Raw genomic sequence first — 115,314 nt, 5'->3', positions numbered from 1 at the left:
TCCTTGCTAACTTTACCCTCGCTAACTTTACCCTCGCTAACTTTACCCTCGCTAACTTTTCGCCACAAAAAAAGCCGCTTAGTTTAACTAGGCGGCTTTGGAGGTTAGTCTCACTGTATTTGGGCGTGTCTCCAAACGAGTGAATACGTTACCAAGGAACTTTTTTTTTATTACGCTTAGATTGACTCTAAGGCAATTTTAACCATTTCATTGAAGGTGCTTTGACGCTCTTCACTTGGGGTTGCTTCACCAGTGATCACGTGGTCACTCACGGTAAATAATGCCATGGCTTTTGCGCCATATTCAGCAGCAACGCCGTATAAACCGGCTGTTTCCATATCTACCGCTAACATACCTAGTTTATCAAGTTCTTGATAAAAGCTGTTATCGGCTTGATAAAATGTGTCGGTGGTAAATACGTTACCCACTTTCGCTTTAATACCTAGCTCTTTTGCTGCATTAACGCCGTTTAATAGTAAATCAAAATCAGCAATTGCTGAGAAATCATAACCACGTACACGCGCACGGTTTACATTTGAATCTGTGCTTGCGCCTTGTGCAAAAATAACGTCACGAATTTTAATGTCGCTACCAATACCGCCACAGGTGCCGATACGAATTAGGTTTTTAACGCCGTAGCTGACGATTAATTCGCGTGCATAAATCGACATTGATGGAATGCCCATACCAGAACCCATAATGCTTACTGGTTTACCTTTATAAGTGCCAGTAAAACCATACATGTTACGAACGCCGGTTACTTTTACAGCATCATCAAGAAAATTTTCAGCAATGTATTGCGCACGTAATGGATCACCCGGCATTAATACCGTTTGTGCAAAATCGCCATTATTTGCGTCAATATGTGGAGTACTCATTATTCGTTTCCTTTTACTTTTAGCGCGTTAAGCTTATCAATAAAGCCATCGCCATATTCAAGTGCAGATAAGTTAAACCACTGGGCAAGTGTTTGACCTATGTCTGCAAAACTAGCACGTTCACCAAGCGGGGTATTTTCAAGCCCTACCTGATAAGCAAGTACAGGCACATATTCGCGGGTGTGCTCACTGCCCGGGAATGTTGGATCACAACCGTGATCCGCCGTAATAATTAGTACGTCGTCGGCTTTAAGCTGCTTAAGTATCGTTGGTAAGTAATCGTCCAACTGTTTAAGCGCTTTTGCATACCCAACAGGGTCGCGGCGATGACCAAATTTTTCATCAAAATCAACTAAGTTAGTAAATATCAAACTGTGATCTGGCGCTGATGCCATTACCTCAGTGGTTTTTGCTAACAAGTTTTGTAAGCCTGGGGCTTTGTGTTTTTGGGTGATCCCTTGATGTGCATAGATGTCAGATATCTTCCCTATACTAATCACTTCACCACCGTCATCGGCTAGTTTGTCTAGCAATGTTGGCGCTGGCGGTAACACTGAATAATCTCGACGATTGCCCGTTCTGGCAAAGTCTTGATTATTGGAACCCAAAAATGGCCGCGCAATCACTCGTCCTATGTTCATTTCATCAAGCAGCGCCCGTGTGATTTCGCAGACCTGATAAAGTTTTTCTAGACCGAAAATTTGTTCATGCGCGGCTATTTGAAACACGCTATCAGCTGAGGTGTAACAGATTGGTTTACCTGTTTTTACGTGCTCTTCACCTAGCTGTTCTAAAATAGTAGTACCCGAGGCATGGCAGTTGCCTAAAATCCCTGGGATACCGGTACGAGCAATCAGCTCGTCAATTAACTGTTGTGGAAAACTCGGTTGTGTTTTAGGGAAATATCCCCAATCGAATAACACCGGTACACCGGCCATTTCCCAATGACCTGATGGGGTATCTTTACCGCTAGAAAGCTCTTTAGCGTAACCCCAAGCAGCAATCGGAGTTTGGCGGTCACTAACAAGGCACGGTTCGTTGCCTGCAGCTTCACACGCATCAACTAAACCTAATAACGATAAGTTAGGTAGTGATAGTCGTTCGCCAGTTTCTTCAAAGTATGCTTTAAGCAAATGTGCAAAAGTGTTTGCGCCCACGTCGCCAAACTTGTCAGCGTCTGGTGCTGCACCTATGCCTAGGCTATCTGCCATTAATATAATTGCTCTTGCCATACTCACCTCGATTATCCAATGTAGCTACTTTATATTTTTGTGCTTTTTAACGTACAGGACATAAGTCCTGTTTCATAAAACCTAAACATTATAAATTTCACCCTTTAAAGCGAAGCAAGAGAGATTATTCGTGTCTTTTTTGCTATTGTGATCTACCAACAATGTATCCTTCTGTGTGGATGAGAACTTTAGTGACACGAACAATAATAGCCATTGCTGGCGCTTCTGCGTCTGGCAAATCTCTTTTTAGCCAAACAATTTACAATGAATTGGTGAATGAGCTTGAACCAGGCGCCATCGCCGTGATTGAAGAAGATGCGTACTATAAAGACCAATCGCATCTGCCGTTTGATCATCGTACGCAAACGAATTACGACCATCCTGATGCGTTTGAACATGAGTTAATGTGTAAACATTTAACACAGTTACGTGATGGCGAAGCGGTAGAAGTACCTACCTATGATTATGCACAGCATACTCGCAGTGACAAAACACGCACTGTGATGCCAGCAGAAATTCTCATAGTTGAAGGGATTTTATTGCTTAGTGATAAAGCGCTACGTAAAGAATTTGATATCAAAGTGTTTATTGATACACCGCTTGATATTTGCCTGATGCGCCGTATGCAACGTGATATGGAGCAACGAGGCAGAACATTACAGTCCGTTGTTGAACAATATCAAGCTACAGTGAGACCGATGTTTTATCAGTTTATTGAGCCTTCAAAGCACAATGCTGATTTAGTGGTTACACGTGGTGGTATGAATCGTGTTGCGATTGATATAATTAAAAGTAAAATAAAATATTTACTGCAAAAATAACAACGGGAATAAGCAAAGATGACAACATTTATGAGCTTAGTCGGCATGTGTATGCTGCTAGGCATTGCATTTGCGGCTTCGACAAATCGCAAAGCAATTAGTTTAAGAACTGTCGGTATCGCTTTTGCCCTGCAATTTATAATTGGTGGTTTTGTCCTGTTTTCAGACGCAGGCAAAAATGCATTAGTTGGCATGTCAAAAGCCGTATCATCGGTAATTGGTTTTGCAAATGACGGAATAGCATTTTTATTCGGTCCGCTTGCTAGCCAAGATGCCTTAGGGTTTATTTTTGCCGTACAAGTTTTACCCGTTATTGTGTTTTTCTCTGCATTGGTTGCAGTGCTTTATCACATTGGCATTATGGATTGGATAATAAGAATATTAGGCGGTGGTTTACAAAAGCTATTAAAAACCTCACGCACTGAGTCGCTCTCAGCGACTGCGAACATTTTTGTTGGCCAAACAGAAGCGCCGCTGATTGTAAAACCATTTATAGCAACCATGACTAAGTCAGAGTTGTTTGCTGTTATGGTGGGTGGTTTAGCCACCGTAGCAGGCTCAGTTATGGCCGGTTATGTGATTATTGGTGTAGAGCTTAAGTATTTAATTGCCGCCAGCTTTATGGCAGCGCCAGGTGGTTTTTTAATGGCCAAGATGATTGTGCCAGAGACCGAAACACCTAAAGATACTTTAGCCGACTTAGATGATATTGAAGATAAACCAGTTAATGTGATTGATGCTGCGGCATCAGGGGCAGCAAACGGTATGCATTTAGCACTAAATGTAGGTGCAATGCTATTAGCATTTGTTGCTTTAATAGCTTTATTAAATGGTTTGTTTGGCGGCATTGGAGGTTTATTGGCTAGCATCGGCGGTTGGTCAATTAACTTCAGTCATTTATTATATAAAACTGCTGGTGACTGGGAGGTAATAGATGGAATCGCAAGTTTATTTAACTCCATTGGTGATTCGCTAAATAGCACGGGTGCTTGGATAAGCTCTTTAACGTTACAAATGATTTTAGGTTATATCTTTGCTCCGGTTGCCTGGTTACTTGGCGTACCGTGGAGTGAAGCAGTTATAGCCGGTAGCTTTATTGGTCAAAAAATAGTAGTCAATGAGTTTGTTGCTTATTTAGACTTTATGAATTATCGCGATACGTTAAGTGCGCACACACAAGCGATTGTCACATTCGCGTTATGTGGGTTTGCTAACTTATCATCGATAGCCATTTTACTAGGTGGATTAGGCGGTATGGCGCCTAGTCGGCGAAAGGATATCGCACGCTTAGGGCTCAGAGCAGTGTTAGCAGGATCTATGGCTAACCTTATGAGCGCCGCAATTGCAGGTTTTTTCCTCTCGCTAGCTTAGAAACTTTGAGATGAACCTTAGTTGCAAAACAATAGGATAAGCCTTTAAGGGGTTAAAGACTTATCTTACTTGAACGATACTTCACAAAGGGCCTTTATGGCCCTTTTATCGTTTTTAATTCACTGTTTACTTTCATAATACTTTTCCTAGTTATTGCTATACTCAAAGTTCTATCGTCAAAAAGAGAAAATAAATGCGACTATTTATTAATCTGCTACTTCTTTGTATCAGTGTCCATAGTACTGCAAATCAAAACTTAATGGTTGTGACCGAGTTGTCACCGCCGAATCAAGTTTTGCTGAATAATCAGGTAACTGGTTATAGTACTGAGTTAGTAAATATGATTATTTTAGAGGCTAAGCTCAATGCCCCAATCAACATGTACCCTTGGGCACGTGCTTATAAAATGGCGGTTAATAATAGCAACACCTTAATTTACAGTATGGCACGCACTACGGAGCGCGAGACACTGTTTCATTGGATTGGGCCAGTAGCACAGTTTGAAATGGGCTTTGTAAAACTCTCTGAGCGCAGTGATATTAACTTTGATAATACAGAGCAAGCCAAGCAATATAAAATTGCCGTACAGCGCCATGACCTTGCATCGCAAGTATTAGTAAAACGTGGTTTCGAAGTATTGCTGACCACTGATATTCAAAAGTCATATCAGTTACTACTAGCAAGAAAAGTTGATCTGGTAGTAGACGATGCTAATTATCTAGCTTCAATGAGTGAGCAGCTAGCGATCAATGCTAACGCACTGACGTTCGTACATGCCATAGAAGGACTGGCAGTAGCTGGTTACTTAGCTGCAAATATTAATACTGATGAAGATATTATAAAGGCACTGCAGCAGGCTTTTTTAAAGGTTAAAAATACTGAAAAATACCGTCAATTAATAACGGCTAATTAATTAGCTATTTTACATAACGATGCCGATAAGCATCAAAGTTATCCACCGCTTTGAGTTTTTCTAACTGCTCATTGAAGCGCTCAACTATCTCGATAGGCATCTCTTTATTAAAAACTAAATAATTACCCTGTAATGTATTTACTGGCAGCTCAACAAGTTGGACGACTTCTTTACCACCGTGACCAAATTGCTGTAGTTGGTAATCTAAGGCAAACTCTGAGCCGAGTATTAAATCAATTTTGTTTTTAAAAAATAGGTTCATATACTCATAGTGATGAGCTACTTTTAATAAGTTTTTATCTTGTTGGAAACCAATACTCTCCACTAACCCCTCATAAATATTGCCTCTAACGACACCTAAGGTGTATGCACTAACTTGAGTAATATCAGTTGGATTAATGTGTTTGTTATCACGAAGGCGATAAAAAAATGTACGTGAAGAAACCAACGGGCCAACCCAGTAAAATAAATCTTCTCGCTCAGCACTGCGAGCGGTTGATACTAGCCCTGAGAGCTGATTTTTTTGCACTAAATCGTATGCCCTTGCCCAAGGCAACAGCTCAAATTTGCACTCCACTTGTGAAAGCTCACACAACGTACGCACAATATCTAAATTAATCCCTTGCAGCTGCCCTTTATTCGAAAAATTATAAGGGGGAAACTGTTCAGTAAAAATAGTAATTATTGGCTTTGCAGCGCAAGTAAAAGTGAATCCAAGGCTAAACACTAGGATAAGTAATCGGTAGATAATCTATCTCGTTACAGAATAATAATAATAGATAAAGAATAGGAGGGGGAGCAAGTTACGTCAATTTTCAGACACAAAAAAGCAAGCCTAAGCTTGCTTTTTTTATTCTACCTAAAAGGTAAAATTATACAGCAGTGATGTTCTCTGCTTGTGGACCTTTTTGACCTTGTGAAAGAGTGAACTCTACACGTTGGCCTTCAGCTAAAGTTTTGAAACCTTCGCTTTTGATTGCTGAGAAATGTGCGAAAACGTCTGGGCCATTTTCTTGCTCGATGAAACCAAAACCTTTAGACTCGTTGAACCACTTAACTGTACCTGATACGATGTTAGACATTGTAATATCCTGATATAAAAATAAAATAATTGCTCTAATGAGCGGTGTAGCAAAAAATGAGATGGTACTTTAAAAACTTCAGGACGGTACTACAAGTATTACTTATACAACATCGAAATGGAGATTTATAGCTTTCATGCTTTCTTTCTAGCTGCAGCAAACTATACAGGGTTAATAAGTTATGTCAACCCCTTTATTAATTAATATATAAATACTCAGTCATGAGCCAACCTGTAGTAAATTCAAAACTAAAAAACAGCACGCAGCGGTAACATGCGTTTTTATAATGGCTTGTAAATACGACCAATAAAAAAGCCCTTGCAGCTAACTGCAAGGGCTTTTCTTAATCGTTACTAATATTATGATTAACGCTTACGGCGACGACCAAATATTGCTAATGGAGTAAGTAATAACATCAAGAAGCCTAGACTACCGCTACTTGATTTCGATTTGGGCTTTTCAACCACAGGTTCTGCTTCGTTGCTTACGGCAACCGTTACTTGCTCGGTAACCGATACGGTGCCATCACTGACCGCAACTTCGAACACGACTTCTTCGTCGCTTGTGATTGCGCCTGGAGTAAAGCTAAGTACCGCAGTATCTGCATTAGATAGTGTTGCGGTTGTGCCACTTACTTGTGTCCATGCATAAGTGAGTTCATCTGCATTTCTATCCGTGGCTACAGCATTTAAAGTACTGGTTACTGATTCCTTAATACCTAACTCACCGGTAACTGTTACTATAGGAGCTGCGTTATCACATGCGACTGCATCGCCAGCAATTACTGCTGAGAAGATTGGCGTTGTTACATTGTTAAATGTAAGGTTATCAATCCACCATCCTAAATCACCAACAGCGCCATCTGATGAAAGGCGAAAGCGTAGTTTTGCTCTATTACCATTGAGTTCACTACCAAAATTAATTGTTTCGTAGTTACCGTATACGTTATCCTGATTGATGTTGTTACCTGTAAACGTATCACGCTCTTGGATAGCTTGGGAGTCATTCTCAATTAACGGACCATCGTAACCACGATTAAATGTACCACCCATTTCAGTCACATCAACCCAGCTACCACCATTGACGCTAATTTCAACAACACCACCATCCCACTCGTTTTCAATACGATAAAAATGCCAGAATGACACCTCAAAGTCACCTGCAAAGCCAATATCAAATCCTTTAGTTTCTATCGCTACATCTGATTGGAAATCGTTGTTCTGCAAGAACATCGTTTGCTCACCAAGCTCAAAACCAAAGCTGTTGAAAAAGGCAACATTATCATCAGCTGCCATACTTTGTGTACCTTTAGCTAAATCACCACCGATCATTACATTTTCTTTTAGATCATATAATGATGCTCTCGCTACTTCCATGTTATCCATAGTTTGCGCGCCGACTGGCTGTTTTTCTTTAAAAGCCATGTTGACCGAATAAGTAACTTTTTCAGTGGCAGCTTCAACAATTTCATCGTCAGCAGATAACTCTGGGAATGATACTTCAATTTCTAAGTTTTCAGCTGTACCTGATTCATTTAAGGTAAACTTAAGGGGTGAACTCGTTGCAGTCGAAAATGGCATTGTGTCAGCAAATGTAACTAAACCATCATTTTCAAATGTCACATCATGATCACTGACCACAGTCAGTTGAGCTTGCGTACCAGTAAGCATTTTACTACCAGTATTTGTAATACTCACAGTTAATGTGGCCGTTTCACCTTTATCGACAATACCGTCATTTGAACAAAAGCCTAGCTCTGCACCATTGTAGTTTGCATCAATAGCCACATCTTTGAGGTTAAAGCTAGCCAGTTCCATCTTGTCAGATTCTACAACGCCCGTTAAATCTTCACTGAAACGATCTGGCGCTACAGCACCTAAACCCATGCCGCGTTTAGCAAATGCACCTAAAATCAGCTCATAATCTTTGGTATCAACAGCGTATGCCGCCGCTAATATCGCATCACGTGCTTCAGTATATAAAGGCGCAATTGGTGTTAGTTTATAGCCTGCAACAAGGTAGTTAGCCATGCGATTTTGTGCTTCTTCAAAACCATGTTCATTGATTAATGCTACATAACTTTCCCAAAGCATAGTCGCCCAAATTTCACCCGCAGCATGTGGAGAGGCTACACTTGTTGGTGAAATGCCTACATCTGCACCTGCATTTTCAGTAATGTGACGGAATGAAAGCGGATTAACTTCTTTATTTGTAGAGTATGGTACACGACGAATACCATAGTAGAAGTCTTCAACAAAGGTACCACTGCCGTATGCTTTTTGGAACTTGTCGTTACCTGTGATGTTGATGTCATCAGCTTTAGCAATAAACATCAGGGAGTGGAAATCACCCCAGCCTTCACCCATTGCACGGCCTTGGAAGTTAATTAGACCCGCAGAGTTACCAACTAAACGGTTACTAATATAGTGGCCCCATTCATGAGCAATAATACCGTTATCAAGTGTGCCATCTTTTAACTTGGCATTATTGAACATATTAACAGTAACTGTATTACCAGCACTTATAGAGTCATACATCAGATGACCATCAGCAAAGTTAAGACCCATATTAGGAATTAACACAGCATCATCTTCACCGCCCATAGCCGCAGGCTCATCAGTGTCTGGAACGTTGTTTACAACAATTGCGCCTATTGCTCCAACTTCTTGAGCATGTAAAACTTTTGCTGTGAAGTTGCACGAACCACGATCAATTAGGGCAATTTTTCCAGCTAACTCTGCGCCATTAGTTGCAGGCTCACAGCCATCGAAAACGCTATCTGAATCAGTGTCATTACCATCAACCAAACGTACAACTTCAGCTGTAACATCAGCAAATTGGAATTGCCCAAAGCCCGAGACTTTAGAAGACTCAAGAACTCCAATAGTTGCGTCAGAGGTTACAACCACACCAAAGTCTGTGCCTACTTTTGCGTCTTTACTATTATACAAATACATTTGCATACGTGGACTTGCACCATCAGCTGGTGTTGCCATATTAGCATTATCTAAACCGCTATTATCTTGCGCTTGAGCCTCAATAGGATCCCCTTCAATGCCACCGCGCTCATAGTTAGAGAGCTGAGCTACATTCGAAGTTTCATCAAAACCATGATCATAGAAGAAGTCGTGCAAAAAGTTATTCATGTAGAATAAGTTTACAATTGCCGCTTTGCGATTGTCGTAACTGTTTGCGACTTGATCAACTTGATAGGGGTAATCAAATGTAAAATCTGAGGTTGTTTCAGCAGTGAAGTCACCTTCAGTGAAACCTTGTGGTGCTATAACGTCGGCATATGCAAATACGTTATTACCAGATGTAGTTGTAGCATCATCAGTAAGCCATGGATCCATGGTGCTTAACTTACTGTAATAAGAAAGGCTCACTATCGGTGCATCAAGGATTTCGGTTTCATCTGTTTGATCAGGACCGTCAGCAGGAATAACATCACCATGTGGGCCTTCCCATGGGTAACCATCTGCATCAGCCCAGACACGGTAGTTAAAATCAGCAGCATGCGCTTTCAGGTCTTTTTTGAAATATACTTTGCTGTTTTTTGCACCAATAACATAGCTGAAGTAGTCACTTTCTAAACTGCTCTTATCTGCGACTTCAACTTCAACATAATAAGCTGATTCAAGTTGACCATTAACCTCAAAGAATACTTTTTTAGCGCGCGGCTGGCCAACTACAACTTTATCACCACTTTGATTAGTTACAGTGTATTTAACGTAATCGCCTTGTTCAGTTGATTTTGTAAGGGATACATTAATATCTGCTAGCTTTTTAATCGCTTGTTTAATGCTCTGCTCAGCACCAACAAAATCAGCTAATGGTGCTAATGAACGTTTAGTATTTGCACTTGTGTTAGCAAAATAGCCTGATCCTGCCACCAAGTTATGTTCCTTATCCATGATAAGGTTATATTCACGATTAAAAACTTCAACGCCATGAACTTGTTGTTTATATTTAGCCGTTACAGAACCACTTTTTTGTTTAGATAAATCTGCAAGAACTGCGTTTGACGTCCCTTTTTTACTAGTACTGAAACCGGTTAAAGCATTTAAATAAAAATCTGCAGCGTATGCATTTCTTTGTTCAGGTAAAACAACTGACATATTAGGTTTTGCTTGACCAACGGCTTGCCAAAGAAACGTTGCCTTGCCAAGCTGAGCATCAAAAATTGAATCATGCCCCGATACTGTTCTACGTTCAGCTAATGCACGTTGCTGGGTTATTTGTGGATTAAATTGAACTTGAGAGCTGACGCTTGGCGCATTAAAAAATCGAGTTTGCTCAGTAGCTTGTACTTGAGTCGATGCCAAAATAGCCGTAACCATCGAAGCAACGGCCGTTACTTTAAATTGATACATTAATAATCCCCTGTTGTTATAATTTTAATTTGGTTAACATTCATAACCAAGAACAATGTACACTAATGATGTTAACCAAAGAAAGCCAAATGTAAACAAAGGTAAATGGAGAAATTTAAAAAATGTCAAATAACTTTAAATTACAGCTAGTTATAATTACAATCGCACTAATAAGTGGATGTAAAAAAAATGAAACACTAACTGATAGTACCGAAAACAGCGTCAATACTAGCAATGAAAAAGCTCAAGAAGTAGCTTTAAATACTTCACAAAAACTAAAGAATGTAGAAACAACACTTTTAGTTAGCAATTCAATTAATAATAACGGGGAAAAGATTAGCTATAAAACGGATAAATTACTTAAAGGAACAACTGTCCATAATCACGCGACATCGGAGCAAGGAATTGTCACTGGAGCCGTGTTTATCACCTTGAAAAGCGACGATATTCCGCTAGCACTCAAAAGTACGTACAACACAAAAAAAATTACCAAGCACACCTATCAATTCCTAGTCGATAAAAATACCGACTTGAAATCAACAATAAGTGATTTAAAGCAATATACCGTTATTGATACTATTGAAATCGCAATTAATTATTCACCCATTGAGGAGCAGTTTTAATTACTCGACCACAAAGTCAAAATAGGTATTCGGGTAGGCTTGCGGCTGATAGGTAAAGTGCCACCACTCCATTGCGTAAGGCGAAAATCCAGCGGCCAACATGATATTTTTTAACTTATATCTGTTTGCTTGTTGGTCTTGAGTAATACGCGGATCACCGGTATTTGAGATGGTATCGAACATATCAAACAGTGAGCCCATATTTAGTGCTTTGCCTTGACTATCAGTCAAAGTTAAATCAATTGTTGAACCACGGCTGTGGCCTGATTTAGCTGCGATATAATCACCGAGTAACTGATCTTTTCCTAAATTAGGGTAATACGCTGCTTTGGTTTTTGTGTCAGTTGCGTCGTTAACCCAACGCACAAAGTGGTCAACGGCTCGTTGTGGTCGATAACAATCATAAATTTTAAAATTATAACCTGCTTGCTCCGCCTGAGAATGTGCTTTTACCAGCGCTGCAGCTGCCGTTTTATGCAATAAGCATTTAGGCGCGTTATAACCTTCGATTGGTTTACCAACAAAGTTTTGCCCACTAAAATAGCGAATATCAAATAATGCGGTCGGTATTAACGTTGCAACATCAACAAACTCACTACGATAGCTTTGAGCTGGGTCGGAATATGTAGCGTTAGCGTCATGGGCAATTGCTGCACTGCTTAAAGCATACACTCCAAGCAGTGACATTAGTTTAAAACTGATATTTAACAACATTGTAGTAGCTTATAACATTAAAAACAGGCTATTAATATTGCATAGTTAAAAGCCATTGCCAATAAATTATTCCTGCTCGACAAGTTCAGATTGGATAAACTGAGAATCATCAGATTGGATAAACTGAGAATCAATAATACACCGATTACGACCCGTTTTTTTCGCTTTGTATAAAGTCTGATCCGCTTGTTTGAGTATCTCTTCAACACTCAATTGCATCAGTGGCCAGCCAGAAATACCTATTGATATGTTGATACTTCCTACTGGTTCGATGATTGTTTCTGATACACGCATACGTAATCGTTCCGCAAGTTGATAAGCTGATTTGGCGTTAATATTTGGTAATATAACAATAAACTCTTCTCCCCCCGTACGTGCAACAAAATCATTTTCACGGGTTACATCAACAATAATTGTAGCCAACGATTGCAAAACAATATCACCAATATCATGGCCAAACTCATCATTAACACGCTTAAAAAAATCAATATCGATAGCAAGCACAGTGAAGGGTGTTTGCTGTAAAGTTAATTGATCTAACATGAGCTCCAGGCTACGTCTGTTATGTAAGCCCGTAAGTGGATCTGTTTGTGCTTCATGCTGTAATAGACCAATCTGGTTTTGTAATAAGCCGACTCCTTTTAGCATAGCTAAACGCAGTTCAGAGCTTTCATAATACCAAGACCGCACTTGCTTTAACTGTTGCGAAGTTGACGGGTTATCAAGTGTTTTAGCCGTTTCTGCAAGTTGCCTTAACGGCTTTGAAATTAACCGAGCTAGCACCCAAATAAATATAAAGGTTGCCAACCCTACTGGCAGGGTTCGATATAAAACATTCATCATTAAATCGTCTAATGGCGCAAATGTAGCGTCTAATGGTCGTTGTGTGACAATGCCCCAAGAGGCACTTTTTAATGGTGCATAACCTGCCAGCATGACAATGTTTTGACTATTAATTAACTGCCTAGTGCCGCTTTCACCTCTTAGCACCGCTTCGATCACTGGATTGCCAAAAACTTGTTCACCGATCCGAGCAACATCAGGGTGATAAAGTAAGCGCCTATTCTTATCAATAACATAGATATATGAGCCGTCTTTATGAAAATGTACTTGCAGTAAGTCGTGTAAAATCCCTTTTTGTTTTAGATATAATGTCCCTCCTATGTAGCCAAGGTATTCACCTTGAGAGTTAAATATCGGATGCGAAATAACTATCACGAGGTTCCCTACCGCAGAAATATAAGGCTCACTGATCATTGGCTTTTTATTCGCTAGTGCTTGTTTTGCACCATCACTTTCTAAAAGTTGACCTTTTAGCTTTAGACTCAATGGTGAATGGGCTAATACCACACCATTTTTGTCAACGACAACCGTTGAGTTAAAGCTATCAGTTTGCAACCTAAGTCGCTGCGCCTCTTGCGCAAGAGTGTTTGCATCATTAAATTGGATTGCAAGAATTTTTGCTGAATAAGCGAGTTGCTGCTGAGCAGCCAGTAGAAACCGGTCAGTGGCAGAGACAAGTTTAGCGGCATACGCATTATGGTTTTTTAAGGTTTGCGATTGTAGCTGCTGTTTTTGTACTTGGTAGCTGGAATAAAAGCCATTTAGAAAGGTGATCACAGTCACTGAAATAGCTAAAAATAAGATTAACTTTTTTAAATCAAGATTGATATTAACACGGTCTAGCAAAATACTTACTTCTCTATGCTGGCCTTGTATTTCCTTGGCAATTATACTAACGATAAATGATAGCAAATAGCTCCCATACGATCCAGCTAAAAGCTCGTAAAGTACTTATTTCTGTTGTTCCCAACGGCTAATAATTTATCTCTATGCAATTTTTAGACCGCGCTCAGCTTGGCTCTCGCGACATAAAAATTTTAAATTCAAATACTTGTAATATTATTTGAATTTTCACTACATGCCAGTTGAACTTATGCAACAATTTGTTGCTGAGCTTGCGCTAAGCGATTGCTGTTTCCCCATAGAAAAATCAATTTATCTGTTTGCGCTTTTAACAAAATAAGCGAAGAAAATTTACCTTGCGCAAAATGAATAAATTATTACAATTAAAAGACAAATAACAAATAAAAGAACGTTATGGTTAAACATCACTGCCAGAATATATTATCACAATTACCCAGTCATCGTTTGCTCGCCTTAGATGTACTGCGAGGGTTCACTATCACTGCGATGATTCTAGTCAATAACCCAGGGAATTGGTTATATACCCACTGATTTAATTTTCCCATTTTTTATTTTTAGTGTTGGGATGTCGATCACACTATCGGTTAATGCAATCCAGGCAAAAGGAATTATCAGGAATATTATGCGGATACTATATAAGCACTGAAAAAAACCTTGGCAAACAAGTCAGAATATTTACCCTAGTGGCTATTACAAGCATTGTTTGCGGGTGCTTACTTTCACTTTTAATACCAATAAACAAAGCACTATGGACACCAAGCTATGTAATAATCAGCTCAGGACTAGCGATGTTATGCTATGCACTGTGTAGCTATATTCTCGATATTCGTAAAGTTCGCTTGTGGAGTGCGCCGTTTTTAGTGTTTGGCGCTAACGCTATTTTGTTCTTTATGTTTGCTGGCATCGTAGCGCGTATTTTAATTATGATCCCAGTGGCTGATACAAGTTTAAAAAGTGCTATATTTAATCAAGTATTACAACCGCTATTTGGTAATTATTTAGGCTCTTTTAGCTATTCGTTGCTATTTTTACTCGCCTCTTATCTAGTGATGTATGCGTGCTATAAACGCGGGATTTTTTGCAAAGTATAATGTCTAAGCCTCATCAAGAGGCTGCTTGACTCACTTTATCTAATAAATACAGCACAGATTGGTAGTTAATACCGCTGTGCTGAGTTAAGCCAATTTCACAACTGCGGCTATTAGAAATACCGCTACTGCAATTTTGAGGCACTTGGTTACGCAGCGTTTTTAATGCATTAGCATTTAGCTCTGGCAAGTTAAAGCCCTTATCGCCGGCAAAGCCACAACATTCAATATCAGCCGGAATAATCACTTCGTCACTGCATGCTTTAGCTACGGCAACAAGTTGTTGTTCACTGCCACGGCGTTTGCTACTACAGGTAACATGTAACATAACCGGCTCTGGTTGGGCTGTGATGGTCAGCTTAGGCAATAAATATTGATAAGCAAACTCAGCGCTTTCGAGTACTGTTAAACCGCGCTGTTGCGCTGCATCATTGCTTGTTAATGCACATGGACTGGCGTCAAAAATAATCGGGTAACGACCATTTTCAGACACCTGCTGCGCGATATCGAGTAACTGCTCAGCTTTACTTTTTGCCTGTTCAGGTAAGCCTTTACTGGCAAAGGGCATGCCACAACATAGCTCATTAATTTGCATCGGCAGTAACAGTTCAATTCCCGCTTTAGTCGCGAGGCTATGCATAACTTGCATAATTGAGCGGCGGTCATCCACTTGCTCATCGGCTGCAAACACCCTGCTGGCACAACTGGGAAGATAAACCACTTTATCAGGCTGTTGTGCATGTACTATGCTGTGATTAATTGGCTGCTCCCCCCTTGGCCACGCTGAATAATAAAGTGGGGTGCCAATCAGCTTATTAGTCGGTTTGGTTAAAGTACGCAGTGCCTGTGCACCAATGATGTTTCGCACCATCGCCATACTGGTTAAACCAAAGCGTGCTGTATTTGCTAATACCGCAAAATGTTTGACCGCAAAACTGGCTATGCGCGGCGCCACTTTTGCATTGAGTTGCTTTTTTGCCCTCAGGGATTTTATAAATTCACCGGTGTTAATACCAACGGGGCATTTCATGCCACACAGCCCGGTTGCTGCACAGCTATCAATACCTAAATATTGAAAATCTTTTTCGATACTGCTGAGCTGACGATTAATGTGCTGTTTTTCGCTAATATCACCGGTGTTACTAAGTTGATTAACTAATTCAGTGCGACGTCGCCACAGCGTAATACGTTGGCGCGGCGTTAAGGTGAGTCCTTTTGATGGGCATACGGTTTCGCAAAAACCACACTCAATACATTTGTCGATTATATCGTCGCTGCTAGGCATGGTTTTTAAATGTTGAATATGGCAGTTTTCATCGGTATTGATGATCACTCCTGGGTTTAAAATGTGGTCTTTATCAAACAATTGTTTAATACGTTGCATCACAGCAAAGCCATCAGTGCCCCATTCAGTTGCCACAAACGGCGCCATATTTCGCCCAGTACCATGCTCAGCTTTTAATGAGCCATTAAGTTCAACCGCCACCAGTTGCGACACGTCCCGCATAAATTGCTCATAACGCGCTACTTGCGCTGGTGTATCGAATGCTTGGGTAAATACAAAATGCAAATTACCCGCTAAGGCATGGCCAAAAATAATCGCTTCATCGTAACTGTATTTATCAAATAATTGATGCAGAGCTTTAACACCCTGAGCTAATACATCCAGCTCAAAAGCCACGTCTTCAATGATCACAGTGGTGCCATTTTCGCGCACTGCACCGACTGCCGGGAACGTACCTTTACGAATATTCCATAATGATGCATTGCGCTTAGCATCTGTTGAAAACGCCATAATCGCTAATTGATGGGCGCTAAAATGTGCGACAAGCTGATCCACTTGTTGTTGTAAATTAACTAATTGTGTTGCGTCTTCTGCACGTACTTCGATTAATAATGCTGCACTATCTGCTGGGTAGTTATGAACATCTTTAGGCATGATGTCATGATGCGCGACGCACAGGAGCGAGCGCTTATCCAATAACTCAACCGCCGCTACATCAAGCGTTGCTAGCTGCTTTACTAATTCACAGACTTGGCTTATGTCATCAAAAATAATAAACGCTGAGCTTTTATGAGCATGATCAATCACCGTGTGGTAAGTAATATCAGCAATAAACCCCAGCGTACCTTCAGAGCCAATCATTAAATGCTTAATGATCTCAATCGGATCAGTGTAATCAATTAGCGCGTTTAAACCATAACCCGTGGTATTTTTTAAGCGGTATTTATGAGCGATACGCTGTGCCAACTCAGGATTATTTGTAACCTGCTGGGCAAGCGCAGTGATATCGTTAATAAACGGTTGATGGCTATGTAAAAATTTAGAACGGCTTTGCTCACTGCGTGTATCAAGCACTGTACCGTCAGCGAAGATTAAGGTCATGTCCTTTACTGTATGGTAACTATTTTGTGCCACGCCACAGCACATACCTGATGAATTGTTGGCTGCCATGCCAGCGATTTTACAACTATTGATTGAAGCGGGATCAGGGCCAATTTTACGGCCAAAAGGCGCAAGTACGGCATTGGCACGAGCACCAATAATAGCTGGCTCTAACCGAATGGCAGCGCCGTTATCTTCAATTTGATAACCAGACCAGCAATCACTAAGCAGCACTAATACAGAATCTGTAATTGCTTGGCCTGATAGGCTAGTACCGGCGGCACGAAAAGTAATGGCAACTTTATATGTTGCAGCGGCACTGATGACCTGTTGCGCTTGTTGCTGATCAGCAACCAGTACTATTAATTGCGGCACTAAACGATAAAAGCTGGCATCAGTGCCAAAAGCATAGCGCCTAGGGTAATCTTCAATAAACGCCGAGGCAGGCAGCTTATCACTGAGTTGTTGTTGAAATAGTGTCAGTGCTGTTGCCATTATTTGCCCCTTTGCGTTCTGTTAATTTACTCGCTTGGCGACCCACCAAGCATTATGGAATATATTATTACTTGAAATAAGAGCGAATTACCATTAATAAAAGCTCGTCTAATATTATTTTTTTTCATCTAAATAACTATTAACTCTTAATATTTATGTAATGATCAGGCAAGCATGTGATTCGTCGGTGGTTTTTGCAGTTCTGCAAAAAAAACGTTAATGTGACAAAAATATGTTGTATTTTAATCCAAAATGGCATTACCATCAGGAATAAAATATTCATAAATAAAATAAGCAATTCAGCTTTGGAGCCTACTGTGTTAAATAAGTTTGCCATATCATCAATTCTCTTTGGACTAGGGTGTTTATTACCAATGAAATCGACCTTTGCAGCGACCAATTTAACCCTTGAGCAACAGCTTGGCCAAAAGCTGATGCTCGATTTTCGTTATTATTGTGAGCAAGACAGCGAGAACACACCTGAGCAAAAATGCCGTAATGCAGTCACTGAATTACCTGCAGATTTAGCCAAGGTGATCACTAAACATAATATTGGTGGGGTGATCTTATTTGCTGAAAATATCGATAATATTGCGCAAATTGTTAAATTAAATAATGCTATGCAACAAGCTGCGGCAAAGTCGAGCTTAGGCGCACCATTATTTATTTCAATTGACCAAGAAGGCGGACGTGTTGCACGTATTCCTCGTGATATTGCCACTTCATTTACTGGTAATATGTCGATTGGCGCAAGTTATGCGGTTCACGGCACCAAGTTTGCTACACAATCTGCACAAGTGATTGCTGATGAATTAAAAGCCATTGGTGTGAATGTTAACTATGCACCAACTGTTGATGTAAACATGAACCCTGATAACCCGGTTATTAATGTGCGCTCATACGGTGAAGATCCAACACTTGTGAGTATTTTAGGTGGCGCACAAGTTGCTGGCTTTGAAGGTAATGGCGTAATTACCTCACTGAAACACTTTCCAGGCCATGGTGATACAAACGTTGATAGCCACACTGGCTTGCCAAAAGTAATGCACGATAAAGAAACTATCTGGGAAAAAGATTTACCTCCGTTTCAAACTATTATTAAAAAGCAAAACCCTGGCATGATCATGACTGCGCATATTCAGTACCCAGCACTGGATAGCAGCACATTTGTTAGTAAAGATGGCAAAACCATGATCAAACCTGCGACGATGTCGCATAAAATCATCAGCGAATTATTACGCGATGAAATGGGCTATCAAGGTGTAGTGATCACCGATGCGCTAGATATGGCTGGTATTAGCCACTTTTTCGAACCAATTGAAGCCGTTGTAAATACCTTTGCTGCCGGGGTTGATATTGCTTTGATGCCAATTGAAATTCGTAGTCCAAAAGATTTAGTCGTATTAGATAAACTGATCAGCCGCTTAGTGAGCGAAGTTGAAAAAGGTAATTTACAAGCCGACGAAGTCGCTATCTCTGCTCAACGCATCATCAATTTAAAAAGTAAATTTAAACTGACCACAGAGCTTGACGAATCGTTAGCAATGCAAAAAGCACAACTTATTCTCGGTGATGATAATCATCGCAAAGTCGAAGCAGAGCTGGCTCTTGCCGCCATTACCCAAGTTAAAAATGACCAGCACACTTTACCGATTAAACTGACGACAAATAGTAAAGTACATATCATCATGCCTGATACCCGCAAGTGTTTGGCGCTACAACAGGCAATTACAGAAAATACTCAACAACCACTTGCATTTAGCTGCACCAGTTTACAAGGCTTTGAGCCCACAGCGACGTTAAAAGCAATCAATGAAGCGGATATCATCATTGCAGGCAATGCATCACCAAACCAAAGCGCGGTAGAAATTGGCGGCATGGATGACCTTGCTGATAACCCTGCATTTGCAATTGCAAAATCGGCGCAAGGTCCGGCACTTGAAAAACTGCTTCAGCAAGCGCAACAAGCTGATAAGAAAACCGTTTTTGTTAGTTTACGAGCACCATACGATATTGCCACATTTGGCCAATATGCGGATGCAATTTTAGCAACTTATGCGTATAACATAGATGTAGATAATGATGTTAAAGTAGCAGGGCCAGCTTTTACTGCTCTTGCAAAAGTACTAGTTGGTAAAAAGCCAGCGCAAGGTACTTTGCCTGTTACCGTCAGTGGCATTAACAACAACTAAAAGTTTACGAGGATACTATGCAACATAACGCATCACTTACTACGCCTTACGCTATTCGTAATATGATCAGGAATGAAGATTATACCGGTAGTACATCGGGCTTTGTTCCCGGCTTTGTACAGGCTAATTTAGTGATTTTGCCCCAGCGCTATGCGTTTGATTTTTTACAATTTTGCCAAGCAAACAAAAAAGCGTGCCCAATTGTAGCAAGTAGCCGCACGCCTGGAGCTACCAGCATTCCAAATGTTGCGCATGATTTAGATATTAGGACTGACATACCTCGCTATCGTATTTTTAAAAATGGCCAATTGATTGAAGAAGTAACGAATATCAAAGAGCAATGGCGCGACGACTTGGTCACTTTTTTAATTGGTTGCTCGTTTTCATTTGAAGAGTCGTTAAAGTTGGCGGGCCTAGAAATACGTAATATTACGGAAAATAAAAATGTACCTATGTACATGACTAATATTCCTTGCGAAAGCGCCGGTATATTTCATGCTAACATGGTCGTTAGTATGCGACCGATGAAGCCGGCAGATGCGATTCGGGCAATCCAAATATGTAGCCGCTTTCCAGATGTGCATGGAGCGCCAGTTCACTTTGGGGATCCAGCTGCAATAGGTATTAAAGATATTAATCGCCCTAACTTTGGTGAATCTGTCACCATTAAAGACGGTGAAGTACCGGTATTTTGGGCCTGTGGTGTCACGCCGCAAGTAGCCATAGCTAATGCTGCGCCTGATTTTTGCATTACACATAGCCCAGGTCATATGCTGATCACCGACATTCAAAACGCCCATATCTCGGCTTTTTAAACGGGAATAATGATGAAGCTCAATTGTGATTTAGGGGAAAGCTTTGGTGCATGGCAAATGGGCCTTGATGAAGAGGTAATGCCGCATATTGATATGGCTAATATTGCTTGTGGTTTTCATGGCGGTGATAGTGATGTTCTAGCACGCACCCTGATGCTTGCTAAACAACATGATGTCATTATAGGCGCGCACCCCAGCTATCCTGATAAACAGGGCTTTGGGCGTCGCTCCATGGCATTAACACCACAAGAGCTAAGCAATTGCCTGCATTATCAAATAGCCGCAATTGAAGGTATGGCAAGAGTACAAGGCCTCACTTTAGAGTATGTGAAGCCACATGGCGCGTTATATAACGATATGATGGCCGATAAAACAATTTTGACCACGGTGATGCAAGCTGTTGCCAGTTACCCGAGCCCTTTAAAACTAATGCTTCTCGCCACTGCGAAAGCAGAGCAACATCAACAACTTGCTCAACAATATCACCTTGAATTAATTTTAGAAGCATTTGCTGATCGCCAATATACCGATGACGGTCAATTAGTATCACGGAAAATTGCTGGTAGTGTGCATGATAAACCTGCGCTAATAGCGCAAGTTAAACAGTTACTCGCCACCGGCTGCGTAACCACACAATCGGGCAACCAACTGCCTTTACACGCCGACAGTTTATGTGTGCATGGCGATAACGCAGCAGGCATTGCCCTAATTCAAGAGATCAAAGCGTTATGCCACACTCGTTAAGTGATGAACAATTAAGTCAAGCAATCGAAACCATGATGGTAGAACAAAACCTACGTGGTATGCAAAATCTCTATGCCTATCAACAGACAGGGACTTATCTGCGCGCTGCAAAGTCGTTATTTGATGCCAAAAGTACGGTACTCATTGGTACCGGTTTTGCCGTCAAGCAAACCTTTGAAACCGATGGCCCTGTTGGCGCCATTGCTTTATACAATGCTTTAATTACGCTAGGTAAAAATCCTATTTTAGTCTGTGGAAACCCCCTTTACAGTGCACTGAAAAATGAATTTAACTGTTTTGAATTGCCACTGAATAATTTTACTGATGCAATGGCTTTTAGCAAAGCTGCGCTGGCTGAGTTAAAACCAGATTGCGTATTGTCTATCGAGCGCCCCGGGCTGTGTCACGGCAATAAATATTACAATATGCGTGGTATTGATATTTCGGCTGATTGTGGTTGTTTTGATTTTTTTGTCAGCCAAGCCTCCTGCCCAACGGTAGCTATTGGTGATGGCGGTAACGAAATAGGGATGGGCAATTTATCACAATATATGACTGAGCTGAGCATTATGCCGTGCCTTACTTGCTGCGATGAACTGCTGTTAGCGGATGTATCAAACTGGGCAGCTTACGGCATTATTGCGTTTTTAAGCCGCTGGCATAGCCAAGACTTACTCGCAGAAGTCGATACTTTAGCAATCCTGCAATATTTGAGTGAACGTGGCAGTGTAGATGGCGTTACTCACAAAAACGAATTAACCGAAGATGGCTTACATGCTATGCATGGCCAACAACTCATCGCAAGACTACGTCAGCTTAGCGATGTTGCCAATCAGAATGAGGATTTATAATGAGTACGGTGTATTTAAACGGCGACTATATGAACGCAGAGCACGCAAAAATATCGCCAATGGACAGAGGCTTTTTATTTGGCGATGGTATTTACGAAGTGATCCCTGCCTATAATGGCAACATGCTTGGCTTTGCAGCGCATATTGAACGCATGAAAAATGGTTTAAATGAACTGGAAATTGTACTCGATTATACAGCTGATACATGGCGTGAAATCTGCCAGCAGCTGTGTGAGAAAAATCACGGTGAAAACCTTGGTATTTATTTGCACGTTAGCCGTGGCGCTGATACTAAGCGTGCTCATGCCTACCCGAGTGGTATTACGCCAACGGTATTTGCCTACGCCTTTGAAATTCCAGCACAACCCGTTAGTGATATCGACAACGCCACGACTTATACTGTATCCGTTGAGCAAGATAAGCGCTGGCAGCGTTGCCACATCAAGTCAACCGCATTACTCGGCAACGTGATTCATTACCAGCATGGTGCGGCGGCTGGCAATAAAGAAACCATTTTATACAATCGCTTAGATGAGCTTACCGAAGCAAGCTCAAGTAATGTGTTTATTGTTAAAGATGGCGTGATCAGCACCCCCCCATTGGATAACCAAATTTTACCGGGTATCACTCGCTGGTTAATTTTAACGATATTACACAGCCACAGTGACTTTAAAGTTCAAGAACGTATTATTACTAAGCAGGAACTATTTGCAGCCGATGAAGTATGGATCACCAGTGCCACAAAAGAAGTTGGCCCAGTGGTAAAACTCAACGGTCAACTGGTCGCTGATGGCAAACCAGGGAAAATATGGCAACAAGTACAGAGCTTATTTACTGAACATAAGTTTGATTATTAATAGCGCTAAGTGGTAATTATAAAAGCCGGGTTTGTTAAGTAAACACGGCTTTTAAAATCCAATTAAATTTTCGCTTACTTAGACTGATACGGCCAAACTTCTAGTACTCCATCACTGCTTTCGCTGACAATTGTTTTATTTTCTTTATCATACGCTACAGCTAAAACTGAGCCACGAATGCGCAGTTGTGTCGCTTTATACTCAGCCAATAATGTACCATCTTTTACACGCCATAATTGTATCGTGCTTTTCGGTGAGCCGGTAAAAAACCTTTTATCATCATTTACAAACCGCGAGTGGTTAAACTCTATAAAATTAGTAAATATATTTAGCTCAGCTTTTTTAATACCGGTGTTTAAATCAAGAAGTATACGATCATCAACAGAATCTATCGCAAAACCTAAACTTGCATTTTCGTTTATACTGACATGATTAACACGAGTCGCTAATTTGAACTCTTTTAAAATAGTGCCATCTTTCGTTGACCATAAATAACTAAACTTATCGCTTGAACCGCTTAATGCTGTTTGTCCATCTGCAGATAGTGCTACAGAATTAATATCAAGGCGATGAACTTGAAATAGCGTATTTTGCTTCGTTAGAGAGTTGATCACATCAGCTTCACAGCTACGATAGCCTACCACTATTAACTGACCGTTTGCTGATATTGCAATATCACGAGCAATGTTTTTCCCTGTTGACCAACTACCCAGTAGTTGACCATTTGCAACTGAAAATAATATTAATGCTAAAATAAATATGTTAGTAAATCTCTTAACCAAAGCTCAGCTTAAATAGTCATAGCCTTTACTTTATTTATGAAGTTATTAGCGTATTATCAAAGTCTTACTAATGACACTAAACAAAACAGCAAAATGTTATGGATTTTTCTCTTTATACTAAACTGAGCCCACAACTTAGTCATAATAGTTATTGTTGTGAGTTTGACAGTAGCAGTTTTATTGACAGTGACTTTTTAAATTATCAGATTGTGTTACCGCAACAACTACAAAAGGCTGTTGTTAAACGAAGAGCTGAATACCTCGCCGGCCGTTTTTACGCAAAACAGGTGTTAACCGCCCTCAATATCCCCTGTTTTGATATTATCTCAGGCCCCGATCGCGCGCCCATATGGCCTAAAAACATTATTGGTAGCATTACCCACACGCAAGGGATCGCAATGGCTATAGCATGTCAGCACACTGATATCGCTGGAATTGGTATTGATATAGAGCAACTAATGAGTGCCAAACAAGAGCTAGAGCTACAAAAGCAAATTTTGCATCCTGATGAATATCCACTGTTTAGGCGATTGGCTGGGCAGCTTTCACATCCATTAACCGTCATTTTTTCAGCAAAAGAAAGTATTTTTAAAGCACTATATCCAAGCGTAAAGCAATTTTTTGGTTTTGAAGCTGCACAGCTAATTGCTTTTAATCAGCAACAATTGCAGTTTAAAATTACTAAAACGCTCGCAGAGCAAGTGCCTCAAGACACTTACGTAACCGTTTTCTATCAATGTAATAAAAGTGTAGTACTCACCGAGTGTGAATTTACTATCGCAGCTCAACCACTCAAAAATACTAATGTCGGCAAGTAGCCACTAATAATCAATCAGGTATTCATCGCATGATGGTGTACCTTTGGGTTTTGTTATTCTATAACGGTTAGGTGCGATAATTAATAACAAGGAATTAAAATGAAATTGATTGCCCCCGCAGCCCTCCTAACCTCGCTGTGTTTTTCAGTATTAGCCAATGATAACCTGCAAACTTTTCAACTAGAAAATGTATTCGACCTTGAATATGCCAATCAAATTGAAATGACTAACGACGGTAAAACCGTCTACTTTGTTCGAAATCGGATGGACATTAAATCAGATAGTAAAGTTAGTAATATTTGGTCTGTCGACAGTAGTTCAAAGCAATTACAACCGCTTACATCGGGTGTACATATGGATTACTCCCCTGTCTTGTCGCCAGACCAATCACGTTTAGCGTTTATTTCAACTCGTGATGGCAGTAGCCAAATTTATGTAAAATGGCTAAAAACAGGCGCTGTTGCAAAAATTAGTAATCTTACTCAAAGCCCTGCAAGTTTGCAGTGGTCACCTAATGGTCGGCAATTACTGTTTAGCCAATTTGTACCGAGTAAAGTTAGTTCTCCTATTAACTTACCAGGCAAGCCTGAAGGTGCCAGCTGGGCAGAGCCTGCTAAATTTATTGATGACGTATATTATCGTGCCGATGGCGGCGGTTATACCAAGCCTGGTTTTCGTCATTTGTTTACTATTGAAGCCAATGGCGGTAATGCCCGTCAGTTAACCTCTGGCGACTTTGATCATGGCGGGCCAGTTAGCTTTTCTGAAGATGGTAACAGCCTTTATTTTTCGGCTAATCGCCATGCTGACTTTAAACTCAAACCAACAAATTCTGAAATATATCAGCTGACATTAAATGATCTACAAATAACAGCGCTTACCGACCGAGAAGGTCCTGATCAGCAACCGCAAATATCACCAGATGGGCGTTATCTTGCCTATACCGGTTATGATGATAAACGTACCAATTATGAAAATACCCAGCTATACATTCGCGATTTAAAATCGGGTGAGACCACAAGTTTAACCGCTGATTTTGACCGCAGTGTCGAGCAAATTAAATGGGCTGATAATTCTAGAGGGCTTTATTTTAGTTACGCCAGTGAAGGCCAAACCGCACTCGCTTATCAACCACGTAGCGGCAAACGAAAAGTGATCACACAAAAAATAGGGAGTGTTTCATTCGGTCGCCCTTATTCTGGTGGTGACTTTGATATAAGCGACGATGGTGATGTGGCAATCACGCTTGCTGATACCCAACGTCCTGCTGATATAGCAATAGTTAAAAATGGTAAAACACAACGTTTAACAAAATTAAATGACGACGCGCTTGGTAATAAACAGCTGGCAAAAGTAGAAGAAATTTGGCTGAAATCAAGTTATGACGACTTACCAATTCAAGGTTGGGTCGCCTACCCTCCTGGGTTTGATAGTAGTAAAAAATATCCCCTTATTTTAGAAATACACGGCGGCCCTGTCGCTAACTACGGTCCACACTTTAGCGCTGAAATACAATTATTTGCCGCTAAAGGTAATGTGGTTTTATATATGAACCCGCGTGGTAGTGATTCATACGGGAAGGAGTTCGCGCAAACTATTCATCACAATTATCCTAGTAACGATTTTGATGACTTAATGACTGGCGTTGATGCGCTTATTGGCAAAGGTTTTATTGATCAGTCAAAACTGTTTGTAACCGGTGGCTCAGGTGGCGGTGTACTTACGGCGTGGATTGTTGGCCATACAGACAGATTTGCCGCCGCTGTTGTTGCCAAGCCGGTGATCAATTGGATCAGCTTTGTACTAACTGCCGACTTCTACCCATTCTTTGCCGATTACTGGTTCCCAGGTAAGCCATGGGATCATATTGAGCATTATATGAAACGCTCGCCAATTAGCTATGTTGGTAATGTTAAAACACCAACCATGCTACTCACTGGTGAAGCGGATTACCGCACTCCTATTTCTGAGACCGAGCAATTCTATCAAGCATTAAAGCTACAAGGAGTTGATACAGCAATGGTACGTATTCCTGATGCATCACATGGCATAACAAAACGGCCGTCAAACTTGATGGCTAAAGTCGCTTATATTCAATGGTGGTTTGATAAACATAGTAAATAGAAATTAGTTAGCGGCGAGAGTAAAGTTAACAAGTTGCAAGTGTGAAGCTAGAAACCGTAGCTTGGTCCTTAGCAACTTTTACTCTCGCTAATTTGTCACTAGTCAAATCCCCTGTAAACCCCCTTTACAAAAAGTGAGTGCTCATTCACATATTCTAAAGTTTACACAAATATCGGACTTTGTAAAAAATCGAGTTAGTAAAATTTCGGTTTATGACATTTTTTGGTCATTGAGTTAGTAAAAAATCGGTTTGAGTCACTGTTTATGGCGTTTAAGTTGGTAAAAAAGTGGTTTGTAGTCGGTTAGAGTTGGTAAAAAATCGGTTTATATTTTCTGATTAATGGCTAATAACGGCCATTTTTATCAAAATCCCCCCTTTCCAAAGAGCTAAAAGCTGATTAAATCGCTAAATTGATAAGAAATACCGCAAAAAAATTTACTTGATAAAAATCTGATCCAAAAATTGAAAGTAAATCTGATGCTAGTTAAATACTGATCCAAGCCTTAGTTAAAATCTGATCTGAGCGGTAAAGTTAGCAGGTGTAAAGCTGTATATCCTGTGTAATTGCTAGCATCAAAAAAAGGGCCTTGCGGCCCTTTGTAACATTGTTGAGTTGGACTGTTATGTTAGAACTGGTTCATAGTGTTTGCTTCACCGCCAGCTTTAAGCGCATTTTCACCTGAGAAGTACTCTTTATGGGTATCTCCCATGTTAGAACCTGCTAAGTCTTGATGCTTAACGGATGCTTGTTCGCGGCGAATTTCTTGACGCTGCACATCACGTACATAAGCCAGCATACCTAAGTCACCAAAGTAGCCTTCTGACAGAATATCAGTGCTCAATGCAGCCGTGTGATAGGTCGGTAGCGTAATTAAGTGGTGGAAAATACCAGCTTCGCGCGCGCCATCGCGTTGGAAGTTTTGTACTAACTCATCTGCTGCGACTGCAAGTTCAGTTGCATCCATCTCTGGTGCCATTAGTGCCTTATTATCATCAATACTTGGATAAGCAGATAGATCTTTACCTTCGTCTAACCACTGTTGATAAACTTGCTCGCGGAATTTCAATGTCCAGTTGAAAGAAGGTGAATTGTTATAAACCAGTTTAGCGTCAGGAACTTGCTCTTTAACCCGATTAACCAGTTCAGCAATTTGTTTTACATGTGGTTTTTCAGTTTCAATCCACAATAAATCAGCACCCGATTGCAAGCTGGTAATACAATCTAGTACAACACGGTCTTTTTCTGTGCCTTCGCGGAATTGGTATAAACCATTATCAAGGCGAGTCGGCTTACATAATTGGCCGTTCATCTTCATTGCCGTATCACCTTCATTTAAATCTTCAACACCGTTAATTGGCGTGGTTTCTAAAAACGCATTGTACTGACTAGCAAGGTCGCCAGGTGTTTGTGATACCGGCACTTTTTGGGTCAAGCTAGCACCAAGTGAGTCAGTACGTGCGACAATAATACCGTTATCAATACCCAGTTCTAAAAAGGCATAACGCACGGCGTTAATTTTTGCTAAAAAGTCTTCGTGTGGCACAGTTACTTTACCTGCTTGGTGACCACATTGTTTCGCGTCTGAAACTTGGTTTTCGATTTGGATAGCACATGCCCCCGCTTCAATCATTTTTTTAGCGAGTAAGTAGGTTGCTTCTTCATTACCAAAACCAGCATCAATATCTGCGATGATCGGTACCACATGACTTTCAAAGTTATCTATTTTATCAAGTACCGCTTGTACATCACCACCAGTTGCTTTGGCGTTATCTAAGTCTTTAAATAAATGGTCAAGTTCACGAGCATCGGCTTGTTTTAGGAAAGTATAAATTTCTTCAATCAACGCCGGTACTGAGGTTTTTTCGTGCATACTTTGATCCGGTAGTGGGCCGAACTCAGAGCGCAACGCAGCAACCATCCAACCGCTTAGGTATACGTAGCTACGCTTAGTGGTTTTTTGGTGACGTTTAATCGCCATCATCATTTGTTGGGCAGTAAAACCATGCCAGCAACCAAGCGATTGTGTGTATTGGCTGGTATCAGCATCATATGCAGCCATATCTTCACGCATTATGTCAGCTGTAAACTGAGCGATGTCTAATCCCGTACGAAAACGATTTTGCAAACGCATACGACTTGCGTATTCAGGATTAATTGCTTGCCATGTTTTACCTTGTGCTTGACAAAGTGTAGCTAAAGTATCGGTTTCACGTTGATAAGTAGTCATAATAAAAAATCCTCTGAACGGGTTAAAACTAAATTTTATTTATATGGTTGTGTGAGAGGCTAAGAGTTAATGCTCTGTAGCGCTTAAATCAACATTAGGCCGATTTATTGGATTTAGTAAATTTATAGTTGTTATGCTGGCTATATATTTAGTGAATGGCTAAAAGAACACCTATTGCGTATTTTTAGGTTATGGTTAACAAAAGATTGCTCACATGCAGTCAATTGCACCGCGACCGTTTAAAAGGATATCGATTATGACACTCTCTCACAGCCAATTTGGATTAACCGTAGATAACCAATTAGCCGATTTTGTTAACCAGCAACTGCTACCCGGTACAGGTATTAGCGAACAACACTTTTGGCAAGGATTTGCTGAAATTATTGATGATCTTAGTCCGCTTAACCGTGCATTATTAGTCAAGCGTGAAGACCTACAACACCAAATTGATAGCTATCACCTAGCAAATAAACACTGGGATGCAGCGCAATACCAACAGTTTTTAACTGACATTGGTTATTTAGTCCCTGAGCCAGATAATTTTTGCATTGAGACAGAAAATGTTGAGCCTGAAATAGCCCGCACAGCTGGCCCTCAGCTGGTTGTGCCAGTAAGTAATGCACGCTTTGCACTTAATGCCGCTAACGCACGCTGGGGGTCGTTATACGATGCCTTATACGGCACTGATGTACTTAGCGAAGAAGATGGCGCTGAAAAAGGCAGCAACTATAATCCTGTTCGCGGTTTTAAAGTAATGGCCTACGCAAGGCAGTTTTTAGATAAAGCGTTACCACTTGAAAATGGCTCACATATTGAAAGTACTAATTATTCGGTAGTTAATGGGCAGCTCATCATCACCTTACGTGATAGCTCACAAACAGGCTTAAAACAACCAGCGCAACTTGTTGGTTTTCAAGGTGAAGCACAAAACCCCAGGGCAATTTTATTACTCAGTCATGGCCTCCATATAGAGCTACAAATAGATCATAATCATAGCATTGGTGCCGCCGACAAAGCGGGCTTAAAAGACGTCCTCCTCGAAGCTGCACTTACCACCATTATGGATTGTGAAGACTCCGTTGCCGCCGTTGACGGCGAAGATAAAGTGCAAGTTTATCAAAATTGGTTAGGCTTAATGAAAGGCACTCTCGCTGAGTCATTCACAAAAGATGGCAAAACGATTGAGCGTACACTCGCTAAAGACCGCAGTTATTCAGGTATTGATGGCAAACCGCTAAGTCTAAAAGGGCGTAGTATGATGTTTGTGCGTAATGTTGGCCATTTAATGACAAACCCTGCGATTCAAGATAGCCAAGGCCGCGACGTATTTGAAGGTATCATGGATGCAATGATCACGGTCACTGCCGCACTGCATGACTTAAATGGCAATAGCCCGGTAAAAAATTCAACTGCAGCCAGTATCAATATCGTCAAACCGAAAATGCATGGTCCTGAAGAAGTTGCTTTTACCAATACATTATTTAGTCGTATTGAACAGCTTTTACAGTTACCCAAAAACACCATCAAAATGGGCATTATGGATGAAGAGCGCCGTACATCGGTGAACTTAAAAGCCTGTATTAATGCTGCTAAACAACGTGTGGTATTTATCAATACTGGCTTTTTAGACCGTACAGGTGATGAAATTCATACCTCAATGCAAGCAGGTGTAGTATTACCAAAAGCAGCCATTAAACAACAACCTTGGATCAATGCTTATGAAGACAGAAATGTCGATATCGGTTTGCAAACCGGGTTAAGTGGTCGCGCACAAATAGGCAAAGGTATGTGGCCAATGCCCGATAAAATGGCGTTGATGATGGAGCAAAAAATTGCCCATCCGCAAGCAGGCGCTAATACAGCCTGGGTGCCCTCCCCTACTGCAGCCACCTTACATGCTATGCACTATCATGACGTTGATGTGTTTGCCTGTCAAAAAGCGATTGCCCAGCGTCAACAAGCTAGTTTAACAGAACTATTAACTCCGCCTTTGATGGTTGATCCTAATAGTTTGAGCAAAGAAGATATTCAGGCAGAGCTGGATAACAATGCTCAAGGTATTTTAGGTTATGTAGTACGTTGGATTGATCAAGGTGTAGGCTGTTCTAAAGTGCCTGACATTAACCATATAGGATTAATGGAAGATAGGGCTACACTGCGTATTTCAAGCCAACATATGGCTAACTGGTTGCAGCATGGGGTATGCACGCAAGCACAAATAGAAACTACTATGGCGAAAATGGCAAAAGTAGTGGATAGCCAAAATGAAGAGGATCCGGCTTATGTTAATATGGCTGATTCAGTGCAAAGCTTAGCACAAAGTATTGCATATCAAGCGGCATTAGCCCTTGTATTAGAAGGAGTTAAACAACCCAGTGGTTATACTGAACCATTGTTGCATGCGTTTCGTATAAAATATAAAGCGCAACAATAACTCCCCTTCGAGTTTGTTAGTGTCATATTGCCAGCCCTCGGGCTGGTTTTTTTTGCTTAAATTATCCTTTAACCATAACTTTGCTGAATAATCAGCATTCAGAAAAATAAGCCATCAACAACAAAAAAGCACATTCCAGCAATGAAATGCGCTTTTGTATCTTCTCGAAACTAGTGTTACTACTGGCTAAATTTATAACTTCAGCCTAATTCACTACCGTGGCGTTATGATAAACGTTTTGTACGTCGTCACAATCTTCCAACATTGCAATAAATTTATCAAAATTAGCGATAACATCGGCATCAGTAATTTCTATATGCACTTGTGGCACGAAGGTGATTTCGTCAACTTCAAAAATAATACCTGCAAACGCCTCTTCTAATGCTGTTTTTGCTTTGTAATATTCGGTATGTGGAGCAAAAACCGATACTTTGCCATCTTCAACTTCTACATCGGTTACATCAACATCAGCCATCATTAAAGCTTCAAGTACCACTTCATCATCGTCACCACTAAAACCAAGTACAGCTAAATGATCAAACATATGTGCTACACAGCCTGGTGTACCTATTTTTGAGTCAGTTTTAGTAAACGGTAAGCGAACATCTTTAATAGTACGATTTGGGTTATCTGTTAAACAGTCAACAATCACCATACAGTTACCTGGGCCATAGCCTTCGTAACGGGCTGTTGCATAATCTTCACCAGCTCCGCCAGCAGCTTTTTCTATCGCTTTTTCGATGACATGTGCTGGTACTTGATCTCGCTTCGCGCGTTCGATTAAGCGTTTTAGCGACTGGTTTACTTCTGGATCAGGTTCACCATTTTTTGCTGCTACGTAAATTTCTTTACCGTACTTAGAATTAACTTTGGTTTTAGCATTGGCTGTTTTCGCCATGGAGCTTTTACGTACTTCAAATGCTCTGCCCATCTTATGCCTCTATTGGAAACTCGATATTGGCAACATTTTAACAATTTGCGCAGTATTGAGCTAGTGATTAAATGACTGCAAAATCACAATTATGACATTTCGTTTAACAGTACTTACGCTTATAAAAGTTAAACAACACGCTATTTAACATAACACTAAAATTCTACTTAAACTGAAGCATTTATAAGTCGAGATTGTCGTGTTTGCCCTAAATTATTTATTAACTTAGGCAATTCAGAAAAATGGTGCAGAATATAATCAGCTTGTTCTGCATATGCAGGAACATCACTCGGTGCATATAAACAAGCACGCATATTGGCATTATGTGCAGCCTGGATATCATAAAGATAATCACCAACATAAAGTATATGTTGCTGATCTATTCCCCATAACGTTGCAATTGCATTCAAAGCACTCGGATCTGGCTTAGGGGGGGCATCACTACGCGTGAGTACAGTTTGAATTGGCAACGGATTATTTTTTAATTTCAGCGCAGTAGCGCGGTCGTAATTACGTGTCACGATTGCCATTGGTATTGCTTGCTCTTTTAAACGCGCGATAGCTTGCGCTACACCGGGTAACAACGTTGCATGTTGAGCATCAATAAGCTCATGCTGATGGACAATATTCATTGCTTCCTCACGCATGTAAGGAGACGGAAGGCCATCAATAAAACTAAGTAGATCATGCTCGTCAGGGCAACCGACTTGAGCTTTGATAAGAGTAAAATCAAGTTCAGATGATACTAAGGTGCCATCTAAATCAAAAATAACCCCAGCTACTGTACTTTGATACGTATTCATACCACTCCTTGTATATGATTTGATTTTCATCCAAATTACTTACTTTAAGATAGTTTACGCAATTAGATATGAAAAGGAACATATTCGTATTTAATATAAAAATTAATAAAAAACGCGCACAAAACTACTGTGCGCGTCGGTTGGGGGACTTTTAAATTTGCCTACTTAGTTTACTCTACCGCTGTATTAGCTGGTTCAAAGCGCGCTTCTAGCCAAGTGTCATCTTGGGTAAAGTGCAGTGTTTTCACTTTGCCTTGACCTTCAACATTAACCATATTCACTTGCGCAGGCCATAAATCACGCAGCGCGCCGTGACTCATACGGATCCCTTTAATGTCCTTTGGGATCGGCGCTTCTTGATAAACCCAAAAAAACTTACCATCAACTTGCGCACCCACTTCTTTCAACACTAGCGGCTCACCATCTAGTGTTTGTAAAGCAACATGTGATTCTATGTAATCTACAAAGCGTTGTTGATCTTCTTTATTACTAATAATATCTGCACCACCGGCAAATAAATGCTCCACAGCATGCTCGGTATCATGTAAATAAAACCGATGCATTAGCTCAATATTACTAGTACGTTTATTAAATAAAACTGTAGTTACTGATGCTTTAAGTTGATGCGCCATCGCTGGCATAGCAACTATAAAAGCAAGAATAATAAGCATAAAACGCATTATTCTTGCTCCTTATCGCTGTCTTTTTCGTCACCTGTTTTTAGCTCAGTTTTAATATCGTGCATGATATCGCGGCTGACTTTGGCTTTACTTTGCTCTTTTTTATACACTTCAATACGTGAAGGGATAATACGACGAGGGTAGTTATTATTTTCAACATCTACGTCTGCAGTTTCCCAACGAGGGTCAACCGTTACTGATACCAAAGGCTTGTTCTTATCAGTAATAATAAGTTTTTGCACATGTTTGTGGTTGCGACGCCAGATTTCGGCAGGGATCATACGCTCTTCTTTAGTACCATCTTCATAGCTAAGCTCAAGTAAAATTGGCATTACTAGGCCGCCTAAATTCGAAAATTCAAGCACGTAATAGTTTTTATCTTCTGCAACTGCGCGATCGAGTACTTTACGCTCCCATGGCTCTAAGCCTTTTAAGAATTTATTATACGAGTTGCGCTCTTTGTTAGTAACAGTGAAGCGGTCGTTTTCATCGTAAAAATCAGTTACGTCGGAGTTTTCTTCAACCCATAGCTTTTTAGCTTCAGCCTTATTGCGTTCCACAAATAGTGGCATAGGTTTAGCCGCTTCAATATCACGTAGGCGATTAAAATCTATATCAGGATTTTTAGTATCTAAACGTAATTGATAGACTTTATCGAGCGAGATATCAACATGATCAGTGCTATAGAACCAGCCACGCCAGAACCAATCTAAATCAACACCTGATGCTTCTTCCATAGTACGGAAAAAATCAGCAGGGGTAGGGCGCTTGTACTTCCAACGCTGGGCGTACTCTTTAAACGCAAAATCAAACAGCTCACGGCCTAAAATCACTTCACGCAAAATATTCAGTGCGGCCGCAGGTTTGGTATAAGCATTAGGCCCTAAACGCAGTACGCTGTCTGACTGAGTCATTACCGGCACTTGATTTTCAGACTTCATGTAGGCAACAACGTCACGTGGTTCAACCCCCCATGGAATAGTTGGATCCCATTCACGCCCAGCAACACCATCTAAAAAGCTGTTTAAACCTTCATCCATCCAAGTCCATTGGCGCTCATCAGAGTTCACCACCATAGGAAAATAAATATGACCAACCTCGTGGATCACCACGCCAATTAAAAAGCGCTTTTCAGCTTGTGAATAAGTACGCGAACCGTCATCCTGTAACTCAGTTCGAGGGCCATTAAATGTGATCATTGGATATTCCATACCGCCTACTGGACCATTGACTGACTGCGCAACAGGGTATGGATAATCAAATGAAAAGCGTGAATAAACTTCCATTGTATGTACGATTGCTTCGGTCGAATACTTCTTCCATAGATCGCCACCTTCTTTGGGGAAAAATGACATAGCCATCACTAATGGCTGATCATTACCGCCTTGTTGATAACCTTTTGCATCCCACATAAATTTACGCGACGACGCCCATGCAAAGTCACGCACATTTTCAGCTTTAAAGTGCCATGTTTTGGTCTTGTCTGTGCCTTCTTTTTCATTTTCTAAGGCTTCATCTTCAGTAACGATAAATACTGGGCGCTTTGTATTTTTGGCTTGTTCTAAACGGTTTCGCTGAGTACGGGTCAGCACGCTACTAGCATTATCAAGCTTACCCGTTGCAGAGACTATATGATCGGCAGGAACAGTGATCTCAACATCATAATCACCAAATTCTAGCGTAAACTCTCCACTGCCTAAAAAGGCTTTATTAGTCCATGCTTCGTAATCTGTATAAGCAGCTAAACGCGGAAACCATTGAGCAAGTAAGAATATGTCGTTGCCATCTTTTTCAAAATGCTCGTAACCAGAGCGAGCGCCAACGGCATCTTCTTCGACGATGTTAAAAGCAAAGTCCATGCTGAATTCAGTGTCTTTGCCTGGTTTCAGTGGTTCATTTAAGTCAATACGCATTAGTGTATCAACAACTGTGACTTTTAATTCTTTACCGTTATCATCTTTAACATTAGCAATTGTAAAGCCAAGTTCATTGTCACTCATAAATTGTTGACGACGTAACTGACTTAAACTTAATTTAGTTGCTTTTGGTTGTGGATCTCCCTGTAGGGCAGAGCCGTTAAATGTAGCAGTACGTTCTGCAATAGAGTCGCTTTTAAAAATATTTTGATCGAGTTGCAACCATAAATACTTGAGTGTGTGCGGTGAATTATTTTTATACTCTATGGTTTGACTTGCTGTTAAGCGACGTGCATTTTCATCAAGCTTTACATCGATGTCGTAATTAACATGCTGCTGCCAATATTTTTCACCAGGCTCACCTGCTGCACTACGATAAACATTCGGTGTAGGCAGCACTTCATCAAGTTGGCGAAACTTATCAACATAACTGCCTTTTGTTTGCTCAACTGCAGAAGCCATAACAGTACTTGAGAGAGCTAACGGTAAAAATATAGCCCCTAAAGTTACAACTGCTTTTTTCATAATTAATCCTGTTAATTTTTCGTAAGCATACTTTGTCAAAATAGTGAGATATATTCAATGAAATAGCGATAAACCGCCGCATTTATAGGGTAAAAAATAACTTATTCTTAAATACTGATGATTAACAACAAGGCAATTATTGTAAAGGGGGTTTACAGCAACTTTTGTACGAAATTCAGGCTTAATTAATGCAAGTCAATTACAGTTAGCTTTACAGTTTGTAAACACGTTAACCTAAACGATGAGTAGTAAACCCTCATACCATAGTATTGAATAAGTTAGCTGACAGCTTGCAGGGGTAACCGATGAAATTTTACATTGTAAAAAAAGATAATAGTGTTGCGGCAATTCCAGCTCAGACTAAGCAACTAAATGAATATCAAAAGCGGGGCTTTAAGTTTGTTGAAGTCGTTGCGGCTTGCGATAAAAACGACGCACTCGCTCGCTTTCCAAAACATAGTAAAAAACGTAAAAAGTGGCTTGTTTTATGCAGTAGTTTGGTGGTTATAAGCATAACTTTTAGCTTAATTTCGGCTATTTTTGTATTAATGGCTAAATAATGAATTCTTTAGTTGACCTTTATAGTCATTTGTATTTAAAATCGCCCACTTTTTTGATTTGAGGGGGTTAAAAGCATCGCTTTTCTCCTCAAAAGTGTTTCAACATACTAGTAAAATGCGGTGGGCATATGGATTTTTATATCCTAAAAAAACAACAAGAAGTAATTGCAATTCCAGCAGATGAACAAAGTTGTAAACAGTATTTAGATTCAGGTTATTTTTATATTGATAAAGTAGCTGCCTGTAACGAAACGAATGCGTTAAAAGTACTGCAGGCCAAACAAACCAAAGCTCTCAAAGTACCATTAGTGCTGGCATTGTTAGCTTTACCCATGGTGATCTTTGCTTGGTATAACCTAACAAGTTAAAGATTCAGCTTGTGCCCTTGCATCTTAATTTAGCTTGGGTATATTGACGCTCTTAACTGTTTTTTAAGAGCGTGACATGAAAGTCTTACATACCTCAGATTGGCATTTAGGCCAACAATTTTACGAACACAATCGCTGCCAAGAGCATCAGGTGTTTTTCAGTTGGCTCATAGACACGCTCATCACACAACAAATAGATCTGCTGTTAGTCGCTGGTGATATTTATCACACAGCTACCCCGCCTGCTAGCAGTGAAAATCAACTCTACCAATTTATAAAAGATGCTAAAAAACACTGCCCTGCATTACAAATAGTGCTTATTGCCGGTAATCATGATTCTGCAAATCGCATAATGGCTGCCCAGCCGCTGCTTGCTCAGTTTGATACTCAGGTCGTAGGCCGTTTTGATGCGAATAGTCCAGCAGATGTGGTACTGCGTTTAAATAGCAACCCTGTAACAGCTCATATCGTTGCAATGCCATTTTTACGTGCCAGTGATGTTAGTTCACTTAGTCACACTGAAAACGGTCACGATTACGCTCAAGGCATAGCTAAGGCGTACCAGCTAAGTATTGAGCATGCGCTCATTGATAAGCCTGCAACAACGCCGCTAATAGTGATGGGGCACTTACATGCCAAGGGCGGCGATATCTCTAGTGATTCTGAGCGAAATTTGATAATTGGCGGAGAAGAATCAGTCACAGCAAACGTGTTTAGCAATCATGCTGATTACGTTGCCCTGGGCCACTTGCATAAAGCGCAAATAGTCGCAAAGTCCGAGACTATACGCTATAGCGGTACACCAATGCCGATGTCGTTTTCAGAGCGCAACTATAAACACCAAGTATGTGTTGCTGAGTTTACAACCACCACTGATGATGCGATTGCAGTGACTGTAAACCCCCTTTACATTCCTCGCCCAACAGAAGTGATTTTATTACCTGAAGGAGAGTGCGTACCTCTTGAACAATTATGCCAACAACTATCGAGCCTAGACCTAAGCCAATATAGCCAAGCTCCGTATGTAAGAGTAAAGCTTAGTGCAGGTGATACCGATACAACTTTTCGAGAGCAAATTGAAAAAGCACTAGAGAACAAAGAAGTGCGCTTTTGTGGCATAGAACGCGTTCGTCAGCAAAATAAAGAGCAGCGTTTAACTGTCTTTGAAGATTTAAGCCAAGTCGAGATGCTCAACCCGCAAATGTTATTAGAGCAAGCGTTTGCCAATAACAAAGACATGGCGGGGCAAGCTGTCCCGGATGAGCTAAAAACCCTTTTAAACGATGTAATAAGCGAACTTGCGGAGCAAGAACAACTATGAAAATAACCGCAGTACGCATCCATAACTTAGCCTCAATTGTTGACGCCGAAATCGACTTTACAAAAGCACCGTTAAGGGATGCTGGTTTATTTGCCATAACGGGCGACACCGGTGCAGGAAAAAGCACTTTTTTAGATGCGATTTGCTTAGCCCTTTATACCAAAACAGCTCGATTAAGAGGTGATAAAGGTAACTTAATAGATTTTAATGGCGACAGTATAAAGTTAAATGACCCACGTAACTTATTACGTAAGGGTAAATGGGAAGGTTTTGCCGAGGTCGATTTTTTAGGCCAAGATAAACAGCTCTATCGCGCGCGCTATACCATTCAAAGAACTCATAAAAAAATAACCGGCAAGTTAAAAGTAGCTGAGCACAGCCTCTATACTTTGCCAGACGAAACGCTAATAGCTGATAAAAGCAACACCATAAAAGAAGTCGAAAGTAAAATAGGGCTCAACTTTGAACAATTCTCGCGGGCGGTATTATTAGCGCAACATGAGTTTGCGGCATTTTTAAAGGCCACGGGTGATGAACGAGCCCAGCTTTTAGAATGCTTAACTGGCACAGATAAATTTAGCTTGATTGGTAAACGTATTTTTGAGCGCCATAAAGAACAGCTAAATAAACTCGAATTGCTCAAAGCCAGTTTAGCCAGTTATACCTTACTCACCGACGAAGAACTTGCCGCGAAAACTCAACTACTTGATGATTTAAAACAGCAAATTGAAGATACTACAAAAACCTTAGCTGGCATCGAGCAGGGTATAAACTGGTATAAGCAAGCCAATAGCTTAGAGCAAGCACTGAATCTAGCACAACAAAATCAACAACAAGCCAGTACAGCGCTTAAAGCCATTGCAACACAAAGTGAACAGGCTAAACAAGCGCAAAGTGCACTGGAAATTAAAGACAATCGCAATCGTTTTAAAAGCTTAACGGCGCAAAATAATGAACTAAATACCAAGGTAAATGATTTAAAGAGTATCGATCACGCGGCACTCATTACTGATCTTGCCAGCGCACTTGAAAAGCACAACGAGAGCTTGCAAACGGCGAAACAACAGCAAAAAAGCGCAGAACCAATCATTGCTAAAGCGCGTGAGCTCGACAATCAACTTGCGATGCAAACACAAACAATAACCAGCATTACAAGGCAAAATGAAAAAGAGCAAAAACAACTTACTCATTTACAGCAGCAATTTAAACAAAGCCAAGTAAGTCATCAACAAGCAAAAAAACATTCCGAGCAACACCAGCAATGGCTAACCCAGCATAGTCAACTAAAGCAACTAGCGAGTGATTGGAATTACTATCAGCATAGCTTCAATCAGTTTTTGCACGCTAAGCAGCAATTTGCAACAACGACTGAACAAAGTACACAGTTAGCAGCTGAGCTTATAAGGCAAAACGAGCAGCTGGAAACACAAACTAAAAAACTGACGCTAAGCGAACAAACACTTTTAAGCGAACAACAAAAGCTTGATCAACTCAACAAGCAACACGGCCAATTTAATATTGAGCAATGTGATGCCAAACTTAAAAGTATCGATTACTTAAAAGAGCAACGCGAGCGTTACAAACAGTTTAATCAAGAGCTAAAGCAAAGCACGCAACAACAAAGTGTTATTGCAAGCAAACTAAGTCAGGGCGAGCAAACACAAACAACGCTAACCCAGAACCTTGTAACACGAGAACAAACGCTTAAACACAGTGAATACGCACTAAATCAAGCTCGCTTGCGTGCCAGCGAAAGTGTCGAACATTTACGTGCTCAACTTACGCCAAATGAACCTTGTGTGGTATGTGGAGCAACCGAACACCCATTCGCAGATCAGCAATTAACTAACTTGATCGCTGCTTTTGAAAATGACTATAAAAATGCAAAACAGCACTACGAAAATGCCCTAGCAGAGCTTCACTCGCATCAAACTCAGCATGCTGTGCTCGTTGCTGAACACACACAACACAGCCAAGCGGTACAGACTGCACAGACTAAACAGCTTGAAATAAAACATACCATGCAAGCGGCCCGCACTGAACTTAATGACTTAACCTCAGAGCAATTGGAGGCCAGTTACATTGCGCTCAATGAACAAAAAACACAGTATTATGCAACACAAAAACAACAGCGCAACTTGCAAGAGCAGGTAAACCAACTGCAAAGTATCTTTAAAAATGAGCAGCAAGCTCAACAACAGTTACATACACGCCACCTTGAACTAAGCAATCAACAAAGCCAGCTCAATAGCAAGCTAAGTGAACTAAGCACACAAATTAATGAGCTAACCGCGACCCTTGGTTCACAATTTCAAGAGGCTCAATTTTGGCAACAACTGCAAAATAATACGCTTGATTTAACTGAGTTAAACCAGCAAGTTGAGCAATATCAGCACAACCAAGAGCAACTTGAGCAAGCGCAAAAACAACTCGATAGCGCTGACCAACAGATGCAGCAGTTTACACCGCTGATCAGTGATGCGAAGCTAATCTTAAAAAACCTAAATGATGATTTAGCCAAAGCACAGCAACAACATAGCAGCTCGCAAAGTGAACGCTTAGCGCTATTTAATAATGAACACATTAGTGCTGACGACTACCAAACGAAGCTAGCTGCTCAACAAGAGCAATGCCAAGCACAGCTTCAGCGCAGCCAAAAAGCGCACGATAACGCGATAAAACAACGCGACGAGCACGCGATAACGCTGCAAGGCCTCGAGCAACGGCTACTTGAAAATACGCAAGAACAAGCCGACCTCGATACTCGCTATAATCAATGGTTTGCTGAATTTAAAAGCCGCTACAGCGATGCAAGCCACGAACAGGTCACAATTTTACTAACACTAAGTAGCGATGAAATTAAAACGCATTTAAAGCAACATGAACAATTAGCGCAAGCTTTAATAGATGAAAATGCCGCGTTAAAGCAGCACAAACACGCTTACTTACAGCATCAAAACAGCGATAAACCTAAGCAAAGCCATGCTGAGCTTATTCAACAGTTAGCCAATTTAAACGATCAGCAAGCTGCGCAGCACAAAGCACAGCTTGCAACTAATACTGTACTTGAACAGCACAATCAAAACCGTCAGGCGCTGCAAGGCAAACAAACTGAATTGGCAACCTTGCAAAAACACGTCGAGCAATGGCATGTACTTAATAAAGTCTTGGGTGATGCAACGGGTAAAACCATGCGTAACTTAGCACAAACGCAAACGCTAAAAATATTATTACACTATGCAAACAGCCACTTACGAACGTTAAACAAACGCTATGAACTTACAGCTATTGAGCAAACCTTGGATATCGCCATTGTTGATAAGGACATGGCCGATGAGCAACGTTCAGTTAATACCTTATCCGGCGGCGAGTCGTTTTTAGTCTCGTTGGCACTTGCGCTGGGCCTTGCATCTTTGTCATCCAATAAAGTAAGTATTAACTCTTTGTTTATTGACGAAGGCTTTGGTACGTTAGACAGTGAAACATTAAGCATTGCCATGGATGCACTTGATTCATTACAAGCGCAGGGGCGCAAAGTGGGCGTGATCTCCCATGTATCTCAAATGACAGAACGGGTTGCTACCCAAGTTCATGTCGCCAAGAAACCTGGTGGCTATTCGACTGTTACAATTATTTAAGGAATAGTAATGCCAACATTTACACAAGACGAAGCAACGCAGTATGATTCTCGCATTCCTCGTTTAGTACCGGGGTATGAATTACTGCACAACAGTACCGCAGCGCAACTACAAGCAACGCTCGGCGATGAAGCACATATTTTGGTAATAGGCGCCGGTACCGGTAAAGAAGTCGCCCTCCTTGCTGCCTTGCAGCCTAAATGGCATTTTACTGCACAAGATACCTCACAAGACATGCTCGATATCGCAAAGCAACGATTTGTTGAGCTTGGGATCAGTGAGCGGGTTACTTTACACTTAGGCTCGCCATCCGAACTTAAACAACAAGCGGATGCCGCATTATGCTTATTAGTGATGCACTTTGTGGCAGATAACGGCGATAAAAAAGCCATGTTGCAAGCAATTAGCACACAGCTAAAAGCACATGGGCAATTATATTTAGCCGATTTAATGCGTCCAGAAACACTTTTTGAGCGTGATGCCCAATTGATACTCAGCAAACAATTAGGCTTAACTGAAACAGGGGTAGAGCGCATGCAGCATAATTTTGAGCATGAGTTTTTCCCACTTGATAGAATTCGTCTTGCCGACTTACTCGATGAAACAGGCTTCAATAGTGGCAAGTTGTATTTTAAAACACTTGGTTTTAGTGGTTATGTGGCACAAAAACGCTAAACGTAAACTAATAATTTACCTTTCACAATGCTCTATTACTTCCTAGACATGCATTAAAGCATTTTTAAAACCGTTTACCCAACGCTGGTTAACGGTTTTAATATTGACACTTTATTTTTCAATATCTTACCCTAACCAAATAGATTCGTATTAGGTCTAATAAAACCACCATTACTTGGGATTGTGTATCATCCCACTAACAACAATGTACTGACACACTTAGAATCAATAATAATTTTTTCATGTGCTTTCAAGCCAAATATAAGCTTTTAACGGTTACCGTCTTATTTTTTTGTACCTATAAAGTTTGCAATAACAAAAAATAATGGTAGGCTGTAAGTTCATCTTTTACAGGACGTAACTAATGAAAAAATGGATTTTTATATTAATCTCCCTCAGTTTCAGCCCGCTATGTACTGCATCCGCTGTTTACTCCCCTTTGACACAACCGCAATTAGAACAACCTGACACAACACTATTAACTCGACTAGCTGATTTTTGTAATCGCAGAGAAAACATCACAACATCAACCGATAAAGACAGCTTCGCGAATATAATTGAATCACCAATAACAGCTGGTTTTTATCTACACTCATATAACAACACGGCAAAACAGACTGCATGGCGCAATTTTTATGAGTTGCCAGCGCGCTGTAAAACTAAAGAAAACGCCACCATTAATGCACTTTGGTGTACGGAGCATCAGCGAAAAAAACGCCAACAGTTTGAATTACAATGGCAAACAGCGGGCAACTTACAACGTGCCGAAGTACAACCTAATGATCATGTCTATGAAATCATCCTACCCAGAAAAGGCATGCAATCGATTAGTTTAGCTACTCAAAACGTAAAGTCACTCCCCCAAACAAGCTTATTACAACATGCTTCTTCATTAATGGGGATTGTCTGTATTTGTTTGTTTATTACCGTTGTGATTTTATTTTTTAGTTGGCGACATGCTAAAAGGGTGAAGCGGTTCGTAATCTTAACTCATACCAATAAAGTAATTTATAGCAGCAAGTAACAGCCCAGAGCAGGCTGCTACTAAACGAAATAGTCTGAGCTTTGGAGAATCAATCTCCAGCGACAATTAATAAATTAATCGTCGGTTTTTAACTGTTTTGCACGCTCTTGTGCTGCAATTAATTTGGCTGATTTTGGCACTGTTTTTTTCGGGACAATCGTCGGCTTTTCTTTTGAATTTGGATCCCAAGTAGGGTCGAGTGATAAATTAGCAAATGGGTTAGCTTTACTCTGATTTGGATCTGCTACAAATGCGCCAGATATATCATCTCTTTCATCGTGCTCTGATGCACTATGCTGCTCTGCTGCTAATTCATCGTTTAATGCCGCAAGCGCCTGTGCTATTTCATCATCACTGTCAGTTACCGTTAAAGTATCAGCTTGTGGTTGAACATCCACGGTCGTTGATAGCTTAACTTCCCTCATTTGCGAAAGGCCTGATGTGAGCACTTGGCCACTACTATTAACAGCATCCGAATGGACAATTTCATTTGCTACTTCATTCGTTGCGCAATGAATAACGTTTTCATCATCCATTTTAGGTAATTGCTCAGCTTCGCTATCGAGCTCTGTTGTGGTCGTTTGGTGTGGTTCTAAATTAGTATCAAGATCAGCTTTAACATTTATCGTCGCAGGCTTTATGACATTTTTAGGTTGTTGTGGCTTCTGACCTGGTAATGGCGCATCAGGATCAAACATACGCACTTCAGGCTCTTTAAAATCATGCTCATTTTTAAAAAGCCGCTGCGTTAACTCAACTTTTACGTTTACATCGTCTGCACTTATCACTTCAGTTTGTGGAGTTGCAATCGCTACTTGCTCTGCTATAACCGCTTTTTTTGGCGCAACAGTGGATTCGCTTGCTATGGGCTCAGCCTTTGCGGGGGTTGGTTTTGATTCAGCGGCTTCTGTACTTGAAGCCTTATCAGTTGCAGGAATTAGCGGTGCAGTTTCAACTGCTGCTTTTTTGTTAGCGCGTAAGCGCAGCAGCAACATTGCAGCTAATAATAAAACTACTAACAACAATAAACTTGGCATTAATAACGAATCCGACTCAGTGCGCACTGGTTCTGGGGCTGTTACCTTTATCGTCGCAGGTTCGCTTATTATTACTGCTTCGGGTGTAGCATCAACTACATCATTGTTTTGCCCAAGCGGCTGTTCGACTGTGGTTTCTGCGCTGCTCTTTTGCTCAACTTCAATACTTTGGACATTCTCAACATTTTCAACAATTACAGACGCCTCCCTTTGAACTTCTGCTGGCTCATTTTTGGCTACTGACGAATTGCTGTCAAGGGGGTTTACAGTCGAGTTTTGCGTCTCTAATGTAGATTTTATTTTATTATCAACATGTGTTTTTGGTGCAATCACTACAGGTGCTGGTTGCGCTTGAGACGCTGCTGGAGGTGGGTTACTGCAGTTGTTTTTATAATCTTTTGCCGCATTTCGATAACTACGGCTACTTGTATTATCGCTGTATTGCTGCATTTGTTGTTTATACAAAATGCACATAGCTTCACTGTATTTAGCAAAGCTATTGAAACTAAAAGTAAATAAAATAAATAAGCAAAGTCGTAATACGTGAGCCATCATAAATCTATTAAACAAAATAACACAATAAACCCAGTTTAATAGTTGTGCGCAAATTTATCTAGCAGTGTGTTTTGCTAATCAATTACCATCAAGGTACGGTATTCATCGTAAGCAAATTGATCTGTCATGCCGCTGATATAATCTTGAATAAATCGACAGCGATAATAAAACTCATAAGCGAGTACATGATCGGGTTCTGCTTGCATCGCTTCAATGGCTTGTAAATAGCTATTTAAATGCTTTTTCGAAAGCTTTTTGAGTAACCGTGTTTCAATTAAGAAACGACCATCCCCTTTGAGCACCCGTTTAAAGTCATCATGACTTAGCAGCAGTAATGGCTTATAACAATCAAGTAATCCATTGATAATTCGATAGCCTTGTAATTCAAGTTTACCGACTTCCTTATGTGAAAACACATATTCAAACGCCACTTGTTTCAAAGTGGTGGTTATAGCATGTAAATGACTGCGGTCTTCTAACAAGGCTTGATTAAAATCACCATGATAAACCGCTTCAATATTATCTATAAAACGTTTGGCCGCATAATTAACCAGAGGGTGGAGTAGAGTTACCCGTAAATAAATAAAAAACTCGCTATTAAAGTTATAAGGTTGCTGAGCGGCCTTATCTAGGGCATAGTTAACTGCTTTTTCAACCACGTGCTGATGCTCTACATCGTCAATGGTAAGATTAGTTAACACTTTTTGATAATGCTGTTTGAGTTTATCGCATAATAACTCAACAGTAATGATGCCCTTTTCTACGGCATCTTCAATATCAGCTAAGCAATATGAAATATCATCAGCCGCTTCCATTATATAACTGGCGGGATGGCGACATTGTGGTTCGATGAATAGCTCTTTTTGCAATCTTTCAACAAAGTTTTTTTCACTGTAGTAAAAGCCTACTTTTTTCATCAAATAATTTTTAGTTCGCGGTATATCTTCTTTCGCCATACTTGCCGGACGCGTGTATTTTAGAATACCAGCCGTTTGGCTATAGGTTAAATTAAGTGATAATAGTGAGTGTACAATACGGATACCTTGCGCATTACCTTCAAAGTTACAAATATCTTGTGCTAAATGTTTAAATATTAAGCCAATTCCCGTGTGTGGATCGGCGCAGCGCTGAGGGGTAAGCGTTGCTAAATTTGCGTTAAACCAGTGATTAATCGCAGCTTCACCAAAATGACCAAACGGTGGATTACCTATATCGTGCATCAAGCAGGCCATTTCAACCAGACTTTCTAGCGGCCTCTCTAATCCTGTTAGGCCATATTCAGCTTGTTGTTTGGCCGTTAAATTCGCAAAGATGCGTTGCACTATAAAACGCCCAACTTGTTGTACTTCGAGAGAGTGAGTTAACCGCGAGCGTACCGCAGCATTGCGCTCCAACGGAAACACTTGCGTTTTTTGTTGTAAGCGGCGAATTGCAGCACTATTGATGATACGGCCACGATCGCTTTCTAACGCCATCTGTAAATTAGGGGTTGAGCGCAGCTCACGCGCTGACGTTATTTTTTTGCTGAAATCGATCATAGACGCTCCTTTTATTGTCTACTTTTAATCTAACAGCTTGTTTACTAAATTAATATCCATGACTGCTGTTCGCACATAAATTTATCTATTAATAATTATCACGGTCATAAAATAGCGGTACACTGCATATTAAACATAAGCATATCGTAACGTATTTGTTTATCTTCTGATTACCAATAATGCCCAACAAAGGTAGTAATACAATGAAGCCTATTTTAAGTTTTCTGTTATTAGCATTGCTCATTTATAGCTCTTTTAGCCACGCTAAAGACGATAAAAACTCTGCAAGTAATACCGTAGTACTTGTTTCTCTTGATGGATTCCGCTGGGATTACATCGAAAAACACGGTGCTAAAAATTTAGCCGCAATAGCTAAATCGGGAGTTCGCGCAACTAAAATGCGCCCGGTATATCCGACTAAAACGTTTCCTAATCATATATCTATTATTACAGGTTTATTGCCAATTAATCATGGCGTAGTAGATAACCGCTTTTGCGATACACAAAGAAATGAATGCTATAGCATGGGAAAAGGGAAAGACGACAGCACATGGTTCAACGGTATTCCACTGTGGAATTTGGCGTCGATGCAAGGATTAAAATCAGCCGCTTATTTTTGGCCAGAATCGGATGCGCGATTTAATGGCATGCTGCCGGATTACTTTTACCATTATTCAAAACACAGTGATTATCAAAATCGTGTTGATCAAATTATTCAATGGCTAACATTGCCAGCAGCGCAGCGCCCGCAATTAGTTGTTAGTTATTTTTCACTGGTAGATAGTATGGGCCATGAATATGGGCCTGATGCTGAGCAAACCAAGCAAGCGGTAAAAGAAGTAGATGTATTAATGGGGCAATTACAGCAACGTCTTAATGAACTAGAGCAAAATGTTAACTTAGTGATTGTCTCCGATCATGGTATGAGTACCGTTGAGCCAAACCAAAGTATTGCTATCAGCAGCTTACCGAAAGACGACAAGTTTATGGTTAAAAATACCGGACCGAGAGTATTGATCTATGCTAATAAGGGCACTACAAAAGCTGAGATCACAGCATATAAACAACACTTAACGAAAGCAGCAAAAGGGCGCTATACCGTGCTAAGTGATGAACAACGTAAGCTTTATCACTATGCTAACAATGGCCGAACTGGTGATATTATTTTACAAACCACAGCACCAAGAAGTTTTGCTGATACCGGTAAAGTAAGCTATTTAGGTACCCATGGCTATGCGTATAGCGAAGATATGGCGGCAACCTTTATTGCCAATGGCCCAGCATTTAAAAATTCATTAGTAATCGATGAAGTAAATAATTTAGATATATATCCACTTATTGCCAAAGTACTGGGAATTAAAGTGCTCAATGCAATCGATGGCGATGGTGCAACACTTTGGCCTGCTTTAAACTAACTAAGCTGATCTTTGAGTAATAAATCTATCATAATTAGGTTTGGTTTAATTAAATAATAAAAAGAGCGCAAATGCGCTCAAAAGGGAAAAAACTATGTACTAAAAATAAACGCTATTTAAAGTTAGCAATACTGTCTTTAGTGGCATTTACTGTACGCCATGCAAACGACTCACCAGTTACACCATAGGGGATACCATTAACATCCCAGCTAGGGTTAGAAAAGTAATCGTATTGCGTGGCACTTCCAAACACATGAGGGTACGCCATAATACTGGCAAACTGATTTTGTACGCCATGGCCCATACCATCAACATAAACACCACCGGCGGTATCGCCTTGCTTACGAGAGTGCGCTAAGCCTTGATTGTGGCCCAATTCATGTACGAAGGTTGTTGCTCCACAATCTACCGCTGTAATGCTGTACATACTGTTACTTACTGAGCTATATAAATTGCCGTTACTGCCACTGCCAACCCACGCAATACCACACGAAATTAAGTTACTGCCAGCGCTTTGACCGGTGCCAAGTACCGCGACCATATCAGCACCCCAGCTATTGCGTAAGCCTTGAATATAGCTACTGTTAGTGACTGAATTTAACCAGCTACTTGAAGGTGTAATCGCATGATTTCCTAAGTTTTCGCTACCAACTAATCGAAGCGTAATATCAATACCATTTTGACTGTAAACCTGGTTACTAAAGGCAATATACTGGTTAATTTTAGTATTAATGTTTGCAGTGGCAGCCGCCGCTTGATCTGTATATAAAATCGCAATATCAATTGTCGCAGCGTGGCTAGTTGCTGTCATACCTAATGCACAAAATGCAGCTAAGGGAATTAGTCGTTTATTCATGTTAGTTCCTTTTTGGTTGTGTTTATTGCCTTATAAAAATTTATTTTGCTAAATTTCTATAAATTATTACCCGTAGGTTTTGGCGCAAATGGATCTTCACCATTACTTGGTTGAGGGGTTGGTTGTTTCGTTACTTGATGTTCCATATGATTTTTATAAAGATCTCGCTTTGCCGCAAGCCAACCATATTGACCTTTACTTTCAAATACATAATTACCGCTTGGTGCAGTTAATTGACCATATATAGCGTCTTCGCCAATAGTCATTACGGTGGTGTGAAATCGCCCATCAGCACCAAGCACTCGGCCAAAAATACTTTTATCACCATTGCTTGCTGCAATAATATTAGTCACCTCTGCACTAAAAGTTTCAGCAGTTTGTGGAATAGCTAGATCAAAATTATCACCTTGCTTGAGCTTTCTGAGCGCCACTAAATCGAACTCGATATAAGCTTCGTTATGTAAATCTGTAGGCAATAATCCTGAGGCTTTGAGAACTTGCTCTGCTTTCTCTGAGAGACGATTAATAGCATCAAATTCATCATACGTATGATCTACTACAGCTGGCTGTGTAGCTGACACACTTGGCAACGATATATCAGCTGATACTTTAGCGGCTAGCTTCTTAGGCGCTATACCCGATAACTGAACGTCACTCGCAGCAACCGAATGGGTGACATTGCTTTCTTTGTAGATAACAAACTCATATAGCAAAAAAGCGCTGATCGGAACGACAATTATAAATGCAATAGCCCTTTTCATTTGTCTCTCTTTTAGATCTAAAAGTTAATATATTGTTATTTTTACATCAGAGTAAATTAAAGCGCAAGCATAAATTTGTTACCGAAAATAAAAACAGTCTTTTTAAATATTTATCATATTAATCTTATGGTTAATAATTTCATCAAACAAAACCTATTAAAAGCTAACTTTCACCCTCATAACACAACCTTTTAAGTTAACATTAACTTATCAATTATACCTTTTACAGTTACATACTTTATTGCAATAAAAAAACACCGACTATTGATTAACCAAAATGAGATCTGAAAAATAATATTATCGTGACGATAAAATTTATTTGTTTTACTGCACATCAGATGAACCTCATACTCCGCGTCTTTTGCCGCAGACTCTCATCATCATAAGTGACTGTGAACATCTATAACGTAGTGAGCCTATTTTTTCTGTGAGCTGCGGATCAATACTCAAGAGGAAATACCATGCGTGGCTGGATCATTTATAAAGACAGTGCTGGATTACTAAAACAAGAGACCTACGAAGTAGAGCGTTTACTGGCCGCAGCAAAAGAAGAAGGTATCGATTTACAAGTTTTCTCTCCCGATCAATTTGATTTAACTATCACCCGCGAAGATGGCAAAAGCATTCTAATTGACGGTGTAACCACAACTTTGCCTGACTTTGTTATTCCTCGCATGGGCGCCAGCACCACCTATTTTGCACTAGCAATTATTCGCCATCTCGAGCGACTAGGGGTGTACTGCGTTAATAGCTCACAATCAATTGAGACGGTAAAAGATAAACTGTTTGCACAGCAAATTTTAGCTGAGCGTAACTTACCTACACCAAATACTATGCTGGTAAAATTTCCAGTAAATATCGACTTAGTAGATAGGCAAATAGGCTTTCCAGTGGTGATTAAAACACTTTCAGGCTCGCAGGGCAGTGGCGTATTTTTATCAAAGTCAAAAAGCGAATTTGACGATTTAATGCAATTAATTGAAGCCGCCAACCCGCAAGCTAATATCATCTTGCAACAGTTTGTTAAATCTAGCCATGGTCGTGATTTGCGAGTACTCACTATTGGTGGCCGTGCTGTCGCATGTATGGAGCGAAACTCTGGCGGTAAAAACTTTAAAGCGAACGTGAGTGCAGGTGGCACTGGTAAACCGCACCCAATTACTCCAGAGATTGAATGGTTAGCTACACAAACAGCTAATGTACTCAATTTAGACGTTGCTGGTATTGATTTATTATTTGATGATAATCACTTTAAAATTTGCGAAGCAAATTCAAGCCCTGGATTTGAAGGCTTAGAAGCTGCACTGGGGATCAATGTGGCTCGTGAAATCTTGCATTTTATTCGCATTCGCTTGGGTATTTTTGACCGCCCAGAGAATTTAAGCTTAGCCTTGGATGAAGACAGTAAAGCAGCGATGGAACAGCCAACTCCAAGCCCCAAATTAAGCGCTGTAGTACAGTAAAATTTTAGTCGTAAATAACGACTATTGCTTTGTATACTAAGCTGTCATTGGTGACGTGTGAAAACTGTTACACCGTCGCCATTACAAATCTAACACTTTATCACTACCTAAGAACATAAATACTTTCTCCAATCAGTAAGACCTTAGTCATAAGTAACCTCGAAAGATAAACACGCCCTAGCATCAAAGTAATATTTGTGTATAAATAGAACGATTGAATTCAACGATTTAGGAACCACATGCAACTATCAAATCAACTATTAAACCGTTTAACTGCGGGCTTAGTTGCGGTGATCATCGGTTTTACCAGCTCTATCGCACTTATTTACCAAGTCGTTATTGTGCTAGGTGGCACAGCGGAGCTCGTTGCAAGTTGGGTGCTTATGTTAGGTCTTGCGATGGGTGTCACTTCAATTGGCTTATCGTACTACTATAAAATCCCAATTTTAATTGCCTGGTCAACAACCGGTGCCGCTTTACTCATTACCAGTGCCCAAGGTTATAGTTTAAATCAAGCTGTAGGCGCATTTATGTTCAGTGCTTTACTGGTATTTATTTCAGGGATCACTGGCTGGTTTGAAAAAATAATGCAACGTATCCCGAGTCAAATTGCCTGTGCAATGCTTGGCGGTGTTTTAGTGACTTTTGGCATAGATGTATTTAACTTTATGGGTGAAAAACCATTGCTAATTGGTGCGATGGTGCTGGTTTATTTAGTCTGTAAGCGTTTAATGCCACGTTTTTCAATGCTTATAGTACTGATTGCCGGGTTTGTAATGGCAGGCGTTACAGGACAAATAGATACCAGCAGTTGGCAATGGAAAATGAGCGAGTTTGCGTTTATCGCTCCTGAATTTAATTTACAAGCGATGATCAGCGTAGGTATTCCGCTTTATATCGTCACTATGACTTCACAAAACTTGCCAGGCATTGCAGTGTTAAAAGCACATAATTACCCAGCCCCCATCTCTGCAGCGCTCAATGTCACTGGTTTTAGTAATATCCTTATTGCCCCCTTTGGTGGTTATGCCATTAATTTAGCAGCTATTACTGCGGCAATTTGCATGAGTGAAGATGCCGACAGCGACCCTAAAAAGCGTTACTGGGCAAGTATCGCGGGCGGTGGCTTTTATATCCTGATGGCGACTGGAGCAGCGACTCTAGTGGGTTTAGTGGCAAGTTTGCCACAAGCACTTATTTTAGCCTTGGCGGGGATTGCTTTATTCACCACCATTGCCTCGAGCTTACAGCAAGCTTTGTCTGATAGTTACTACACTGAAGCGGCAATGATCACTTTTTTGGTCACCGCCTCTGATCTTACTTTATTTTCTATTGGCTCGGCATTTTGGGGGATATTGTTAGGCGCGCTGACTTTATGGTTGATCCCGCGAAAATAACACTCGCAATAAATCAGCTTAACGCATCGTTGAGTAGCGATTGTGTTAATTAGTGGTTTATAAACTCACGCCTAAAGTGATCATTATTTAAACACTGTTAGTATAACAAAGTAATAACCGCCCTAGTGCATAAGGAACTGACTAAGGCGGTTATTATATTAGTCGAAAGTATGATGACGGGTGACACTAAACCGGTTAAGAATATGATGCATAATATACACCGCACATAAACTCACGATTATCGCAACCGATACAGACGAAAACCGATAAAGCGCACTGTAAACCAAGTCTTGCCCAGGTCCGAGAGACTGACCAAATAAAATTCCAAATGTGGTAATAACCCCAAATCCAACACCAGGGATACCGCCACCTAAAATATGATAACGGCTAAATATAAAGGTTAAAACCCACAAGATCAGCGCCGGAAAAATCAGAATATCGGTGTGATTATACAAAAACAGCTGCGATACTAACGCTAAATTACAACCAATTAATGTGCCAATTGCTCGTTGCCAACCAGCCATGCCAGCGGCTTTCCAGCACAATGGAAACAAAATTAAGATCGATGCCGCTTGTGCTGAAATTGAATCTTGTAAATCAAATACCTGAAAAATCACAAACGACAGTGTAGCAACCGTAGCGCACAACAGTACTTCGTGGCGAATACTCTCTTTTGCTTTTGTTGGCATCACCCGACCTTGGCGTGGTGCAACATCAGGAAATACAAAGTGCATTAATACCGCCGCTAACACGGTCACTACGACTGCTAAACCATTGCTGATGATCAACGGATAAATACTTGTGCCATTACCAACATAACTAGAAAAGTGCAGTTGAATAGATAAACTAACGACACTTAAAGCACCAAACAAAAAGTTAGCACCGCAGCTCATTTGATAAAACAAAAATGCAAACGCTAAAAAGCACAGCAAGGTCATCGCCACTGGTAAATGAGAAAATAACCCCTGTACTATTAATACAAATAACCCACTAAATGCCGCGCTGGCAAAAAACTGACGAATGATATGTGCATTTAAAATCGGCACTAATCCTAATAACAACATAGGATAAACGGTGAAGAAAATACCATTTGGCCAATTCATCAATTTACATAAACTAAATCCTAACGCGCTGCCGCCAGCGATACGTAATGCTTGCCGAAGGCCATTCTGGTCTAGTTTTACAGGGACTGATGCAGACATAATAAAGCCTTATTAGTAAATGTAATGCAGTAAACTGATAAAGCGAATTTGCATGACACCAAACCATTGCCCAATTACTGACTCAGGCAGTAGCTGCACTGTTGCACGTGCACCACTAGGTAGTTTACTTAATAGCTGTGCTTGCTCTAAATCAATGTGAATACGTTGGCGCTGCGCATCACGAACCCAGCGATTACTGCTTTCAGTACTGCTCAATAAGCCATTAGCATTGAGCTGCCCATTACTTACGCCAGCTTCAAAAGAGTTCACTGTAGCAGCAAATACTTGGCCTGGCAGAGCATCAAACGTTACTTTTGCTTTGCTGCCCACTTTAATATTAACTAACGACTTTTCACGAAAATCAGCCACTAAATCAGCTTTATTGGCCACAACAGCTAACATCGGTTGACCTTTATTAGCAAATGTTCCGGTGCTTACTTGCAAGTTTGCGACTTTACCATCAGCATCAGCAGTCACTATGCTGTATGATAAATTGAGTTTCGCTTGTGCCAGTTGGTTTTGCGCATGGCGTAATGCTAGGTTGTCTTCGCCTAATTGCCCACGTGCCAGTTTTGCCTCGGTTAACTGTGCTTCAATAGCTGCGACATTCGCTTTACTTGATTGATAATTAGCGCTAATTGTTTCGTACTCTTGCTCCGATATAGACCGTTTTTTCAATAACGATTCACTGCGATCAAATAACAACTGTTGCTCATGCAGCTTGGCATTTCCAGCGGCTAGCTGAGCCTGTATCGCTTTAACACTGCTGTCTAAGCGCTGGTTTTGCAACTGCGCATCAGCATAAGCCAGTTGTGCTTGCTCTAGTGCTAATTTAAAAGGAGCTGCTTCTATTAAAAATAGCGCTTCACCCGTTTTAATCGCTTGATTATTATTCACCAATACTTGGTTCACGCGGCCACTCACTTGTGGCGTTACTTGCACTACAGGGTGATATACGCGCGCTTGCGGAGTAACCGGTAAAAACATATCGGCAACGACAAAGTAAGCGAACAATAAAATAAACCCAACTAATGATATTTTTACATAGCGGGCAAATTTTTGATCCGGTGTCATGAATTATTTCTCTCCAGAAAAGTGGCTAATACAACGTCGAGCATTGGCTTCCATTTGCACTAAACCATAGGCCATAGTATCAAGCTGCTGCGTTGTAAGTTCTGCATAAAGTTGTGTTTTAACCTCAGCCATAATATCTCTGAGCGCATCTAATAATAGTAATCCTTGCTCAGTAAAATAGATTTTACGACTACGTTTATCATCGCTATCAATGCGACGAACAATAATCGCTTGTTGCTCTAACTGTTTAATTGTTCGCGTTAGCGAAGGCATTTCAATCCCCAAACTGCTAGCCAGTTCTTGTTGTGTAACACCTTGTTTTAAATGATGGATATGGATCATCGCAGTCCAACGAGATTGTGTTAACCCTAAAGGCTCAACAGCGAGAGTAACGGCATCGCGACAGAGTCGGAAAACGCGCCCCATGCTACCGCATAAACTTAAATCTAAAGTTTCATGAAAAGGAGGTGATGAAATCATAATAGTACCTAGTTACTTAGCATGCTAACTAGTTTAACATTACTTAGCATGCTAAGTAAATATTGAAACGCTCTAAAAAAATAACGGCAAAGAGGGCTTTAAAAACGATTTAATATCACTGTGTTGAGCAAATTAGCGAATAATCCAATGGGGGAGGAATTGTGAACCAAGTAACATTATAAGGAGGCTATTTTATTAATTTTTTCATCGTTACCTCTTCTTAAGGCTGAACGGCTAATAACTGAGTTATTTCTTGCTCATATTGCGCTTTTTTACTGTTCTTAAAGCCAATATGGCGATATTTTATTTTGCCATCACGGCCGTACACATAACTACTTGGCATACCGAGTAAATCGAATTGTTTGCCTATTAGTGCATCAGGATCATAAATAATAGGAAAATCAGCGGGAGTGTGTGCTAAAAAATCAACCGCATCTTGATGCTCAACATCTAAGTTAACTGCCAACACCGTAAAGCCTTGCGATTGGTATTTTGTTTGCATTTCATTAAGCCAAGGAAAAGACTTACGACAAGGTGTACACCACGAAGCCCAAAAATCTAAAAATACCACTTGGCCTTTAAGCTCTGCTAACTTATCGGTTAGTTGTTGCTGACTGGAGATAACTGGCACAACGGTTTCTTTACTTAACACTGGCGCACTCGCCATAGCAGTAAAAAGTGCCGTCACAAGCATAAACCGTGATACAGACCGAGAAAAAATCACCACTTTTTAAGCCCCTAAAAATAATTAGTTTAACAATAGCAGGCAATTCTTAAGAAATACTTAAGACAAGCCTAACTATAACTTTCGCTCAAAGCACACTATCTATCAGTGCAGCAGCAGGAACCTTAAACTAATCTATGAGGGAAGACTCGATTAGAAATTTAATCGGGTATTAACTTAAAAAGGGGGAATTAGCAGTTAGCTTTGATGGCCAGCAAGCTGGCCTAAGTGTAGTAACAAATGGCCGTAAACTTTAGAAATTGAGTAAGTTTGCGGGTGAGTACTGATCAGTGAGTACTTTTGTATCGCTAGGCCAGTCTTTATTATCTTTGGTCGAAATCATCCCTTCGCTCACCGCTTTGATATCAACGCGATAGGGGGCTAATAACGGGGTTAGCTTTTCTATTCGCTGTGCTAGCTGCACAGGACTTGGAAATTTATTAAAGCCAGCTAAAATAATTCGATTACTATTTTTCTCAGTGCTCACATTAATAAAGTCACCAAATACCGCTTCATAAGTGGCAGATTCATGCTCATAAAGTTTGCTTGATGAAAAGGTATTTGCCGCTACTACGCCACCATCAGCCAGTACACTTTTCACTTCCGCAAAAAACTCTTTAGTAAGTAAATGCTCAGGGATGTAATCACCATTAAATGCATCAAGAATAATCCAGTCATACTTGGCTTGTTGGATTGCTGCGCGTTTAATAAAAATACGCCCATCTTGTACTTTCGAAGTAACTTTATCGTTCTCTTTAAAAGCAAAATAATCACGCGCCACTTTTATAACTGCGGGATCAATTTCAACATTTTCAATCATTGCGTCAGGATATAGCTCGCTGATCACATTTGATAAGGTGCCGCCGCCAAGCCCGATAATGAGTACATTTTTTGGATTGTCTATCAGTAGTAAACTGGCAAAAGTGAGTTTGGTATAATTAAACACTAGCTTTTGTGGGTTGCTTTTATATATGCAACTTTGACTGCTTTTACGGGCTTTTTCGTCAAACTTTAAACAGCGTAAATCGCCGGTCTCTTCAACTAAAATATTACGATAAAGCGACCGCTCTTGATGGATCACCTTAGCTTGGCTGCTAAACCCAATTAACAGTAAGGTCACGAGTAAATACTTAAACATTGTGTTTCTCCTTGTTAGCTAATTGATTTACGCCAATTGCCAATAAACCTAATAGCCCTAATGTCGTCGCGAAACCCAAAATAATGGTATTCACATCAAACGCTAGCACCATGTAAAACGAGGTAATAATAGTCCCTAAGGCACTGCCTAAGGTGCTGACAAAATACAAGCCGCCAGCGACTTGGCCGCTGTGCTCGCTATCGGTCACTAATAAACGCACAGAGTAAGGCGAAATCATGCCTAAAATAATAGTAGGGACAAAAAACAACGCTGTAGAGGCCAATAACGAGCCATAACGGCTGTCTTCTATGTGAGAAAAAATATACGCCATAATTGGCTGGGCAAATAATGCAATGGGCAGCACCATAATACTGGCAACTAAAAATATTAAACCGTATTTGGTTAACGAAGGCTGGCGAATTGAAAGCTTTCCTCCCAATAAATAGCCAAACGATAAGCTGAGCATAAACACAGTAATAATACTGCCCCAAATATGCACACTACTACCAAAAAAAGGCGCTAAAATTCGCCCGCCAAGTAGTTCTATTCCCATAATACTAAAGCCGCTACTAAAGGCTAAAAAATAAATTAAAGCATTGGTTTTTAAAGTCATGTAATTATCATTTTGTAACTTATTTGAAGCACTATACTAACGTGATGTAAACATAGCCGCCAGTGTAATAATTAATCGAGCTAACATAACTCAAAGCTACTTTTATAAACCAAGACAGTCTCACTTTAGTTATGGGGCAACATAAAGTCAGCCATCATAGAATAGGGATTAATTTCGCTAGCCTGCAAAGTATTAATGCGCCAAATATGATGCATGTTGTTTAGCAACTGTTAACCCCCTTTACAGTCTTTATTAACTTTAAAACCACGACTCTTTTTACATCATCTAGGCAAAGACTCAATGAATAAGTAAAAAAGTAGTAAGTTTAAAACGCTGCACTTACGCGCAGCGTTGATTACGTTTTAAAACTGATAACTTACGCGGGCAGAAAAGTTACGCCCGGGCTGAGTATATTGGCTAAAATCAGCCCCCTGAGATTGCCCTGCAATCAGTTCAAAGGGTACATATTTTTTATCTAGCAGGTTAATTACGCCCACATTTAGCTGCCATGTTTGCCATTCATAACTTGCGTATAAATCCACAATACCGTAACCATATCCTTGCGTTGTTTTATCACCACTTGCATCTCGCACTACATCAGACTGTGATTTAGCAAAGCGCCATGCTGCGGTCCAATCAATATCGCCAAGTGCTGTTGTTAACTGTATTGAACCGTTAAATGGACTGATACTGGTTAACGGCTCGTCTGTTTCTTTGTTTTCGCCTTCAACATATGCAACATTTGCCTCAACTAAAACATTATCGCTTACATGCATCAACAAGCTCGCTTCAACTCCGCTGATCTGTGTTTCACTAATATTTTGGTATTGGTAAAAAGTTTTATTTACATTCGGTATGAACGTTGGCTCAACACCTGCAATTGCAACATCAATAAAGTCATCATAAGCGGCGTAAAATGCGCTTAAAGTAACGTTGATATCATTACCAGAAAAGCGCATGCCAAGCTCATATGAGTCGCTGCTTTCGGGTGCTAAATCTGCGTTTGGTAATATTTGATAAAATGGTTCAACACCATGGCTTTGATAAGCTTGATCATGCGGGGGAATTTTAAAACCACGTACATATTGCCCATACCAAGATAAATTATCATTAACTTGATAAATCATCCCAAGTTTTGGTGAAAACGCAGATTCGGTAATGTCATCAAGCTCAGCATCGCTATAAAGCTCATCATCTTTAGCTGCTAATGAATAATAATCAAAGCGTACACCTGCAATCAAAGACCACGCGCTATTTGCAAATTTAATATTGTCTTGCATAAAAACGCCCACTAAAGAGGTATCAGCGCCAGGAAAAGCTTTTTGTTTTTGATCTGTAAAATCGACTGTTCCATCAGCCAATAAGCGTGTTTTATAACGTGGACGTGTTGTATCGTATATATCTACGTCAGCACCATAAACAAAGTTGTGGGTCGCATCTTGTAAGGCTATTTTTTTATTAAATACAGCCCTTAACCCTAAAATATCTTGTTCAAAGCCATAGTCGTTGTAATCGGTATGCGCTGCTGTAGCACTAATTTGATCACTTTGCTGCTCATAACGACTAAACGATACTTGCCAATGCCATTGATCAAACGCTGCTGTGGCCGCTTTTGAGTCGTAATCCAGCGCTAGCGACCAATTAGTATTTTCGTCTTTAGTTTCTTGGCTCGCTTTGGTGATTACTTGTTCAGTAGTTTGATTAAAATAATCTAAGGTGTATTTTAACGTGCGCTTTTCATCAAGTTGCTGCTCTAGTTTAACCAATAACGAATCTGATTTAGCATCATAACCAGGTAGGTTTTCAGTAAAGTTTTGTACTTCTTCGCTATCTCGGTGGCTATAAACGGCACTAACACCTAAATCTCCCAAATCTTTAGCCGCAGTAATATCTACCGACATTTGATTACTCTGACCTTGATATCCAAGCGCCACTTGAGCAAAACTATTTTCGTTTAATAAATAATCGCTCGGATCTTTAGTGGTGATCACCACAATACCACCCAGTGCATCTGAACCATACAATGAAGACGCGGCTCCCTTGGCAACTTCAACTTGCTTTATCCCAGCGACATCAAAATAGCTACGGCCAACCAAATAGCCGTCTCCGCCAGCATAACCATCGTTAGTTCGACGGCCATCTTTAATAAACACCACGCGGTTACCACCGACTCCTCTAATTGAAAGCGTTTGAGCCGCAGAGCCACTGCCCGTGCTTGATATACTGGGGTCATAACGAAACATTGTTTGTAAATCAACAGCCAATTTACGTTCTATGTCTTGCTCTGTAATCACAGTTACAGAGCCTGTTACGTCTTCAAGTTTTTGTTCAAACCGAGAACCACTGACAACAATATGCTCACCAATTGTCTCCTCGGCAATGGCAGAGCCCGAACCAATTAGTAACGTTGCTAAAGCAGTAAGTTGAAAAGAAGGAAAATTCACATTAACTCCAAATGATAATTGTTGTTATTTAGTAGGAAAGGGATGTTACAACTAACTAAAAACAAGATCAATTATTTATGATAATCATTTTCATTTGCATTTGGTTGAGTGTAATAATCGAAAATAATGATTGGAGTTTTTTTATGAGATACCTTTTTATATTGATTTTATTGACTGTTCCCCCCCTAAGCGCGCAGGAGCGTATAGTGAGTGCTGGCGGTACATTAACTGAAATTATTTTTGCCTTAGATAAGCAAGATACCCTTGTCGCGGTGGATCAATCGAGCCTATATCCAAAGCAAGCGACACAGCTCGATCAAATTGGTTATTACCGTGATTTAGCCGCAGAAGGTGTACTTTCGGTGCGCCCAACTAAACTCTTAGCACTTGAAGGAGCAGGACGAGCACAAGCGCTTGCACAAATAGAAGCCACTGGTGTAGAGCTTATCCACTATAAAAAACCAAACTCAATTAATGACTTACTAAATCTTGTTAAACGCCTTGGTAAAGACTTAAATGCGAACAACAAAGCCCAAGCGCTGGTAGCCCAAATAAAAAATTCATTGCCCCCAAAAGCGACCATCGAAACACACAGCGCTTTATTTTTACTCTCAGCTAATGAGCGCGGGCTTGTTACTGCGGGCACTGACACGGTTGCTGACTTATTACTTGATTATGCTGGAGTCACTAATTTAGGCGCTACGCACAAAGGTTTTAAAGTAATAAATAACGAAGTACTTGCCGTAAAACAGCCCGATTTTTTAATCGCACCAGCCCATGTTGTTTATAGCCTTGGCGGTAAAGAGGCTTTTTGTAATCAACCAACACTGCGCTTATTAACAGCTGCAAAGCAGTGCCGATTATTGGTGATGGATAGCCTGCTATCACTGGGAATGTCGCCGCGCATAGCCACGGGTATTAAAGAATTAAGCGACTATAAAGCTACCTTATGAACACATTAACTTTGAGCCGTTTTAAGCCTGTTTCTATAGCTGCAAACCAAAAGTGGATGCTGCTAATTACTGTGTGTATTTTTGCTCTAGCACTACTGAGCATCGGATATGGCCCCGCAGGCTGGGATTGGCGTTTAGCCATCGCATGGATTGCCCCAGAGTATTTTAATCAATTTGATGCGCTACAAATCAATGTGGTCACGCAAATACGTCTACCTCGATTTGTACTAGCTGTATTGGTTGGCTTAGTGCTTGCCCAAACTGGCGCTGCAACGCAAGCTTTGTGTCGTAATCCTTTGGCTGATCCATCAATTATTGGTATTAGCGCAGGCGCAGCCATGGTCGCGGTCGCCTTTATAGCATTTAGCGCCCAGTTTAATTTTAATGCTCAATACTATTTACCTTATGCCGCATTTTTAGGGGCATTGTTAGTGACCTCTTTAGTGTATTTAATTGCTAAGCAGCATAGGCAGGTCAATATAACCACACTAATTTTAGTGGGGGTTGCGATCAATTCTTTATCCTTTGCTGTTATTGGCTTATTAAGCTATTTCGCTGACGATAGTGCGCTTAGATTAATTAACTACTGGACGATGGGCTCATTAGGTGGTGCCAATTGGGATGCCATAACTCAAGCAACACCATTATTGCTACTGAGTATTCTTGGTCTGTGGCGACTCAAAGAACCGATGAACTTACTATTGATTGGCGAGTCTCAAGCACAGTATTTAGGTGTCAACACAGACAAGCTTAAACTGTATGTAATTATACTCGTGGCATTAGGTGTTGGTGCCGTTGTAGCACTTACTGGCTTGATAGGTTTTGTTGGCTTAGTTGTGCCACACATTGCCCGTTTAATGGTTGGCCCGCATTTACGTAAAATGTTACCGCTGTGCATGTTATTAGGCGTTGTTGTGCTGCTGCTTTCTGACTGGTTAGCACGTTTAGTTGTTATGCCTGCAGAGTTACCCATTGGTATTATTACCGCGCTACTTGGCGCACCTTTGTTTATTTATCTGATCATTAAAACTAAGCGAGGGTAATGATGATTACTTTTAATAACCTAAGTGTTGGTTTTGGCAATCACAGTGTTTTAAAAAACATAAGTGGGCACATTGCAAAAGCTCAACTAGTCGCGCTGATAGGCGAAAATGGCGCAGGAAAATCAACACTGCTGCATGCTTTAGCCGGGCATTATGACTTTAAAGGCGAAGTACGGTTTAACAATTATCCTCTGAGTACATTGTCTCAAGCACACTTAGCCACTCAACGAGCAGTAATGATGCAAAGCAATCTTGTTGGCTTTGATTTTAGTGTATTTGAGCTCATTGCAATGGGACGCTACCCCTATGCCGAGTCTCTTAAAATGCAAGCTGAAAAAGTCCACAAGTATGCCGCACTCATGGACTTAACCCAGTACTTATCCCGCCGTGTCAGTAAGCTTTCAGGCGGTGAGCAACAGCGCGTTCATATGGCGCGTACTTTGGCTCAATTAGATGCTTTTTCTACTCATACCAAGCCTAAATTGATGCTGCTTGATGAACCTACATCAGCACTAGATATGCGCCATCAACATGCTCTATTGAGTTGTGTTAAAGCATTTGTAGAGCAGGGCAACAGTGCCATTATAGCCATTCACGATTTAAATTTGGCCAGCCTTTACGCAACCGACGCTATTTTATTACACGATCAAAAAATACTCGATAGCGGGCCAATAAACACAGTACTTACAGAATCTAATTTACAACAAATGTACGCCATGAAACTGCATGTTAATTTTCATCCATATAACAATGCACCCATGGTTTTTTCTCAACGTCAGGAGTTTTCATGAGAGAGCAAGCATTAAGCGATGCACAAAAGCTGGTTTTTAAAACCCATGCTGGTGTTATGTCGACTATTTCTTACAACTTAAGAGGTTATCCGTTTGGTTCGGTAACCCCTTATATGTGTGATGAGCAAGGCCGCATCTACTTTTTTATTAGCGATATAGCCCAACACACTAAAAACTTAAAGCACGATTCTCGAATGAGCTTAACTATTTTTGATGCCGCTGACCGTGGCGACCAAAACGAGCATGGCCGAGTCACATTGGTGGGCGATGGTTGTGAAGTTGCAGGCCCTCAGGCCGAAATACTGCTTAACAAATACATAGCGTTATACCCAGAAGCTGACAGTTATCGGAACGCCCACGACTTTAAATTATGGCAATTAGATGTTGTGCGAGTTCGCTTTATTGGCGGCTTTGGGAAAATATTTTGGCTTGAAAAAGATGAGTGGCAAAGCGCTGCTAAAAGCTGGGACGAAGATCAAGAACAAAGCATGATCACCCACATGAATGAAGATCATCAAAATGCAATGGCGCTAATATTAGCTCAGCATTATTGCGTATCAGATAATGCACCGGTTATGAGTGGCATACTGCCACAGGGGTTTTATATTCAAAGCCAACAACGTAATTATTTTATTAGCTTTGAAAACGTGTGCGAGACACCACAAGCAGTGCGAAAAGCGCTTGTTGCCTTAACCACAAATGCTCGCAATAGCATAGAAGAGCCAGCATAAGAAAACAAATGAATCACATGTGTGGTTATAACGCTTAGCACTACTAACCCAGTAGTGCATTTTCGGTATCAGAGGCCGCAGTAACTAAGCTGCGGCTGTTACAATTTAACACTGATGCCAATAAATTTAGTATGCACCTGCGCTGTAAATAAGCTCATAACTGTGGCTGTAAATCTCGAGAATGTTACCAAACGGGTCTTCCATGTAGATCATGCGATACGGTTTTTCACCTGGATAGTAGTAACGGGGTGCTTCCATACGCTTTTTACCGCCAGCTTCAACAATACGCTCAGCAAGGCCTTCTACATCTGGATCTTGAACACAAAAATGAAATATACCGGTTTTCCAGTATTCAAAGTTGTCAGCTGGGTTTTCTTGATTTTTAAACTCAAAAATTTCTACACCAATACGATCACCTGTTGAAAGGTGCGCTATTTTAAATTTTTCCCATTGTTCACCAAATACTTCAGTACACATTTCGCCTATTGGGCTTTTGTCTTCGGTAATTAAAGTCGGCTCCATAATGGTGTACCAACCCATTACTTTGGTGTAAAACTCAACGGCTTTTTCAACATCGGGGACCGAAATTCCAATGTGCGAAAAACTACGTGGATAGGTATGACTCATAATAATGCTCCTGTTTAACTATGCTTAGTTGATGGAGTTAGTTTACGAACCGACCTGTATTAAGTAAAATTATCATTAATCATCATTTTGAGTACGTTTTATAATGATAAATCCTACATGGTTACATACCTTTTGCACCTTAGTGGAAGTAAATCACTTTACCCAAACTGCAGAACGCCTTTATATGACCCAGTCAGGCGTAAGCCAACACATTAAAAAGTTAGAGCAGCAGGTTAATTGCGCATTGCTTGAACGCCATGGCAAGCAGTTTACCCTTACCGCACAAGGGCAAGGCTTATATCAAAAAGGAAGTCAGTTACTAAAAGAGTGGCAGTTTTTAGAGCAACAACTGCATGACGACTCACCCTACAGTGGCAATATAAAGATTCAATCACCAGGCAGTTGCGGGCTTAAGTTTTATAATCAATTACTTGATTTACAAGGGCAACATAAAGCACTCACTATTGATTATCGCTTTGCCCCAAACGAAAGCGTGGAACAGGCCGTTGCTAATCACAATGCTGATATTGGTTTTTTAACTCAAGCCCCAACACTCAGCGAGGTTACCAGCCATAAAATCGGCCAAGATGCACTATTATTAATTACACCAATCGATTACCAAACTCCAAGCTGGCAAAACTTATGCGAACTTGGCTTCATTGCTCACCCTGATGCAAAGCATCATGCGCAATTATTATTAAGCGAAAACTACGCGGAATTTGAACACATTGAGCAAATAAAGCGCTCTGGTTTTTCAAACCAAATTAATTTAATTCTTGAACCTGTCAGCCTTGGTCTAGGTTTTACTGTGCTACCAGCACATGCTGTGAGTGCATTTAGTAAACCACAGTTGATTAACGTCCATCCATTACAGCACCCGATCAGCGAATCTATTTATGTGTGTTATCACCGTAATCGGCCTTTGGCAAAACGAATGAGTAAAGTGATCGAGGTGATCAAAGCTGGGCTGTAACTGTTTGCAAAAAAGTGAAGTCGTTGCAACAAAAGGTTTAATCACCAACAAAAAATAAACCTTTTTTATAGCGTATTTATTAAATACTTCATGCTTTTTCTGTTAAGTTAATACTGAGTATTAATGCTAAAGGATAGTCTCAATGGAAGTAAAACAGCTAGCAAGTAAGACCTTAACCGGCTTAAAAGTAAGAACATGCAATGCCAATGAAATGAATACTGGCACAGCAAAGATAGCTGAGCTTTGGCAAAAATTTGGCGAAAAATATACCTCAAAACTCACAAAAGACAGTAAAGTCTTTGGTGTTTACACTAACTACGAGAGCGATGTGACCGGTGATTTTGATGTCATTGCCTGTAGCGATGAGCAATCAATTAACCTTCGTGATTCAGTAACAGTTACAACGCACGCAGGGAGTTATTTAGTCTTTAGTGGCGAAGGCGAAATGCCCGACGCTATAATTGATTTATGGGGTGAAATTTGGCAATACTTTAGCTCAGATGATTGTCGTTACACTCGTACTTATACCAGCGACTATGAATATTATAAAACCGCAACTGAAGTAGAAATAGCGATCGCAATTGCTGAATAAATAAGGAGTCTGTCGCTGTTCAAATGAGCGCTGAGTTCCTTTTTTTCGTGGGGGGGAGTGTGGGATTTCGCACTTCCCCAATTAAAAATAAGTCTACACTCCATACCTAGATCACTTTAACAAAGCGAATGCAGAGACGGTAAGCATGGCTACGACTGTTCTTATTTAATCAATATATGTTCACAAAATTAACTTGGCTTTAAAAAGAAAAGTAAATAAAGCTTGTTATATGGTTTAAGTTACTGTTATCCTGCTCTGCATCGGGTTGATAGAAAGCCCTGTTTATTTGTAAGTACCACGTTGTTATTAGTAATAATCCTTCGCGCTATCCTCAGTTAAATGCTTGTTTTCTTCCTGTTAAATTGCCTACATTAAGGCGAACTTTTATAAATTCTTAGGATTCTATTATGTCTACTACAACAACTGGTTCAGTAAAATGGTTTAACGAAGCTAAAGGTTTTGGTTTTATTGAACAAGAGTCAGGCCCTGACGTTTTTGCTCATTTCAGCGCAATCTCAAGCGATGGCTTTAAGACTCTAGCTGAAGGCCAACGTGTACAGTTTACTGTTACTCAAGGTCAAAAAGGCCCGCAAGCTGAAAATATCGTTTGCATCTAATTTTTAATTAATGGGTTAGTGATAACCCGTTAATGCACTATAAGTTTGAAAGAAATTCTGTTTATTTGTACGTACCACGTTGTTATTAGTAATAATTCATCGCGTTATCCTCAGTTAAATACTTGTTTTTTCAGCTAAACCGCCTGATTTTAGGCACACTTTTATTAATATCTAGGATATCTATTATGTCTACTACTACAACTGGTACAGTTAAATTTTTCAACGAAGCTAAAGGTTTTGGTTTTATCGAGCAAGAGTCAGGTCCTGACGTTTTCGCTCATTTCAGCGCTATCAGCGGTGACGGCTTCAAAACTCTAGCTGAAGGCCAACGTGTACAGTTTACTGTTACTCAAGGTCAAAAAGGCCCACAAGCTGAAAACATCGTTTGTATCTAAACGATTGTTTTAGTTAATACGTTTTAACGTATTAAAAGCCCACTGATATTAATTTATCAGTGGGCTTTTTAATGTCTGCGCTATTTTGCATAAAGCCAATCTAAACCTTGGATCAGCGTGGTTGGAAATGCCGTCGCATGTTTTGCGCCATCTATTATAGAAAACTGCAATTGCACCTGCTGATCATTACTTTGCCGTATTTTGTCAGCAAGCTTGTTCGCTCCCGTTACCATATCTTGCCCTTCGCCAAATTCAGATGTCTCTTTACTACCTACCGATAAGTAAACCCTAACGTTTTGCTTAGCTTTAGTAATCGGCTGAGATAGTATGCTCTCATTATCAAACCACACCGACGGGCTACCGATAATGTAACTTTCAAACATATTAGGCTGAGTAAAAAGCACATAAGCGGCAAATAAACCGCCAAGAGAATTTCCCACTAAAGTACGTTGCTTTGGCTTTATTCGGTAGTTAGCTTTCATATGTTCAAACACCACATCAGCTATAAAATCGATATGTTGCGCGGCTTTACCGGTCTCTAACTGCCAATCTTTGGCTTTACTTGGGGTGAAATCACGTATTCGGCTTGATGAGCCTTTAGATCCTTGCGAATAACCAATGGCAACGAGTATTGCTTCATCCATTTTACCGCTGTTCATAGGAAAACGTGTCGCTCCCGATGCCACTTGAAACGCATACGAGCCATCGAGCAAGTAAACAACAGGGTATGTTTTATCCTTATTTCGACTGTAGCTTCGCGGGAGCTTTATAAATACTGGATAGCTCACCTTGCTTTGCTGATCGATAAGTTTAACCACCGAGCTTCTGGGTATTTCAAATGCCTGTTCGGCCGCGCTACTAAAAGTGATAAGTAGCATCGCAGCTAATAATAAATATTTCACTATAATCCTTGTTTAGTTAAAAGCGTTAAAACAAAATTAAAAGTCTTCACGCCCTTGGAGCTCAGTAAAATCACTCATAATCCATTTTAGATAGCCAGCTCTGGTTTTTAGTAATTCAAACCACTGAGTCACTCGCTCCGGCAATGTTATTGCTAACCCCTGAGATGTTAGGCGATGTAAAATGGCTCCCACACAAATATCAGCCAGGGTCATTTTACCACCGGCAAGATAGGGGGCATGACTTAGCTGTTGTTCAATTATCTGTAAGCATTGCTCGCACTCTTGTATGTCCCGTGTGATTTGCTCCATACAACGGTTTTTTTGCGTTTTACGGTAATAGCCCCAAAATGTGGCCATAAAAGCAGGTTGAAAAATCACCTGTGACCAATCCATCCAGCGCTCATATAACGAACGCTGATAGGGCGATGCATAATACCAATCTGTAGTGCCATAACTTGCCGCCAAATAGCGTAGTACACTGTGCGACTCCCAAATAACATTATCGCCATCCACAAGTACCGGCACTTTTTGCAACGGGTTCAATGCTAAAAAGTCATCACTATCAAGGCCGCCAAAACGACCACCCACTTCAATATGCTGATAACTCATGCCCAGCTCATCCAGAAACCAGAGTACTTTTTGTACGTTAAACGAGGTTGTTCTTCCATAAACTTTCATTGTAATTCCTATTATTGATAATCAACCAAACTGAGATTTTCTTTTTTACACACGTTAATAATCGACTCTCGCTTAGCTAAGCGACGTAAATACTTGTTGAGGTACTCAAAAGAAAGCGGTGGTTGTTTTAGTTCATCCGCCCATATCGCAAGCATAAACAAGTAAAAATCGCAGATGCTAAGTTGCTCACCAACTAAGAATGTTTGATTTTCCAGCTGGGCATCCAGTAAAGCAAATATGTCGGCAATTCGCTTTTCTTGTGCAGCGACAATGGCACTGATATGACTGCTATCGATACTATGGCGCTGCGGATAAAAGTAGACCATGAGCTCAGCTTGCAAGGTATTCGTTAGATACATCATCCATTGCAAGCACGCAGCTCGATTGTGCTCACCTATTTGCGGAATAAGCATCTTAGCAGGATGTGCTTCAGTAAGATGAATACAGATAGCGGCACTTTCAAAAACGACTTGTTGAGCGTCCAATAATGTAGGTATTCGCCCTGCGGGGTTCAAGGATAAATAACTGGCTGCTTTATGAGCCTCGTTTTTTCTATCCACTAAAATTAATTCAAAATCAGTTTGCAGTTCTTCGAGGATAAAGTGCGGCGCCATACTGGCGTTGAGCGGGTAATAAAATAGTTTGTACACAATAAGTCCTTGTTACACTTTAATATCAACCATACATTAAACTACCACCGATTTATAATACTCTGTAAACCCTGTAAGTATATTTGTTGTAGCAATTGCCGATAAAATTAGCCCCATCACACGGCTAATAACGCTGGCGCCACTACTGCCAACCACTTTACTGATATAGCCCGATAGCAGCATTAATATATAAACCACAATCAAAACAGATAGCATAACTAACGCTGTTTGCAGTTGTTCCCAAATACTAAAAATAGCGTTTTCTGTTAACAATACAGCCGTTAAAATAGCGCCAGGACTGGCAATCGAGGGAACAGCAATCGGATAAATAGCGGTTTCTTTATCCGATTTAACAAGCAGCTTGAGTTCTTCTTCGGGTTTGCTATCACCAAATATCATACTCAATGCAAATAAAAATAAAACAATTCCCCCTGAAATTTGAAACGCAGGTAAGGGAATAGATAAGGCTTTTAAGATTATTTCGCCAATCACGACAAAAAATATCAGCACTGCGGCCGAAGCCAATGTAGCCATTAGTGCAATGCGCCGTTTCGTTTTTGCATCGTACTTTTCGGTCACGGCAACAAATACTGGCACCGTGCCTATGGGGTCAATAACAGCAAAAAAAGTAATAAAAACAGCAATAAAGTCAATCATGCATTTTCCACCCTATTTTAATAGCTGTTTAGAAAGTAACATTTTAATTTAAACAATTGGATTAATTTTAAATATTTATAAGCAAACTGCCACAGTTGATTAGCGCGCTATATTTATAGCTTAAGTACTGATGTTAATTTTCAAAAGGGCCCACCATTAAAAAAGGGTTTTGCATGGCTGTAGCTAACTTACTTTAGGAAACTGCATCTAATTTATAGATGGCTGCAATCGTTTTAAAGTATTGATCTAGATCTAGTTTTTAATCGTTAATATTCTATATTGGTATAAGGGATGAACTTCAACAAGGTTTATCAATCAAAGTATTACATTCAGTAGCAAGTTAATTGTTATGAACTAAGCTTTTCAACATAGCGATTTATAGACCGAGTTTTATATTCCGATAAAGGAGCTAAAAATGAGCAATTCAGGTGCGGGTAAATGCCCAATCATGCATGGTAGCAATACACAATCGTCTAATTCCAATACTGATTGGTGGCCAAAGGCCTTAAATTTAGACATTCTTCATCAACACGATACTAAACCTAATCCCTATGGCGATGACTTTAATTACGCTGAAGAATTTAAAAAATTAGATCTTGAAGCCGTTAAAACCGATTTAAAAAATCTGATGACACAAAGCCAAGATTGGTGGCCTGCCGATTGGGGTCATTATGGTGGCTTGATGATCCGTATGGCGTGGCACTCAGCAGGATCATACCGTTTAGCTGATGGCCGTGGTGGTGGCGGTACAGGTAACCAACGCTTTGCTCCTTTGAACTCATGGCCTGATAACGCTAACCTTGATAAAGCACGTCGCTTACTTTGGCCTATCAAGAAAAAATACGGTAATAAGTTATCGTGGGGCGATTTAATTATTTTAGCCGGCAATATGGCTTATGAATCAATGGGTTTAAAAACCTTTGGTTTTGCCGGCGGGCGTGAAGACATTTGGCATCCAGAAAAAGACGTCTATTGGGGCGCGGAGAAGCAATGGCTTGCGCCAAGTGATGAACGTTACGACAACGTAGCAAAACCAGACACCATGGAAAACCCGTTAGCTGCAGTGCAAATGGGGTTAATTTATGTTAATCCAGAAGGCGTAAACGGCCAACCAGATCCACTCAAAACTGCGGCACAAGTACGCGAAACTTTTGCTCGCATGGCGATGGATGACGAAGAAACAGCAGCGCTCACGGTGGGCGGCCATACGGTGGGTAAAACCCATGGCAATGGCAGCGAAGAGAATCTTAGCCCAGAGCCTGAAGCCGCAGATGTATTTGAGCAAGGCCTAGGTTGGAACAACCATAAAACGCGCGGGATAGGCCGCGATACTATGACATCAGGCATTGAAGGTGCGTGGACAACTCACCCAACTAAATGGGATAACGGTTATTGCTATCTACTGTTAAATTACGAATGGGAGCTTACCAAAAGTCCAGCGGGTGCAAACCAATGGGAACCGGTAAACATTAAAGAGGAAGATAAACCTGTTGATGTTGAAGATCCATCAATTCGCTTAAACCCGATTATGACCGATGCCGATATGGCAATGAAGATGGACCCAAGCTATCGCAAAATTATTGAACGTTTTTATAATGATTTTGACTATTTCACTGATGTGTTTGCACGGGCTTGGTTTAAACTCACTCACCGTGACTTAGGCCCTAAATCTCGCTATTTAGGTGCAGATATACCAAGCGAAGATTTGATCTGGCAAGATCCCATCCCAAGCGTAGATTACACATTATCTGATGCTGAAATTAGCGAACTTAAAGACAAACTGCTAAATGCAGGCATTAGCGCCAGTGACTTGATCAGCACTGCATGGGATAGCGCCCGTACTTATCGTGGCTCTGATCACCGTGGTGGTGCCAACGGTGCACGCATTCGCTTAAACCCGCAAAAAGATTGGCAAGGTAACGAGCCTGAAAAACTTGCTAAGGTGTTAACGGCCCTTGAAACAGTACAAGCAAGTTTAAGCAAACCGGTGAGTTTAGCGGACTTAATTGTACTTGGCGGTACAGCAGCCGTTGAGCAGGCAGCAAAAGCTGCGGGTGTCGATATCACCGTACCATTTGCAGCAGGTCGCGGCGATGCGAGCGACGACATGACCGATGCAGAGTCGTTTGATGTATTAGAACCAATTCATGATGGCTTTAGAAACTGGCAGAAAAAAGATTATGCTGTTTCAGCCGAGGAGCTACTTTTAGAGCGAGCACAACTGATGGGGTTAACAGCCCCTGAAATGACAGTACTACTTGGTGGGATGCGTGTACTAGGCACTAACCACAGTGGCAGCCAGCATGGTGTATTCACCGATAATGTAGGCACATTAAGCAATGATTTTTTTGTTAACCTAACCGATATGAACTATCGCTGGGAACCGGCAAGTAAAAGCACGTATAACATTGTTGAGCGCAGCTCCGGTAATACAAAATGGACCGCGACCCGCGTAGATTTAGTGTTTGGCTCTAACTCTATTTTACGAGCCCTTGCTGAATTTTATGCGCAAGACGATAACAAACAGCGCTTTGTACAAGACTTCGTTAATGCATGGGTGAAAGTAATGAACGCAGACCGCTTTGATATTTAATTAGAGCAAAAAAACAGTTTATAACTTAAGCGCGAGAGTTAATATTCTCGCGCTTTTTTATGCTTGTTTAACTTGATAACAGAATTACTTAATTATCTTTGCAGTCATGCAGTGATGTCTTTTTTGACATATCAATGATTAGACATTGCTCAGGTAGCGCATTGCTAAGATTACTATAAATAGAGAAAGCTTGCGTAAGTGCTATTTTTAGCTGACAAAGAGTCCCGTCATTATTACTTTTTCTAGCCAATTTATTTTTACATTCAGCCGTGCTATTTAATAATTCTCTCATAGTTTGGTAAGTCTGTTGTGTGGACTCACTTATATCAGCGAAAGCCAGTGAGCCGGCATTACGCACTAAATAAAAATCAGCAATAAAATCCAGCACTGTTTTAGTCTGCAATTGTTGCTGTTGTACTTTTGATAGCCCACTGTCATCACTCAGTAAGGAAATAACCTCTAATAACGACATTTTCTGTACTTTATCGCGAAAGTCCGCGGGCCACTCACGAGGGATAAATCGCCACCTCGCCAATGCTTGTAAGTGTTGCTTACTAAAACTTTGATAGTTCTTAGCCGTTAAAATACGTTTATCCCATACTTGTGCAGGCGCATTCTTTTGTAAATAGTCATGCTCTGTTTGGTAAGCGCTAAATAACGTATCAAAATGAGGCACATCATCAATCGTTATTGTATCGACTTTAGCGAGTTGGTTATTGAGAGTAACTAATTTGTAAGCAGGCCGATAAGCCGCTATCGAAGGGGCTTGTATATTAAATAATGTATTATGCTCAGTTTCAATAATTGCAGTGTCATTCATGTGCATATGGCCACCAATATGCAGCTTTAAACCTGTTTCTGCTAACAACTTACGGGTATTAAGTTCAGGCTCTCGAGCTAGCTGAAATGCAGACTCACCAAACAAAGATTTAATCGACTGCGTTTGGCCATCGTAAAACTCCCCCATCGGAAAATGACTAAACGCAACTAAGGTTTTATGTTGCTCTTTCGCGCGTTTAACAACATTGGTGATCCATTTCATCAAATAAGGTTTTTCAGTCAATACTTTGTTATAACCCGCATTGCCAGATCCTTGAAACACTAACGTGCCATTTTTAAACTCAGGAACATACACGTTCGCATCAATAGCCAATAACCAAAGTCCTGCAACAGGTTCAACTAAATAGCTGGTATCGGGTACTTGCTTACAACGTGATTGGTCATTCTGCGCGCATTGGGTATAACTGCGATCAGTGAGCAACGCCTGCTTGCCAAATGGTGTTTCCCACAGCAAATCGCGGTTATCTGGCTGCAAACCAAATGGTGCCATTATCTCTACAAGCTCTTGATAACCAGCATGCGCGATTTTATCGCTGCATACTAATGAGTGATTATCTTTAGCTACATGTTCACAACGAGGATGATCGGTTGAATAAATACCAATTTGCTGGCCTTTAGAACCCAAAAAGTCTGATTTTCCGCCGGCGGTTTTAAATGGCCGAACCGGATCATGATTACCTGGAATAGCAAAAAAACGCATACCGTACTTTTTTGCATAATCGTCTAGTATCGTTTTTAAACCATTAAGATGCACAGGTTGGCCATCATCAGTAAAATCCCCAGGCAGGGCAACTAGCTTTACGCCTTTAGCGGCAATATCATCAAGGGTGGCGATTAACGCAAAGTAGTTTTCATTAAATAAGCGAGTTGAATGAATTTGCGCCTGCATGCTGCGAATGCTCACCGCATCCTTTGCTTTATCGACTGGTATGCCCGCAAACCCCGCATCAGAAAAGTCCCCATAAATATCGTGAAAGTGAATGTCGGGAACAAAGGCTATTTGGGTGTTTGTAGCCGGCGCAGCAAAAAGCGGTGTACTGCTCAAAAAAATGAGCAATGAAATGAGAAACTTCATTTTAAATATCCTGTGACTGGAACACTTTAAACAAAAAAACCGGAAGCAAAATGCTTCCGGTTATTAGCTTTATAATATATTAAAATATTGCGCGAACACCTAATGCAAAGCGTCTTCCAGAGAACTCATACATTGATGGGAAAGCTGGATCTAATGTATATCCTTTAGTCGCTTCATCGGTAATATTAATGCCCTCTAATGTGAATTTTACTGAATCATTAATGCTGTAACCAAATGAGACATCTGTTTGACCATACGCATCACGATAAACTGGATACATATCACGCTCAATGTACTCTACGTATTTGTCTTTATAGTTATATGAAATACGCGCATCAAAGCTTTCATTTTCATAATAAAAAGTCAGGTTGTAGGTTTCATCTGCAAGCCCCTCTGGCGGGGTAGGGATACCTAAGTCAGATGCACCCGTTATGGAGTTATTTAATGTCGTGTAGTTAGCATTGACACCAAAACCTTCTAACATGCTACTAAAACGAGCAAATGGAATTTGTGCAATAAACTCAACTCCACTAACATCATACGAGCCTTCGGCATTCACTTTTTGATAAACATCAAAATCATAAACACCGTCAACAGTACCATTATCATTGTACTTAGTTACGCCATTAACAACACCAGTGAGTGATTCACGTACGACGCCTTCAATTTCTTTTTCAAAGTAAGAAACCGCTAATAAGCCGCCATCTTCTAAATACCACTCCAAGCCCAGTTCCCATTGATCAGCATAGGTTGGTTTTAAATCAGGGTTACCATCGCGATATTTAAACTCACTTAAGCTCACTGTACGTTTATAAGCGATATCCGTTAATGATGGACGCATAAGCGTTTGTGATGCCGCAGCACGTAAAACTAAGTCATTATTAAGCTCAAGGGTAAAGTTAATACTTGGCAGTACTTCAGTGTAACCACCACTTTTAGAGACTGGTGTTGACGTATAAGATGTTGAGCCATCATCATTTTGTACTTGGTGATAACCTGATGAATCAACTTTAGTATCAATATAACGCACACCGGTATTCAAGGTTGCGGGCATATCGCCAATATCAAAAGCAAAATCAGCCATTGCATAAATAGCCGTGGTTTTTTCTTCTACTTGATAATATTGGTCTGGTTCGAAATCAACACCAAAGCCTTCATATCTAAGTTGGTTACGAGCATAACGATTAGAAATTTGACTCCAACCTTGTTTAGACGGTACGTCAGATAGATACTCGCCACCATTAACCAAATCTGAAATATTAGTTAGTTCACTGTCAGCTAACGTACGCGTGCCTACCCAAGAGGTATCACCTACTGATGGACCTGTTGCTCGGTTAGTACCATAATTACGCTCTTTTGATTTGTCGGTATACCGCGCCCCAAACTGCAACTTGGTTAACGCAGGGAAGGAATCTAAGCTAAATTGGCGAGAGAAATCCAATTGAGCAGCATATTTATCATCTGAGATTGCTTCAAGATTAACTTCGTTATAGTCAAATAAATAAGCCTCAGGTGAGTTATACATATCAAATGTATCAGGATTATTACTTGGTATAGTTTCTGCGCCTGTGCTGGTATAACGTGAACGTGTTGCACGATAGGCTGTATGTTTTAAATTAGTGGATTCGGTTGTTTTATCTGCGCCACTATAACCCACTAAACCGTATATATCCCAGTCACCTACAACCCAGTCCATTGCAATGCTAAATTGTTGGTAGTCAGTATCACTACTGTGTTCTTTACTTAAAAATTCGTGTTGAGTAGCCGCATAGTCAACGTCGGTTAGAACAGTGATACCGTAATCACCTAGCGTAGAGCTATCATATTGATTAATGCGTTCTAAAGAGCTAACACTTGATGCGGCATAAGCGGATGCATCATATTCGTCTTCATGATCATCAAAATTACCCAGTAAGCCATCAAAGGTTAAGCTAAATTCGCTGCTAGGTTTATATTGTAATGATAGTGTTGCACCCCATTTTTCTTGCTCTGTTAAGTATGAACGATCGCCTACTTTATTTAAAAACACCACGCGGCTTGTTTCATCACTATCAAAGCGATCATTAATTGTTATACCGGTATCACGCTCTAATACGTCCGCAGCTTGGTCAGATTGCCATTGCGATGAGCCTTTCTTTTCTAAAAATCGAGAAAGGGGGCGAAAATCGATCCCTGAGTTACTATCAGTACGATTAGTCCGTTGAGAGAATGCAAACGAGGCAAGTGCCCCCCAATCACCAAATATATCACTGGCTAAAAAGGTTAGTTTAGGATCTGATTTTTCTGATATTTCGTTATAAGCCCCTTCGACCGATGCCACTAACTTACGGCCGTCATAATCAAATGGTCTTGCTGTTGTGATTGCGACTGAACCTGCAATACCGCCTTCTTCATCCGCAGCCGTTGATGATTTTTTTACAGTAACACTTTGAATAATTTCAGAGGCAAACATATCAAATTCAACATCACGTCCGCCACTGCCCGATGCCGTAGCAAGATTATTGATTGATACGAACGTAAATTCACTCGGTAAACTACGTACATTCACCTTTTGACCTAAGCCCTTATTACGCTCAATAGTCACCCCTGGCATACGCTGTAGCGCTTCGGCTAAGTTTTGCTCAGGAAAATCCGCAATATCTGAAGCGACTATCGAATCAGAAAAGCCAATATTACTACGTTTTAAATCAATCGCTTGCTCTAAGCTTTTAATATAACTACCGGTTACGACGATTTGCTCCATCGCTTGATCTTCTTTTTCAGTTTCTTGTGCATAGCTTGGTGCTACAAATAACGAGCTAAGTGCTAATGCTAACGGTGATAGAGTAAAAATTCGCTTAGTCATCATGTTGGTCCTGTTGTATGTATTACGACTTTAAATTGATTTCACTTCTAATGACGGTGCAAAAATTTAATAGGGGACGTATTTATTTGATGAAGTTTTTATGTCGGTTTTGCGACAGCGCGCTCATAAAAATGTCATCAAATGATCACATCAATATCCACTTTTTTGCTCTAGTATGGCGCCTAATTAAAGGAAAATGCTGTAAATACAATAAAATGATATCGCAAACACAACCGCCTCTATCGCTTGCAAGCAAGCAAAGTCAATCTCATCGACCATTGGTTAAATGTTTTATTGCGAATCAAGATGCATTAAAAAGTTTCTTTCGTCGGGCGGTTGGTGAACAAGCCGATGCGGACGATTTATTTCAAAAATTGTTGCTCAAAGCATTAAAAATAGAATGTACCGATCATATTGATAACCCACTAGCGTATGGTTATCGGATGGCACATCATTTAGTGATTGACCATCACAAAGAGCAAAGTAAATATCCCGAGTGCCTAGAGCATGAGCCATTAAGTACAGAGCTTTCCCTTGAAAACTTACTCGACCATGAGCAACGACTGCGTTTATATCAACAGGTACTCACACAAATGCCTGCGCTACGTCGTGATGTGTTTACTCGAAGGCGGTTACATGGCGAAAGCCGCCAACAAATAGCGCAAAGCTTAGGGTTCTCAGAAGAAGCGGTAAAAAAGCATATTTCCCGCGCGATGGATATGCTCAAAGACGCAATCAGCGAATTTATTGCCGACTAAGTGTCCCCTTAATGAACGTTAAGTCGTTATATCAATAATAGAGATAGATAGAGAAATAACATGGTCACCTCATCCAAACATGACGATGAAAATAAAGATCCACTTAAGCAAGCGATTTGGCAAGATGCCGCACTCATTGCAGCATTACAAAAATTAGACTCACAAACACAAGTGAATCAGCCAACACAGGCAGAACCTAGCCAAGAAAAGCCTTTTTGGTTGTGGGGAAGTGCGCTTGCAGCCAGTATTATTGTGGCCGTGGTTGGCGTTATGCAATTAAGCTCAGAGGTAACCCCTGAAGCTTCTTCGCTCGTTGCTGCACAACATTATTTTGCCACTGAAGCCACTGATATTACTTTGTCAGATGGCTCTGAAGTTGCATTAAATACACACACTAATTTGCAATTTAATGAAAACGATAAAGCCAGACAAGCAACCCTGAGTAAAGGCGAAGCTTATTTTTCAGTAAAACGTGATGAACAGCGCCCATTTACTATCGATACGGGTAACGCAACAATAAGCGTATTAGGCACCGCTTTTAATATCGATAAAACCCTACGCGAAACCACAATTGATGTGTTTCATGGCAAGGTGGCGGTAACCACACCAGATAACGCACAGCGAGTAGAATTAATAAAAGGGCAGCGAGCTCGCGTTCATAATAATCATATTATTGTAAGTACATTTAAAGCACAGCAGCCTGATTGGCAACTTGGCTGGCTTGATTTAGAAAATGTCACCATTAATGATGCTATTTTTCAACTTAATCGCTATACCGACAAACCATTAGTTCTGAGTAATGTGGATGCTAACTTACGAGTCAGCGGTCGTTTTAAAACAACCGATGTCGTTGGCGCGGCATCTTTAATCGCGCAATTAAACCAGCTTGAGGTTAATCGCTTTGACGACAGTATTGTATTGTCGCCAACAAACTAGTTTGAGCATATTTCTGCAGTTGCTGGCATTGTCATAAATTGTTCATTTATATTCTGCACACTGTCGTTTTATTAATGAAGTAGCAAGGCCGTTCATAGATGTTACGTATAAGCAGTTTTTTATGTGTAGCACTCTCGATTTTTTCTATTGCAGCAGATGCCGCAACGGCCAGTTTAATAGAGCAATTAACTGACCTATCTAAACGGTTTTCCACTGCGATAATATACAACACCTCATTACTAGCAGGCATAACCGTTGAGCCCAGTACTCAAACCACACTTGAGCAAACTCTTGATTTATGGCTGACTCCTAGGCAATTAAGCTGGCAAAAAACCGCTTCTGGCATCGTTATTTTTCAAACCGCAACATCAGTACCAGCAACGGCAATATCAATACTCGAAACTAACAATACGCAGGTGATTGAAGAAGTAACAGTAACCGAGTCATTACCTACACCATCCAATGGTGATGCCTATAACCACAATTACCAACAAGCAATTAACTACGCCCAACAAATAAAGAGTAACTATGTAGGGCAAAGCGAAATAGCAATAGGCGCAATGCTCAATCAACTGCCAGCTGAAAATCTTGCCGAGGCACTACAAGCAGTACCCGGCATAAGCATTACCCGCGATCGCGGTGAAGCCCTCAATATTAATGCGATGGGATTGGGTGCTGAGTATCAATTAACGCTATTTAATGGTCATCGCCTTGCAAATACCGAAAACGTTCGAAATTCAAACCAATATGGGCAACAACATCGCTTTGATATATTTAGCGCAGGGTTATTTTCAAATATCGCGGTGTATAAAACCACAAACTCAAGCCTTCCTAGTGGTGCAGTAGGCGCTACAGTTAACTTGCTCAGCGATGACCCCCTTGCTTATCAAGACAATAACCTACAAGTTATGCTCACCACCGCTGCGCTTGAAGGTGAACAAAACCTTCAACCAAGCTTTGGATTAACAGGCAATGCCAAAACAGCAGATGGTGACTTAGCTGTGATGGTAAAAATGAACTATGAAAACCGTCTGCAACGTCAGTTTCAGTTTGAAACCTGGCACTGGGGAGAAAATGGCGGCGCACCGCAGCCTTACCAATGGCCTGATATTAATAAAAACATCTTGGTGCCTACAGATGGCTTAGCACTGACCATAGAAAACGAAGATCGCACTCGCGCAACATATTATGGCGCTTTAGCCTGGCAAGCTACTGAGCGTTTAAAGCTTAATACTCTGTGGTTTAGATCAGATACTGACTTTTCGTTTGATGAGCACCGTATTTCAATTAACCCACAAAGTCAGTCAGCTCAAGCACAGGTTAACGATGAAAATAATAGCTTAAACCAATTTGTGTTTAACGATGTAAATGCCAAAACTAGCCGTGAAGAATCCAACTTATATTATGCCAACCAAACCATACAAGTTGATGCTAACTGGCAACCAAGTGCGCATTTACCCTTAACGCTTTCGCCATTTTACAGTAGCAGTAAAGCAAACAGTAAAACCAAAGAACCTATCTCTCGCGTTCATGGGGCTATTTCGCCTATGCAGGCAAACGTAGTTTTACAAAATAAATCGGTTGATAGCTTTAATTTTGCAGGCAACCTAGGGTTGGTAAGTAGCTACTCACATATTAATCAAATGAGCAAACGCACTATTAATGTGCTTAATGAAGTGGACGAGTGGGGCATTGATAGTCATTGGAGTCGTGAAAATTATTGGGGCTTACAAGCGCTGGATATCGGCTTTTTACATTCAACTCAAAATTATGACTACACCCGCAAAGATATAAGTTTATCGCCCTCGGCTTTAGAGCAACTACCTAATTTAGATGGTCGTTGGCTTGAACCAATCACTAATAAATTTTCAGCTGAGTTTATCAACGCAGATGTACAGCCTTGGCTAATCCCAAAAAGTGACCTTTTTCAACTTTATGATATTGATTTATCGTTCGCTGAAATGAGCGATAGTGACCGATTAAATAGTTACAAAGTAAGGTTTGTATCAAAGGAAGGATACATCTCTTCAAAGTGGCAATTTGAGCAAGTAACGTTAAGTACAGGCTTGCGATACAGCAATACATTAAGTGAAACAAAAGGCTCACAGCATGCAACAACAGGGGAATTAGCGCCCATCAATAGCAGCAATAATGATAGCACTTGGTTACCGTCAGTTAATTTAAAATGGCAGCCTTCGCAATTTTGGCAATGGCGGGCAGGCTTTAGCCGCTCTTTAAATCGGCCGAATTACTCAGATTTAAACCCAAAGCTGCATGTAAACTCAGGAGGTCTACCTTATGCAGAGCTTGGTAACCCCAATTTGCAACCGGTTATAGCCAACACTAGTACCCTCTCCGTTAACTGGCAACAACCAAGCGTCAGCGCACAATTGCTGGGCTTTAATCAGCACATGAATAACTTTATTGTTGAGCAAGCAGCAAGCTTTAATTATCAAGGCCAGCATTACAACTCTTTGCAACGTACTAACGATGGCCAAGCTCAAGTCAATGGCTTACAAGCAAGTAGCCAGTGGCAATTACCGCAATATAGCCAGTGGTTCTTACAAAGCCAATTATCAGCAAGCATCACCCATATAAACAAAGCTGATGTAAGCACCTTAGCTGGCAATCACTTAAAAGTTGCAGGAGTCTCTGACTGGACAGGTAACCTGCGCTTTTTGGTCAGTGATGATAAATGGCAAGCTGCATTTAATATTAATTACCGTAGTGACTTTTTGGAGCAACACGACATTAGTAATAATGCCAATAGTTATGTTGAAGGCTACACCAGCACAGATTTAAGCTTTAGCTGGTTTTACTCAGCCAATGCCAGCCTGCGCTTAGATTTATTTAATGCCACCAATGAAACACTCACCCGTACAGCAAAAACTGACGGCGCCAGTTCATTACTCAAAGCTGAAGAATTTGGCCGCCGCGTGGTAGTTAGCTTGTCATTAAGAATATAAGTTTTTGAATTTACCACACGTAAACAAAGATCGCTTTTGTAAACCCCCATTACGTTTTGAGTAAAAATAATACAAGCAACTAATGTTTAAAGCTAGCTTATGCAAACCCAGTAGCCGCTGAGTTAATGGCTTGCTAGTATCGAAATGATACATAACGATAATTACCTCATGCAATCCTCAAAAAAAGACGAAGATGGCCCAAATACACATGTTTTATATAGCCAAAGTGAAGGTGGCATAAATTGGGGTGAGTTTAAATCGGTATTAAATAAAGCAGGCACGTCACTAAAAGGCGTTATTGAACAGGATTTAAAAGCCTAACAACCGGCCTTTTAGTAAATATGTTAGCGATGAGCTAGAGCCTAGCTGGTTTATCAATAAAGCAAACAACGTGGTTATGACTTTTCGTGACCAACAAACTCTACCGACCATGCAGTATCAAGGTAAATACAAACGCATTGGTTACAGCTACCCAAAAAGTTATCTTTGGCAAAAAAGCTTATTTATAAGCTACGCAGTTAACAAAGAAGACATAGCCGTAACAAAGCTAGACTTAGCGCAGTTTCAGGAAGCCGTTAAATAAGAGCTTTCAAGCAGCAACATAACTGAGATGCAGCGCAAGCTCTTTAGCTCGACTGTAAGCATTTTCTAGTGATTGTTGATGACGAGTATCGGCAAACTCTTGATACTCACAGGCAATTTCATGAATTGTGCTCACGCCTAAATATTTGCTCAACGTACGTAAGTGCGGCACTAAATGGCTCATATGCTCACGAATACCACCTTGCTCAAAACCAAACTCACCGCTTGAGGTGATCACAACCAAAGTCTTACCGCCAAGTAAAGGCAGCAGCGGAAAGTTTCCACGGGCCAGATCAAAATCAAAAGTTTTGTTGATCCTAACAACTAGATCAAACCAGGCTTTCAGCTGCGCTGGCATACCATAGTTATACATAGGCGAGGAAATCACAATAATGTCAGCACCAGCAATTTCTGCAATGAGTAAGTCTGACAACGCCAGTAACTGCTTTTGCTCATTAGTCTTTTTATCATCAGGAGTAAATACCGCACCTATCCAGTCTTGGGTAATAAAAGGCGGCGGATTCACACCTACATCACGATAAATATACTCATCTATGCTTTGCTGCTGAGTAACGCTCTCTATAAAACGCTTAGCTATATTTTTAGAGATTGAATCGTGATCTGGATTGTCATTTTTAACGGCTCTGATGCTTGCATCAATGTGTAGTAGGGTGGTCATGCTGTTTATCCTGTTAGTAATTGTGCGGTCATCATCCAACTAACAGAGGCTTTTCACAAACGAGTTAACCTCAGCTATAAATAAGTTATACTCATCTATAGTCAATTTTATTATTTGCCAATATCACTTATGCAAGTATCACTACAAGCGCTTAAAGCCTTTGAAGCTGCAGCGCGTTTAGGCAGCTTTAAAGCCGCCGCTGATGAACTCTCACTCACGCCAACAGCGATTTCACACCATATAAATAATCTTGAAAGCCGTTTAAATGTGGATTTATTTTACCGCCAAGTAAGAAAGATCACTCTCACTCCCACTGGTGAATATTTAAGTGCGGCCACAAGTGACGGCTTTAACCGCATCGACCAAGCACTGGCAACTGTGCAAGCCACAGGGGCAACAGTTAAAATAACCACCACCTCGTCACTGGCCGCCCTGCGCTTAATACCCGCATTGCAGGAATTATCAAAAAGTCAGCCCAATCTTGAGGTAGATATATCAACCAGTGAAGCCATTGACAAACAATTGCACACATTACCCATTCGCTTTGGCCAGCAGCGCAATATAAACGCAGATGACATTATAAAAACCGAACATTTTAACCTGTTTGGCTCATACAAAGCCGCCGATATCCCATGGCAAAATGGCCCTGTTACGCTCTATACCACAAAATGGAAAAACAACGCGCTAAGTGAGCCTCCAATTAAACAATGGCTTACTCAAAACAACTTAGATCCTGCTTTGTTTATTATTAAAACCTTCGACCAAGAGCTATTTGGCATTCAAGAAGCTATGGCAGGCTCAGGACTGGTATTTTGTTCAACCACGCTAGTACAACGATTATTAAACACCGAGTTACTTAAAAACTTTAATACTCAAGCAGTTGAATCTGAGTTTTGTTATTACATACCCAATAAACAGCGTTTTCAAACCCGAGATACACGCCTAGTTTTAGAATGGGTAGAAGGGCTGTTGAATTTATAAATGCTAGTTATAAATCAAATTAAGTAATAGCTAAAAGTAGGGGGTTACTGATTTATCTTATTGCTTTAGACTTTGTCTAATAGGCAAAATAAGGATAAAGGGTCAGTCAATAAATATTATGTCTGAAGTCAATATTTGCTCCCCTGGGTTTCTATGTAAGTTCACACTAAGCAATTAGGGGTTATTCATTCTTTCGAAATGATCTTTTAAATTGCCTACTATGTTATGGCATAGAATTATGAACGCCCTCTTCATCTTGTGTTAATCATTAGCAGCCCGTTAAACATGGCGCTATAAATATGTTATTTTATCCGCTGATATATTTAATAGCTATGGAAAGATAAATGAAAATACTCATATGGATTGGAATTATATTTTTAGTCATCCCCCTTGTTGGTGCCTTAATTGCTCTTATTATTGGCTTATATGTTAATAATCCTAGCACGCATAACGCGACTGCTTTTGATAGTAAAATTAGCAATCAATATTACCTACAAGACGGTAAAGTTGTTTATGTTTTAGATGGCAATTTTTTCCAAATTGGAGGCTCTCCAGTAGAAGGAGCTGACCCTGATACGTTCAGTGTGATTAGTCAGTCTTACGCTAGAGATAATAATAGTGTTTATTACAACGGAAGACGGGTTGAGGGTGCTGATCCTAATTCAATTCAGTTGATAACATCGGGTATTAATACAAGTAAAGATGAATCTGGTTATCTTGTTAGTGGTGGCAAAGTTTTTTGTTATGGACAAATGATAGAAGGTGCAGACGCCGCTTCGTTCTCTTATTTGTTGGGCTCATACGCCATGGATAAAGAATATTTATATTACTACATCGATGACAAATTTCCACGTAAAACAATGCCTGAAGCGATTAAAAATGCGAACGAGCGTTATATTCGTCATGGTGAGCAGGTAATTTATCAGGGAAAAATAATTAGTAACGAAGCCAGTCGTTTTAAAATTATTAATGATGAGTATGCCGTAGACGGACAGCATGTTTATTCACATGGTGAGGTTGTTGAAGGCATGGTAGCCGATGGCTTTACGGTGATTACGCCTTACTACAGAAAAGATAAAAATCAAGCGTACTATTTTAATACACCCATTCCAGAAAGTGATCCATCTACATTTAAAGTATTAAATGATTCTGTTGCCAAAGATGGTAAGCACGTTTACTACAACGGTTATATTGTTGACAATAGAACGGTGGCAGAAGTGAGCCGGTCTGATGCCAGCGAGCTTGAGAAGATGTGGAAATGGAATTCTCTTCACTTAAGCCCAACGCGGGTGATTCTGGTTCCTACTGATGATGTTGAAGACATTACAAATAATTTTTATGCTTACAATAACGAAGTGTATAGCAGAAATAATAAACTTGTCGGTGTTGAACCTGAAGATGTGGTTATTCTTGATGAAGATGAAAAAATATTTGTCCGTATAGGATCTCAGGTTTTTTATTATAATGTTGTAGTTGAGGGTGCAGATCCAAACACTTTCACTGTAATAGCCGATCGTTTTTCAAAAGATGCTAAGCATGTTTACTGGGAAGTGTATAAGGTAGTCGATGCCGACCCGTTAACCTTTGAATATGAAGAAAATTTATATGCAGACGAGAACGATGCGGGTGAGTACTACTTAAAAAGATGGGAATAAACGCTCAAAGGTACAGGGTATGGCTATCTACTCTGTATCTTTATTGTGTATTCGACTATGACTTCCAAACAGTCTGATAAGCCCTTACGACAATATCGACGTTTGAAGATCTTGCCAAGTCTTTTCGGGCATTGTGCAGTAAACAGGCATAATCAAGCGCATGCTCAGTACACACAGAAAAAGGCATATAGTTTTGCATTAAGCTCCATCTAAATGAGTATTCTTGCTGTTTTTCACGCTAGGTAGTTGAAAATGCGTGTGCGTTATCGCCAACCATATTTTCAAGTAACGACACCACGCCATGAGTGTTTATAAGTGTACCGTATACATCAAACGCCAGTGTAGTTGCCATTAATGACTCCTGTTTAAATCGTTACTAAAACGCGATTTTATCGCTCAGCTTAATCACCATATCAGGTAATAAAGTACAGTAACACTACCGGCGATTTAAGCACCCACTGTAAACCCCGTTACGATTTGGTTAAAAATACGCACGGTAAGATTGTGTTTGTTGTGGTCAACTAATTCCAAGCAGTGAATTAAGTTTTTCTTCTGCTACACCATGTGATTATGGCTATGTGGCCTGCGCCAATTATAATAATTCATCAAGAAGCTAAGATCTTTTTCAGCGTCTTGATAATTACTATAACCCAATGAGGGAACCCATTCTGTTTTTAAACTTCTAAATAGGCGCTCCATCGGCGCATTGTCCCAACAATTCCCTCGGCGGCTCATGCTTTTTTATCCGGTAACGCAATAACTTTTACTAAAACCTCTTTGCGCCGTATTGGCTTCCTTGATCTGAGTGAAACATCAATTCAGATGGTTTGCCTCGTTGCTCGTAGGTTTTATCTAATGCTATTCTTTCCGTCTAGTTTTTAGATAATAATTAAGACAGATGTAAGCTCTAACTCTTTGTACTAATTATTTAAAAGGATCGTTTAGTGATACACAATATTTCAAAATATAGTTTTTTTTGTTTAATTTTATTGCTCATTTCATTGAGTGCTCATGGGCGTAGCCAGTCGAGTATGTTTTGCGAAATATCCTCTATCGAGGGCCAAGCAGTCACAATTAATAAGAAAAAGTATGATAATGACCTCAAATATGACTTTCAGCTTATAGATGAACATAAAATAATAACCGTTACAGTAGGAGTTATAAGACCTGAGCACGACTCTATTTTATTTAAAAACTCAGCGAAAGAAGCATCGAAGATTGAAATTGTGGAAGACTCACACAAAAGATATGAAAAAATGTGGGAAGAGGAGCTTTTTTATACGGTGACTTTATTACATTCTAAAAACTATATTTGGGAGCAACGTACTGCAAAGCTATCAATTTGGAAAGCTACGTTTAATGAGCATTATAGATTAATAGGCTTTTGGTCAGCAGCAAGCGACGAGGAGATGTTCACTCTTTCATTAAATGCACTAAACGCTTCTAATCAACAGGAATTGGTGCCAACTAATGTAATAGCAAATACTGTTGATGAAATACTTAGCCAGTGCAAAATAAAATCATTAAAAAACGAAATCTAAAAAGTTAAAGGGCTCACTAACACTGCTTCAAATTAACTCTCTACTGGTCAAAAGCTTTACCTTAGCTGTAAACCCCCGTTACATTTTGATTAAAAAAGCCACACGCAAACAATGGTTAACGTGTGGCTTTTTAGCCTTTAACTTTTTTTAATGTAATTACTTATTTAGTAAGTTCTTTTCAAAAAAGTCAGCCATCATGGTGTGGTAGTGCAAGGCGGTGCCTTTACCTTCACTTAGACTATGTGAACGGTTAGGGTATTCAAAAAACTCAAACTGCTTGTTGTACTTAACAAGTTCGTTAATTAAACGCTCTGAGCCTTGATAATGTACATTATCATCGCCTGTGCCGTGAATAAGCAATAGTTTACCAGTTAGGTTTTTCGCAAAGGTAATTGGCGAGGTGTTGTCGTAACTCTCAGGATCGGTCTTTGGGTTACCTGCATAACGCTCTTGGTAGATAGTGTCGTACAAGCGAATGTCTGGCACGGGCGCTGAGGCAATACCGACTTTAAATTTATCACCATGGCGGAACAATAAGTTAAGGGTTGAGCTGCCGCCGCCTGAGTGACCCCATACACCAACACGGTCGGTGTCTATTACATCCCAGCGTTTAGCCATGGCATCAAGCGCATCAACTTGGTCTTGTACTGTGATTGAGCCGATTTTTTTATAAATCGATTTACGCCAATCACGGCCTTTTGGTGCGCGTGTACCACGATTATCAACCGATGCCACAATAAAGCCTTTTTGCGTTAATAGTGATTTATACAAGTAGCTGTCGCCTTCAAAGCGGTCTTGCACTGTTGAGCCCCATGGTTCGCCATACACGTAAAAAATAATTGGGTATTTTTTACTGTTATCCATGTTTTTAGGGAACATAATGTAGCCGTCAAGCTCAGTGCCATCCTGCGCATTTACTTTAAAGAACTCGTGGCTTGGTAAGCTTTGCTCAGCGAGTTTTTCTTTCAGCTCTTTATTTTCAACTAAGGTTTTAACATTACTGTGATCGCTTACTTTAATGATCTCTTTAATTGGCGGCGTGCCAAATTGTGAGTAAGTGTGCATTGCCCATGAGGTATCTTTAGACATGTAATAGCTGTTTGAACCTTGAAATTCAGCAGGCGTTACGCGTACAGGTTTACTACTACCATCCAAAGACGTACTAAATAAATAACGTTGACCTGCATTGTCTGGCGAAGCGGTAAAATACATCACGTTTTTATCTTCGTTTAGCGCCAGCATATCAACAATATCGTAATCACCTGGGGTTAAATCGATAATGGTTTTACCATCGCGAGATACACGATAAAGGTGACGCCAGCCGTCGCGCTCGCTGTGCCAAATAAAGAACTTACCATCTTTTGACCAGTTGGCTTTGTAAAACCACTCGATAAAAGCATCGTCTTTATCTTCTAAAATTTTGGTCAATTGCTGTTTTTGCCAATCGAACAGCCAAACCTTGTTGTGGTTTTGCGGGCGGTTTAAGTCTTGGATCATTAATTCCTTACCGGTGCCTGCCCAGCTAATACGAGGAATATAGCGGTCGCGGTTATCGCCTTCAAGTTTGGCCCAGCGGGTTTTCTTATCAGCAACGCTAACAACCCCCACGCGTACTGCCGAGTTAGGTTCACCGGCTTTTGGGTAAGGAAACTCTTTTAAAGTAGGGTAAAGCTCGTCGGTGTTGTTGATCATGGTGAAAAACTTAACGCCGCTGGTATCTAGCTGCCAATAGGCGATTGATTTGTTATCTGGGCTCCAACGAAAGCCATCAGCAATGCTGAATTCTTCTTCGTAAACCCAATCAAAGTTACCATTAACGATTTTAGCGCTACCATCGGTTGTAAGCGCTGTTACTTTGTTGCTGCCAACCGCTTGCATATAAATGTTGTTATCACGCACGTAAGCTACTTTTGAGCTGTCTGGCGAGAACTTAGCAAACATCAGTTTTTTAGGTTCTGGTTGCTCACCGCCGAGTTGCTGTAATTTATTGGTTTCAAGGTTTAAGAGCCAAAAATCACCACGGCTACGAGAGCGCCACACTTGCTCACTGTTGGTAAATACCATCAACCATTTGCCATCTTTTGACCACTGGTAGCTTTCGATTGCAAATGACTCATCTGCGCCCTCAGGCAGTAGTTTTTCAAACTCAACTAGAACTTTGCGGCCAGTACCATCGGCGTTGTAAAATACAATGTCGTTGCCTTTTACACCGTGCTCTTTTTCGTCATCTGCTTTGGCATTTTCAGCGTCGTCTTTTTTATCTTTTTCGCTTCCACGTTCTTCAAGCACGGTGTAGCCGGTGCCATCATCAAGCCATTTAAAGTAAGTGCTACGCTGCGCTTTGAAATATTTATCTTTATAGATTTGTTCAAGCGACAGTGGATTGCTAATTTGATTCATCGTTGTTGTAGCCGTGACGTTGTGTGTTACCGAACAGCCTGATAGCGACAGCCCAGCCAGTACCGACAAAACCAGCCCAGAGGTTTTAAGTAATTTCATGTAGTGATCCTAAAAGGGGTTAGCGCGCGTGTATTTATTTACAAGTCGCATTAGCAACACTTTAGCAAAAATTACTTATAAGATCTGAACGTTTGTCGCAATAAGCATAAGGTTAAACCCAAAAGCCTGCAAGCAAAGTTACAGCCACAGGTACATACTGGCTTTTTTGCCTGAAATTTCTAACTCGTATACGTTTTCACACGGGCGTTGTGCCGCGCCATAACATACATGCAGAGGCAGTAAATGCTCTTCTCGAGGGTGACAAAATTGTGCCCCTGGCGCTAGTTTCCAGTTCGTTAAACGTTGCGTGCGCTCAGGCTCTGCAAGCTTAGGACTTGCTAAAGTATCAATTAACCATTGCTCAAAGCTTTGGTTGAGCTTTTGCATAGCCGTTGTTTGTTTAGCAAAAAAAGCCTGCATGTTATGAAAGGTAAAGCCGGAGCCAATGATCAATAAATTTTCATACTCTATTTGCTGCAACACTTGGCCAATTTTGAGGTGCATTGCGGGATCAAGGGTTGGATTTAGCGAAATTTGTACACATGGAATATCTGCCTCAGGAAACATAATTTTTAATGGTACAAACATGCCGTGATCAAAGCCTCGTTGGGTATCAAGGTTGGTAGCAATACCATTGCTTTTTAAAGCCTGCTGCAGTTGTTCAGCAAGCTTTGGCTCACCAGCACAAGGGTAAGCTAACTGATACGCCTGCTCGGGAAAGCCGTAGTAATCATAAATTAATTTAGGTGTTGCTGAGGCTGTGATTGCAATAGGGTTTGCTTCATAGTGAGCGCTGATCATTAAAATAGCACTAGGCTTAGTAATTTTAGCGGCAACTGATTGCAAACAAGTCACCATCTCTTTATGGCTTGGCTCACCAAGCAGCGGTAATGGGCCGCCGCCATGAGATAAAAAGAAAACATTTGTTTGTTGCATACTAACCCCTTAATTAATCAATGTGGTTATTATAATGCACGCACAAATCCAAATTAACTAGCCACAAAAATGCACAGCTAAAGTGCATTTATTAAGGTTTAGATACCATCAACCAAACCGCGATACTGGCAGGGGTCACGCCCTTAATACCTTGGCTTAACTTCTCGCAGCTGAGTATTTTTAGGCTGTACTTCTTTGCATAACTACTCTGTATCTCAGCCGCTGAAACACTATAAGGTGTGCCACAGCGCTTAGATTGATCATACACACAAGTGATCAATAACTGTGGTGCAGCATTACTCAAGGTAATTATGTGCTGAGCATATTGATTACGAATAGCGTATGGCAGCGCCACCAATGCGCCGCGATCATAAATAGCATCAACATGACCTAAATGATCTGCAGTTAAAGCGAATACATCCCCCACCCAAATGCAGATCCCCTGGGCCTGATACGCGCTAAGTAAACCGTGCTTAGTTACTTTTGGCGTGAGCGCTAACTCAATAAATAACTGCCGAACAGCAAGCTCACTGAGTTCAACACCCACAACGTACATGCCTTTATTAAGCAAATAATGAATGTCGACTGTTTTGCCACACAAAGGGATAAACACACGGCTACTAGCAGGTAAATTTAAGTTAGTAAAATAACGATCTAAACTAGGGATTACTTTACCGTCATGAAAACCAATGTCATTGCTTTGCCAGCGCTTTAACCAATATTCAGCCTGCATTACCCCCCCTTCAACTGTAACAGCGCAACCGCAGTTAAATACATGCCAATACCAAATATTGCATGCGATAGTGCACTTTTGAGCCTTGCAGCCATTGGCTTTGCCGTTTTAGCTGCAGCAATGCCAAGCCCAAGCGCAGGCTGCATAATAAAAAACGGGATAACAACGCTAAGCAGCCCAAACAACAGCGCAGGCATTAAGCTTGGCGCTGCAAGCCAGTTATCTGGCATCAGTAATAAAAATAGCAGCGCAAAAATAACCCCGATAAAGTAATGACTAAACCAACCAATTGCGCATTCGTTCGGTTGCACAGCGGCTTTATTAATAGCTAGGTGTTGCCACTTGCCATAGCGCATAAAGCATAGCCAGCGCCCCACCATACAAAAATTTAAAGAGCTAATACCAAATTTACTAAGTAGCAACGCCCACAGATCAAGTATCGCGGTTGCACCGCTCCCTATAACGATCACTGCTAACCAATCAATCGCTGAAAACATAATGTCACCCTTTGCTGAAAACTAAGTCACTATGATATAGACTTACAAAAACGTTAAATACAAAGCTTTAATCAAACTTAAATTGCAAAAGTGGAATCATGCTAGATGATATAGTGCTGTTTGTGCACATAGTACAACAAGGAGGATTGTCTCAAGCGGGGGAGTATTTATCGCTGCCTGCGGCAACAGTTACGCGGCGTTTACAGCGCCTTGAATCTCGCCTTGGGCAAAAACTGCTGCATCGCTCTGCACGCCAATGCACACTCACTCAACAAGGGCAAGTTTATTACCAAAGCTATGCAAGTTTGGTTGAGCAGTTTGAACAAACCAGCCATCAACTCAATCAACAAAATGAGCAACTAAGCGGTAAGTTAAAAGTGCTTGCGCCGCTTAATATTTGTCATGGTTTTTTAAAGCCGATGTGGTTGTCGTTTTGCAAGAAATACTCTGATATTCAGTTGGAGCTGATTTTAAGTAATCAACTTGACGATATTATTAAAAACCAAGCTGATTTAGCATTAAGAATAGGCCCGCAAGCAGATTCACTATTGCAACAAAAGAAGCTCGGACAAGCAGATTCTATTTTAGTGGCTACGCCAAGCTATTTAGCTAATTCACAAGCACTCAAAGAACCGAGTGATCTTAAACAACACCGTTTAATTGGCACTACACTAAGAGATAAATGGCCACTCACCCACATTATTACGCGAGCAAGCTATACACACATGTGCCGGTTTAGCAGTATTTACAACGATACTGGCTTTGTTAAATACCAAGTGGCTGATCATCAAGGAGTAGGCTTACTACCCCGATTTGAAATTATAAACGAGCTGGCAACGGGGGAGTTTGTAAGGGTACTACCAAAATGGCAAAGTCATAATCGCGAAATTTTTGCTATTTGGCCAAGCGGTCGTTTACTTAGTAAAAAAGCGGTTTGTCTTAGGGATTTTATCCATAACTTTATCAGTGAACAATTACCAAATAATTAAATATTTTTGTGCCACTGATACTGCATTTGTTTTGCCGTAAGCTCTGCAAGCTCAGAGCTCCCCAGCTCAGTAACTAATTGCAAGCTCATATCAATTCCTGCAGAAATACCCGCTGAAGTGGTGAATTTACCTTGTGATACCCAGCGCTTATTGCTGATCACATTTAACCGAGGGAACATATTAGCGAGATCCGCAAGATCTTCCCAATGCGTAGTCACCGTTAAGCCATCGAGTAAACCCGCTTTGGCCAGTAAAAAAGCGCCTGTACACACTGAGGCAACTTTAGCAGTAGCACCAGCGGTTTCTCGGATCCAGTTTATTACGGCTGGTTTTTCAAGCTCATGTGTATGTATACCACCGACAACAATGAGTAAATCAATCGCGGGGTGATCAGCAAAACTGTAATGGGGGTTTACACTAAAACCTGCACGGGCAATTATCGGCCCGGCATGCTCTGCCACAAAAAATACCTGCCAATTATTGTCTGCTAAACGCTTTGCCGTGCTAAACACTTCAAATGGGCCTGAAAAATCCAGCACTTCGGCATCATCGTAAATATAAATAGCAATGTTCATAATGTGTTTTCCTTAGCTTGCTCTGCATCAAACATTAACTTTAACCATCTTAAGTCTTTTGCATCTAAATTTGCTTGTTTATGTAATGAGGGATCATCATAAACATCTTTATAAACATGGCAGATAGCAACTTCTGTTAACTCACGCCATTTGTCGTCATTAAACTCTGATAGTGAGCCATCTGCTAAATTAAAAAAACTGATAGGATCATGCTCAGCTTCAGTCGTTCTAAGAGTTAACTCTAACTCTTGTAAAATAGGGTTGATCAACTGTAGCGTATTTGCGGCCTCAAACTCTGCAATTATATTGCTTTGGGCTGCTTTGATTTCTTTTTCAAGTTGATATTGAGACAATTTATCGGCAGAGGCACGCACACCATATTTATTCAGTAGGCCAGTGATACTTGGCAGCATAGCTTTAGCTGCAATGCTGGCTCCTAACAATGGATTTGCAATAGCCGCTAAGCCACCAACCAAAAGCATTCCGTAAGTGAGCTTTTTATCTAAGGCATCAATATCATTAGCAAGCGACTGTAATGAATTAGTTTGCCCGACAGCTTGATCACGCATAATTGCATCAGCACTGTTTAGCATGTAATGGCGAAGTCCGGCCTCAGCATGCTCATTAGGAAAATGAAAAATACGCCGCTTAGGTAAGTTATTAATCTCAGGTACGCCGTTTGGCAAATAACGCATGGTGTGTAAAGCGAATTGATGTTCCGATAGTGCGAAAGGAATTACAAAATAATGCTTTTCATCAAATGACGTAGGGGTTTGCGTACCAAAGCGTTCAAATGACATAAAAATAGGCAGACCATCAATCATTTCTTTTGCTAATACATAGCCTTTATTTAATTCATCAAACATTTTATTAGATGTCGATTTTAGCTTAACAATTCCTTTATTTATAAAATCTTTCATAATTATTTGTTGATCCAATTCGATTCTAGCTGGCTAGCTGGCTAGCTGCCGTAAAGGTTATACAAGCTGGTCTAAAAAGCCCAGCAATTAAATATCAAACTTTAGCAGCTTAAACACTACCTTGCGTTTCAATCACTAAAATACGCGCTTCACCCATAGGGTGGGCTACGTGCTCAGTGCCTATTGAGGCATAAAAAATGTCACCACTTTGCAGTACAGTTGAGTGCGTCTCGCCATCTTGTTTGTAAAACATTTCAACGGCTCCATCAAGCACCACAAAGACTTCTTCGCCATCATTGATATGCCATTTATAAGGTTTATCAGTCCAATGTAAGCGGGTAGTGATGCCATTCATATTGGCAATATTTTTAGCTCCCCATGCCTTTGCTGCGGTGAATTCTTTACCACGAATGATCTGCATACAATTTCCTTATTCATCTAGCTCTAATTGCGCCCGCTCTAAGGTTTCGGCGGGTAGTTCTTTTTGTACTGATACACCAAGCTCTTTAAATTCTGAGGCTTGTTTTATTAGGTTGCCTTTACCGCGATATAACTGCGAAAACGCTTTATCGTAGCTTTCTTTGGCTTTATCTAACTGTTTACCAACACCTTCCATGCTGGTTAAAAAGCCGTTGAGCTTGCTATAAAAACGCTCCGCGCGATTAGCCAACTCTTTGGAGTATTTAGTTTGCTCTTCAAAGCGCCATAACTGTTTCACAATATTTAAGCTGGTTAAGAGGGTAGTGGGGGTGGCAACCAGAATGTTCTTTTCTATCGCTTGTTGGTAAATATCACTTTGGTATTTAAGGGCTTCAACAAAAGCTGATTCTATCGGCACAAACATCACCACCACTTCAGGAGAGTTAAGCCCAGGTAAGCGATCATATGATTTACTCGCCAGCTCATTAATACGCGCTTTTACGGCTTCAACATGCTCTTTAATCGCTTGTTGAGCCTGCAGTTCATTATCTGCATTTACGTAGCGAGTGTAAGCGTTTAGCGAAGTTTTAGCGTCAATCACTAAATGCCGACCTTGAGGCAAATACACCACCACGTCAGGGCGCAGGCGGCCTTCTTCGGTATTAAACGATACCTCGCGTTTATAATCAGTACCAGCGCGCAGTCCTGCGCTGTCTAACACGTTTTCAAGCATGAGTTCGCCCCAATTACCTTGGGTTTTCTTTTGCCCTTGTAATGCGTTACTGAGCCTGTCTGCTTGCTCAGTGATTGCTTGGCTTTTCGCTTGTAGATGTAATAACTCTATTTTCAGAGCTTCACGTTGTTTTAGATCTTCAACATGAATTGATTCCAATTTATCCCTGAAGCCTTTTAACTCACCTTGGACAGGTTTTAACAGCTGCTCAATACTTTCTTGATTAAGGACTTTAAATTTTTGCGATTTTTCTTCGAGTATTTGATTAGCAAGGTTTTCAAATTCTTTTTTAAGTTGCTCTTTGCTTTCTTTAATATGTTGTAACTGTTGCTCAAAATGGCTTTGCTTTTGCTCAAGCATAGTGCGCATATTATTGAGCTCAACATCACGGGCATTGTATTCGCTTCGTAGTGTTGTTAAATCAGCTTCAGCCTTGCGCCAATAATGGTTGTATTGCTGGCTTTGCTTTTCTTGCTCAGTGAAGCGGGTTTTATAGTGCTGAGTTTCGTCGCGTTGTTCTTGGTGGCTTTGCTTAAGTAAATCGTGTTCATCTATCAAGGCAGTATATTGCTGCTGTTTTTCATTGGACTGTGTTTGCAATAAAGCTAGTTGTTGCTGCTGCTCACTTAGCTCTGCTGTTAGTCGCTTACCACGACTTGCATAAATAACACTAAAAAGCACCGCGCCAACACTAAAACCAATCCCAACACTTACCCAATCAATGTTTGTAAGTAACTGTATATACATAAATAAACTTTAATTAACCAAAAGACACTTCATGATAGCCAATCTAAAAATACCACGATAGGTTTTTTTACTTTTTTATGACTCTAAAAATCATTACAGAGCATTACAAAAGACCCATCTTAATTAGTTATATAAACAATTTTATTCTACACTCAGAACAATAATAAAAACCAACAAGTGGTTTTACTTATACAACAATACAAGGACTGAAAAAATGAACGATATCAAAACCCCAAATATTGAAGTGCAATGTAAAGCAGATAACTACTTTTCCCTTAAAACGTTGACTGTTTTACCTCATACACAAGAAAATTGGTTAACATTTTTTAATAACGAAACAAATCCGACTGAGTCGCTGAGTGTTTTGTTTAATAATGCAGGAAAAAACGATCTCATAAGCACTGAAAAAAGACAATACGTAGAACTTATTATCAGCCTAGATCCGTCAGTGGCTGCCGATTGGGAATTTTATGGGAATGGTGTTGAATATTGTGGTGCAGATAGCAATTGCCAATATAATATATCTACCGAGATCACTGATGACGACACTTTAGTTTTAAGAATTGCTCAAGTAGAGCCGACCTATGAATTTAACGGTGTAGATAAAGACAATCTTGAAAAAGTTGTTGAAGTAACCGAAGGCAAAGAAACTGAGTATTTACCTATTTCGTTTAGGTATACAGCTAAACATGTGCCTTCTGGCAAAATTTATATGTCACAAGATCCTAAAATTGTTGTTCGTAGGCCTGGTGCTACATACTAATATAAAGCACTAGCACAACGAAAAGAAGAGTCATATTGTTGCATTAACGCAATAAACTCTTCTTTTTGGCACCAAGGTTTAAACCAGGGTAAATTAAACCACATCGGGTGATAGCCTATCATTAATGACTTTTCTATATACATTAACGCTGACTGATATTCACCAATCACACTATATACAAGCGCTGCAGTGAACACATATTCATTATGATCTGACGCAATACTTATTGCTTTATTGAGTGCTTGCAAGGCAAGTTTAGCTTCGCCGAGTTGGCTGTATGCTTGTGCGACTTCTAAATAACTATCAAGGGTGTGTTGATCTTGCGCCAGCTCAACTACCTTTAAATAATTAGCTGGATATGACTCACTAAGTCCTAAAACCTTTTCAATATCAGCTAGGTTAAGGCGAAAGCTGATATGCTCTGGGTTTATATCAACCGCCTGTTGGGCAACTATTAATGCTTGCGAAAACTCTCCTTGTAACGAATAAGCAATACTTAAGTTACTTAAATCTATGCTATCAGGTTTAATCTCAATTGCCTGTTTATATTGCTTTATAGCAATGGCTAAATCACCTTCTGTTAGGGCTATATCTGCCAGTAATTGATTTGCCATATAGTTTTGAGAACTTAAGCTTATAACTTCATTAAGCAGCTGCTTTGCCTCTTCAATTTGACCTTGCCACCATAATACTTGCGCTAAATTTTGCTTTATTATTGGATTTGCTCGTATTTTTAATGCAAGTTCAAACGCCTGCTGTGCTTCAGGCAACTGATCTTGTTGTAAATATAATAAACCTTTAAGTTCATAAAGAGCGGTAGAACTTGCTCCAACTTGTTCAGCTTTAGCTAAATACTGCTTCGCAGTTAACCAATCTTGCCTAGCAACCGCGATTAGCATTGCATTTGTAGCAAATGCAGGGGTGTTTTGATACGCAGTTGGTGAGTTAAAAAGTAATTTACTGGCAATATTTAAATACTCTGCTTGCTGTGATTGCTGATATAAACTCAGGGCGACTTCACGTAATAACTCATAGTTGGCATATAACTGCGGGGTTTGTTCTATAGCCTCTTTAATACGCATAAATAATTGATCAGTGTAATCACCAACTTGCTGCACTTTTTGATAAAGCTCAATATGTTCTATTTGTTCTTTGTCACTAAGCTGCGCCATTGCAATATATTTACTATCAAAATCAGGGAAAAGCGCTGTTAATTGCTGACTGCTTAAATGGTACATCTGATTATAACTATCAATTACAATGGGCCATTGCTTACGCGCTTTTACCGTCCAATTTGGCGCCTCGAGCCGAACTAACGTTAAATAGCATTGCGGTTGCATGCAATTAAGCTCAGCGGTCACCACTTCTTGTGCACCCGTTGCTTGCTTTAATTTATGTAACTTATCTGTAAAAGTAAGTTTAGCATTGCCGCTTTGTAAAATGAGCGCAACCTCATCCTGCGAAATAAGATTTAACTGCTTACTATTAATAATACTTTGCCTAATAGCATCATCAATTGTGGCTTTGAGCATATTTGTATCTGCGGATAACAGTGCGGCTGATTTTACCACCGGAGGTAAAAATGCAACATAGTGCTCTGCTGGTTTATGCACTTGCAGCTTATACATTAAGCCTGTTGCAACCACGGCAATACAAAGCAAAGTCCCTAAAAAAACAGCCTTTTTAGGCGATTTTTTTTGTAATGCGAGTTGCTCTAGTGGAACTGTGTCTTGCGCCAAAATTTCTTGCTGTTTAATAGCTATAATAACGGCTTGTAACTTACGCTCTACACTTTGAGCATCAACAGGGCGGCGGTCTTTTTTTCGTTGTAATAATTGATTTAGTAAATCACATAATTCATTAGGTAACTTGGGAATGATCTCATGTGCATTACACGCTTTACCGTTGGCAATATTATTAGCAATCGTTTGCGCAGATCCTTCACCAAATGGATGACGGCCACTAATAAACATATAGGCCAGCATACCAAAAGAAAATAAATCACTGCGAAAATCTAACGGCTGTTTATTAAGCTGCTCAGGCGACATCGCACTAGCACTGCCACAACTGGATTCATCACGTTGCTCACCAAGCGGCTTATTTTGTAATGTTGCAATACCAAAATCGGTGATTTTCAATTCATTTTTATCAATTAAAATATTGCTAGGCTTTAAATCACAATGCATAACATCTTGACTATGGGCATGGGTTAGACCAGCACACAGTTGTGCTAATAAATTAAGCTTTTCGGAGAGTGTGGTGACGTGCTGATGTTGAAACTGCTGTAATGTTTTGCCTTTTAAGTACTCCATTACAATACAAATTTGCTGCTCATATAAAATTACATCATGTATTTGTACAATATTAGGGTGATTTAAACGAGCAAGCAGCTGCGCTTCAACCAAGGGGTCGCTATGTTCTATTGAGTGCTCAGTAGGCTTTAATAATTTAATCGCAACATAGCGCTTTAAACGTGTATCCTCTGCAAGATACACACTTCCCATACCTCCTTGGTTAAGTAGTTTAATTAATTTATAGTTAGTGATGACTTTATTAAATTTTAATACTGTTTCATGCTCTAACGACATCCGAGGTACTCTCTAATTCACACCCTTTATAAATCATAAAGGATGCGCCAGCAAACCGTACTTTTCGCAATTGTCTTTCGATGATATTTTCAGCATCATGAACATTTACTAAAACTTCTGAAAACTGCTTGCGAGCACGATGTATCTGTATATTTAAATAGCGCATGTCGACACCTAAATCTTTCACTAATTGCTCCGTATTTACCCAACCTTGGTTAGCTGGTAATACTCCTTTTTTAGCATCTAAAGCTCTATAGCGCGCTAAATTTAAGGTTAAGTAGTGATGGCAGCGAACATGCAAATCAAAATCTTTATTATTATTGTGATGTTGAACTTTTAATTCTGATGTTTCTTCATCCAAACTTAGGTTAAAAATAAAGTCTAAATCACTAATATACAATTGTGGTACGGAGCTCATCTGGGTTGCAACTTCCAGATGACTAGAAAGAAACACCCATTGTTCACCACCTAAGGTAATAATACTATGATCTTCTAAGACTTCTCGTATCGTAAACTCATCATCGTGTAATGATTCTAACAACCATTGGCCGCTACTTTGCTCAAAAACAACCACGCTATCAGGTTGCTGCTCAGGCAATAGGTGGTAATGATTAAGCTTAATTGTCTCGGCTGTTTGACTTTGCTCGTCATCTAACTTGATTAATTGGTCTGTAGGAGCACTGAGATCTTTAACCACATAAGTGACCTCTGAATTACCGGCAAAATAAATTTTATCGCCAATACTTAGTTCTTCAGAGTCATCCTTCACCAAACGCTTATGATTTAACCAAGTACCATTCAGGCTTAAGTCACGGATATACCACTTACCATTCAACCACTCAATAATAGTGTGTATTTTCGACACACTCAGATCGTTGACAAGTGTATCTACAGAATATTGAAAGCGCCCAAAACTATGATGCGCATATAAAAAACAATATTCACTTGTATGTTTATTAATTAAATAAGCCATTTTCACTACCTTTTATCGAATGATGAGGTATGTGTCTAACTATTGATATTACAACCAATTCTCTATAATAGACACAACCAAATCAAAATGAAACAAAAAATTAACATTCAATGTATTCATGGGTTAATCCGCAAACAATTGCGGCCAGATAACAGTATTTTAGAAACAAAAAGGCAAAATAAACATTACGTACTATTACAGCAATTGTTTATTAAAGGGATAAGTAAAAGAATGAAATATAAAAAAAGCCAGCTCAAGGTGAGCTGGCCTAATATTACTAAAATAAGTAACTAAAACTAGGGAATCAACATGATGCCTGCGTTGACTGCAATTCAACAACAAGCATAATAGTAGACGCCCCCAAGGTACTTTAGTTCAAAATAAATTTAAAATTGATAAAATAATACTGCATGCGCCAAATAGCAGACATAAAAAAAGCCAGCTCAAAATGGGCTGGCTCAATCATTACTAAAATTAGTAACCAAATAGGGAAATCAACATGATGCTTGCGTAAACTGCAATTCAACAACAAGCAAAAGAGTAGACGCCCTCAAACTACTTTAGTTCAAAATAAATTTAAAATTGATAAAATAATACTGCATGCGCCAAATCACAGGCATAAAAAAAGCCAGCTCAAAATGGGCTGGCTCAATCATTACTAAAATTAGTAACCAAATAGGGAAATCAACATGATGCTTGCGTAAACTGCAATTCAACAACAAGCAAAAGAGTAGACGCCCTCAAACCACTTTAGTTCAAAATAAATTTAAAATTGATAAAATAATATTGCATGAGCCAAATAGCAGGCATAAAAAAAGCCAGCTCAAAATGGGCTGGCTCAATCATTACTAAAACTAGTAACCAAATAGGGGGAAATCAACAATGATGCTTGTGTAAACTGCAATTCAACAACAAGCAAAAGAGTAGACGCCCTCAGGCTACTTTAGTTCAAAATAAATTTAAATTTGTTGAAAATAACTCGTGAACCAAATAGCAGGCATAAAAAAAGCCAGCTCAAAATGGGCTGGCTCAATCATTACTAAAACTAGTAACCAAATAGGGGGAAATCAACAATGATGCTTGTGTAAACTGCAATTTAACAACAAGCAAAGAAGTAGACGCCCTCACGCTAATTTAGTTCAAAATAAATCAGGCTAATTTGAAATAATGCTAACTTTTTATCAAAGAAAGCATTTGCTGTTCATCAAATTTTGTAAAACTCATTGATTTTTCAGTAAATAATGCATCAACAAGCGCTTGCTTATGTTGTTGCATTTTAAATACTTTTTGCTCAATTGAATTCGCCATTATCAGTTTATAAACAAAAACAGGATTTGTTTGACCGATTCGATAAGCACGATCTGTCGCTTGTTTTTCTACTGCTGGATTCCACCAAGGATCAAAATGGATCACAGTGTCCGCCTGAGTAAGATTAAGCCCTGTACCGCCAGCTTTTAAACTAATTAAAAATACCGACGTTTGACCACTGGTAAATTCTTCGATCACTTTATCGCGATGACGCGTTTGCCCCGTAAGCAAGCTGTAATTGATCTCCAGTGATGCTAGCTGCTGCGCAATAATATCTAATGCAGAAGTAAATTGGCTAAAAATAATAATATTACGACCTTCACTTAACATTACTGGTAAATGGCTACTCAACCAGTCAAGTTTTGCACTTCTAGCTGAGGTGTGTTCGTCAATCAAACGCGGGTGACAACATATTTGTCGTAACTTTAATAACGCCTCTAAAAAGGCTAATTTGCTCTTTTGCGCGCCTTGGGAAGCAAACAGGTCGACCATTTTCTCTTCTAGAGAATCAGTAATACTTTGGTAAATGTCTTTTTGCTGTGCTTCGAATTCAAACTCTTTGATCAACTCTGTTTTAGGTGGTAGCTCTTGTGCTACTTCAGCTTTTGTACGGCGTAAAATAAAAGGCAAGATCAGTGATTTAAGCTCTTTAGCACGATCACTATCAGCGTCACGCTCAATCGGAGTCTGAAAATGCTGTTTAAAATGAGCCTGTGAACCAAGCAATGAAGGCATTGCAAAATCTAACAATGATTTCAATTCAAATAAATTGTTTTCAATCGGTGTACCACTTAAACATAAGTTAAATTGTGCATTTAAACGCTTAACTAAACGAGATACTTGCGCACTGTCATTCTTTATATACTGCGCTTCATCAAGGATAATATTCTCAAAATACAACGGCGAGTAGTAAGCGATATCACGCTTGAGTAATGGATAAGTAGTAAGAATGCAATCTGCCTGGGCTAAATGTTGTAATTGCTCAATCCGCGCGCTACCAAATAGGGTCGTCACTTTAATACTACTGGCGAATTTAGCCATTTCATTTTGCCAATTACTTACCAAGCTCGTTGGGCAGACAATTAGCGTTGGGCCTGCTTGCTCTCGTTGCCGTGCGTTAGCTAAAAATGCAATAACTTGTAAGGTTTTGCCTAATCCCATGTCGTCGGCGAGGATTCCGCCTAACTGATGGCGTTTTAAGAACTGTAGCCATTGAACGCCTTGCTGTTGATACTCGCGAAGCCGCACGCCCGCATTCAAGCCATGTAACACTGTAGTAGCAGTAGCTGGTGCATCTAGCTCAGCTAAATAAGACTCTAAGCTGTCGTCGACTAAGTTAACCGCAAAACAGCTCATCTTCATTAAATGTACTAAAAATGATAAAGGTATAAGTAATTCATCGCGTGTTTTTATAAACTCAAAACGATCTTTAAAATCAGTAAGCGTATCAAAAGCTGGTTTTGTTATTACTCCAAACTGTTTACCATTTGCATAATAATAAAAAAGTTCGCTTTGACGATTAAGTGATTGAAATTCTGAATTATCGTTTGCTAATACGGTGGCAGCTTTAGCGTTTGAGATCATTATTTTACTAACAATTTGATGACCTTTACCACGTTTAACATCCAAGCTGACATTAGTGATTGATTTTTTTATCACTAGTTTTTTATCAGTTACCTTCCAACCACGCTGACGAAGTTTAGGCAAAACCTCGTATTTAAACCAATGCTGATGAATAACTGATTGTTTATTAAAAACAAACTCATTTTGTAAAGCCCCTTTACATAGTTCAAAGCCTAAATTTGTGAGCTCTGTGATAACGGTATTTTCAAGCGATGCATTGAGAATATTTGCTGGTGCTGAGTTTGGAGCGTAATTACCATCTTGATAGTTAAAGGTAAGCGTAAGCTTTAATTGGTTATTGCTATTACTAACATCCACAACAGCACAAGTATCTGCTACCCGTTTTATTTTTTTACGTTCAGATGATTGGTAATGAGGTATTACACCGTCACCAAAATTTGCAGCTAATTGCTTATAGACACGATCAAAATTAGCAGTATGAATGGCTGGGATCGCTTTGATATGAGCAACTTCTTCACCACTTAGTGGCGTACGTAAACGGCCTATGCGTAGTGACTCTGTATCAAGATAAGTCGGTGGTGTGGTTTTAAGTAAGAACCAAGATTGTTTACCCGTTAAACTTACATTTAATTGAATAAGATCTTTTTTGTGTGACCACGAAAAACTCAGATCTTCAGCACTATCTGCTTTAATCGACTGACGAGAGCGCCCAAAAAACAAACGCTGAGAAGCAATCAACTGCTGCAATGCGTTAAATCCCCATTGCCCTCTAAGCTCTAAATTACCAAGTGCATTTTGAGAACGGATCCAACTGTATAAACGAAAATCAGTTTCGAGTAAATCGGATGGTGTTACAAAACTATTAAGCTGCTGATCAGTAAGGTTTCTACCGAGGGTATACTGATGTTCTGCAGAGAAAGCGGCAATTTTTGGTGTTAAAATAACCCGATTGTTTTCTACATCAAGCACAAATAAAAGTACATTTTTAGCTTGTGCTGACTGGTTTTGCTTAAGTGTTGTTAGCTCTTCAAACCAATCATTAATTATATAGTCTTGGCCGTAATCACCAGAATGATCAATCTTCAGCTTTAACAATACAGCAGCCAAGTGGCGACAGTTAGTTTTGGCATTACATGAACAGTGTCGATCAACTGTAAAACCATTGGCTAACTTCTTTATCTCTATATGTTGGGTAAAAGTACAGCCTTGATTTCCAAACACCGAGGCATCAATAACAGAGAAATCATGATTATGCTCTAACCAATTAATTTGACCATTTGCTACGTACTCTTTTGCTTTACTGAGCACAGGAGGCTTAAACAGCTGTTTAATAAATCGCTCAGATAAAGGAAATTGAGTCGCTTGCTCTTGCTTGATCTCTTCAAAAATAGCGAGTAGGTCATTCTTAGATAAGTTAGCAGACATATTGCTCAGGGCAGTAAAAAATAAAAATAATTTTACCAGTATATGATTTATCGGCGTCGAGCTAAAGCATTAAAATGATTAAAAAGACTGGTTGGAGCTGATAAGTTAGTAAAAAAATGATCTCAATACAAAAACAGCTGAATTTAATAGTTAAACACAATTAACCAACAACAAACCCACAAGTTATAAACATATTGTTAATTATTAAGCGCGTTTACAGATCACATTTTTACTAAGGTATAAAAAAATAGCGGTAAGAGTGAAAAATATAGCTAATCAGTTAGTAAAAAAATGATCTATGAGCTCAATAGTAAGGTTTATTGATATTTTAGATCATTATTTTACTAACAAAACACAGTTTGGGATCAGAATTTTACTAACAAAAAAAGCCTTCAGATCAGATTTTTATTAACTAGTTAAATGCATTTAATAACTTAGTTAGCTGTTCTAAGCGCTTGTCAGTCATCACTTTATTATCAATTTTGATTGATAAATCACCACTTTTTAAATTACGTTGCAAGCTGATATAATTATTTTCTAGTAGTGCTTCTCGACGTTGAGCTGACTGTGGCTCAGCGGTAAGTAATTTAGTGATCGTCATTGCACGCTTATCATCACCAATTATATCTTCTAAGCTATTATCGTGTGTCAAATGATTTACTTGCTGATTAAAACTATGCTCATCACGTTCTTTTGCTGCAATCAGTTTTTTAGCTACTTCACGGCCAACATGATTCGCTGTTGGATAAAGGGCAAGTACGGCAGCAGGAAGCTTCTCAAAGGCTTTAATTGCATCAGCAATAGCTGTATGCGATACACCTTCAATGGCGGCTACTTCACGATAAGAGCCTTTTTTTCCCTGTGCAACTAACTCATCTTTTGTTTGTTGATATGCTTGGCCAAGTTCCCAGAGGCTAGGGGCAATATATTGGTCTGACGATACCGCTAAAATCTTAGCATCTAAATCTGTAAAATCACTCGAACTAAGAACCATGTAGTCAGCATTGCCAATTATACATGCCATACGACGACGTGAGCCGGCTAATACCAGTGTTTCATCACCTTTGTCCCAACATAGGGCGGGGTGTTGGTTACGACCATCCTCGGCTATTGCAGGGAGTATATCAGCGACAGACTTTTCATTGAGTAACACTTGAACACGACGATTTTTTGCGTACACCTTGGTGGTACTTTCTATTTCAGCATGCGGGATCACTTTGCAAACAAGTGTGATCTGACGATTAGGATCACTTGGTGCAGGCATTTTGATCACATCGCCTGCGTTTGCTTGTTCTAGTAATTCATCAAGATTACTATTACCAATTGAAGTAGCAAAAGGATCTAAGCTGGTGTCATTTTTACGTTTTTTAGCCATTTTTTGTTAACTACCTTACTTAGTTTCATTCAATTGAGATTGTGTTGATTGCCAGTTTGAACGGATCAGCATTTCTAATTCATCAACAACATCTTTTATATTTTCTTGAGCTCTGATCAGTGATTCTCTACTTGCTAAACTGTCAGATGTTTTTTGATCAAAAATAGTATTGAATGACGAAGAGCTCGCTGTAATTGCCGAGCTGTGGTTAATTGGGTAACTCATTACCTGACGACCAAATGCACTGCGTACATCTTTAACGATGTCACGCTGTGAATGATTGCCTTTTACGTAATTAGTTACTAAAAATTGCATAAAGTCCCAACCTTCATGACCTAAAGATGCAACGGTATGATAGATTTCGCCTAAACGTTTTAAATATTTGTTATTAGCATCGAAATCAACGGCTTCAGGATGTACCGGGATCAGCATTGCCGTAGATGCCATTAAAGCATTGTAAAACATGAAGTTAAGAGATGGAGCTGTATCAATTAAAATGATATCGAATTGATCCTTAACCGGATCAATGACTTTTTCTAATAGTTTATGGTAATGACGGGTTTTTTCATAACTTGAACTATCTTTTAGCAACGTTGCAGTTTCGTGTTCAAAGTAAAAGTCATCCATACCAGAAGGCAAAATGCGTATATTTGGGATATGCGTAGGCAAAAAAGCATTTGTAACAAGTTGCTGCCAAGTTTCATCTGGATCTAAGTCAATGCAATCTCGCATTAAATCACCGACCGTGATCGGTTCAGGTTCACTGGGTGGGAAAAAACTCGATGATGACCCTTGCGGATCTAAATCAATAATACCAATACGGTAACGTTTAATGTTAGTCGTAGCTAGGGCTGCAGCAATATTTACCATACTGGTTGTTTTACCACAGCCGCCTTTTAGAGAGTTAATAACAATAACTTGTAATTTATCGTCAACATTGCGGTGATCTGGCTGGATATCCATTATATCTGCCATAGCAAATATATTTACCAAGGTGTAAGCATAATGGCCGTTAGCACCGCGTTTAATGTTTAGCTCATCAAAATCACCATTGTCATGGCGGCGTTTTAAGGTACGATTGTTACAGCCTAACAGATCTGCTGCTGCTTTTTGAGTGTAAGTTCGAAGCTCTTTTTCTTCAGATTTTAAGTGGGCACGATAATGCTGAATACGTCCTGCTAATGATTTTTCTGCGACTTCTGCAGTTGCTTTTAAAAGCCGATAGGTGGATAGCGCATTATTATGAATTGACATACTTTATTCCTCAAAGTTAGGTATTAAGTATAATGTCCATTCAATTGACTGTAAACAACTATTTATGACGACATGGCTTTTAATAACAAGACATTTAGAATTAATTTGTAATTTTAAAATTGCTTAGTATAAATAAAGAAGTTTAAAGGTGGTTAAATATATAAGGTAGTAAAGGTTAAGGGCATAAAATAGACATCTAAGTTTCTGATATATATAAATAATAGTAAAAAAAGTGGATCAGGTTTATACTTGGTTAAGATCAGATCTTTAGTAACTGACAGATCGTAATTTTACTAACTCTGAATCAGATACTTAAGTTATACACAGTTTGAACACAGGTTTACGCACAAAAACCGCTGTTGAGATCAGTTTTTTACTAAGATAATTAAGAACTTATCCACTTACAATCGGGATAAATAGGCTGTTCAATTAGTATAGATCTGATCTGTAGTAGGTATAGATCAGATCTATGCTAACTGATTCGATGATTATCCACAGGCATTAGTAAAAATTAGATTTATGTCGTGTATTTTTGGTTAAAAAACAAAAATACACGGACAAAAATACGCGTGAGTTAGTAAAATTTAGACTTATAACCGTAGTGTTAGTAAAAAACTGATCTGAAAATCAAGATCATTAAGGTTACTTAGTAAAATAGTGATCTGAACATATATTTTAATCCCAGATCAGTTTTGTACTAACTTAAACATTTAACTTTTTCTGTTTAATGTGTTGTTATTAGCTGTCGCAATAAAATTGGAAATAAGAACAATGAACCGAAAGGTCAACATCTCGGTAGATAACTTACCCGATACATTACGGGGTCAGATCCACGGGGTGGAAAGTGCAATAGATAACGAAAGCCTCGCATTATTTACAGACAATAAAGATGTGCGGGTTTCATTAGAAAATGCAGCGCATGGACTAAGGGCCTATTCGAATACTTTTAATCATTATGATTTGTGGGGACGTTTTGTTCGCTCAGGCCATAAAAAATTACCACTCGAAGAAGCACCTAAAAAAACCATTATTACTCGAAAAATATCCGAAAAAGTGGATGGCATTTTGTATGATGGTGAAATTAAAATTACTCCAGCGGTAGTAAGTACCCGTAAAGACGGTGAAGATGTTGAATATTTAGTTTGGCCATCAGATCGTGAAGAAAAAGTAGAACGTGCATTAATCCGTTTAGCTTCTAAAGGTAAAATTGTTAAAATCAATTTTAAGTCCGGTATTCAATATGCCGTGGTTTTTTCGATGAACGAATTAGCGCAAGAACTTAAAGCTGTTGGGCAATCAATGCCTTACCCACAAATCAAAGAAGCATTAGAAGCACTGCAAGGTTCTAAGCTATCGTTTAAGTATTCAGCGACAGATACTAAAAATACCAATATTGATGATTCATTTTACGAATCAAATATGAACTTTCTTTCTTCTTTGCACTTTAGTGGTAAAAAAGGGCAGGGCGGTAATGTTAAATGTGTTGCGTGCTTGAATGCGTTTGTCCATAACATGATCGATAACCTCGAATACAAAGGTTACTATTTCAATAGTGCGCAAGAATTAAAGCGCGGATTATCTCGCTGGATGATGTTGCGTCTTTATCATCTTTGGCGCTATGCGGCACCAGGAAAAACATATCATTTTAGATTGTTATCTATCATGGAAAAATATGGCTCAATCTATTCAACTGACGATATCACTGAAAATAAATTAAAAGCATTGCGTCGTGATATGACCACTACGATGAAAGATCTTATCGAAAAAGGTGCTATTTCAGAATATAGCATTACGAATGTTAAAGATGATAAAACTGGTAACATTGTAGATTATACATACGAGATGCATCCTTCAGATCAGTTTTGTGATGAAATACTTACTTTGAATAAGCATAACAAACGTATTGAAATTCAAGGTGGTAAACGCATAGTTGAAAATGCAGTTTTAATCGACGAAGATAAAATTGAAGAAATAGTCAAAGATTAACTTACCGCTTAAGCTTATTCTGACTAAGGCCGCTATATAGCGGCCTTTTTAACATAATTATTTATCAACTTGTTCCAAATATAATCTATCAACAAGAAAATCATACTCTCGTTTACGCGGATGGCTTTGTGGTTTTTGATAATCTGATAACGTACCTAGTTTTACATCCGGTTCAGGGTTTATCAAAATAAAAGGTAGTGCGGCACTAACATGATAACGATTTTGCGCGGTGTATCTCACATTTACTTGTGGGCTAACGCGGGTGGGGCGTCTTATTCGTAACTTATCTTTATCTCCTAAACTAGCGACACGTAATTGTTCTTGAGCAACGAGTGTTTGCCAACTGAGTTGATCTATCATTCTAGGATTGGAATAACCGGCTGATTTTTCGAGCATGGCTAGTGCCATCTTTTTTGTCAGTGTTTTAGTCGCGTGTTTGTGCATCCAGGTAAAACGAACTGAAAAAGGGGAGTTTACTTCAAAATGAATTTTACGGTACGCGGCGAGTGTTATTAAATTTGGTATCGCATTATGAACCGCTTCAAAGCGAGCATCATTATTATCAATGGCTAGAATACATTCTTTAAATGCAGCTTTAGCTTTATTTAATTGTTGAATTCGAGCAACAAGTTGTTTTTGATCCGCATTTTTTATTACCAGTAACCCAGGGTGACGTTTTAAAACACGACTACTTAAGCCTGATTTTTTATAGATATCGTTAAATGAATTTAAAATCAACTTTTGGCCCGTAGCACCTGTAATTTTCGTAACATTGATCGATTGAGGGACTATCTTTTCATCGTTACTATCAATATCAGGCAATTGATAATAATCAGCCTTTGAATAATCGCATTGCATTAAATCATCAATAAAGTGATTAGTTAAATCACTAAGTAAATCGAACTGACTGCGAATTTGTACTTTAGTTACCATAAGAACACATCATACAATATAGATGATAATAGTCTACCATAGCCGCAGTTAAACTAAAAACAAAGCAGCGCACAATCACCTGTTTATTTATCGTTTAATTTTACTCGATGCTAAGTATATATTATAAATGAAATTAAGTATGATGTGTTCTTTGTTCTTGGTAAGGACCTTATAACGGATAGGTTGATAGTTTTTCTAACTTAAAAGTTCGATCATCTCTAAATAAGTATGTTTAATTATTGCCTTTGAGCTGATGATTAAGTACATCATGTTGCTGCAATTGTATAATCTCCGATGCGATAGAGGTATTTACCTCAAGTATAAGTTGTGTAATTAAAGGGTGAGGACTAACTCTATTGTAGTTTTCAGTTGCCAATGGATACTGGTATATCAATGCAACAATTTACGGGAGCTTATTGATGTGACCAATTCTATAAATTACTCATAGGCACACTATTTCAATTTTGCTTCAGGGGATTATCTAATTTGAAACAGCTTACAAATTATCAGTCGTGCAGTTGCAGTGAGTAAGTTTATGGCTGTGAGCACAAAAATAAACTGCGCTTACAGACTTTATAACCATGAAGCTTAAGTAATCGTCGATATAGTTAAAGAGCTGAACTACAGTGATAACAAGCTGCTAAACCTATCTAGTTTAAGCCAGGCATTATAAAAATGTTATATGAACGCTGAGAAATAGGCCAATAAGATGTATAGGAGTTGGAGTCAAACCAGCGCTCGAATTTTACAATTACATACTATTGCCTTAATTTAATTGCAGTGTCATTCAGGCTTGAATTGACAACTATCAGTAATTTGAGATACGTGCCAACATGAATCAAACAAGGTAGTTACAAGCAACATCAGACGAACTGAATTTCATTTAATTTAGGTATACCTCTTTATTACTCAGCACCCTTAGCACATATTTTAAACTTCAGCCATTTGATATAAAAAATAATCTAATTTCATCTGTAAAGTTAAGGTTACATAGCATTACAATTTAAGTATGATGTGTTCTTATTTTCAGTTGTAGAGTAGGCACTTAGTTTATTTACTAAGGTCTCGCTGTATTATTTAATTTTATGTTTTATATTAATAAGTTAAACAATACCCTGTGCATATTTTAAAAAATAAAAAGGTGGCAGAACAGTGCAAATCATCAATAATATTTATCTCATAACTAAATAATTGATAATTAGCGAATATAGTCCTTGAACAGGGGCACTGCATACGTTAATTTTCATCTATCAGGTAAATGTAGGAATGAGGAAATTAATATGCAGTCGTGGAACCCAAATAGCTGGAGAGAGCTCCCAATACTTCAGCAGCCACAGTATCCAGATCAAGAAGCGCTGAAAACTGTTGAAGGCCAATTAAAGAGTGCACCGCCACTGGTCTTCGCAGAAGAGACCCGTAGTTTATTTAAACAACTAGAAGACGTTTGTGAAGGCCGTGCCTTCTTACTTCAAGGTGGTGATTGTGCTGAATCATTTAGTGACTTTAATGCCGCTAATATTCGTGACACATTTAAAACAATATTACAGATGGCAGTCGTACTAACTTATGGCGGTAAATGCCCTGTAGTTAAGATTGCGCGCATGGCAGGGCAATATGCTAAACCACGCTCAGCAGATTTAGAAACCATTGATGGGGTATCTTTACCTTCATACCGTGGTGATATCGTAAATAATTTTGAGTTTACTGAACAAGCGCGTATTCCCGATCCACAACGCTTAATGACGGCTTATCATCACAGTGCAGCAACATTAAATTTATTACGCGCATTTGCACAAGGTGGACTTGCAGATTTACATCAGGTAAATCGCTGGAACATGGGTTTTGTTGCAGCAAACCCACTTAAAGAAAAATACCAACAACTTGCGGATAAGATTCAAGATGCGCTTGAGTTTATGGAAGTGTGCGGTATTAACTCAACAATTGCACCAAGCCTTAAAGAGACTGATTTATACACCTCTCATGAAGCGTTATTACTGGGGTATGAAGAAGCGCTTACTCGCCGTGATCATCTATCTGGTGATTGGTATGACTGCTCAGCACATTTTGTTTGGATTGGTGAACGTACTCGCCAACTTGATCATGCTCATATCGAATTCTTTAAAGGTATTAAAAATCCAATTGGGGTAAAAGTTGGCCCAGGAATGGATCCTGACGACTTAATTCGTTTAATTGATGCGCTTAATCCAGATAACATCCCAGGGCGCTTAACATTAATTACACGTATGGGTGCTGATGTACTTCCTGAAAAGTTGCCGGCCTTAGTACGTCGCGTTCAACAAGAAGGCCGTAAAGTAATTTGGAGTTCTGATCCAATGCACGGAAATACTGAAAAAGCGACATCAGGGTATAAAACCCGAAGCTTTGACAATATTTTGCGTGAGATCAGCCAGTTCTTCGCAGTTCATAAAGCTGAGGGCTCGTATGCAGGTGGTGTTCATTTAGAAATGACTGGCCAACATGTTACTGAGTGTACTGGTGGTGCTTACGGATTATCTGATGACGATCTAGCACAGCGTTATCGCACACAGTGTGACCCACGTTTAAATGCTGATCAGGTATTAGAACTTGGCTTCTTAGTTGCAGATTTATTAAAAGACGCACGTAAGTAGAGTTAGTCCAAAAAATCAAAAGCCGCAGATGCGGCTTTTTTAATGTCCGATATTATTTTTATACCTTGTGTAACTAAAATTAACTATATTGAAGTTAGTACTTACGTCGCTCAAGGTTAGTATCAGAAATGATCTTAGCGGAAATTTCTTCTACAGAATGATGGGTCGAATTTAAATACGCCAGCTTATGTTTTTTATACAGCATTTCAACTTCGCGTACTTCGATTCGACATTGCTTAAGTGAAGCGTATTTTGAATTAGCCATACGGCGTTGGCGAATATCAGCCAACCTGACTGGATCAATCGTTAAACCAAACAGCTTATGCTTATAGGCTACTAAGCACTGTGGTAAGTTACCCGAATCTAAATCTTCTTCAGTGATAGGGTAGTTAGCTGCTTTAATACCATACTGTAGTGCTAAATATAAACTAGTTGGCGTTTTACCACTGCGGCTTACGCCGACCAAAATTATATCGGCTTCAGCATAGTTACTTATATTAGCGCCGTCATCATTCGTAAGCGCATAGTTCACGGCATCAATTCTAAAGTCATAACTTTTTTCATGCATTGAATGAGTACGATGAATTTTAGGCACCGGCGCTACTTTTAGTTCTTGCTCAATTTTCTCACTAAATGTAGTTAAGAAATCATAAGTAACGGCGTTCGATGAGCGAATAATTTCACTTAAATTGTGATTAACAAAAGTAAAAAAAACCAAAGGTTTTTCGCCTTCGCGTTGTGCCGTTGCATTGATCAATGCTTTTATTTCGTTCGCTTTTTTTTCAGTTTCAACAAAAGGGATAGTTTTATGATTAAATTCAACGGGAAATAATGACAAAGTGGCGTGGCCAAATACTTCAGAAGTAATAGCAGTACCGTCAGAAATATAAAATGCAGTTCTCATATTAACCTTTTTATTACGTTTAATAGTTAAAATAGCCACCCTACGGTTTACGTAAGGTCTATTGCCAGTGTAGAATGAAGGTGACCTTTTTAGAAGGTTTTCTTTCTTAACTCTCACAGTTATTACTACAATTTGTTTTTTTGGAGAAAGATCCGTGCAAGAATACGTTCTCTGGTATCAAGAGCTTGGTATGCAAGATGTTCCTCGTGTTGGCGGCAAAAATGCCTCACTCGGCGAAATGATTTCTAACCTAGCAAACGCTGGTGTACAAGTCCCAGGTGGTTTTGCTACTACCGCAGACGCATTTAATGAGTTTCTTGAGCAATCAGGACTAAATGCAAAGATCCACGACATTTTAGACACACTGGACGTGGAAGATGTAAATACACTAGCAAAAGTCGGCGCTGATATTCGTCAGTGGATTATCGACACCCCATTCCAACCTAATTTAGACCAAGCCATTCGCGACGCATACAGCCAACTCCACGGCAATGCAGCAGACGATGTTTCATTCGCAGTACGTTCATCAGCAACAGCTGAAGATATGCCTGATGCATCATTCGCAGGTCAGCAAGAAACCTTCCTAAATGTACGTGGTATCGACTCAGTAATGGTCGCCATCAAGCATGTGTTCGCATCGCTTTTCAATGACCGTGCCATTTCATACCGTGTTCACCAGGGTTATGATCATCGCGGCGTAGCATTATCTGCGGGTATTCAACGCATGGTACGTTCTGATAAGTCATCGTCTGGCGTTATGTTCAGTATTGATACTGAATCAGGTTTCGAAGATGTCGTGTTTATCACCTCAAGTT

General features: G+C 39.9%; 92 protein-coding genes and 2 pseudogenes (1 of these 94 cut by a window edge). 44 read left to right on the top strand and 50 right to left on the bottom strand.

Going from position 1 to position 115,314, the window contains the following annotated elements; translation table 11 throughout:
* Nucleotides 1–176: 176 nt before the first annotated feature.
* Nucleotides 177–878 (bottom strand): purine-nucleoside phosphorylase, encoded by a 702-nt coding sequence (deoD, locus tag FW757_RS06010; protein WP_145238795.1) that lies wholly within the window; start codon nucleotides 876–878, stop codon nucleotides 177–179.
* On the bottom strand, nucleotides 878–2,110 hold the full coding sequence (locus tag FW757_RS06005; protein WP_182739357.1) for a phosphopentomutase: 1,233 nt from the start codon (nucleotides 2,108–2,110) through the stop codon (nucleotides 878–880). The genes deoD and FW757_RS06005 overlap by 1 nt, the downstream gene beginning before the upstream one ends.
* A 191-nt stretch (nucleotides 2,111–2,301) precedes the next feature.
* Between FW757_RS06005 and udk the strand changes: the two genes are divergently transcribed.
* The 3 genes from udk to FW757_RS05990 all read left to right on the top strand — a co-directional run bounded on the left by udk (nucleotide 2,302) and on the right by FW757_RS05990 (nucleotide 5,215).
* Entirely contained in the window at nucleotides 2,302–2,931 is a 630-nt protein-coding gene (gene udk, locus FW757_RS06000; protein WP_149980367.1) for a uridine kinase, read from the top strand.
* Nucleotides 2,932–2,949: 18 nt separating this feature from the next.
* Complete coding sequence (locus FW757_RS05995; RefSeq protein ID WP_182717345.1) at nucleotides 2,950–4,302, top strand: NupC/NupG family nucleoside CNT transporter; 1,353 nt, start codon at nucleotides 2,950–2,952, stop codon at nucleotides 4,300–4,302.
* Nucleotides 4,303–4,495: 193 nt separating this feature from the next.
* Nucleotides 4,496–5,215: a substrate-binding periplasmic protein gene (locus FW757_RS05990; protein ID WP_182739355.1), complete on the top strand. Its 720-nt coding sequence runs from the start codon at nucleotides 4,496–4,498 to the stop codon at nucleotides 5,213–5,215.
* 4 nt (nucleotides 5,216–5,219) lie between these two features.
* Here the strand turns inward: FW757_RS05990 and FW757_RS05985 are convergent, their stop codons facing one another.
* The 3 genes from FW757_RS05985 to FW757_RS05975 all read right to left on the bottom strand — a co-directional run bounded on the left by FW757_RS05985 (nucleotide 5,220) and on the right by FW757_RS05975 (nucleotide 10,670).
* Entirely contained in the window at nucleotides 5,220–5,942 is a 723-nt protein-coding gene (locus FW757_RS05985; protein WP_446440985.1) for a substrate-binding periplasmic protein, read from the bottom strand.
* A 145-nt stretch (nucleotides 5,943–6,087) separates the two neighbouring features.
* Nucleotides 6,088–6,297 (bottom strand): cold-shock protein, encoded by a 210-nt coding sequence (locus tag FW757_RS05980; RefSeq protein ID WP_058559473.1) that lies wholly within the window; start codon nucleotides 6,295–6,297, stop codon nucleotides 6,088–6,090.
* 365 nt (nucleotides 6,298–6,662) lie between these two features.
* On the bottom strand, nucleotides 6,663–10,670 hold the full coding sequence (locus tag FW757_RS05975; RefSeq protein WP_182739354.1) for a rhombosortase-dependent M36 family metallopeptidase: 4,008 nt from the start codon (nucleotides 10,668–10,670) through the stop codon (nucleotides 6,663–6,665).
* Between the two features lie 122 nt (nucleotides 10,671–10,792).
* Here FW757_RS05975 and FW757_RS05970 point away from each other — a divergent pair, with 122 nt between their 5' ends.
* On the top strand, nucleotides 10,793–11,293 hold the full coding sequence (locus tag FW757_RS05970; protein ID WP_182717342.1) for a hypothetical protein: 501 nt from the start codon (nucleotides 10,793–10,795) through the stop codon (nucleotides 11,291–11,293).
* On the opposite strand, the gene FW757_RS05965 is transcribed toward FW757_RS05970, so the two are convergent.
* The gene (locus FW757_RS05965; RefSeq protein WP_446440984.1) at nucleotides 11,294–12,007 is read right to left on the bottom strand and encodes a M15 family metallopeptidase; all 714 of its coding nucleotides are present in this window, start codon (nucleotides 12,005–12,007) and stop codon (nucleotides 11,294–11,296) included.
* Nucleotides 12,008–12,073: 66 nt separating this feature from the next.
* Nucleotides 12,074–13,762 (bottom strand): sensor domain-containing diguanylate cyclase, encoded by a 1,689-nt coding sequence (locus FW757_RS05960; protein WP_446440983.1) that lies wholly within the window; start codon nucleotides 13,760–13,762, stop codon nucleotides 12,074–12,076.
* 740 nt (nucleotides 13,763–14,502) lie between these two features.
* On the opposite strand from FW757_RS05960, the gene FW757_RS05955 reads away from it, so the two are divergent.
* Nucleotides 14,503–14,805, top strand: coding sequence for a hypothetical protein (locus FW757_RS05955; RefSeq protein WP_259398744.1), 303 nt, complete (start codon nucleotides 14,503–14,505; stop codon nucleotides 14,803–14,805).
* A gap of 13 nt (nucleotides 14,806–14,818) precedes the next feature.
* Here FW757_RS05955 and FW757_RS05950 read toward each other — a convergent pair whose 3' ends face one another.
* On the bottom strand, nucleotides 14,819–17,683 hold the full coding sequence (locus FW757_RS05950) for an FAD-binding and (Fe-S)-binding domain-containing protein (protein WP_446440982.1): 2,865 nt from the start codon (nucleotides 17,681–17,683) through the stop codon (nucleotides 14,819–14,821).
* A gap of 374 nt (nucleotides 17,684–18,057) precedes the next feature.
* On the opposite strand from FW757_RS05950, the gene FW757_RS05945 reads away from it, so the two are divergent.
* Genes FW757_RS05945 through FW757_RS05925 form a run of 5 tightly spaced genes read left to right on the top strand, consistent with a single transcriptional unit; the run spans nucleotide 18,058 to nucleotide 23,142 of the window.
* A complete protein-coding gene (locus FW757_RS05945) occupies nucleotides 18,058–19,875 on the top strand; it encodes a glycoside hydrolase family 3 protein (protein WP_182717339.1) in 1,818 nt (605 codons plus the stop codon).
* 17 nt (nucleotides 19,876–19,892) lie between these two features.
* The gene (locus FW757_RS05940) at nucleotides 19,893–20,690 is read left to right on the top strand and encodes a putative hydro-lyase (protein WP_149980357.1); all 798 of its coding nucleotides are present in this window, start codon (nucleotides 19,893–19,895) and stop codon (nucleotides 20,688–20,690) included.
* A 12-nt stretch (nucleotides 20,691–20,702) separates the two neighbouring features.
* A complete protein-coding gene (locus tag FW757_RS05935) occupies nucleotides 20,703–21,434 on the top strand; it encodes a 5-oxoprolinase subunit PxpA (RefSeq protein WP_182717351.1) in 732 nt (243 codons plus the stop codon).
* Nucleotides 21,419–22,285 (top strand): glutamate cyclase domain-containing protein, encoded by an 867-nt coding sequence (locus FW757_RS05930; protein ID WP_182717338.1) that lies wholly within the window; start codon nucleotides 21,419–21,421, stop codon nucleotides 22,283–22,285. The genes FW757_RS05935 and FW757_RS05930 overlap by 16 nt, the downstream gene beginning before the upstream one ends.
* Nucleotides 22,285–23,142, top strand: coding sequence for an aminotransferase class IV (locus tag FW757_RS05925; protein WP_145238837.1), 858 nt, complete (start codon nucleotides 22,285–22,287; stop codon nucleotides 23,140–23,142). Before FW757_RS05930 ends, FW757_RS05925 begins: the two co-directional genes overlap by 1 nt.
* A gap of 74 nt (nucleotides 23,143–23,216) precedes the next feature.
* Here FW757_RS05925 and FW757_RS05920 read toward each other — a convergent pair whose 3' ends face one another.
* A complete protein-coding gene (locus FW757_RS05920) occupies nucleotides 23,217–23,924 on the bottom strand; it encodes a WD40 repeat domain-containing protein (RefSeq protein ID WP_446440981.1) in 708 nt (235 codons plus the stop codon).
* Nucleotides 23,925–24,022: 98 nt separating this feature from the next.
* Between FW757_RS05920 and FW757_RS05915 the strand changes: the two genes are divergently transcribed.
* Together FW757_RS05915 and FW757_RS05910 are read left to right on the top strand one after the other, a co-directional pair.
* Nucleotides 24,023–24,742: a 4'-phosphopantetheinyl transferase family protein gene (locus tag FW757_RS05915; protein ID WP_446440980.1), complete on the top strand. Its 720-nt coding sequence runs from the start codon at nucleotides 24,023–24,025 to the stop codon at nucleotides 24,740–24,742.
* A gap of 99 nt (nucleotides 24,743–24,841) precedes the next feature.
* A complete protein-coding gene (locus tag FW757_RS05910) occupies nucleotides 24,842–26,866 on the top strand; it encodes a S9 family peptidase (protein ID WP_446440979.1) in 2,025 nt (674 codons plus the stop codon).
* 627 nt (nucleotides 26,867–27,493) lie between these two features.
* Here FW757_RS05910 and FW757_RS05905 read toward each other — a convergent pair.
* Nucleotides 27,494–29,095 (bottom strand): isocitrate lyase, encoded by a 1,602-nt coding sequence (locus FW757_RS05905; RefSeq protein WP_446440978.1) that lies wholly within the window; start codon nucleotides 29,093–29,095, stop codon nucleotides 27,494–27,496.
* A gap of 256 nt (nucleotides 29,096–29,351) precedes the next feature.
* Between FW757_RS05905 and FW757_RS05900 the strand changes: the two genes are divergently transcribed.
* On the top strand, nucleotides 29,352–31,529 hold the full coding sequence (locus tag FW757_RS05900; RefSeq protein ID WP_446440977.1) for a malate synthase G: 2,178 nt from the start codon (nucleotides 29,352–29,354) through the stop codon (nucleotides 31,527–31,529).
* Nucleotides 31,530–31,734: 205 nt separating this feature from the next.
* Here the strand turns inward: FW757_RS05900 and FW757_RS05895 are convergent, their stop codons facing one another.
* The 4 genes from FW757_RS05895 to FW757_RS05880 form a co-directional block, all read right to left on the bottom strand.
* Complete coding sequence (locus FW757_RS05895) at nucleotides 31,735–32,460, bottom strand: YebC/PmpR family DNA-binding transcriptional regulator (protein WP_182761151.1); 726 nt, start codon at nucleotides 32,458–32,460, stop codon at nucleotides 31,735–31,737.
* A 167-nt stretch (nucleotides 32,461–32,627) separates the two neighbouring features.
* Nucleotides 32,628–33,263: an HAD family hydrolase gene (locus FW757_RS05890; protein ID WP_182717332.1), complete on the bottom strand. Its 636-nt coding sequence runs from the start codon at nucleotides 33,261–33,263 to the stop codon at nucleotides 32,628–32,630.
* A gap of 170 nt (nucleotides 33,264–33,433) precedes the next feature.
* Nucleotides 33,434–33,943, bottom strand: a complete 510-nt coding sequence (locus FW757_RS05885; RefSeq protein WP_182797654.1) for a DUF6702 family protein — start codon at nucleotides 33,941–33,943, stop codon at nucleotides 33,434–33,436.
* Entirely contained in the window at nucleotides 33,943–36,384 is a 2,442-nt protein-coding gene (locus tag FW757_RS05880; protein WP_182797653.1) for a M1 family metallopeptidase, read from the bottom strand. Before FW757_RS05880 ends, FW757_RS05885 begins: the two co-directional genes overlap by 1 nt.
* 305 nt (nucleotides 36,385–36,689) lie before the next feature.
* On the opposite strand from FW757_RS05880, the gene FW757_RS05875 reads away from it, so the two are divergent.
* From FW757_RS05875 to FW757_RS05850, 6 genes are all read left to right on the top strand, one after another.
* Entirely contained in the window at nucleotides 36,690–36,944 is a 255-nt protein-coding gene (locus FW757_RS05875; protein ID WP_182739345.1) for a hypothetical protein, read from the top strand.
* Nucleotides 36,945–37,072: 128 nt separating this feature from the next.
* The gene (locus FW757_RS05870) at nucleotides 37,073–37,312 is read left to right on the top strand and encodes a hypothetical protein (RefSeq protein WP_145238872.1); all 240 of its coding nucleotides are present in this window, start codon (nucleotides 37,073–37,075) and stop codon (nucleotides 37,310–37,312) included.
* 76 nt (nucleotides 37,313–37,388) lie between these two features.
* On the top strand, nucleotides 37,389–38,633 hold the full coding sequence (locus FW757_RS05865) for an exonuclease SbcCD subunit D (protein WP_446440976.1): 1,245 nt from the start codon (nucleotides 37,389–37,391) through the stop codon (nucleotides 38,631–38,633).
* On the top strand, nucleotides 38,630–42,271 hold the full coding sequence (locus FW757_RS05860) for an AAA family ATPase (RefSeq protein ID WP_446440975.1): 3,642 nt from the start codon (nucleotides 38,630–38,632) through the stop codon (nucleotides 42,269–42,271). Before FW757_RS05865 ends, FW757_RS05860 begins: the two co-directional genes overlap by 4 nt.
* 9 nt (nucleotides 42,272–42,280) lie before the next feature.
* Nucleotides 42,281–42,946, top strand: coding sequence for a class I SAM-dependent methyltransferase (locus FW757_RS05855; RefSeq protein ID WP_149980345.1), 666 nt, complete (start codon nucleotides 42,281–42,283; stop codon nucleotides 42,944–42,946).
* Nucleotides 42,947–43,310: 364 nt separating this feature from the next.
* A complete protein-coding gene (locus FW757_RS05850; RefSeq protein WP_182739343.1) occupies nucleotides 43,311–43,970 on the top strand; it encodes a hypothetical protein in 660 nt (219 codons plus the stop codon).
* Between the two features lie 74 nt (nucleotides 43,971–44,044).
* On the opposite strand, the gene FW757_RS05845 is transcribed toward FW757_RS05850, so the two are convergent.
* Together FW757_RS05845 and dgt are read right to left on the bottom strand one after the other, a co-directional pair.
* Nucleotides 44,045–45,562, bottom strand: coding sequence for a hypothetical protein (locus FW757_RS05845; protein WP_182767377.1), 1,518 nt, complete (start codon nucleotides 45,560–45,562; stop codon nucleotides 44,045–44,047).
* A gap of 74 nt (nucleotides 45,563–45,636) precedes the next feature.
* Entirely contained in the window at nucleotides 45,637–47,100 is a 1,464-nt protein-coding gene (dgt, locus tag FW757_RS05840; protein WP_182767376.1) for a dGTPase, read from the bottom strand.
* Between the two features lie 203 nt (nucleotides 47,101–47,303).
* Here dgt and FW757_RS05835 point away from each other — a divergent pair, with 203 nt between their 5' ends.
* Complete coding sequence (locus tag FW757_RS05835) at nucleotides 47,304–48,515, top strand: alkaline phosphatase family protein (RefSeq protein ID WP_182717323.1); 1,212 nt, start codon at nucleotides 47,304–47,306, stop codon at nucleotides 48,513–48,515.
* A 112-nt stretch (nucleotides 48,516–48,627) separates the two neighbouring features.
* Here FW757_RS05835 and FW757_RS05830 read toward each other — a convergent pair whose 3' ends face one another.
* Both FW757_RS05830 and FW757_RS05825 read right to left on the bottom strand, forming a co-directional pair.
* The gene (locus FW757_RS05830; RefSeq protein WP_149980340.1) at nucleotides 48,628–49,371 is read right to left on the bottom strand and encodes a zinc-dependent metalloprotease family protein; all 744 of its coding nucleotides are present in this window, start codon (nucleotides 49,369–49,371) and stop codon (nucleotides 48,628–48,630) included.
* A 56-nt stretch (nucleotides 49,372–49,427) separates the two neighbouring features.
* Complete coding sequence (locus tag FW757_RS05825) at nucleotides 49,428–50,132, bottom strand: hypothetical protein (protein WP_182830952.1); 705 nt, start codon at nucleotides 50,130–50,132, stop codon at nucleotides 49,428–49,430.
* A 461-nt stretch (nucleotides 50,133–50,593) separates the two neighbouring features.
* On the opposite strand from FW757_RS05825, the gene FW757_RS05820 reads away from it, so the two are divergent.
* Both FW757_RS05820 and FW757_RS05815 read left to right on the top strand, forming a co-directional pair.
* A complete protein-coding gene (locus FW757_RS05820; RefSeq protein WP_149980338.1) occupies nucleotides 50,594–51,595 on the top strand; it encodes an ATP-grasp domain-containing protein in 1,002 nt (333 codons plus the stop codon).
* Nucleotides 51,596–51,834: 239 nt separating this feature from the next.
* A complete protein-coding gene (locus FW757_RS05815) occupies nucleotides 51,835–52,992 on the top strand; it encodes a benzoate/H(+) symporter BenE family transporter (RefSeq protein WP_446440974.1) in 1,158 nt (385 codons plus the stop codon).
* Nucleotides 52,993–53,150: 158 nt separating this feature from the next.
* On the opposite strand, the gene FW757_RS05810 is transcribed toward FW757_RS05815, so the two are convergent.
* The 7 genes from FW757_RS05810 to FW757_RS05780 all read right to left on the bottom strand — a co-directional run bounded on the left by FW757_RS05810 (nucleotide 53,151) and on the right by FW757_RS05780 (nucleotide 60,667).
* Nucleotides 53,151–54,194, bottom strand: a complete 1,044-nt coding sequence (locus FW757_RS05810; RefSeq protein ID WP_149980336.1) for a DUF2955 domain-containing protein — start codon at nucleotides 54,192–54,194, stop codon at nucleotides 53,151–53,153.
* Nucleotides 54,195–54,206: 12 nt separating this feature from the next.
* Complete coding sequence (locus FW757_RS05805) at nucleotides 54,207–55,268, bottom strand: HlyD family secretion protein (RefSeq protein WP_149980335.1); 1,062 nt, start codon at nucleotides 55,266–55,268, stop codon at nucleotides 54,207–54,209.
* A 3-nt stretch (nucleotides 55,269–55,271) separates the two neighbouring features.
* The gene (locus FW757_RS05800) at nucleotides 55,272–55,748 is read right to left on the bottom strand and encodes a MarR family winged helix-turn-helix transcriptional regulator (RefSeq protein WP_182717320.1); all 477 of its coding nucleotides are present in this window, start codon (nucleotides 55,746–55,748) and stop codon (nucleotides 55,272–55,274) included.
* Between the two features lie 220 nt (nucleotides 55,749–55,968).
* The gene (locus FW757_RS05795; protein ID WP_182732002.1) at nucleotides 55,969–56,442 is read right to left on the bottom strand and encodes a TlpA disulfide reductase family protein; all 474 of its coding nucleotides are present in this window, start codon (nucleotides 56,440–56,442) and stop codon (nucleotides 55,969–55,971) included.
* Between the two features lie 283 nt (nucleotides 56,443–56,725).
* A complete protein-coding gene (locus tag FW757_RS05790) occupies nucleotides 56,726–57,610 on the bottom strand; it encodes a spermidine synthase (RefSeq protein WP_149980333.1) in 885 nt (294 codons plus the stop codon).
* Entirely contained in the window at nucleotides 57,603–58,223 is a 621-nt protein-coding gene (locus tag FW757_RS05785) for a fused MFS/spermidine synthase (RefSeq protein WP_145238924.1), read from the bottom strand. Before FW757_RS05785 ends, FW757_RS05790 begins: the two co-directional genes overlap by 8 nt.
* Before the next feature lie 362 nt (nucleotides 58,224–58,585).
* Nucleotides 58,586–60,667, bottom strand: coding sequence for a TonB-dependent hemoglobin/transferrin/lactoferrin family receptor (locus FW757_RS05780; RefSeq protein WP_446440973.1), 2,082 nt, complete (start codon nucleotides 60,665–60,667; stop codon nucleotides 58,586–58,588).
* A gap of 143 nt (nucleotides 60,668–60,810) precedes the next feature.
* Here FW757_RS05780 and FW757_RS05775 point away from each other — a divergent pair, with 143 nt between their 5' ends.
* Genes FW757_RS05775 through FW757_RS05760 form a run of 4 tightly spaced genes read left to right on the top strand, consistent with a single transcriptional unit; the run spans nucleotide 60,811 to nucleotide 64,185 of the window.
* The gene (locus tag FW757_RS05775; RefSeq protein WP_446440972.1) at nucleotides 60,811–61,620 is read left to right on the top strand and encodes a heme/hemin ABC transporter substrate-binding protein; all 810 of its coding nucleotides are present in this window, start codon (nucleotides 60,811–60,813) and stop codon (nucleotides 61,618–61,620) included.
* Complete coding sequence (locus FW757_RS05770; RefSeq protein ID WP_446440971.1) at nucleotides 61,617–62,663, top strand: FecCD family ABC transporter permease; 1,047 nt, start codon at nucleotides 61,617–61,619, stop codon at nucleotides 62,661–62,663. Before FW757_RS05775 ends, FW757_RS05770 begins: the two co-directional genes overlap by 4 nt.
* Complete coding sequence (locus FW757_RS05765) at nucleotides 62,663–63,454, top strand: heme ABC transporter ATP-binding protein (protein ID WP_446440970.1); 792 nt, start codon at nucleotides 62,663–62,665, stop codon at nucleotides 63,452–63,454. Before FW757_RS05770 ends, FW757_RS05765 begins: the two co-directional genes overlap by 1 nt.
* Complete coding sequence (locus tag FW757_RS05760; protein WP_182717315.1) at nucleotides 63,451–64,185, top strand: HugZ family pyridoxamine 5'-phosphate oxidase; 735 nt, start codon at nucleotides 63,451–63,453, stop codon at nucleotides 64,183–64,185. Before FW757_RS05765 ends, FW757_RS05760 begins: the two co-directional genes overlap by 4 nt.
* A 126-nt stretch (nucleotides 64,186–64,311) precedes the next feature.
* Here the strand turns inward: FW757_RS05760 and FW757_RS05755 are convergent, their stop codons facing one another.
* Nucleotides 64,312–64,812 (bottom strand): lactoylglutathione lyase family protein, encoded by a 501-nt coding sequence (locus tag FW757_RS05755; protein ID WP_149980329.1) that lies wholly within the window; start codon nucleotides 64,810–64,812, stop codon nucleotides 64,312–64,314.
* A gap of 103 nt (nucleotides 64,813–64,915) precedes the next feature.
* Between FW757_RS05755 and FW757_RS05750 the strand changes: the two genes are divergently transcribed.
* From FW757_RS05750 to FW757_RS05735, 4 genes are all read left to right on the top strand, one after another.
* Nucleotides 64,916–65,785 carry a LysR family transcriptional regulator gene (locus FW757_RS05750; protein WP_149980328.1) on the top strand — a complete coding sequence of 290 codons (870 nt, stop codon included), beginning with the start codon at nucleotides 64,916–64,918 and terminating at the stop codon, nucleotides 65,783–65,785.
* Nucleotides 65,786–65,927: 142 nt separating this feature from the next.
* Nucleotides 65,928–66,377, top strand: a complete 450-nt coding sequence (locus FW757_RS05745) for a GyrI-like domain-containing protein (RefSeq protein ID WP_145238947.1) — start codon at nucleotides 65,928–65,930, stop codon at nucleotides 66,375–66,377.
* Nucleotides 66,378–66,784: 407 nt separating this feature from the next.
* Nucleotides 66,785–66,994: a cold-shock protein gene (locus tag FW757_RS05740; protein WP_149980327.1), complete on the top strand. Its 210-nt coding sequence runs from the start codon at nucleotides 66,785–66,787 to the stop codon at nucleotides 66,992–66,994.
* Between the two features lie 185 nt (nucleotides 66,995–67,179).
* Nucleotides 67,180–67,389 carry a cold-shock protein gene (locus FW757_RS05735; protein WP_016706518.1) on the top strand — a complete coding sequence of 70 codons (210 nt, stop codon included), beginning with the start codon at nucleotides 67,180–67,182 and terminating at the stop codon, nucleotides 67,387–67,389.
* An 80-nt stretch (nucleotides 67,390–67,469) separates the two neighbouring features.
* Here FW757_RS05735 and FW757_RS05730 read toward each other — a convergent pair whose 3' ends face one another.
* The 4 genes from FW757_RS05730 to FW757_RS05715 are packed head-to-tail and all read right to left on the bottom strand — an operon-like array spanning nucleotide 67,470 to nucleotide 70,276.
* Complete coding sequence (locus FW757_RS05730; RefSeq protein WP_310736931.1) at nucleotides 67,470–68,291, bottom strand: alpha/beta hydrolase; 822 nt, start codon at nucleotides 68,289–68,291, stop codon at nucleotides 67,470–67,472.
* A gap of 36 nt (nucleotides 68,292–68,327) precedes the next feature.
* Complete coding sequence (locus FW757_RS05725; RefSeq protein ID WP_182717312.1) at nucleotides 68,328–68,969, bottom strand: glutathione S-transferase family protein; 642 nt, start codon at nucleotides 68,967–68,969, stop codon at nucleotides 68,328–68,330.
* Between the two features lie 11 nt (nucleotides 68,970–68,980).
* A complete protein-coding gene (locus FW757_RS05720; RefSeq protein ID WP_446440969.1) occupies nucleotides 68,981–69,619 on the bottom strand; it encodes a glutathione S-transferase family protein in 639 nt (212 codons plus the stop codon).
* Between the two features lie 36 nt (nucleotides 69,620–69,655).
* Nucleotides 69,656–70,276 carry a MarC family protein gene (locus FW757_RS05715; protein WP_182797648.1) on the bottom strand — a complete coding sequence of 207 codons (621 nt, stop codon included), beginning with the start codon at nucleotides 70,274–70,276 and terminating at the stop codon, nucleotides 69,656–69,658.
* A gap of 415 nt (nucleotides 70,277–70,691) precedes the next feature.
* Between FW757_RS05715 and katG the strand changes: the two genes are divergently transcribed.
* Nucleotides 70,692–72,869 carry a catalase/peroxidase HPI gene (gene katG, locus FW757_RS05710; RefSeq protein ID WP_182784039.1) on the top strand — a complete coding sequence of 726 codons (2,178 nt, stop codon included), beginning with the start codon at nucleotides 70,692–70,694 and terminating at the stop codon, nucleotides 72,867–72,869.
* Between the two features lie 88 nt (nucleotides 72,870–72,957).
* On the opposite strand, the gene FW757_RS05705 is transcribed toward katG, so the two are convergent.
* Nucleotides 72,958–74,784 (bottom strand): metallophosphoesterase, encoded by a 1,827-nt coding sequence (locus tag FW757_RS05705; protein ID WP_446440968.1) that lies wholly within the window; start codon nucleotides 74,782–74,784, stop codon nucleotides 72,958–72,960.
* Between the two features lie 79 nt (nucleotides 74,785–74,863).
* Nucleotides 74,864–77,632: a TonB-dependent receptor gene (locus FW757_RS05700; RefSeq protein ID WP_259399177.1), complete on the bottom strand. Its 2,769-nt coding sequence runs from the start codon at nucleotides 77,630–77,632 to the stop codon at nucleotides 74,864–74,866.
* Between the two features lie 212 nt (nucleotides 77,633–77,844).
* On the opposite strand from FW757_RS05700, the gene FW757_RS05695 reads away from it, so the two are divergent.
* The 5 genes from FW757_RS05695 (at nucleotide 77,845) to FW757_RS05675 (ending at nucleotide 82,872) form a co-directional block, all read left to right on the top strand.
* Nucleotides 77,845–78,387 (top strand): RNA polymerase sigma factor, encoded by a 543-nt coding sequence (locus FW757_RS05695; RefSeq protein WP_182717308.1) that lies wholly within the window; start codon nucleotides 77,845–77,847, stop codon nucleotides 78,385–78,387.
* A gap of 60 nt (nucleotides 78,388–78,447) precedes the next feature.
* Nucleotides 78,448–79,323 carry a FecR family protein gene (locus FW757_RS05690; RefSeq protein WP_446440967.1) on the top strand — a complete coding sequence of 292 codons (876 nt, stop codon included), beginning with the start codon at nucleotides 78,448–78,450 and terminating at the stop codon, nucleotides 79,321–79,323.
* 98 nt (nucleotides 79,324–79,421) lie between these two features.
* The gene (locus tag FW757_RS05685) at nucleotides 79,422–82,289 is read left to right on the top strand and encodes a TonB-dependent receptor (protein ID WP_446440966.1); all 2,868 of its coding nucleotides are present in this window, start codon (nucleotides 79,422–79,424) and stop codon (nucleotides 82,287–82,289) included.
* 168 nt (nucleotides 82,290–82,457) lie between these two features.
* Nucleotides 82,458–82,610, top strand: a complete 153-nt coding sequence (locus FW757_RS05680; protein WP_182739331.1) for a hypothetical protein — start codon at nucleotides 82,458–82,460, stop codon at nucleotides 82,608–82,610.
* Between the two features lie 76 nt (nucleotides 82,611–82,686).
* Complete coding sequence (locus tag FW757_RS05675) at nucleotides 82,687–82,872, top strand: hypothetical protein (protein ID WP_182739330.1); 186 nt, start codon at nucleotides 82,687–82,689, stop codon at nucleotides 82,870–82,872.
* Nucleotides 82,873–82,878: 6 nt separating this feature from the next.
* Here the strand turns inward: FW757_RS05675 and FW757_RS05670 are convergent, their stop codons facing one another.
* The gene (locus tag FW757_RS05670; RefSeq protein ID WP_182717303.1) at nucleotides 82,879–83,550 is read right to left on the bottom strand and encodes an FMN-dependent NADH-azoreductase; all 672 of its coding nucleotides are present in this window, start codon (nucleotides 83,548–83,550) and stop codon (nucleotides 82,879–82,881) included.
* A 129-nt stretch (nucleotides 83,551–83,679) separates the two neighbouring features.
* Between FW757_RS05670 and FW757_RS05665 the strand changes: the two genes are divergently transcribed.
* Entirely contained in the window at nucleotides 83,680–84,531 is an 852-nt protein-coding gene (locus FW757_RS05665; protein WP_182761131.1) for a LysR family transcriptional regulator, read from the top strand.
* A 344-nt stretch (nucleotides 84,532–84,875) separates the two neighbouring features.
* Complete coding sequence (locus FW757_RS05660) at nucleotides 84,876–86,186, top strand: DKNYY domain-containing protein (RefSeq protein WP_182739327.1); 1,311 nt, start codon at nucleotides 84,876–84,878, stop codon at nucleotides 86,184–86,186.
* A gap of 133 nt (nucleotides 86,187–86,319) precedes the next feature.
* Here FW757_RS05660 and FW757_RS05655 read toward each other — a convergent pair.
* Nucleotides 86,320–86,538 (bottom strand): annotated as a pseudogene (locus FW757_RS05655) (haloacid dehalogenase type II); the annotation flags it as partial.
* Between the two features lie 165 nt (nucleotides 86,539–86,703).
* Nucleotides 86,704–87,045, bottom strand: a pseudogene (locus FW757_RS05650) (integrase core domain-containing protein); the annotation flags it as partial.
* Between the two features lie 85 nt (nucleotides 87,046–87,130).
* Here FW757_RS05650 and FW757_RS05645 point away from each other — a divergent pair.
* On the top strand, nucleotides 87,131–87,727 hold the full coding sequence (locus FW757_RS05645) for a hypothetical protein (protein ID WP_182739325.1): 597 nt from the start codon (nucleotides 87,131–87,133) through the stop codon (nucleotides 87,725–87,727).
* Between the two features lie 156 nt (nucleotides 87,728–87,883).
* On the opposite strand, the gene FW757_RS05640 is transcribed toward FW757_RS05645, so the two are convergent.
* From FW757_RS05640 to FW757_RS05625, 4 genes are all read right to left on the bottom strand, one after another.
* Nucleotides 87,884–90,226 (bottom strand): S9 family peptidase, encoded by a 2,343-nt coding sequence (locus tag FW757_RS05640; RefSeq protein WP_446440965.1) that lies wholly within the window; start codon nucleotides 90,224–90,226, stop codon nucleotides 87,884–87,886.
* A gap of 138 nt (nucleotides 90,227–90,364) precedes the next feature.
* The gene (locus tag FW757_RS05635) at nucleotides 90,365–91,162 is read right to left on the bottom strand and encodes a DODA-type extradiol aromatic ring-opening family dioxygenase (RefSeq protein WP_182717293.1); all 798 of its coding nucleotides are present in this window, start codon (nucleotides 91,160–91,162) and stop codon (nucleotides 90,365–90,367) included.
* A 91-nt stretch (nucleotides 91,163–91,253) separates the two neighbouring features.
* Complete coding sequence (tmpT, locus tag FW757_RS05630) at nucleotides 91,254–91,895, bottom strand: thiopurine S-methyltransferase (protein ID WP_182717292.1); 642 nt, start codon at nucleotides 91,893–91,895, stop codon at nucleotides 91,254–91,256.
* A complete protein-coding gene (locus FW757_RS05625; RefSeq protein ID WP_182717291.1) occupies nucleotides 91,895–92,392 on the bottom strand; it encodes a DUF2938 domain-containing protein in 498 nt (165 codons plus the stop codon). The genes tmpT and FW757_RS05625 overlap by 1 nt, the downstream gene beginning before the upstream one ends.
* Nucleotides 92,393–92,490: 98 nt before the next feature.
* On the opposite strand from FW757_RS05625, the gene FW757_RS05620 reads away from it, so the two are divergent.
* Complete coding sequence (locus tag FW757_RS05620) at nucleotides 92,491–93,381, top strand: LysR family transcriptional regulator (protein ID WP_446440964.1); 891 nt, start codon at nucleotides 92,491–92,493, stop codon at nucleotides 93,379–93,381.
* Here the strand turns inward: FW757_RS05620 and FW757_RS05615 are convergent.
* The 4 genes from FW757_RS05615 to rmuC all read right to left on the bottom strand — a co-directional run bounded on the left by FW757_RS05615 (nucleotide 93,378) and on the right by rmuC (nucleotide 96,776).
* Complete coding sequence (locus FW757_RS05615) at nucleotides 93,378–93,956, bottom strand: DJ-1/PfpI family protein (RefSeq protein ID WP_182761128.1); 579 nt, start codon at nucleotides 93,954–93,956, stop codon at nucleotides 93,378–93,380. The two genes, FW757_RS05620 and FW757_RS05615, sit on opposite strands and share 4 nt — an antisense overlap.
* Nucleotides 93,953–94,876, bottom strand: coding sequence for a hypothetical protein (locus FW757_RS05610; RefSeq protein WP_446440963.1), 924 nt, complete (start codon nucleotides 94,874–94,876; stop codon nucleotides 93,953–93,955). The genes FW757_RS05615 and FW757_RS05610 overlap by 4 nt, the downstream gene beginning before the upstream one ends.
* A 109-nt stretch (nucleotides 94,877–94,985) precedes the next feature.
* A complete protein-coding gene (locus FW757_RS05605) occupies nucleotides 94,986–95,297 on the bottom strand; it encodes a cupin domain-containing protein (RefSeq protein WP_182761127.1) in 312 nt (103 codons plus the stop codon).
* Nucleotides 95,298–95,306: 9 nt separating this feature from the next.
* Nucleotides 95,307–96,776 carry a DNA recombination protein RmuC gene (rmuC, locus tag FW757_RS05600; RefSeq protein ID WP_149980305.1) on the bottom strand — a complete coding sequence of 490 codons (1,470 nt, stop codon included), beginning with the start codon at nucleotides 96,774–96,776 and terminating at the stop codon, nucleotides 95,307–95,309.
* A 214-nt stretch (nucleotides 96,777–96,990) separates the two neighbouring features.
* Between rmuC and FW757_RS05595 the strand changes: the two genes are divergently transcribed.
* Nucleotides 96,991–97,539: a hypothetical protein gene (locus FW757_RS05595; protein WP_182831234.1), complete on the top strand. Its 549-nt coding sequence runs from the start codon at nucleotides 96,991–96,993 to the stop codon at nucleotides 97,537–97,539.
* Here the strand turns inward: FW757_RS05595 and FW757_RS05590 are convergent.
* The 5 genes from FW757_RS05590 to FW757_RS05570 form a co-directional block, all read right to left on the bottom strand.
* The gene (locus FW757_RS05590; protein WP_182739317.1) at nucleotides 97,536–100,127 is read right to left on the bottom strand and encodes a serine/threonine-protein kinase; all 2,592 of its coding nucleotides are present in this window, start codon (nucleotides 100,125–100,127) and stop codon (nucleotides 97,536–97,538) included. The two genes, FW757_RS05595 and FW757_RS05590, sit on opposite strands and share 4 nt — an antisense overlap.
* Nucleotides 100,111–101,100 carry an FHA domain-containing protein gene (locus FW757_RS05585; RefSeq protein ID WP_182739316.1) on the bottom strand — a complete coding sequence of 330 codons (990 nt, stop codon included), beginning with the start codon at nucleotides 101,098–101,100 and terminating at the stop codon, nucleotides 100,111–100,113. Before FW757_RS05585 ends, FW757_RS05590 begins: the two co-directional genes overlap by 17 nt.
* A 1,170-nt stretch (nucleotides 101,101–102,270) precedes the next feature.
* A complete protein-coding gene (locus tag FW757_RS05580) occupies nucleotides 102,271–105,417 on the bottom strand; it encodes a DEAD/DEAH box helicase (protein ID WP_182739315.1) in 3,147 nt (1,048 codons plus the stop codon).
* A gap of 412 nt (nucleotides 105,418–105,829) precedes the next feature.
* Nucleotides 105,830–106,792, bottom strand: coding sequence for a transcriptional regulator (locus FW757_RS05575; RefSeq protein WP_182717281.1), 963 nt, complete (start codon nucleotides 106,790–106,792; stop codon nucleotides 105,830–105,832).
* A 15-nt stretch (nucleotides 106,793–106,807) separates the two neighbouring features.
* Nucleotides 106,808–108,046, bottom strand: a complete 1,239-nt coding sequence (locus tag FW757_RS05570) for an AAA family ATPase (RefSeq protein ID WP_145239012.1) — start codon at nucleotides 108,044–108,046, stop codon at nucleotides 106,808–106,810.
* A 771-nt stretch (nucleotides 108,047–108,817) separates the two neighbouring features.
* Between FW757_RS05570 and FW757_RS05565 the strand changes: the two genes are divergently transcribed.
* The gene (locus tag FW757_RS05565; protein ID WP_145239015.1) at nucleotides 108,818–110,032 is read left to right on the top strand and encodes a replication protein A; all 1,215 of its coding nucleotides are present in this window, start codon (nucleotides 108,818–108,820) and stop codon (nucleotides 110,030–110,032) included.
* A 57-nt stretch (nucleotides 110,033–110,089) separates the two neighbouring features.
* On the opposite strand, the gene FW757_RS05560 is transcribed toward FW757_RS05565, so the two are convergent.
* A complete protein-coding gene (locus FW757_RS05560; RefSeq protein ID WP_145239018.1) occupies nucleotides 110,090–110,965 on the bottom strand; it encodes a DNA replication terminus site-binding protein in 876 nt (291 codons plus the stop codon).
* Between the two features lie 1,280 nt (nucleotides 110,966–112,245).
* Here FW757_RS05560 and FW757_RS05555 point away from each other — a divergent pair.
* Nucleotides 112,246–113,595 (top strand): class II 3-deoxy-7-phosphoheptulonate synthase, encoded by a 1,350-nt coding sequence (locus tag FW757_RS05555; RefSeq protein WP_145239021.1) that lies wholly within the window; start codon nucleotides 112,246–112,248, stop codon nucleotides 113,593–113,595.
* 94 nt (nucleotides 113,596–113,689) lie between these two features.
* Here FW757_RS05555 and ppsR read toward each other — a convergent pair whose 3' ends face one another.
* A complete protein-coding gene (gene ppsR / locus FW757_RS05550; RefSeq protein ID WP_145239024.1) occupies nucleotides 113,690–114,499 on the bottom strand; it encodes a posphoenolpyruvate synthetase regulatory kinase/phosphorylase PpsR in 810 nt (269 codons plus the stop codon).
* 154 nt (nucleotides 114,500–114,653) lie between these two features.
* On the opposite strand from ppsR, the gene ppsA reads away from it, so the two are divergent.
* Nucleotides 114,654–115,314 carry the 5' end (the start) of a phosphoenolpyruvate synthase gene (gene ppsA / locus FW757_RS05545; protein ID WP_149980298.1) on the top strand. The gene runs 1,715 nt beyond the window's last position, so the window shows 661 of its 2,376 coding nt (coding positions 1–661); it begins with the start codon at nucleotides 114,654–114,656; its stop codon lies beyond the right edge, outside the window.

The sequence above is a fragment of the Pseudoalteromonas sp. 1181_04 genome (genome assembly GCF_052850545.1).
This window is presented reverse-complemented; position numbering and strand designations above follow the sequence as displayed.

What these genes read in the sequence shown, in the direction of transcription:
- deoD (WP_145238795.1), bottom strand. Translation starts at nt 878, where the DNA reads ATGAGTACTCCACATATTGACGCAAATAATGGCGATTTTGCACAAACG.
- FW757_RS06005 (WP_182739357.1), bottom strand. Translation starts at nt 2,110, where the DNA reads ATGGCAAGAGCAATTATATTAATGGCAGATAGCCTAGGCATAGGTGCA.
- FW757_RS05995 (WP_182717345.1), top strand. Translation starts at nt 2,950, where the DNA reads ATGACAACATTTATGAGCTTAGTCGGCATGTGTATGCTGCTAGGCATT.
- FW757_RS05990 (WP_182739355.1), top strand. Translation starts at nt 4,496, where the DNA reads ATGCGACTATTTATTAATCTGCTACTTCTTTGTATCAGTGTCCATAGT.
- FW757_RS05980 (WP_058559473.1), bottom strand. Translation starts at nt 6,297, where the DNA reads ATGTCTAACATCGTATCAGGTACAGTTAAGTGGTTCAACGAGTCTAAA.
- FW757_RS05975 (WP_182739354.1), bottom strand. Translation starts at nt 10,670, where the DNA reads ATGTATCAATTTAAAGTAACGGCCGTTGCTTCGATGGTTACGGCTATT.
- FW757_RS05970 (WP_182717342.1), top strand. Translation starts at nt 10,793, where the DNA reads ATGTCAAATAACTTTAAATTACAGCTAGTTATAATTACAATCGCACTA.
- FW757_RS05965 (WP_446440984.1), bottom strand. Translation starts at nt 12,007, where the DNA reads ATGTTGTTAAATATCAGTTTTAAACTAATGTCACTGCTTGGAGTGTAT.
- FW757_RS05955 (WP_259398744.1), top strand. Translation starts at nt 14,503, where the DNA reads ATGTTATGCTATGCACTGTGTAGCTATATTCTCGATATTCGTAAAGTT.
- FW757_RS05950 (WP_446440982.1), bottom strand. Translation starts at nt 17,683, where the DNA reads ATGGCAACAGCACTGACACTATTTCAACAACAACTCAGTGATAAGCTG.
- FW757_RS05945 (WP_182717339.1), top strand. Translation starts at nt 18,058, where the DNA reads ATGAAATCGACCTTTGCAGCGACCAATTTAACCCTTGAGCAACAGCTT.
- FW757_RS05940 (WP_149980357.1), top strand. Translation starts at nt 19,893, where the DNA reads ATGCAACATAACGCATCACTTACTACGCCTTACGCTATTCGTAATATG.
- FW757_RS05935 (WP_182717351.1), top strand. Translation starts at nt 20,703, where the DNA reads ATGAAGCTCAATTGTGATTTAGGGGAAAGCTTTGGTGCATGGCAAATG.
- FW757_RS05930 (WP_182717338.1), top strand. Translation starts at nt 21,419, where the DNA reads ATGCCACACTCGTTAAGTGATGAACAATTAAGTCAAGCAATCGAAACC.
- FW757_RS05925 (WP_145238837.1), top strand. Translation starts at nt 22,285, where the DNA reads ATGAGTACGGTGTATTTAAACGGCGACTATATGAACGCAGAGCACGCA.
- FW757_RS05915 (WP_446440980.1), top strand. Translation starts at nt 24,023, where the DNA reads ATGGATTTTTCTCTTTATACTAAACTGAGCCCACAACTTAGTCATAAT.
- FW757_RS05910 (WP_446440979.1), top strand. Translation starts at nt 24,842, where the DNA reads ATGAAATTGATTGCCCCCGCAGCCCTCCTAACCTCGCTGTGTTTTTCA.
- FW757_RS05905 (WP_446440978.1), bottom strand. Translation starts at nt 29,095, where the DNA reads ATGACTACTTATCAACGTGAAACCGATACTTTAGCTACACTTTGTCAA.
- FW757_RS05900 (WP_446440977.1), top strand. Translation starts at nt 29,352, where the DNA reads ATGACACTCTCTCACAGCCAATTTGGATTAACCGTAGATAACCAATTA.
- FW757_RS05895 (WP_182761151.1), bottom strand. Translation starts at nt 32,460, where the DNA reads ATGGGCAGAGCATTTGAAGTACGTAAAAGCTCCATGGCGAAAACAGCC.
- FW757_RS05890 (WP_182717332.1), bottom strand. Translation starts at nt 33,263, where the DNA reads ATGAATACGTATCAAAGTACAGTAGCTGGGGTTATTTTTGATTTAGAT.
- FW757_RS05885 (WP_182797654.1), bottom strand. Translation starts at nt 33,943, where the DNA reads ATGCGTTTTATGCTTATTATTCTTGCTTTTATAGTTGCTATGCCAGCG.
- FW757_RS05880 (WP_182797653.1), bottom strand. Translation starts at nt 36,384, where the DNA reads ATGAAAAAAGCAGTTGTAACTTTAGGGGCTATATTTTTACCGTTAGCT.
- FW757_RS05875 (WP_182739345.1), top strand. Translation starts at nt 36,690, where the DNA reads ATGAAATTTTACATTGTAAAAAAAGATAATAGTGTTGCGGCAATTCCA.
- FW757_RS05870 (WP_145238872.1), top strand. Translation starts at nt 37,073, where the DNA reads ATGGATTTTTATATCCTAAAAAAACAACAAGAAGTAATTGCAATTCCA.
- FW757_RS05865 (WP_446440976.1), top strand. Translation starts at nt 37,389, where the DNA reads ATGAAAGTCTTACATACCTCAGATTGGCATTTAGGCCAACAATTTTAC.
- FW757_RS05860 (WP_446440975.1), top strand. Translation starts at nt 38,630, where the DNA reads ATGAAAATAACCGCAGTACGCATCCATAACTTAGCCTCAATTGTTGAC.
- FW757_RS05855 (WP_149980345.1), top strand. Translation starts at nt 42,281, where the DNA reads ATGCCAACATTTACACAAGACGAAGCAACGCAGTATGATTCTCGCATT.
- FW757_RS05850 (WP_182739343.1), top strand. Translation starts at nt 43,311, where the DNA reads ATGAAAAAATGGATTTTTATATTAATCTCCCTCAGTTTCAGCCCGCTA.
- FW757_RS05845 (WP_182767377.1), bottom strand. Translation starts at nt 45,562, where the DNA reads ATGATGGCTCACGTATTACGACTTTGCTTATTTATTTTATTTACTTTT.
- dgt (WP_182767376.1), bottom strand. Translation starts at nt 47,100, where the DNA reads ATGATCGATTTCAGCAAAAAAATAACGTCAGCGCGTGAGCTGCGCTCA.
- FW757_RS05835 (WP_182717323.1), top strand. Translation starts at nt 47,304, where the DNA reads ATGAAGCCTATTTTAAGTTTTCTGTTATTAGCATTGCTCATTTATAGC.
- FW757_RS05830 (WP_149980340.1), bottom strand. Translation starts at nt 49,371, where the DNA reads ATGAATAAACGACTAATTCCCTTAGCTGCATTTTGTGCATTAGGTATG.
- FW757_RS05825 (WP_182830952.1), bottom strand. Translation starts at nt 50,132, where the DNA reads ATGAAAAGGGCTATTGCATTTATAATTGTCGTTCCGATCAGCGCTTTT.
- FW757_RS05820 (WP_149980338.1), top strand. Translation starts at nt 50,594, where the DNA reads ATGCGTGGCTGGATCATTTATAAAGACAGTGCTGGATTACTAAAACAA.
- FW757_RS05815 (WP_446440974.1), top strand. Translation starts at nt 51,835, where the DNA reads ATGCAACTATCAAATCAACTATTAAACCGTTTAACTGCGGGCTTAGTT.
- FW757_RS05810 (WP_149980336.1), bottom strand. Translation starts at nt 54,194, where the DNA reads ATGTCTGCATCAGTCCCTGTAAAACTAGACCAGAATGGCCTTCGGCAA.
- FW757_RS05805 (WP_149980335.1), bottom strand. Translation starts at nt 55,268, where the DNA reads ATGACACCGGATCAAAAATTTGCCCGCTATGTAAAAATATCATTAGTT.
- FW757_RS05800 (WP_182717320.1), bottom strand. Translation starts at nt 55,748, where the DNA reads ATGATTTCATCACCTCCTTTTCATGAAACTTTAGATTTAAGTTTATGC.
- FW757_RS05795 (WP_182732002.1), bottom strand. Translation starts at nt 56,442, where the DNA reads ATGCTTGTGACGGCACTTTTTACTGCTATGGCGAGTGCGCCAGTGTTA.
- FW757_RS05790 (WP_149980333.1), bottom strand. Translation starts at nt 57,610, where the DNA reads ATGTTTAAGTATTTACTCGTGACCTTACTGTTAATTGGGTTTAGCAGC.
- FW757_RS05785 (WP_145238924.1), bottom strand. Translation starts at nt 58,223, where the DNA reads ATGACTTTAAAAACCAATGCTTTAATTTATTTTTTAGCCTTTAGTAGC.
- FW757_RS05775 (WP_446440972.1), top strand. Translation starts at nt 60,811, where the DNA reads ATGAGATACCTTTTTATATTGATTTTATTGACTGTTCCCCCCCTAAGC.
- FW757_RS05770 (WP_446440971.1), top strand. Translation starts at nt 61,617, where the DNA reads ATGAACACATTAACTTTGAGCCGTTTTAAGCCTGTTTCTATAGCTGCA.
- FW757_RS05765 (WP_446440970.1), top strand. Translation starts at nt 62,663, where the DNA reads ATGATGATTACTTTTAATAACCTAAGTGTTGGTTTTGGCAATCACAGT.
- FW757_RS05760 (WP_182717315.1), top strand. Translation starts at nt 63,451, where the DNA reads ATGAGAGAGCAAGCATTAAGCGATGCACAAAAGCTGGTTTTTAAAACC.
- FW757_RS05755 (WP_149980329.1), bottom strand. Translation starts at nt 64,812, where the DNA reads ATGAGTCATACCTATCCACGTAGTTTTTCGCACATTGGAATTTCGGTC.
- FW757_RS05750 (WP_149980328.1), top strand. Translation starts at nt 64,916, where the DNA reads ATGATAAATCCTACATGGTTACATACCTTTTGCACCTTAGTGGAAGTA.
- FW757_RS05745 (WP_145238947.1), top strand. Translation starts at nt 65,928, where the DNA reads ATGGAAGTAAAACAGCTAGCAAGTAAGACCTTAACCGGCTTAAAAGTA.
- FW757_RS05740 (WP_149980327.1), top strand. Translation starts at nt 66,785, where the DNA reads ATGTCTACTACAACAACTGGTTCAGTAAAATGGTTTAACGAAGCTAAA.
- FW757_RS05735 (WP_016706518.1), top strand. Translation starts at nt 67,180, where the DNA reads ATGTCTACTACTACAACTGGTACAGTTAAATTTTTCAACGAAGCTAAA.
- FW757_RS05725 (WP_182717312.1), bottom strand. Translation starts at nt 68,969, where the DNA reads ATGAAAGTTTATGGAAGAACAACCTCGTTTAACGTACAAAAAGTACTC.
- FW757_RS05715 (WP_182797648.1), bottom strand. Translation starts at nt 70,276, where the DNA reads ATGATTGACTTTATTGCTGTTTTTATTACTTTTTTTGCTGTTATTGAC.
- katG (WP_182784039.1), top strand. Translation starts at nt 70,692, where the DNA reads ATGAGCAATTCAGGTGCGGGTAAATGCCCAATCATGCATGGTAGCAAT.
- FW757_RS05705 (WP_446440968.1), bottom strand. Translation starts at nt 74,784, where the DNA reads ATGAAGTTTCTCATTTCATTGCTCATTTTTTTGAGCAGTACACCGCTT.
- FW757_RS05700 (WP_259399177.1), bottom strand. Translation starts at nt 77,632, where the DNA reads ATGATGACTAAGCGAATTTTTACTCTATCACCGTTAGCATTAGCACTT.
- FW757_RS05695 (WP_182717308.1), top strand. Translation starts at nt 77,845, where the DNA reads ATGATATCGCAAACACAACCGCCTCTATCGCTTGCAAGCAAGCAAAGT.
- FW757_RS05690 (WP_446440967.1), top strand. Translation starts at nt 78,448, where the DNA reads ATGGTCACCTCATCCAAACATGACGATGAAAATAAAGATCCACTTAAG.
- FW757_RS05685 (WP_446440966.1), top strand. Translation starts at nt 79,422, where the DNA reads ATGTTACGTATAAGCAGTTTTTTATGTGTAGCACTCTCGATTTTTTCT.
- FW757_RS05680 (WP_182739331.1), top strand. Translation starts at nt 82,458, where the DNA reads ATGCAATCCTCAAAAAAAGACGAAGATGGCCCAAATACACATGTTTTA.
- FW757_RS05675 (WP_182739330.1), top strand. Translation starts at nt 82,687, where the DNA reads ATGACTTTTCGTGACCAACAAACTCTACCGACCATGCAGTATCAAGGT.
- FW757_RS05670 (WP_182717303.1), bottom strand. Translation starts at nt 83,550, where the DNA reads ATGACCACCCTACTACACATTGATGCAAGCATCAGAGCCGTTAAAAAT.
- FW757_RS05665 (WP_182761131.1), top strand. Translation starts at nt 83,680, where the DNA reads ATGCAAGTATCACTACAAGCGCTTAAAGCCTTTGAAGCTGCAGCGCGT.
- FW757_RS05660 (WP_182739327.1), top strand. Translation starts at nt 84,876, where the DNA reads ATGAAAATACTCATATGGATTGGAATTATATTTTTAGTCATCCCCCTT.
- FW757_RS05640 (WP_446440965.1), bottom strand. Translation starts at nt 90,226, where the DNA reads ATGAAATTACTTAAAACCTCTGGGCTGGTTTTGTCGGTACTGGCTGGG.
- FW757_RS05635 (WP_182717293.1), bottom strand. Translation starts at nt 91,162, where the DNA reads ATGCAACAAACAAATGTTTTCTTTTTATCTCATGGCGGCGGCCCATTA.
- tmpT (WP_182717292.1), bottom strand. Translation starts at nt 91,895, where the DNA reads ATGCAGGCTGAATATTGGTTAAAGCGCTGGCAAAGCAATGACATTGGT.
- FW757_RS05625 (WP_182717291.1), bottom strand. Translation starts at nt 92,392, where the DNA reads ATGTTTTCAGCGATTGATTGGTTAGCAGTGATCGTTATAGGGAGCGGT.
- FW757_RS05620 (WP_446440964.1), top strand. Translation starts at nt 92,491, where the DNA reads ATGCTAGATGATATAGTGCTGTTTGTGCACATAGTACAACAAGGAGGA.
- FW757_RS05615 (WP_182761128.1), bottom strand. Translation starts at nt 93,956, where the DNA reads ATGAACATTGCTATTTATATTTACGATGATGCCGAAGTGCTGGATTTT.
- FW757_RS05610 (WP_446440963.1), bottom strand. Translation starts at nt 94,876, where the DNA reads ATGAAAGATTTTATAAATAAAGGAATTGTTAAGCTAAAATCGACATCT.
- FW757_RS05605 (WP_182761127.1), bottom strand. Translation starts at nt 95,297, where the DNA reads ATGCAGATCATTCGTGGTAAAGAATTCACCGCAGCAAAGGCATGGGGA.
- rmuC (WP_149980305.1), bottom strand. Translation starts at nt 96,776, where the DNA reads ATGTATATACAGTTACTTACAAACATTGATTGGGTAAGTGTTGGGATT.
- FW757_RS05595 (WP_182831234.1), top strand. Translation starts at nt 96,991, where the DNA reads ATGAACGATATCAAAACCCCAAATATTGAAGTGCAATGTAAAGCAGAT.
- FW757_RS05590 (WP_182739317.1), bottom strand. Translation starts at nt 100,127, where the DNA reads ATGTCGTTAGAGCATGAAACAGTATTAAAATTTAATAAAGTCATCACT.
- FW757_RS05585 (WP_182739316.1), bottom strand. Translation starts at nt 101,100, where the DNA reads ATGGCTTATTTAATTAATAAACATACAAGTGAATATTGTTTTTTATAT.
- FW757_RS05580 (WP_182739315.1), bottom strand. Translation starts at nt 105,417, where the DNA reads ATGTCTGCTAACTTATCTAAGAATGACCTACTCGCTATTTTTGAAGAG.
- FW757_RS05575 (WP_182717281.1), bottom strand. Translation starts at nt 106,792, where the DNA reads ATGGCTAAAAAACGTAAAAATGACACCAGCTTAGATCCTTTTGCTACT.
- FW757_RS05570 (WP_145239012.1), bottom strand. Translation starts at nt 108,046, where the DNA reads ATGTCAATTCATAATAATGCGCTATCCACCTATCGGCTTTTAAAAGCA.
- FW757_RS05565 (WP_145239015.1), top strand. Translation starts at nt 108,818, where the DNA reads ATGAACCGAAAGGTCAACATCTCGGTAGATAACTTACCCGATACATTA.
- FW757_RS05560 (WP_145239018.1), bottom strand. Translation starts at nt 110,965, where the DNA reads ATGGTAACTAAAGTACAAATTCGCAGTCAGTTCGATTTACTTAGTGAT.
- FW757_RS05555 (WP_145239021.1), top strand. Translation starts at nt 112,246, where the DNA reads ATGCAGTCGTGGAACCCAAATAGCTGGAGAGAGCTCCCAATACTTCAG.
- ppsR (WP_145239024.1), bottom strand. Translation starts at nt 114,499, where the DNA reads ATGAGAACTGCATTTTATATTTCTGACGGTACTGCTATTACTTCTGAA.